Annotated in this window: 95 protein-coding genes (2 of these 95 only partly in view); 21 read left to right on the top strand and 74 right to left on the bottom strand. The window is 55.6% G+C overall.

Going from position 1 to position 115,343, the window contains the following annotated elements; translation table 11 throughout:
* The 4 genes from ABH899_RS20915 to ABH899_RS20900 form a co-directional block, all read right to left on the bottom strand.
* Positions 1-812: the 5' portion of a vWA domain-containing protein gene (locus tag ABH899_RS20915; protein ID WP_370000168.1), read on the bottom strand. Its footprint begins 472 nt before the window's first position; only the first 812 of its 1,284 coding nucleotides appear in the window; its start codon is at positions 810-812; its stop codon lies beyond the left edge, outside the window.
* 58 nt (positions 813-870) lie between these two features.
* A complete protein-coding gene (locus tag ABH899_RS20910) occupies positions 871-3,438 on the bottom strand; it encodes a hypothetical protein (protein ID WP_370000165.1) in 2,568 nt (855 codons plus the stop codon).
* A 367-nt stretch (positions 3,439-3,805) separates the two neighbouring features.
* Positions 3,806-7,195: a tubulin-like doman-containing protein gene (locus ABH899_RS20905; RefSeq protein ID WP_370000162.1), complete on the bottom strand. Its 3,390-nt coding sequence runs from the start codon at positions 7,193-7,195 to the stop codon at positions 3,806-3,808.
* Between the two features lie 63 nt (positions 7,196-7,258).
* Entirely contained in the window at positions 7,259-9,013 is a 1,755-nt protein-coding gene (locus ABH899_RS20900; protein WP_370000160.1) for a vWA domain-containing protein, read from the bottom strand.
* Positions 9,014-9,227: 214 nt separating this feature from the next.
* Between ABH899_RS20900 and ABH899_RS20895 the strand changes: the two genes are divergently transcribed.
* The 3 genes from ABH899_RS20895 to ABH899_RS20885 are packed head-to-tail and all read left to right on the top strand — an operon-like array spanning position 9,228 to position 12,099.
* A complete protein-coding gene (locus ABH899_RS20895; protein ID WP_370000158.1) occupies positions 9,228-9,374 on the top strand; it encodes a hypothetical protein in 147 nt (48 codons plus the stop codon).
* A complete protein-coding gene (locus tag ABH899_RS20890) occupies positions 9,371-10,309 on the top strand; it encodes a hypothetical protein (RefSeq protein WP_370000156.1) in 939 nt (312 codons plus the stop codon). The genes ABH899_RS20895 and ABH899_RS20890 overlap by 4 nt, the downstream gene beginning before the upstream one ends.
* Complete coding sequence (locus ABH899_RS20885; RefSeq protein WP_370000153.1) at positions 10,306-12,099, top strand: hypothetical protein; 1,794 nt, start codon at positions 10,306-10,308, stop codon at positions 12,097-12,099. The genes ABH899_RS20890 and ABH899_RS20885 overlap by 4 nt, the downstream gene beginning before the upstream one ends.
* 194 nt (positions 12,100-12,293) lie before the next feature.
* Here ABH899_RS20885 and ABH899_RS20880 read toward each other — a convergent pair whose 3' ends face one another.
* The 16 genes from ABH899_RS20880 to ABH899_RS20805 all read right to left on the bottom strand — a co-directional run bounded on the left by ABH899_RS20880 (position 12,294) and on the right by ABH899_RS20805 (position 39,791).
* Entirely contained in the window at positions 12,294-13,271 is a 978-nt protein-coding gene (locus ABH899_RS20880; RefSeq protein ID WP_370000151.1) for an S-layer homology domain-containing protein, read from the bottom strand.
* 215 nt (positions 13,272-13,486) lie between these two features.
* Positions 13,487-14,746 (bottom strand): ArnT family glycosyltransferase, encoded by a 1,260-nt coding sequence (locus ABH899_RS20875; protein ID WP_370000150.1) that lies wholly within the window; start codon positions 14,744-14,746, stop codon positions 13,487-13,489.
* 88 nt (positions 14,747-14,834) lie between these two features.
* Positions 14,835-15,530 (bottom strand): ABC transporter permease, encoded by a 696-nt coding sequence (locus ABH899_RS20870; protein WP_370000148.1) that lies wholly within the window; start codon positions 15,528-15,530, stop codon positions 14,835-14,837.
* Entirely contained in the window at positions 15,523-16,446 is a 924-nt protein-coding gene (locus tag ABH899_RS20865; protein ID WP_370000145.1) for an ABC transporter ATP-binding protein, read from the bottom strand. The genes ABH899_RS20870 and ABH899_RS20865 overlap by 8 nt, the downstream gene beginning before the upstream one ends.
* A gap of 88 nt (positions 16,447-16,534) precedes the next feature.
* The gene (locus ABH899_RS20860) at positions 16,535-17,491 is read right to left on the bottom strand and encodes a sensor histidine kinase (RefSeq protein WP_370000142.1); all 957 of its coding nucleotides are present in this window, start codon (positions 17,489-17,491) and stop codon (positions 16,535-16,537) included.
* Complete coding sequence (locus ABH899_RS20855) at positions 17,488-18,210, bottom strand: response regulator transcription factor (protein WP_370000139.1); 723 nt, start codon at positions 18,208-18,210, stop codon at positions 17,488-17,490. Before ABH899_RS20855 ends, ABH899_RS20860 begins: the two co-directional genes overlap by 4 nt.
* 326 nt (positions 18,211-18,536) lie before the next feature.
* A complete protein-coding gene (locus tag ABH899_RS20850) occupies positions 18,537-24,638 on the bottom strand; it encodes a phosphodiester glycosidase family protein (RefSeq protein WP_370000135.1) in 6,102 nt (2,033 codons plus the stop codon).
* 358 nt (positions 24,639-24,996) lie between these two features.
* Positions 24,997-27,807: a beta-galactosidase gene (locus ABH899_RS20845; RefSeq protein ID WP_370000133.1), complete on the bottom strand. Its 2,811-nt coding sequence runs from the start codon at positions 27,805-27,807 to the stop codon at positions 24,997-24,999.
* A 118-nt stretch (positions 27,808-27,925) separates the two neighbouring features.
* A complete protein-coding gene (locus ABH899_RS20840) occupies positions 27,926-30,379 on the bottom strand; it encodes an alginate lyase family protein (RefSeq protein ID WP_370000130.1) in 2,454 nt (817 codons plus the stop codon).
* Complete coding sequence (locus tag ABH899_RS20835) at positions 30,376-31,518, bottom strand: glycoside hydrolase family 88 protein (protein ID WP_370000128.1); 1,143 nt, start codon at positions 31,516-31,518, stop codon at positions 30,376-30,378. Before ABH899_RS20835 ends, ABH899_RS20840 begins: the two co-directional genes overlap by 4 nt.
* Before the next feature lie 203 nt (positions 31,519-31,721).
* The gene (locus ABH899_RS20830; protein ID WP_370000126.1) at positions 31,722-33,314 is read right to left on the bottom strand and encodes a response regulator transcription factor; all 1,593 of its coding nucleotides are present in this window, start codon (positions 33,312-33,314) and stop codon (positions 31,722-31,724) included.
* On the bottom strand, positions 33,307-35,046 hold the full coding sequence (locus tag ABH899_RS20825) for a sensor histidine kinase (protein WP_218228962.1): 1,740 nt from the start codon (positions 35,044-35,046) through the stop codon (positions 33,307-33,309). The genes ABH899_RS20830 and ABH899_RS20825 overlap by 8 nt, the downstream gene beginning before the upstream one ends.
* A 136-nt stretch (positions 35,047-35,182) precedes the next feature.
* Complete coding sequence (locus ABH899_RS20820) at positions 35,183-36,517, bottom strand: ABC transporter substrate-binding protein (protein ID WP_370000122.1); 1,335 nt, start codon at positions 36,515-36,517, stop codon at positions 35,183-35,185.
* Between the two features lie 138 nt (positions 36,518-36,655).
* A complete protein-coding gene (locus ABH899_RS20815; protein ID WP_009672256.1) occupies positions 36,656-37,492 on the bottom strand; it encodes a carbohydrate ABC transporter permease in 837 nt (278 codons plus the stop codon).
* Between the two features lie 12 nt (positions 37,493-37,504).
* On the bottom strand, positions 37,505-38,452 hold the full coding sequence (locus tag ABH899_RS20810) for a carbohydrate ABC transporter permease (protein WP_009672143.1): 948 nt from the start codon (positions 38,450-38,452) through the stop codon (positions 37,505-37,507).
* A 343-nt stretch (positions 38,453-38,795) separates the two neighbouring features.
* Positions 38,796-39,791 carry a Gfo/Idh/MocA family protein gene (locus tag ABH899_RS20805; protein ID WP_370000117.1) on the bottom strand — a complete coding sequence of 332 codons (996 nt, stop codon included), beginning with the start codon at positions 39,789-39,791 and terminating at the stop codon, positions 38,796-38,798.
* Between the two features lie 223 nt (positions 39,792-40,014).
* Between ABH899_RS20805 and ABH899_RS20800 the strand changes: the two genes are divergently transcribed.
* Positions 40,015-41,079, top strand: coding sequence for an FUSC family protein (locus ABH899_RS20800; protein WP_370000115.1), 1,065 nt, complete (start codon positions 40,015-40,017; stop codon positions 41,077-41,079).
* Between the two features lie 315 nt (positions 41,080-41,394).
* Here ABH899_RS20800 and ABH899_RS20795 read toward each other — a convergent pair whose 3' ends face one another.
* The 18 genes from ABH899_RS20795 to ABH899_RS20710 all read right to left on the bottom strand — a co-directional run bounded on the left by ABH899_RS20795 (position 41,395) and on the right by ABH899_RS20710 (position 56,047).
* Entirely contained in the window at positions 41,395-42,159 is a 765-nt protein-coding gene (locus ABH899_RS20795) for an ABC transporter permease (RefSeq protein WP_370000112.1), read from the bottom strand.
* Complete coding sequence (locus tag ABH899_RS20790) at positions 42,159-42,905, bottom strand: ABC transporter ATP-binding protein (protein WP_370000109.1); 747 nt, start codon at positions 42,903-42,905, stop codon at positions 42,159-42,161. The genes ABH899_RS20795 and ABH899_RS20790 overlap by 1 nt, the downstream gene beginning before the upstream one ends.
* 485 nt (positions 42,906-43,390) lie before the next feature.
* On the bottom strand, positions 43,391-43,567 hold the full coding sequence (locus ABH899_RS20785; protein ID WP_170318607.1) for a hypothetical protein: 177 nt from the start codon (positions 43,565-43,567) through the stop codon (positions 43,391-43,393).
* A gap of 347 nt (positions 43,568-43,914) precedes the next feature.
* Complete coding sequence (locus tag ABH899_RS20780) at positions 43,915-44,526, bottom strand: flavin reductase family protein (protein WP_370000105.1); 612 nt, start codon at positions 44,524-44,526, stop codon at positions 43,915-43,917.
* Positions 44,527-44,667: 141 nt separating this feature from the next.
* A complete protein-coding gene (locus tag ABH899_RS20775) occupies positions 44,668-45,279 on the bottom strand; it encodes an alpha/beta hydrolase (protein ID WP_370000430.1) in 612 nt (203 codons plus the stop codon).
* Positions 45,280-45,281: 2 nt separating this feature from the next.
* Positions 45,282-46,232 carry a ring-cleaving dioxygenase gene (locus ABH899_RS20770; protein ID WP_370000102.1) on the bottom strand — a complete coding sequence of 317 codons (951 nt, stop codon included), beginning with the start codon at positions 46,230-46,232 and terminating at the stop codon, positions 45,282-45,284.
* Between the two features lie 64 nt (positions 46,233-46,296).
* Positions 46,297-46,923, bottom strand: coding sequence for a nitroreductase family protein (locus ABH899_RS20765; RefSeq protein WP_370000099.1), 627 nt, complete (start codon positions 46,921-46,923; stop codon positions 46,297-46,299).
* A 132-nt stretch (positions 46,924-47,055) separates the two neighbouring features.
* The gene (locus ABH899_RS20760) at positions 47,056-47,787 is read right to left on the bottom strand and encodes a pirin family protein (RefSeq protein ID WP_370000096.1); all 732 of its coding nucleotides are present in this window, start codon (positions 47,785-47,787) and stop codon (positions 47,056-47,058) included.
* A gap of 86 nt (positions 47,788-47,873) precedes the next feature.
* Positions 47,874-48,338: a MarR family winged helix-turn-helix transcriptional regulator gene (locus ABH899_RS20755; RefSeq protein WP_009672080.1), complete on the bottom strand. Its 465-nt coding sequence runs from the start codon at positions 48,336-48,338 to the stop codon at positions 47,874-47,876.
* Positions 48,339-48,478: 140 nt separating this feature from the next.
* Positions 48,479-48,838: a hypothetical protein gene (locus ABH899_RS20750; protein WP_370000093.1), complete on the bottom strand. Its 360-nt coding sequence runs from the start codon at positions 48,836-48,838 to the stop codon at positions 48,479-48,481.
* Positions 48,839-49,085: 247 nt separating this feature from the next.
* Positions 49,086-49,352: an excalibur calcium-binding domain-containing protein gene (locus ABH899_RS20745; RefSeq protein ID WP_370000090.1), complete on the bottom strand. Its 267-nt coding sequence runs from the start codon at positions 49,350-49,352 to the stop codon at positions 49,086-49,088.
* Positions 49,353-49,462: 110 nt separating this feature from the next.
* Entirely contained in the window at positions 49,463-49,786 is a 324-nt protein-coding gene (locus ABH899_RS20740; RefSeq protein ID WP_370000428.1) for a VanZ family protein, read from the bottom strand.
* A 29-nt stretch (positions 49,787-49,815) separates the two neighbouring features.
* Positions 49,816-50,307 carry a hypothetical protein gene (locus tag ABH899_RS20735; protein ID WP_370000088.1) on the bottom strand — a complete coding sequence of 164 codons (492 nt, stop codon included), beginning with the start codon at positions 50,305-50,307 and terminating at the stop codon, positions 49,816-49,818.
* Positions 50,308-50,454: 147 nt separating this feature from the next.
* Positions 50,455-51,801 (bottom strand): family 8 glycosyl hydrolase, encoded by a 1,347-nt coding sequence (locus ABH899_RS20730; RefSeq protein WP_370000085.1) that lies wholly within the window; start codon positions 51,799-51,801, stop codon positions 50,455-50,457.
* 330 nt (positions 51,802-52,131) lie between these two features.
* Entirely contained in the window at positions 52,132-52,368 is a 237-nt protein-coding gene (locus tag ABH899_RS20725; protein WP_370000082.1) for a hypothetical protein, read from the bottom strand.
* 206 nt (positions 52,369-52,574) lie between these two features.
* Positions 52,575-52,787 (bottom strand): helix-turn-helix domain-containing protein, encoded by a 213-nt coding sequence (locus ABH899_RS20720; protein WP_016423834.1) that lies wholly within the window; start codon positions 52,785-52,787, stop codon positions 52,575-52,577.
* 172 nt (positions 52,788-52,959) lie between these two features.
* Complete coding sequence (locus ABH899_RS20715; protein ID WP_370000079.1) at positions 52,960-54,639, bottom strand: (Fe-S)-binding protein; 1,680 nt, start codon at positions 54,637-54,639, stop codon at positions 52,960-52,962.
* The gene (locus ABH899_RS20710; protein WP_370000076.1) at positions 54,632-56,047 is read right to left on the bottom strand and encodes an FAD-linked oxidase C-terminal domain-containing protein; all 1,416 of its coding nucleotides are present in this window, start codon (positions 56,045-56,047) and stop codon (positions 54,632-54,634) included. Before ABH899_RS20710 ends, ABH899_RS20715 begins: the two co-directional genes overlap by 8 nt.
* 204 nt (positions 56,048-56,251) lie before the next feature.
* Here ABH899_RS20710 and ABH899_RS20705 point away from each other — a divergent pair, with 204 nt between their 5' ends.
* On the top strand, positions 56,252-56,983 hold the full coding sequence (locus ABH899_RS20705) for a FadR/GntR family transcriptional regulator (protein ID WP_370000074.1): 732 nt from the start codon (positions 56,252-56,254) through the stop codon (positions 56,981-56,983).
* Positions 56,984-57,367: 384 nt separating this feature from the next.
* Positions 57,368-58,462 carry a tetratricopeptide repeat-containing glycosyltransferase family 2 protein gene (locus tag ABH899_RS20700; protein ID WP_370000071.1) on the top strand — a complete coding sequence of 365 codons (1,095 nt, stop codon included), beginning with the start codon at positions 57,368-57,370 and terminating at the stop codon, positions 58,460-58,462.
* A 246-nt stretch (positions 58,463-58,708) separates the two neighbouring features.
* Here the strand turns inward: ABH899_RS20700 and ABH899_RS20695 are convergent, their stop codons facing one another.
* The 3 genes from ABH899_RS20695 to ABH899_RS20685 form a co-directional block, all read right to left on the bottom strand.
* Positions 58,709-60,160 carry an amidase gene (locus tag ABH899_RS20695; protein WP_370000069.1) on the bottom strand — a complete coding sequence of 484 codons (1,452 nt, stop codon included), beginning with the start codon at positions 60,158-60,160 and terminating at the stop codon, positions 58,709-58,711.
* A 180-nt stretch (positions 60,161-60,340) separates the two neighbouring features.
* Positions 60,341-61,861 (bottom strand): glycosyltransferase family 2 protein, encoded by a 1,521-nt coding sequence (locus ABH899_RS20690; RefSeq protein WP_370000067.1) that lies wholly within the window; start codon positions 61,859-61,861, stop codon positions 60,341-60,343.
* Positions 61,862-61,958: 97 nt separating this feature from the next.
* Positions 61,959-62,180 (bottom strand): bacteriocin-type signal sequence, encoded by a 222-nt coding sequence (locus tag ABH899_RS20685; RefSeq protein ID WP_009672156.1) that lies wholly within the window; start codon positions 62,178-62,180, stop codon positions 61,959-61,961.
* Between the two features lie 184 nt (positions 62,181-62,364).
* Here ABH899_RS20685 and ABH899_RS20680 point away from each other — a divergent pair, with 184 nt between their 5' ends.
* From ABH899_RS20680 to chrA, 4 genes are all read left to right on the top strand, one after another.
* Positions 62,365-64,551 carry a peptidase domain-containing ABC transporter gene (locus ABH899_RS20680; RefSeq protein ID WP_370000064.1) on the top strand — a complete coding sequence of 729 codons (2,187 nt, stop codon included), beginning with the start codon at positions 62,365-62,367 and terminating at the stop codon, positions 64,549-64,551.
* A 453-nt stretch (positions 64,552-65,004) separates the two neighbouring features.
* Entirely contained in the window at positions 65,005-65,487 is a 483-nt protein-coding gene (gene chrS, locus ABH899_RS20675) for a chromate efflux transcriptional regulator ChrS (protein WP_370000061.1), read from the top strand.
* A gap of 2 nt (positions 65,488-65,489) precedes the next feature.
* A complete protein-coding gene (chrB, locus tag ABH899_RS20670; protein ID WP_370000058.1) occupies positions 65,490-66,113 on the top strand; it encodes a chromate efflux transporter ChrB in 624 nt (207 codons plus the stop codon).
* Entirely contained in the window at positions 66,113-66,658 is a 546-nt protein-coding gene (chrA, locus tag ABH899_RS20665; RefSeq protein WP_370000426.1) for a chromate efflux transporter ChrA, read from the top strand. The genes chrB and chrA overlap by 1 nt, the downstream gene beginning before the upstream one ends.
* A 225-nt stretch (positions 66,659-66,883) precedes the next feature.
* Here the strand turns inward: chrA and ABH899_RS20660 are convergent, their stop codons facing one another.
* Entirely contained in the window at positions 66,884-67,675 is a 792-nt protein-coding gene (locus tag ABH899_RS20660; protein WP_370000055.1) for an NAD-dependent epimerase/dehydratase family protein, read from the bottom strand.
* A gap of 331 nt (positions 67,676-68,006) precedes the next feature.
* On the opposite strand from ABH899_RS20660, the gene ABH899_RS20655 reads away from it, so the two are divergent.
* Positions 68,007-68,834 (top strand): helix-turn-helix transcriptional regulator, encoded by an 828-nt coding sequence (locus ABH899_RS20655; protein ID WP_370000052.1) that lies wholly within the window; start codon positions 68,007-68,009, stop codon positions 68,832-68,834.
* Positions 68,835-68,986: 152 nt separating this feature from the next.
* Positions 68,987-70,291: an NtaA/DmoA family FMN-dependent monooxygenase gene (locus tag ABH899_RS20650; RefSeq protein WP_370000049.1), complete on the top strand. Its 1,305-nt coding sequence runs from the start codon at positions 68,987-68,989 to the stop codon at positions 70,289-70,291.
* A gap of 169 nt (positions 70,292-70,460) precedes the next feature.
* On the opposite strand, the gene ABH899_RS20645 is transcribed toward ABH899_RS20650, so the two are convergent.
* The 3 genes from ABH899_RS20645 to rpoD form a co-directional block, all read right to left on the bottom strand.
* Positions 70,461-71,651, bottom strand: a complete 1,191-nt coding sequence (locus tag ABH899_RS20645) for a DHH family phosphoesterase (RefSeq protein WP_370000046.1) — start codon at positions 71,649-71,651, stop codon at positions 70,461-70,463.
* A 234-nt stretch (positions 71,652-71,885) separates the two neighbouring features.
* Entirely contained in the window at positions 71,886-72,125 is a 240-nt protein-coding gene (locus tag ABH899_RS20640; protein WP_231392109.1) for a hypothetical protein, read from the bottom strand.
* Between the two features lie 21 nt (positions 72,126-72,146).
* Positions 72,147-73,058 carry an RNA polymerase sigma factor RpoD gene (gene rpoD / locus ABH899_RS20635; protein WP_196809670.1) on the bottom strand — a complete coding sequence of 304 codons (912 nt, stop codon included), beginning with the start codon at positions 73,056-73,058 and terminating at the stop codon, positions 72,147-72,149.
* A 396-nt stretch (positions 73,059-73,454) separates the two neighbouring features.
* Between rpoD and ABH899_RS20630 the strand changes: the two genes are divergently transcribed.
* The gene (locus tag ABH899_RS20630; protein WP_370000042.1) at positions 73,455-74,957 is read left to right on the top strand and encodes a sensor domain-containing diguanylate cyclase; all 1,503 of its coding nucleotides are present in this window, start codon (positions 73,455-73,457) and stop codon (positions 74,955-74,957) included.
* 177 nt (positions 74,958-75,134) lie between these two features.
* Here the strand turns inward: ABH899_RS20630 and ABH899_RS20625 are convergent, their stop codons facing one another.
* A complete protein-coding gene (locus ABH899_RS20625; RefSeq protein WP_370000039.1) occupies positions 75,135-75,464 on the bottom strand; it encodes a winged helix-turn-helix transcriptional regulator in 330 nt (109 codons plus the stop codon).
* Positions 75,465-75,676: 212 nt separating this feature from the next.
* Between ABH899_RS20625 and ABH899_RS20620 the strand changes: the two genes are divergently transcribed.
* Positions 75,677-76,396, top strand: a complete 720-nt coding sequence (locus ABH899_RS20620; RefSeq protein WP_370000036.1) for an SDR family oxidoreductase — start codon at positions 75,677-75,679, stop codon at positions 76,394-76,396.
* A 58-nt stretch (positions 76,397-76,454) separates the two neighbouring features.
* Here ABH899_RS20620 and ABH899_RS20615 read toward each other — a convergent pair whose 3' ends face one another.
* From ABH899_RS20615 to ABH899_RS20580, 8 genes are all read right to left on the bottom strand, one after another.
* Entirely contained in the window at positions 76,455-76,751 is a 297-nt protein-coding gene (locus ABH899_RS20615) for a spore coat protein (RefSeq protein ID WP_218228936.1), read from the bottom strand.
* A gap of 11 nt (positions 76,752-76,762) precedes the next feature.
* A complete protein-coding gene (locus tag ABH899_RS20610) occupies positions 76,763-76,966 on the bottom strand; it encodes a hypothetical protein (protein ID WP_009672022.1) in 204 nt (67 codons plus the stop codon).
* A 34-nt stretch (positions 76,967-77,000) separates the two neighbouring features.
* Positions 77,001-78,137 (bottom strand): zinc-dependent alcohol dehydrogenase, encoded by a 1,137-nt coding sequence (locus ABH899_RS20605; RefSeq protein WP_009672237.1) that lies wholly within the window; start codon positions 78,135-78,137, stop codon positions 77,001-77,003.
* Between the two features lie 19 nt (positions 78,138-78,156).
* Positions 78,157-78,519 (bottom strand): spore coat protein, encoded by a 363-nt coding sequence (locus tag ABH899_RS20600; RefSeq protein WP_009672158.1) that lies wholly within the window; start codon positions 78,517-78,519, stop codon positions 78,157-78,159.
* Between the two features lie 35 nt (positions 78,520-78,554).
* Entirely contained in the window at positions 78,555-78,761 is a 207-nt protein-coding gene (locus ABH899_RS20595) for a hypothetical protein (protein WP_009672254.1), read from the bottom strand.
* A gap of 156 nt (positions 78,762-78,917) precedes the next feature.
* Entirely contained in the window at positions 78,918-81,503 is a 2,586-nt protein-coding gene (locus ABH899_RS20590) for an Ig-like domain-containing protein (RefSeq protein WP_370000029.1), read from the bottom strand.
* A 473-nt stretch (positions 81,504-81,976) separates the two neighbouring features.
* Positions 81,977-83,011, bottom strand: coding sequence for an S-layer homology domain-containing protein (locus tag ABH899_RS20585; protein ID WP_370000026.1), 1,035 nt, complete (start codon positions 83,009-83,011; stop codon positions 81,977-81,979).
* 326 nt (positions 83,012-83,337) lie between these two features.
* The gene (locus tag ABH899_RS20580; RefSeq protein ID WP_256123845.1) at positions 83,338-83,553 is read right to left on the bottom strand and encodes a hypothetical protein; all 216 of its coding nucleotides are present in this window, start codon (positions 83,551-83,553) and stop codon (positions 83,338-83,340) included.
* A 321-nt stretch (positions 83,554-83,874) separates the two neighbouring features.
* Between ABH899_RS20580 and ABH899_RS20575 the strand changes: the two genes are divergently transcribed.
* Positions 83,875-84,474, top strand: a complete 600-nt coding sequence (locus ABH899_RS20575; protein WP_370000023.1) for a general stress protein — start codon at positions 83,875-83,877, stop codon at positions 84,472-84,474.
* 270 nt (positions 84,475-84,744) lie between these two features.
* Here the strand turns inward: ABH899_RS20575 and ABH899_RS20570 are convergent, their stop codons facing one another.
* The 5 genes from ABH899_RS20570 to ABH899_RS20550 form a co-directional block, all read right to left on the bottom strand.
* Positions 84,745-86,487, bottom strand: coding sequence for a leucyl aminopeptidase (locus ABH899_RS20570; protein ID WP_370000020.1), 1,743 nt, complete (start codon positions 86,485-86,487; stop codon positions 84,745-84,747).
* A 170-nt stretch (positions 86,488-86,657) separates the two neighbouring features.
* Positions 86,658-88,016 (bottom strand): ATP-binding protein, encoded by a 1,359-nt coding sequence (locus tag ABH899_RS20565; protein ID WP_370000018.1) that lies wholly within the window; start codon positions 88,014-88,016, stop codon positions 86,658-86,660.
* A gap of 351 nt (positions 88,017-88,367) precedes the next feature.
* The gene (locus tag ABH899_RS20560; protein ID WP_370000015.1) at positions 88,368-89,672 is read right to left on the bottom strand and encodes an anti-sigma factor domain-containing protein; all 1,305 of its coding nucleotides are present in this window, start codon (positions 89,670-89,672) and stop codon (positions 88,368-88,370) included.
* Entirely contained in the window at positions 89,665-90,486 is an 822-nt protein-coding gene (gene sigI, locus ABH899_RS20555) for an RNA polymerase sigma factor SigI (protein WP_009672036.1), read from the bottom strand. Before sigI ends, ABH899_RS20560 begins: the two co-directional genes overlap by 8 nt.
* A gap of 382 nt (positions 90,487-90,868) precedes the next feature.
* Positions 90,869-91,294 carry a hypothetical protein gene (locus ABH899_RS20550; protein ID WP_009672238.1) on the bottom strand — a complete coding sequence of 142 codons (426 nt, stop codon included), beginning with the start codon at positions 91,292-91,294 and terminating at the stop codon, positions 90,869-90,871.
* Between the two features lie 318 nt (positions 91,295-91,612).
* Between ABH899_RS20550 and ABH899_RS20545 the strand changes: the two genes are divergently transcribed.
* From ABH899_RS20545 to ABH899_RS20530, 4 genes are all read left to right on the top strand, one after another.
* On the top strand, positions 91,613-91,828 hold the full coding sequence (locus ABH899_RS20545) for a hypothetical protein (RefSeq protein ID WP_009672162.1): 216 nt from the start codon (positions 91,613-91,615) through the stop codon (positions 91,826-91,828).
* 244 nt (positions 91,829-92,072) lie between these two features.
* Positions 92,073-92,525, top strand: a complete 453-nt coding sequence (locus ABH899_RS20540) for a DUF4912 domain-containing protein (protein ID WP_370000010.1) — start codon at positions 92,073-92,075, stop codon at positions 92,523-92,525.
* The gene (locus ABH899_RS20535; protein WP_370000007.1) at positions 92,522-96,049 is read left to right on the top strand and encodes a 1,4-alpha-glucan branching protein domain-containing protein; all 3,528 of its coding nucleotides are present in this window, start codon (positions 92,522-92,524) and stop codon (positions 96,047-96,049) included. The genes ABH899_RS20540 and ABH899_RS20535 overlap by 4 nt, the downstream gene beginning before the upstream one ends.
* A 73-nt stretch (positions 96,050-96,122) precedes the next feature.
* A complete protein-coding gene (locus ABH899_RS20530; protein WP_370000005.1) occupies positions 96,123-98,087 on the top strand; it encodes a glycoside hydrolase family 15 protein in 1,965 nt (654 codons plus the stop codon).
* Between the two features lie 305 nt (positions 98,088-98,392).
* On the opposite strand, the gene gcvH is transcribed toward ABH899_RS20530, so the two are convergent.
* From gcvH to ABH899_RS20465, 13 genes are all read right to left on the bottom strand, one after another.
* Entirely contained in the window at positions 98,393-98,779 is a 387-nt protein-coding gene (gene gcvH, locus ABH899_RS20525) for a glycine cleavage system protein GcvH (RefSeq protein ID WP_370000002.1), read from the bottom strand.
* A 112-nt stretch (positions 98,780-98,891) separates the two neighbouring features.
* Positions 98,892-99,440, bottom strand: a complete 549-nt coding sequence (locus ABH899_RS20520) for a peroxiredoxin (RefSeq protein ID WP_009672122.1) — start codon at positions 99,438-99,440, stop codon at positions 98,892-98,894.
* A 305-nt stretch (positions 99,441-99,745) separates the two neighbouring features.
* Entirely contained in the window at positions 99,746-100,825 is a 1,080-nt protein-coding gene (gene leuB / locus ABH899_RS20515; RefSeq protein WP_103994369.1) for a 3-isopropylmalate dehydrogenase, read from the bottom strand.
* Between the two features lie 299 nt (positions 100,826-101,124).
* Positions 101,125-102,330, bottom strand: a complete 1,206-nt coding sequence (locus tag ABH899_RS20510) for an aminotransferase-like domain-containing protein (RefSeq protein ID WP_009672276.1) — start codon at positions 102,328-102,330, stop codon at positions 101,125-101,127.
* Positions 102,331-102,397: 67 nt separating this feature from the next.
* Complete coding sequence (locus ABH899_RS20505) at positions 102,398-103,945, bottom strand: 2-isopropylmalate synthase (protein WP_009672140.1); 1,548 nt, start codon at positions 103,943-103,945, stop codon at positions 102,398-102,400.
* Between the two features lie 50 nt (positions 103,946-103,995).
* Complete coding sequence (ilvC, locus tag ABH899_RS20500) at positions 103,996-104,988, bottom strand: ketol-acid reductoisomerase (protein ID WP_009672081.1); 993 nt, start codon at positions 104,986-104,988, stop codon at positions 103,996-103,998.
* 221 nt (positions 104,989-105,209) lie between these two features.
* Complete coding sequence (ilvN, locus tag ABH899_RS20495) at positions 105,210-105,698, bottom strand: acetolactate synthase small subunit (protein ID WP_009672217.1); 489 nt, start codon at positions 105,696-105,698, stop codon at positions 105,210-105,212.
* 1 nt (position 105,699) lies between these two features.
* The gene (gene ilvB, locus ABH899_RS20490) at positions 105,700-107,442 is read right to left on the bottom strand and encodes a biosynthetic-type acetolactate synthase large subunit (RefSeq protein WP_009672153.1); all 1,743 of its coding nucleotides are present in this window, start codon (positions 107,440-107,442) and stop codon (positions 105,700-105,702) included.
* A gap of 565 nt (positions 107,443-108,007) precedes the next feature.
* On the bottom strand, positions 108,008-108,367 hold the full coding sequence (gene rplT, locus ABH899_RS20485; RefSeq protein ID WP_009672035.1) for a 50S ribosomal protein L20: 360 nt from the start codon (positions 108,365-108,367) through the stop codon (positions 108,008-108,010).
* A gap of 44 nt (positions 108,368-108,411) precedes the next feature.
* The gene (gene rpmI / locus ABH899_RS20480) at positions 108,412-108,612 is read right to left on the bottom strand and encodes a 50S ribosomal protein L35 (RefSeq protein ID WP_009672104.1); all 201 of its coding nucleotides are present in this window, start codon (positions 108,610-108,612) and stop codon (positions 108,412-108,414) included.
* 59 nt (positions 108,613-108,671) lie between these two features.
* Positions 108,672-109,172 (bottom strand): translation initiation factor IF-3, encoded by a 501-nt coding sequence (gene infC, locus ABH899_RS20475; protein WP_036740165.1) that lies wholly within the window; start codon positions 109,170-109,172, stop codon positions 108,672-108,674.
* A 280-nt stretch (positions 109,173-109,452) separates the two neighbouring features.
* A complete protein-coding gene (locus tag ABH899_RS20470) occupies positions 109,453-110,682 on the bottom strand; it encodes a glycosyltransferase family 2 protein (protein ID WP_009672028.1) in 1,230 nt (409 codons plus the stop codon).
* Positions 110,683-111,096: 414 nt separating this feature from the next.
* Positions 111,097-112,269, bottom strand: coding sequence for a glycosyltransferase family 4 protein (locus ABH899_RS20465; protein WP_369999993.1), 1,173 nt, complete (start codon positions 112,267-112,269; stop codon positions 111,097-111,099).
* 340 nt (positions 112,270-112,609) lie between these two features.
* Here ABH899_RS20465 and ABH899_RS20460 point away from each other — a divergent pair, with 340 nt between their 5' ends.
* The gene (locus ABH899_RS20460; RefSeq protein ID WP_009672199.1) at positions 112,610-113,137 is read left to right on the top strand and encodes a phosphatase PAP2 family protein; all 528 of its coding nucleotides are present in this window, start codon (positions 112,610-112,612) and stop codon (positions 113,135-113,137) included.
* 55 nt (positions 113,138-113,192) lie between these two features.
* Complete coding sequence (locus ABH899_RS20455; protein WP_369999990.1) at positions 113,193-114,329, top strand: MGDG synthase family glycosyltransferase; 1,137 nt, start codon at positions 113,193-113,195, stop codon at positions 114,327-114,329.
* Here ABH899_RS20455 and trmB read toward each other — a convergent pair.
* Together trmB and ABH899_RS20445 are read right to left on the bottom strand one after the other, a co-directional pair.
* Positions 114,326-115,057, bottom strand: a complete 732-nt coding sequence (gene trmB / locus ABH899_RS20450) for a tRNA (guanosine(46)-N7)-methyltransferase TrmB (protein WP_218228924.1) — start codon at positions 115,055-115,057, stop codon at positions 114,326-114,328. The genes ABH899_RS20455 and trmB overlap by 4 nt on opposite strands.
* A 165-nt stretch (positions 115,058-115,222) precedes the next feature.
* On the bottom strand, positions 115,223-115,343 hold the 3' portion of the coding sequence (locus ABH899_RS20445; protein WP_369999987.1) for a hypothetical protein. 65 nt of this gene lie beyond the right edge of the window; 121 of the gene's 186 nt are visible here — the last part of the coding sequence; its start codon lies off the right edge, out of view — the gene reads right to left on this strand; the stop codon is at positions 115,223-115,225.

Here is a 115,343-nt window from a genome sequence, read left to right as displayed (position 1 = left end):
AAGGAGCCGCCCGTCTGCTCGGCGATGCGCTGAAGCAGCTGGATGCCTTCCACTTGTGAATCGTCGATGCCGACCGTATGGACGCTGATCCCCGCCTTAACGAACGGAGACAGCACCTCTGTCGTATTCACATCGCTGTATCCGTCCGAGATCAGGATAACGGAAGAAGAGCTGTCCGCCGCCCCGTCCTTCTTCAGCTGATCCATGACCGTCGTCAAAGCCCGGCCGATATCCGTCTGGCCCGTCGGCTCGCCGATCTTGTCCAGCTTGCCGCGGATCTCTTCCCGGCCGGAGCCGGCAAGCTTCGTCAGCGGGGCGATAAGCTGCGTTTCCTCATTAAACGTAAACACCGCCGCACTGTTTTTGCCGTCCATCCGGCCGATCAGAGACTTGGCCGCCTGGAGGCTCTGTTTCTGCGGATCGTTCTGTGACATGCTGTCCGATTTGTCGATGACCAGCACATAGTTTTGCGGCGCCTTCTTCGTGCCGAGCACCTGGAAGCCGTACAGGACTTGAAACAGCGCCCCTGCTGCAAACAACATCACGAGCGTGGCCGGAACGAGAAACTTCCAGCCGTCGCCCGCGTAACGCAGACGCCAGTTTTTTCCGTTCAGCTGCGGCGAAATCATTTCCGCCACGAGGCAGAACAAGCCCACAAACAAGGCCAGCTGCCCGAAATAGACCCCCATCAGCACCGTTTCATGCCAGCTTCCTTCCCAGCGGCTCAAAATAAACTCGCCGACGATAAACCCGACGAATCCTCCGATTACGCTGAATAAGGTCAGCAGCGGATTCCATTTTCTCTGTTTCACAGGTCTCCCCCTCTTTTCTTTATTGCCCTACGAGCAGAGTGATGTCAACTTGCCGTCCTTATGAAAGCTTCGTGCTGTCCGTTCCTGTTTCGGGCAGTTCCATGCTGTGAAAGCGATAGCCGTTCTCCGTGTACGTCTCGTAATAGCGCCTGCTGTTCCGGTACACCATCAAATCCTCCAGCCTGAAGCCGCCCATGAGCCGGAGCTTTTCGATCCCGCCCGGTTTCTTCTCGTGCACGCAGCCGAGCTTGTACGTCCGGCTTCCGCCGTCAACCGCAAACGCATATTGGATAAATTCACTCCGCGAATCGCCGAAAAAGTACTTTTCTTCATGACGGTTGCGGTGGGTGGAATGATACACATCGATCCGGATCGCGGCTTCGTTTTCAAGCGTCGTATAAAGATCTCGGAAAAGGTCTTCCTTCGAAAGCACGTCCCGGTTGTCGTAACTCGCGGCGACATTGGCCCGCTCCAGCAACTCCGCCTCGAACGTCTGATGGAAAAGGGGATGAACGAGCACGTCCCGGCGGGCCGTGTCCATAAGCTTCCGAAGCCACTGCCCGGCATCCCGGTCGATTTCCACGGAAACGTTCCCCAGGAACCGTTCGTCGAAATAAAACCGGCTCTCTCTGCGCCCCTCCATCTCCGTCAAAATCTGCTTCACTACGTGTTCGTAATACTCGTTGATGTTGCGGCCCAGATAGTCGCTCGCCGCCGTAATTCCGCTGCGGCTCGTATCGCGCAGAAGCTTCTCCAGACTGTCCATCTGCCGGACGGCCGCGGCCGCCCGCTCCCTCAGCTCCTCGAGCTTGTCGAGGTAGGCCGTCATCAGCTTCTGCTTCAGTTCCAGAACGAGCAGGTCGCGTCTCAAGCCGTAGGCTTCATCCAGCAGGTAGCGGATCAAATTCTTGACCGAGGCCTTGTCGGATTTCCAGCCGAACAGCGAGCCTTTGCCTATCGGCTGCCGGTCCACGCGTTCGCCGTAAAAATTGTCCAGCTCGCCCCGGAGCTGCTCGGCCCGGTTTGCCGCGTCCTTCAGCTGCTGCCTCAGTTCGCCCGGCAGACTCCGGCTTCCGGCGCCGCCTTCCTCCGCAAGCCAGCCGTTCAAAGCGTAGTACCCGTAAGCCGGGTCCTCTACAATGCGCTCCCTCACGATGCGCTCCAGCCTCTTGGCGAAGCCGCGTTCCGCGAAGGCCGCCTCCGCTCTCTGCCGGACGTTCATGTCGAAAAACCGGCGGGCACTGTCTTGAAACAACGCAAACTCCGCCTCCTTCAAGGACATCGACTTCAGCTCCCCGTAAGAAACCGGGTCGTGCATAAGCCCGTACATCTCCTCCACGGCCTGCTCGCGTCCCGGCACGACCGATTCGACCTCACGGTCCCACAACGGGGGCTCCATAGAGATCAGATCGGGCAGGAGCCGGGCGCCGCCCTGGACGTTCTCTTCCATCTTCTCCCGCACATGGCGGTACAGATGATACAGGACGGTCAGGGCGATCGCCTGATTCGGACGGCTCACTCTGGAATAGCCGGCCGATACGTAGCCGACGCCTTCTTCTCCGGGCGGCGCTATGTTTTGTTTGAAATGCTGGTGATTGTATGTGCCCGCCTTGGACGAATCGCCTTCGTTCTCGGCTTTGATATGCCGGTATTTCAGCAAATTCAGCGAGCTGATCGTTTCGTAGCCGCCTTTCATTCCGTTCTCGGTAAAAATGCCCCGCTCATCCTTGTCGCTCAAGAGATAGACCGTGTCGAAAAGCGGGGAAGGGCCGTGCTGAGCGGGAAGGGTAATGCCTTCGCCCGTCACTTGAAGCGGGCTTGAGAAGGTATAGTCCCTGCTCTGCAGCACGTCCAGCTCCCTGAGGAAGCTGAAACTCATGGAAGCGCGGAGAGCGAATTCCTCCCCGACCTGCTTCTCTTCAAGCAGCCCGTACAGGTCCACGATCACGGAGCGGAAATGCTCGCCGAAGATCGTCTCCATGAGCGCGGTCAGCTCCGGCAGCAGCACGTTGCAGGGGTCGTCGAGCCTGGTGACGACCGCAATGTTCAGCCTTTGGAGATTCGAGTACAGCCTGCCGAATTCGGAAATCCGGCTGTTCATTCTGCGCAGCAGAACGTTCAGCTCCAGCAGCTTTTCCCGGTTGGAACGGAAGCTGTCGTGGAGATCCGGCCTTGCCGAGCGCGGATTATTTCCCGGGACAGGCAGCGTCCAGGTGTAGATGTTACCGGCTTGCAGGCCGACGGGATCACTTCCGTCCGGCCGGCTTCTCTCGCTGCCGGGCTGGCCTCTATAGCCAGAGTCGGCGGCATGTCCGGAACGCTCCTCCGCACTCTGCGGATCGGCCTGCCGCCAGTCCCGCGGCGTCCCGCTCTCCTGCTCCGTCTGCTGCTTGCCGGACTCTTCGCCGGACCGTTCCGTTCCGACATGGAGATAAACCACCCCCGTGCTGTTGTTCCATCTGCGGTTGTTGATTTCCGCCATCGTCTGCAGGGCTTCCGCCGATTTATCGCCCAGGAACAGAAAAACGAGCGGATGGTGAATGCTGCGCTGCTCATCTCCGTCCAAACCCGTGCTGTCCGTTTCCGCGGCATATTCGTTTGCGAACGCCACCAATTTCTCCCGCATGGTTTCCTCACTCCTATCCTTAGGCGTTATGGCAGAGAAGGACGGTTCGTGTGAACACGCCGTCCCGCCTGCATTCTTTTATCCGCGGAATAACCGTGAAACTTCTGCGTATTTCTCACAGTATTTCTCACGATATTTCTTACGGTAATTCTCACGATATTTCTTACAGATTTTTCTTATGGCACTTGGCCGCACTTCACGGCACTTCAAGGTACATCACGGCCTTCACTGCACTTCTTACGGCACATTGCGGTACTTCCACGATAATTGCAGTGTATTTCCCGCTAATTTCACTGCTGCTTTTCACGTGATGTTTCCGGCTAAATTTCCGCTGATTTGTCTCTGCTTGATACTAACCTTCACTGCGCTACTTCAAGCTTTTCACCATGTCGTTTACTTTGCCCGCCACCAGCTTGTAGAACTGGTACATGTCTTCTCCGGCCGCATATTCGGAACGGTCGTAATCAAGCGCCGATTTGGCCTCCTGATAAGAGGCCGCCATGCCGCGCAGCGTCTCCACCAGTCCCGAGATATCTTCGGAAGCGATCATCTCCTGGCTGCGTCTGGATGATTTGCGCTGCAGCAGGCTGAGCCGCTTGGCGTCGAGGGCGCGCATTTTGCTGTAAATCTCGTATTCGACGAATTTGTTCGTCTGCATGAGATTCACGAACGGCTCCCAAGGATCTTCGTCCGCATCGTGGTCGTAGACGTACAGGGCGCCCTTCTTGGCGATCGTCGACGTGTACATCGCTTCGATATACTGCGCGACGAATTTTTCCTCGTCCTGGTGGGCGCTGAGGGCCTGCTCCAGCTCACCGATTTTGCGGACGATGCTGTCGTACTTGCGCACCTCTTCCCTTACCTGCTTGAGCAGTTCGGGAGAGCGGATGAGATTTTCCTTCGCCAGCTCTTCGTTGACACTGCCGAAGATATCTTTGCTGCGGTCCGCCTCCAGGCCCGTCTGAAGAAGGGCCTTCAGATCGTTGACGCAGCGCTGCAGCTCGCCGAAGTTCGGACGCTGAGAATTCAGCTGGAGATTGTAAGCCGAGAGGAACGCTTCGACATCGAACGGCTTCGTCAGCACGCATTCGTAACGGTTGATCGTTCCGCTGTCTTCACCCTTCAGGCGGACGGAGCGGTAATCCGCGGCGCGGTCGAACAAGCTGCGGACACTCGCGTTGTAGGTCTTGACGCGTCCGTTCTCATACGTCTCGCCCCAGGATTTCTCGGGAATCGGAGACGGCAGATACGTCCAGTTCATACGGTCCGTCTGCACGAGGTGACGTCCGATGCCTTCCGGCTCGAGAATGGTTCTCTCGTAGCTTTCTTCGTAAACTTTAAGCGGCGTATACAGGAAGAGCGGAATTCCGTTCTGGGTATTGAGCCAGAAAATCCGGTTCTTCACTTCACTCTCCTTAATCGTAAAGCGCGAGTTCGCAATCGCGTTGTCCTGGAAGTTGCGGATGCCCTTGAAAATGTTCGGGGCTTGCACCGGAACCGAGACGAATCCCCAAGACGGGAAGTTGAAATGACCCGAGCTGTTCGTCAGATGGAACACCGGCTTCGCTTCCTCGTACAAGCGGCTTGCGATGCGGCCTTCCACCAGCTTCTCGATGGAATCTTCGTGGCCGTACTTGATGACGAGATACTCTTCCATCGATTTCGTGATCAGCTCGCCGAAGTGATCCGTCAGGAACTCGGAAACGGAACCGATGACATCGACCTCCTGTTCCTTGATCCACTGGTTGGACTTCTCCAGCAGCTCGTTCGTGAAATCGCGGATCAGTTCGTCCGCATTGCGGTCCTCCGTCACCTGGCCGATCAGCTTCGCGATGTCGGGAACGCTGACCACGTTCCAGTAGTACGTGCGGTTGCCTTTGTGGTCGATTTCCTCGTCGCCTCTTGTGAGGATATCGCCGTTTTTCTCGAAAATTTTGTTGAGTTCGGAAAGAAGCTCCGTAAATACAAGATAAATGCGGGAGTTTTCCTGGTTGATCAGGTTGTACAGATCTTCGTAAAACTCGATCATCTGCTCCATCCGTTCACGGTCGGCGTGCAGAAGATACTCCTGAATTTTCGCTTCGATGTAAGCGTCTTTCTTCCGGTCCTTGGAAATGAACGCGCTGCGCGCTTCGGTCATTTTCTGCTCGGAATTTTCCTCGGCCGCCTGGATGTCCCGCGGAATGCGGTACAAGCTTTCCTTAAGCGATTCGATATAGGAAGAAATGAGCTTCAGCAGACAGAAACCTTTGTCCTGCAAAATAATCCGGGACACGTAAAACGGCCCCTGCTCCGGATTGCGGAATATTTTCGTCACCTGCTCGGAGAAGGCTTCCTTCACCTGCCCCGGCAGCTGCTTGCGGGATTTGATGTATTCTTCGCGTGCCCGGGACAAGAAGCTCTGCTCCAGCTCGGTGTCAATGTTCACGACCTGCTGCTTGATCACATTCGAATAGCTGAGCCGCTCGCTGTTCTGGTAGCCCGGGATCGGCTCCGGCACCCGTTTATCGAACTCGCGGTGCAGCGAATCGGGATCAAGGCCCAGCTTGTGCGCGAGTTTCTCGACCTCTTCCTGCGAAGGGCCGGCGTCGAACATTTTTTCCATCCGCTTGAAGACTTTGTACGCCAGATAGGTGGTCATTTCCTCGATCGGCAGCACCGCCGAAGAAGCCCCCAGAATGTTGTACTGGTAGTTGGCGGCGTACGCCTTCGGCATCTGGTTGATGTTCGTGCGGATGTTGCTGATATAATCGTGAATGGCAAATTCTTCGCCGGACTGCTTGTCCTCGCTTGCCATGAAGTTGGTAATATTCTCCGCCGTTACGTTCATGCAGTAGTCGTACGCGTTTTCCAGCAGCTTGCCTTCCAGATTGGTCGCCGAAATGAGGTGAGCCAGGTTGAAAGGCGGCATCGGCGAATTGACCGTCAGGATATTCGCATACTGCTGCTTGAAGCGTTCCGTACGCTCGTCGACGTTCATCCAGTAGTCAAGTTCTTTGAGCGCCGCGTAGCCGTTCTTCTTGATATACTCGCGCGAATGCTCGGTCAGGCTCTTGTTCGCCAGGTTCACGTCCGGCGTGAACAGATAGCCGAGCAGGCTGACCTTGTCCACGCCCGCGGAGCCGTAATCGCGCTCCAAGATTCCCCGGACAATGTACGAAATGTCGAGGAAACAGCCGCTTCCCGTACCGCCGGACAGGCCGGTCAGAATGAACACCATCAGCTTTTTGTTCGTGCCGATGGACAAGGTTTTGATCTTGCGCTCCAGCGTCTGCACCACCTGCACGATCTTCGTGAACAGTAGCAGACGGCCCGCCTGGCGGACGCCCGAAGCGCCGTTGATGCCGTCGGTGATCGTCAGCTCCGGCGACAGCCATTCCTTGATGTACGGCTCCAGGATGCTGCGGTTCTGCAGCACGCTGCCGATCTCGGCATTGGACAGGAGCACGAATTCCGTCAGCGGATCGAGCCCGATGCCCTTGTATTTCTTGTTGCGGTCGTGCTCGTTCGTTTCAATCGCAAGAAATTCGACGTTGTTCGGCTTTTCTTTCTTTTTCTTCGTAAAAGGATCTTCCGGCAGCTTGAATCGCCGGTTGATCTGGTATTTCAGGCGCAGCAGCGCATCGATGCCCGTACCGCCGAGGCCGATGACGAGCATCGGGTTGTCGATCGTGTCGACGCGGATTTTATCGCTGATAATCCCGCCGCCGAGAGAGACGTCGAGCTGCTGGATATGTTCCCTGACTGTTGCTTTCATATCTAAAGGCCCCCCATGTGTGCATGTTTTTATTGGATTTCAAGCATTGGCTTATTTAGCTTCTTATTTCAGATATTCCAGCGAAACGGACTTCTGGATATTCGGAACCGTCACGCGGATGCGGTCGTTTTTCTTGACCTCTTTGCCTTTCGCGGCATCGAACACCCGGCCGCCTTTCTCGATGGTGCAGGCGGACTCGTTAAACAGAAGAAGCGTGTCGTTCGGGCCCGGCTTGAAGACGATGCCTTTCGTTTCCGCAAATTCCGGCGCAAGCGAGAGCAGCTGGTGGAGCTGAACCTTGCCCTTGAAGCCGCTGAGCTTCTTGTACTGCGGGTTCGTCCGCTCCCCGGTCTCTTCGTCCTTGATCTCCACGACCAGCTGCCCGAAAAAGCCCTTGTTCGCTTTCTTCCAGAAAGCGAGTCCGAACAAGGCGGCCGCCAGCAGGACAACCACTCCGGCGATCCACGAGCCGGTTTTCACCCAATTGACGCCTTTATCGCCGGACGCCTCTCCCGAAGAGGAGGCGCCGCCGCTTTTGGCGGAAACGGAGGCGGGTGCGGATTCACGCGTGAAGTTGGCGCTTTCCACCTTCACCTTCACTTCGTAAGCGTGGGAATCCGCAACCTTCCAGCTGCCTTCGATGCCTTTGTCCGTAAGCGTCAAAGGCGCTTCGGACGTCTGCTTCGTGTCCAGGTCGGTGACGACCAGCGAAGCCTTGGCATTCTTGTACAGCTCGGCGTCGGCCGCCTTCTGGCCTCCCGATTCCAGGTGAGCCTTGACGGCGATGCTGTCGCCGGCTTTAGCCGTTTTGGGGAACTGCGCGTCCAGCACGACCTGCACATCGTAGTTGTACACGAGGTTGATATCGATTTTTTCCTGCGGAACCCCTTTTATCTTAAGCGTCCAGTCGCCCTGCGCGGGATTCAATATTTTGATCAGCGAATAGGCGTTTGACGAAGTATAGACGATTTTGTCGGACGGAATGTTTTGCTCCTTGCCTTTGGGATCGAGCAGCTTGGCTTCCACCGGTTTGCCCGACATAATGGAGATGTTCGCTTCCAGGACGCTTCCGTTCGGGATAGTTACTTTCACGTCCTGAAACTGGCCGTTTGCCGTAAAGCCGTTCAGCGGAACGACTTTCAGCTTCAGATGACTCGCATAAATTTCGCTCAAAATTTTCGGCAGATCTTCCGCCGAGCTGGTGACGAACAGTTTGCCGCCCGTTTCCTTGGAGACCGACTCCAGCTTGTCTTTGTTCAGCTTGCCGTCCGCGTTCAGCCCGATGGTGTAAACCGGGATGCCCTTGTCTTTGGCTTTCTGCACGGCTTCGCCGAGCACTTTGTCCGAATCCGCCTGCGATTTGCCGGGATTCAGAGAGTTGTTGCCGTCCGTCAGTAGCACAATCAGGGGCACATGGCCCTGTTCCGCGCCGGATTCCAGCACCTTCACCGCTTCGCTCAGTCCCACCGCCACGTCCGTATACGGCCCGCGCGTCAGCTGGTCGATAAAGGTCTTCAAATCTTTCTTGTCGCCGGCATTATTGATCTTAAGCAGCGCCTTCTCTCTCAAAATCTGGTCCGTATAAGCGACCACGCCGATCTTGTCTCCCTGTACGGAAGCCATGTCCACAAACATTTTCATCGCTTCGTAGCTAACTTTATTGACGTCGCTTTCGTTCATAGAAGTGCTGACGTCCGCAGCGAGAACGGCATCGATCTTCGTATCGGTAGCGGCATCCGCCGCGAAGACTCCGCTCGGCACCGCCATGACCAGCAGCAGTAATGCCAGAGCCATATAAGCGTATCGTTGTAATTTCATCACGGGATCGTTTCCTCCAAAGCTTGTAAGTTTACGCACGGCGGCAGGCGTTGAGAGCCGTCCGCGCTTCTTTTGTAGTAAAATGTAAAAGGTGGTAGAATGTTTGAACATCTCATTCACATCTTAACTTTTTCAAGAAGCTAATTCCACTTTTACGGGGGTCCGGAACCTAAAAATCCGGCAAATTTATGAAATTGTCCGATAGGAGAAAGCTATGCTGACGATAATTGTTCTTGCCCTTCTGGTCCTCTTCGTCCTGATCCGCTGGCTGACGTGGGCCTCCGCGAAACGCGCGGCCCTGACTACGGAGAGCATCGACCGGGAATTTATGACCGAGCTGAACGAAGGTGATCCCTCATGAGCGGCAAAATTCCGGTAGAGCTCCGCAAAGCCCGTCAAACCGTACATACTTATGAACGATTAAAACAGTGCACGCGTTGCGGCGCTTATTCCGTGCTCTGGCACGATAACTGCCTCTCATGCGGAGCCGAGCGGAAGTTCCTGTCCATCGGGGACATCGTCTCTTCCGTGCTCAGACGCAATATCCAGAGGGATGCTCTCATTCTGGCCGCGATCGCCTGCGCCGCCTTCTATTTCGCCCGCACTTTCCAGGAGATGGCCCTGGCGGCCGGAGCGGGAGTTGTGCTCATCGCTGTCTACGCGCTCCTTCGCAGAAGATACGCCGAGGCGCTGATGAACGCCACGCTGCGCAAGCTTCTGCTCGGCGAAAACCGGGCGATCCGCAAAGGCATCCTGCTGGACGTCGACGACGCCGCTTCCGATATGGAGGATGGGGATTTCAAGTCCGCCTACGAGAAGCTGAGGGAAATCGGAACCCTCATTACCGGCAGCCATATCCGCAACCTCAAGGTGTACTGCCTGAACCGGTTTATTCTGCGCAGCGATATGGAGCTGGAACTGGGCACGCTCATTCCCGAGGAGTTCGAGCCCGGCTTCATCGCTTACCTGTACGAAGCGGCCAAAGTCAATCCGGGCCTGGTACAGCGCGACACCCTCGATTATGTGCAGAAATACCGCGTCCAGATCGGCGGGATGCTGGAAGGGCGGGCGACGCTCGCCCTGGTTGCCGCAGCCGCGCTCCGCGTGAAGGAGTACGCATTCGAGTACGCTTCCCTCCTTTACGATTTCGTGGACGAGCTGCCCCGCGAACGGTTCCTGCGGCTGTGCCGGCTGATGAAGGAGAGCCCGGACCGGGCTCCCGAGCTGCGGCAGAAAGTACTTGAAACGGCCGCCCGTAAATACGGGGACGATCCCGAATTCGAGGGCTTCCTATGAAAGGACTGCACGTTATGCTAGGTTCTACGTACCACCGGTCCATCCGTTACAGAAACGGAGCCATTCTCTTGCTGGTCCTCCTGCTGGGCCTGGCGGGATACAAAGGTTACAGCGTCTGGCACAAAGCCGACCTGTACGCCCGGGCCGCCGCCGAGCAAGCCGCGGGCCGCGATATCGAAGCGGAGGTCCTCTACATGAAGGCCCGGGATATTTCAACCTTCGATTATAAAAATGACGAAATCGGCGCTGCCCTGTCCGCCCTGCGTCCCGTTACCGAATTGAAGCGTCTGTTCGCCTCGCTGGCTTCCGAAATCGCCGTGACCAACGGGGGCTCGCAGGAGCAGGCCCGGCTGCTGCAGGCTTATGCGACCTATCAGGCCAAGAAAGCGGAAGTCGCCGCCGCAGACGAATCCGCCAAAAAAAGCTTCGGCGAGCTGACGGACGCCTACAAGCTGGACGAGCAGTTCGCCGCCGCCTTGGCGGGAGCGAAGAAGTCGCTTACGGCCTTGCTCCAGCAGGGAAACGGCGCCTCGGCGCAGGAAGGCGAATCCGCCATGTCTCTGCTGCTTCAGCTTCCGGCTTCCGTCTATAAAGACGAGAAAACCAAACGAAAAGATTTGAACGCTCTTTTCCAAAAATATGATACGGCCCGGCTCCAGACGATTTTCAATCAGAAATCTTTCGAAGAAGCGCTCGGGGAAATCGTCCGGATCCGCCAGTTCTACTCGGAACGCAAAGTGGAGGCAGCCTGGGTGCTCCCTAAAGCGGAAACCTATGTGCAGAGCACGCTGACCCGGCTGCTGGATGCCAACGACGTACCCGGATTTCTGACGCATGCGAAAACGTTCCAGAATCTGAAAGAGCTCTCCGGCTCTTCCTCCAAAGTGAATGCCTTTATTCAATCGTCCTTGCGCAAGCAGACGGCCAAAGCGGAGCAGCTTGCTTCCGCAGGCAAGTATGCGGACGCGATCGCGCTGTACAAAGTGCTCGGGGACTACAAGGATACGGGCAAAGAAATCCGCCAGACCGAGATCCGGTGGATGGCGGCCGAGCCCGGCGTCCTTCTCGCGAAGGCGAAGGACAACGTCCGGTTCGTGCAGACCGCCGGAGCCAAGGGGCTCTGGGGCTCCGAAGCGATCGCCGCCGGCGTAACCGATCGCGGGACGCTGGTGACGGCGCGCCTGCAGGCCGACGGCTCGGTCGTCTCGACGGAAGGCGAGATCGGCGGCGGTCTGGCCGTCAAGGCCGTCTCCTTCGCCGACGGGCTGAGCGCGGGCAAGCTCCCGGTCGTGATGCTGGAGAGCCAGTCCCGCACCCGCAATGCCCGCTATACCGCTTACGAAGTGGACGCCTCCGGCCTGAACGTGCTGCTCGACGTGGAAGCCGACGGCTACAAGCTGCAGAGCGCGGGCGTGCTGCTCATCCGCAATCCCGCCGGGGCGGGTGGCGGCGCCGAAGCGGTCTACAAGCTTCAGGGAAAGCAGTACGCGCTGGCGGAAGTTCCGCAGCAGTTGCCGGACCCTTCCCTCGAAGCGAAGGACATCCAGCCGTCCGAGCTCCCGCAGCAGCAGGCGGAAACGGTTGTCCGCCTGCCTCTGGCGATTACCCGGACCGGCAGCGGAACGGCCGTGGCGGAGATGGACGGCCTGTACGTCCTGCTGACCGGCAAGTTCTCCTGGAAGCCCGGCAATGCGGTCGTTACGGGCACCTATACCGGCGAGACGAAGATTCTTCAGGGCGACCGCTCCGTGCAAGCGTACAAAATCAATGTGAGCCATATCGAACAGTGATTCCGGGCGTACGCTGAAAAAGCGGCGGCTCGGAACCGACCGGATTTATATCCGTTGAACTTCTTTATCCATGTTAAAACAACGGCAAAGGACATTCCCCCGTCTAAAGGCGGGGAAATGTCCTTTGCCGTTGTTTATTGAGCTGAAAGCTGTCCGTATAAAGTCAGCCTTGTAGGACTCATCAGAGCCTTGCCCTACTTCCATTGAAAGGTCGGTTTCAAGCTCTTGATCCCGTCGGACAGATCGTGATACTCCGTGCTCGACTTGGTATCTTCCAGACTGTACTGCACATCGGACGGGTAGCAGATATAGACGTGCCGATCCCCTTTCGCGCCCAGATAGACGGTGCGGATCAGTTCGTTGGTCTGCTCGTAATCCTCTTTGAGGCCCGCGTTTATCGAAAAGAGAAGGCCGCCGGCGTCTTTGCTCGCACGATGAATGAACCGGACGGACGTGCCGTCTTCTTCGATGTCGATTTTGCCTTCCCACTCCGCCGGAAGTTTGAACGAATATCCGTACGTCTTGTTGGCGTAAGCCACCGTATTCAGCTTGCTCAAATCATAAACCTCCAAACTGCCGGGGCTGGGCCGCAGACGGCTCTCGTTTACCTTCAGCCGCTGCACGAACGTAACGGCCTCGGCCCGGCTCAGCGTATCGTCTTTACCGAAGCCTTCCGGGGTGCGCGCTTCTTTGCCTTCGGCCAGCCCCACATCCAGCAGATAGCGGATGGAATCGTCCACGCTGTAATGTCTGCCCGATGCGCTTGCGAGAAGCTGGGCCGCCCTGCCTCTCGTCAGCGCTTTCCGCGTGGAAGCGTTCCGGTCGATGACGGACGTTTGAACGACCGGCCACCCCAGCCGGCTTGCATAGTCCACGTAAGGCGAGGCCCAGTCGGGACTGCCCGGGTCCGGTTTGAAATCCGCCGGCCGGTAAGCGCGGATCAGCATGGCCAGAAACTCGTTTTGCACCACCGCCTGGGCAGGCTTAAAAGTCCCGTCCGGGTAACCGTCGACGAGTTTATCGCTCACCGCCCATTCGATTACGTCTCTGCCCCAGAAATCGCCGGGAACGTCTTTGAACGCGCTCCCTTCACCGTAAGACGCGGAAGCGTAGACACCCGATAAACTGAAAGCCAACAGCGCGGCCGTGGCCGCTTTAGCCCCTTTTTTCATAGCACCGGTCACTCTCCAATCCCGTTAACGTGTAAAACAACTAAAAAAGACCGGACTCCCTTCCAGAAGTCCGGCCGCTTTCGCCTGATTTGGATGGAATGGAAGACTATTCCATGCTACCAAATTCAGGCGTTCTTTTAAAGTTACAACATTCTCCGCTTTCGTAACCATTCCACGGATCTCCGTTCCGGCACGGGTCAAGCGGTAAGCCGTTATTACGGATACATCCGGCTGACGGAAGAAGACTTCCGGGACGACAGCGATTGAATCAGCACCGCGATCAGGTAGGCGGCAAAAATCGTAAAGATGAACATGATCGGATACATGTATCTTGAGAACTGGACGAACGGAATGTGTACCCCGATCACATACACGACCGTTAACGCCGCAACGAGAATATCCCATCTTCGCCTGATCAAGGCCGCTATAAAACCCACGACTCCCAGCACACACAAAATAATATGGAGAGCAAGAACGAAATGGTAAGACATCCCCCAGAAGTCCAGCCAGTAGAACGTCTGCTCGAAAGCCAGAATCGTTTTGTCGAACAAATACCATTTAATCGTTTCGAACGGTTTCGTTTTCAGGCTGTACAAAATAATGTGGCCGACTTTCTCCGTAGAGTCGTCGTAGACGTCAGGCGAATATTGCGGATATTCTTTAAAAAATCCCGGAGACGGCTCGCCCGGAAGCACCCCCATCAGCATCGGATTACCCGACGAGTCCGTAAACGGGATAAACTTGCCGAAATGGGCATAGTTCCGGACCCACCAGGGGCTTAACAGCAGGCAGGCGGTCAGAACGATTGTCGCCGTGTACAGAACCATTTTCTTGAACGGGACCCGCCGGATCAGCCAAGTGACGCCGATAATAAGCGGAAATAAAATAAATTGAGGCTTAAAATAAGTGCAAAGGGCGAGAAGAGCCCCGATTGCTATGTATTTGCCGACGGACGGCTTCTTGAGCGCGTACAAGGTCATGCACATCAGCAGCAGGAAGATGATCTGGAAGATCCCTTCCGACAAGATTACACCGCTGGTGTAGTAGTTCGGCGGATAAAGAGCGGCGATGATACAAGCGACGAGCGCAACCCGGGAGCTGAACATGTGCCGGGCGATAACGAACAGCAGATAAACGGAAGCCGCCTGCAGGACACATTGAAAGAGCCTGACGGCGATCGCCGTATTCTCGTAATCCCCGAATATCCACATAAAAAAAGCCAGCATCACGGGAAAGCCCGGCATAATGAACAGGGTCGGGTTCGGATAGCTTTTGTAAACGAGCGTCCCTTCCTCCAGAAGCACCTTGGCCGCATACATATATTTGACGTCGTCATTGTCCATTTTCTCGTAGGTACCCAGTAAAAAAGCGTCCCCGTAATAAAGCGCCGTAAATGCGGAAACGGCCAATACAATTGCCATAAGCGCATATAAAATTCGTTTTGTTCTCAGGCTTTCTTCCTTTAAAGTAAACATTTTCCTGTTCTCCCTTCCTCACCGGATCATCATACACTATCTTGGAGGAAGGGTTCAATACTTTGCCTTTATTTCCAGACGGGCCCATCTAAAGGACGTCGGACGTTTCTATTTTACGGATGGACCAGAACGCGCTCAGCACACCGGCAGCCGCAAAAACAAGCGGAAGGATATATCCGGCACTCAGCGAGAATCCCATGTTGTTCGAATCGGTGATGGTCACCAGGATGACGGCGGAAATAATCGTCGCGGGGACCGACTTCTTGATCATGCCGAACAGCAGCGGAATCAGACAAATCCCTGCCGCCGACACGGCGTTCAGCAGAACACGCAGAACGTGATCCACGATCATTGGGGCGGTTAACGTTTCGGGCACCATATTCAGCCAAGCGTCCGCCAGCAGGAAAACGCCGGTTACAAACAAGCCGGAGAGGAAAACCGTGGCGAAGGTCCAGAGACTGACCAGCAGCAGCTTGGCTGCCATGATCTTTTTCCGGCGGACCGGGTAGGTGAACAGAATGTTGACCGTTTTGGCATTATACTCCCCGATCACAAGCCTGGCCAGAATGGCGGAGGCAAAAATAACGAAGGTGATCTTGACGAACCCGATGATGACACTGAACGCCATCGCATAGTCCTGATAAGCATCAATGACGTTGTCTACCTGTTCCGCCACATGAACACCGCCGATAAGCAGCAGAATCACGGCGTTGGCGATCAGAATGCCCGGGAAGTATCCGCCGATTTTATATTTTTTAAGCTCGAGTTTCATCAATTTAAGCATGGACGCCGCCTCCGTGAATGGATTGCAGGAAATAGTCTTCAAGCGAGCTCGCCTTCTTGTTCAAGGCCTCGATTTCAACTCCGTTTAGAAGCAAAACTTTGGAAATTTCCGCCTGCGAGACTCCCCGTTCGTAAATGCGCATCATTGTATCGCCGACGACTTTGTAATTGCTCATACCGAGCTTGCTTTCCAGCACATAGACCGCTTTGTTGAGGTCCGGCGTAACCACTTCGATATATTCGGTATGTCTGCCCCTTACCTCGTCCATCGGCACCTGTTCAATCAGCTTGCCTTCGCTGATGACGCCGACCGTATCGGCGATTTGTTCGATCTCGCCCAGAATGTGACTGGAGATCAGCAGGGTGATACCGTATTCCTTGCTCAGCATCTTGAAAAGATTTCTCAGTTCCTTGATGCCGACGGGATCCAGTCCGTTAATCGGCTCATCGAGCAGCAGCAGTTCCGGACGGGTCGTGATGGCCCGCGCGATTCCGAGCCGCTGCTTCATGCCGAGCGAGAAGTCTTTGACCGGCTTGCGGTCGATATTATTCAGCTGGACCAGGTCCAGAGCCTCCCCGATGGCGGCTTTATTATAGAAGCCCATGTATTCGCAGTGGAGCTCCAGATTTTCCAGCGCGGTCAGCCTGTCGTAGAACACCGGATACTCGATAATGCTGCCCATCCGTTTCAGAATCTCGTAAGAGTTCTCCGTTAACTTTTCACCGAAAATTTCAATTTCCCCGCCGGTCGGTTTGATCAGATTCGCCATCATTTTCATCACGGTCGTTTTGCCCGCTCCGTTCAATCCGAGAAACCCGTAGATTTCCCCCTGCCGGATCGTCATATCGACGTCCGAAATCACTTCTTTGCCGTCAAACACTTTCGTCAGCCGCGTCGTTTTCAGCAGTGTGCCCATTGGATTGACCCCTTTCGTATCTCCTCTTTCTGATTCTTAGTTTAGCTTCCGATTTTCTCTTTTTTATTACTCGATTCTTACAAAAATCTTACGTCCTTCCGTAAACTATTTTTTTGAGTTTTACGGTGAACGACGTTTTCACGTAAGGCTTGCTGGTCAGCGTAATGACGCCGCCGAGTTTCTCCACCAGCCGTTTCGTGATCGTAAGCCCGAGGCCGCTCCCCTGATAAAGAGGGTTGCGGGAATCCTCCAGCGTATACATGCGCTCGAAAACCCGGTCCTGATGAAACTCGCTGATCCCCTTGCCCCGGTCCCACACCTCGACATAGGCATGCTCCTCGTCCTCGCGCAGAGTGAGGCCCAGCATATTCCCGTCGCTGCCGTATTGGGAGGCGTTGGAGATAAGGTTGTTCAAAATGCGCACAAGCGCCTCTTCGTTCCCCAGCACGTAAACAGGGGTCTCCGGCATCGCGATCACAACCTCCACACCCTTGGAAGTCAGCGGCTCATAGAAAGCGAGTATCGTCTGCGAGCACACTTCGTTCAGATGGATACGGTTCAGGGGGATGTCCCGGTCACCGGACTCCAGGCGGGCGAGATCGAAAAATTGATTGATCAGAGCGAGAACTTCCCGGGCCTTCGCATGGACTTTGTCCAGCAGCCGTTCCCGTTCTTCGGCCGGTGTAGACGGATTTTGAATGAGCGTTTCCATATAGCCGAGCACAACCGTGAGGGGCGTTTTGAGATCGTGAGAAATGTTCGCGAGCATTTTGCGCATCGAATCTTCGGTTTTATTGTACGTGGCCGTCATCTGCTGATTGACCTCCACAAGCCCGTTCAGCCCGTTCAGCAGAGCGATCAGCTGCTTGTCGTCCGTCAGATGAAGCAGTTTTCCCTGGGGGACGCCTCCCCTTAAAATCCCGTCTAACCGGGTCGTTATGTAAACGAGGCTTTCGTCCCGCTTTTTTTTGCTTCTGTACTGAACGAAGTGAAGAACGAGAGAAACGGCAAGCAGGGCGAGCAGCAATCCCGTCCACCCGATCATTCGCCGAATTCCCCCAGCTTGTAGCCGATTCCCCACAGCGTTTTGATATAAACCGGATTCGACGGATCGTCTTCGATCTTTTCCCTCAGCCTGCGCATATGGACGTTGATGACATTTTCATCCCCGTAATACTCGTCTTCCCATACCGAGCTGTAAATTTGCGCTTTCGTAAAAACCCGTTTGGGATGCCCGGCAAACAGTTTCAATATATGAAACTCCTTGGACGTCAGCTTCAGCTCCGACCCGTTTTTGCTTACCGAAAAGTTTTCGAGGTCGATAACCAGCTCGCGAACGCGCAGCACTTCGGGCGGGGCCGGTGTCCGTTCCACGGGCGCGGCCGCCGCATACTGCGTCGCCCTGCGGATCGCCGCTTTGATCCGGGCGGCCAGCTCGATCATGGAGAACGGCTTGGCGATATAATCGTCCGCGCCGAAACCGAGACCGAGCGCCTTATCGACGTCGCCGTCCTTGGCGGACGTAATCAGGACGGGGACAAGGCTCGTCTGCCGCACCTTCTGCAGGAAGTCCATGCCGCCCAGTTTCGGCAGCATCAGATCCAGCAGAATCAGATCGAACGGCTGACCGGCAAACTTGCGTACCGCTTCTTCCCCGTCATAGGCGCGCACGACTACGAATCCTTCCTTCGTCAAATAATCGCTTACCATATCGCTGATTTCCGTATCGTCTTCCACAAGCAGCAGTGTATTTTGCATGTTCATCCCGTCCATTCCTGCAATCTGTTTCGGTTGAATCATATCATGTTTCGGAAAAGCCCGGTAGAAAGTTCCAGAAGTTTTCCGGCAAAATAAAACCTGCCTCGTCGTCCTGAGACGCCGGGCAGGTTGTTAAAACAAGGCTGTGTTCGGGGAGAATTTGTTCTCAAATCCGAAAAGTGACGGGTGCTTATCCGACTCCTCCGTCTATCAGTCCCGCACATTTACAGGATTCCAAGCGGCAGTCGGGATTCCGCTTGGAATTCCGCCTATTTACACACCGCGCGCACTCCCGGCGCATGTGTGGCGTCGCATGGCGGTGGTCACCCCCATCAGCGGATGACGCCTCCCAGCTTATTGAGCAGGTTAGCGGTCACCTGCGCGCTTTCGGCGCGAGTGGCGGTGCCTTCCGGCTCGAATCCGTCGGCCGTGCGCCCGTTCACGAGCCCCAGGCGCGAGGCGGCGTCGACGGCTTCCCGCACCCATGCGGGAGAAGCCTCCACGTCGGCGAAACGGACGGGCTCGCCTCTGGCTGCCTTTTTCCCGGCCGCAGCCTCGTATGCCCGTACGATCATCGCCGCCATTTCCTGGCGCTTGATGACCGCTTCCGGCGCAAATTCGGAGGCGCTGACGCCGTTTACGAGTCCGGCCTTGGAAGCTGCGGCAACGGCGCCCGCGTACCAATCCTGTCCGGACACGTCGGAGAAAGTCGGCGCTCCCTCCGCCTTCAAATTCAGCAGACGGACGAGCATGGCGGTGAACTCCGCCCGCGTCACTTTCCGCTCGGGAGCAAACGTGTTCTCGGTCATCCCCTCAATCAGGTGCCGGGCCGTCAGCTCCTTGATGACTCCGGCGGCCCAGTGATCTGCGGGCACATCGGCATAGGCTTTGCCGTATTCCAGCACGGCATACGTGCCCAAATGATTCACATCGGCCGAAAGCTTGCCCAGGTGCCAAGTACCGCCGGCATATTGGAGGGCGCCGCTTCCGGCGATTTGATAAATGCCGGCAAGCCTTGCGTCCACGCCCGCGCCGACCGGAAGCTCAATCGTGACCGGCTTCGCAAACTTCGTCAGCTCGCTCGTTTTGCCGTCCTTCGTCGTGACGGTCAGACGGAGCTCCAGCAGGTCGCTTCCCGCCGCAAGCCGCGCCCCGGATGCGGACGATGCGCTGCCGAGCAGCCTGCGGGCGTCTTCGCCGGCGATCCGTGCCGCGCTCAGCTTCAGCGTGCTGCCTTCCCGCTCGGAGGCCGGCACCAGCTCGCCCAGCTCGCGCAGGACGGCTGCGGGAAGCGTCACCGCCACGTTGCCCGCTTGGACGCGGACGGCGGTGTCGCCCAGGAGCGCGCCGGCATTCCCCGGCAGCGCCAGCTCTTCAAACGGCGCGGACGCTACGAACGTGACCGCGCCTGCGGCTTTCATCGCCGCCAGCTCTGCGGCGGTGGCGGCAAGCTTGCCGGCGGAGCCGGGCTGCGGCTTCACAGGCGGCTCTACCGGCGGTACGGGCGGAGTTCCGCCTCCGTTATCGCCGCCGGAGCCTCCTCCGCTGCCGCCATCGCTGCCTCCGCTGCCGGAAGCCTTCACCGTCAACTCGTACTGCGCGGTGAATCCGCCGTAAACGGCGGACAGGACGGTCGTTCCTTCCGTCAAGGCCTTCACCGCTCCGCGCGGGTCGATCTGCGCCACGGACGGCCGGGTGCTGCTGTATGTCACGCCGTCCAGCAGGTCGAACCGGCTGTTATCCGTGTAAACCGCGCGGGTAACCGTCTGATCGGTTTCCCCGACTTTAAGCGAACCCTTGCCGGACAGCTCGATGGAAGCAAGCTGACCCGACGGCAGCCGGTCCACCGTCACGGTCGTCTCTCCGTACACATCGGGCGCCGTGACGCTCGTCGCCCGGATCACCGCGGTACCGAGACCCGCCGCCTGGACCACTCCATCGACCGACACGGTTACGGCGCCTGCCGGGGTCGAGCTGTACACGGACCATGTCACGCTCTGGTCCGTCGCGTTAGCCGGTTTGACGGCGGCGGTCAGTTTCACGCTTTCTCCTACGGCCAGCTTGAGATTCTGCTGTTCAATTTCAACGGATGCCGGAGGAACCAGCTTCTTATATAAGCTGAATTCGTCCACGACCCGGCCGCCGACCGTTTTCGTCACAAATTTCAACTCGTCGCCGGTAATGTCGATGGAAGCGTACATTTGCGTCTGCTCCTCGTCGATCACCCGCTGCCAGTCCCGTTTGGTGACCGGATAAAATTTCGGACCGCTGGAACCGGCAACCACATAGGTCGTTCCTTGTCCGTCCGCCACGATCTGGTTATTTTTCATCGGGTACGTTCTCAAATAAATGTGATCGTGCCCGTTCAGCACGAGATCCACCTTGTTCTCCTCAAGTACAGGAGCCCACAAACTCCGGAGTTCGGCGGTATCGTAGATACTTCCGTACGGACCCCGGTGGAAAATGGCGACCTTCCACTTCTTATTCGTTTTGGCCAGATCCTTCTTCAGCCATTCTTTCTGCTCTTCATACTGATATTCGCTGTTCAGCACCACAAAGTGAACGTCCTTATAGTCATAGGAAAAGCTGCTGCCCTTCAAGCTGTCCAGTCCGGTGCCCGGCTGGTTGAAATGCGCCAGGAAGTCGCTGTTTTCTCTCGTTCCCATGACTTCATGGTTGCCGATCGTTCCCACGAGCGTCGTGTTCAAAAACGCATCCTGGGCCGCACCGAACCACATGTTCCATTCTTTTTCGTTAAAGCCTTTGTCGACCATATCCCCGGCATGAACCATGAATTCCGCGTCCGGGTTGTCGGCGACCGCTTTTTTCACCGTGTTGCCCCACAAATTAAATCCTGCCTGATCCCCAGCCTGGGAATCCGCAAAATACAGAAATTTCGTATGGTCTCCCGCAAGTTCCGCCGTCTTGAACGTACCCTGCTTGCTCGTATGGCCTTTACCGTCTCCTACGCGGTACACGTAAGAGGTTCCCGGCTCCAGGCCGTCCGCGACCGCTTTATGAATGCGGATCGTCCCGATATCCAGCGTGCTGTACAAGCTGCTGTCTCCCGTAATCCGTTTCACGCCGCCGGCTTGAAAATCCGTAAATTCCGACTGCTTGACGAGTTCGACCACAGTCGGTTCGGTTCCGGGATTCGTATGCCAGATAAACGCGCGCGATGCGGCCGGGTCCGGACCCATGTTCACACCAATGTTATAAGGCGTCTCGCTCCCTCCGAGGGGGGATACCGCAAAGACGGAAACCGCGCTGTAGGCGTTCCCTTTCGCCGCCTGCAGTTTATAGCTTCTGACGGCGGCCGTCAGCGCCTGCGTACGGAGCTTGCCCTGAGCGTCCGTCGTTCCGATGGAGGAACCGTCCGCGAGCACCGTGGCCCCTTCGACAGCGGCACCCTGCTCGTCTTTCACGACAAGCTCGGTTTCGTATCCCTGCACGTGACCGTAGTCGTTCCATTCCAGCTTCAACTGGTTGCGGATCTCCGAAGAGAGCGGCAGGCCGAAGAAGGAGAAGCTCGTATCCCCCGTATTCGCAAACGAAACCGAGCCGGACTTAAAGGCGATAAGATTCGTGCCGGCCGCATCCTTGCGGATATCGTACTGAATTTGGCCGATGATATCCTGATCCGTCAGGGAAGCCGTCTGAAGCTCTTTCATCTTCAGACTTACAAGGCCCGCTGCGCCGTCAATGTCCGCTGTCAGCTGTATATCGCTGAGCTTCGGACCGCGGACAAGCCGGATGTTTTCGACTTTACCGGGATCGAAAGCGAAGTCGATGCGGCCGTTTTTGATGCTTGCGGCTTTGATGCCTTTAACATCGAGGGAGTACGTCCCGCCCGCATACACATCTTTGGGCGTGTCGTACACAATTTTGGCCGAGCCCGTGTCGACGTTGAACGTCCATTCTTTGGTCGTCTGGTTGCCCGACAGGTCACGGACCGAAACCTTCGCCTGATGGATTCCGTCCGCCAAAGGCGTACCCGGCGTGTAGTAGATCCGGCCTTCCGGCGGATACAGCGTATGCTGGACCAAGGCCCCGTCGAGATAGAACCGGATTTTGTCCGGATCGATCAGAGTCGTGCCGGGATGCTTGGCGGGATCGTAGCCGTAGTCCTCCCCGTACACTTTGATCGTCGGCAGGTTCGATTTAATCGTCTCGCCTTCGGCCGGCGAGAAATTTTTCAGAACAGGCGGGTCCATATCGTCTTGCGCTGGTCCGTAAAGCGCCCGGATCTGGTCGACGTAGATCGCTCCGGCGTCTTTCTTGGCCGACGAGGTCTCCATATAGCGGACCGGCATATCCATCGTCAGCGGGAGGGTTCTTCCTTTGGGCACGACGGCCTCCAGGTACTTCCACCCTTTGAAATCGACCCCTACCGTCTGGTCGACAAAATCAAGCGCCACGGCACCTTTTCCGTCGCGCATTTGCGCACGAAGCCAGTGCTTGTTCCCGTCCCCGTATACCCACATGCTGATTTTCTCGGGGTAGCCCGGAATCTGGATGGGCTGGGCGCCGCTTTTTACTTGCAGATAAGCACCCGAGGTTCCCGGCATCCCGGTAAAATCGTAGGCCAGCTTCAGCGAGTTTTTGCCGAAACGCACGAATTCTTCATCCGTTTCGATGCTCACGCCGGTGCTCTTGAACTGGGCGCCCGCACTCGGATTGTAGCGGTCCAGCCCGTTCTCGAAGTCTTCCAGAATAACCGGAGGAACACCGACACGCACATCCAGAGATGTCTCTACGTTCTTGTATTTGGCATAAATCTTTCCGGTTTTCTCGGTTTCGGCCGTGGCGGTAAAAATCCCGGCGGCGTCAATCGAGCCGATCGGCCCCTCGGTGCGCCACTGAATCCGGCTGTTGTCCGCTTGAACGACCTGCCCGTCACGCAAAGCCGTTATTTTCAGCGTTTCCGAGCTGCCGGACGTGAAGGTTCTGACGGCATCGGCAAATTTAAGTTCGGTCAAATCTTCCACGACTTCCACCTTCCCGGTTCCCGTCAACCCGCCCGAGGAAGCCGTGATGACAGCTTCGCCCGCCTTGGAGCCGGCAGTAAACGTGCCGTCCGGGGCAAATGTCCCGACCGCCGGATCGATGCTCCACTGCGGAGTCCCGTTAAAAGGCGCGGGATGCAGATTGGCGTCTACGGCAGCCGCTTTGAACGCAGCGGACGAGCCGGTCAGCACACGCTCCGTTTGCGGCTGAACGACCAGTTTGTCCGCAGCGCCTTCCGGCGCTTTGTTGACGAGCAGGAGACCGTTTGCGGTTTTGCGTTCCCCGCCGTCGGACGGCGTGTTCAGTATTTTCCGCGTTTTCTCGCCGGGCATCCGCGCCACGAAGGTAGAAGATCCGCCCCCGTCGAGGTTCAGCGCATTGACCGCGCCGAGGTCTTTCATCAGTCGGCCCAGCTCCGTCAAGTCCACGCCTTCGCTGAAGCCCGGCTGACGGCCGTCGATTTCCAGCAGGATGACGGAACCGTCCGCTTTCGTCCCGATGGCCGTTCTCGGATGCGCCGCCGGATCGCTGTGCGGCTGGGCGGCCCCGTCCTTGACGAGCAGCCCCGAGCCGCCGATGGCCACCCGGACGTCTTTCCATTCGCCTTCCAGCGTAAAGCTGGCGGTGACGTCATCCCCGGGTTTCAGTTGGGCCAGCGTATCCCGGAACTTGCCCGAGGCCGACAGAACCGCCTGATTTTGGGCTAGCGGGGTATTTCCCTTGTTTTTATGTACTTCGGATACTTTCATCAGAAGTGTCTGGCCGCTCTGCACGGCTCCGCCCGTCACATCGAGCACCACCTCGTCCCCAAGGTCGTTGGTCATCGTTGAAGTATGAAACTCGGGTGTGTAAAGAACGAGCGACTCCGTTCCCCGCAGCCGGTTGATGTCCGTAAGGGGACTGCTCTGCCCGCCGAACGCAAGGGTCCGAGTCAGCTTAGGGCTCGGCCCGTAAAGACTTGTCCCGTCGGTTTTTATGCCGAAGGCGTACCAGTCCGCCGGGGGACTCGCAAGGATTTCGCCTTCTCCCATAAACAGCCCGGTCGGAATTCCCGTGGACATATCGTAAAAATCTCCGTTAACGGCCGCAATGACCCGGTTGCCCGTCCGGTCCGCATCCGCAGCCATTTGGCTGACGCCCTGCATCCCGTACACCTTGCCCCCGGTTTTGCCCGCCTGCAGCTCCAAAGCCGCGTTTTTGGGATCGAACTCTACAAAATGGAGCTTTTCCGGCCCCCGGTCCAGCTTCATATTCATCCATTGGTACGTGGCGCCGGGCCCTATTTCCACCACCCGTTTGTCCACGATTTGCCCTGCCGACGCTGTCGTGCCGGGCACTGCCGCTAATCCCTGTCCTGCCGGCAGCAGGAGGGAACACAGCATCATTCCGCTGAGAAAAGATGCCAGTCTCCGTCTGTTTTTCGCCATTATCGTCACATACCTCCCAAGCTGGTTCAAAGTTTGTCGTCATTTCCGCATTCCGGCTGTTGAGCAGTGGGCCATGCCAGGAAAGTATACGGTTGTCTTGTAAACTCCACCCCCTATCTTTATAAAGATTTTATGAACCGGGAGCACTTTCATTCATGATTTAGAAATACCCCCACCTTTTCTATTATCAGGGAAAGAAAGCGCTTTTTGAAGTATTATTTTATTATTTAATTTAAATATGGCAAAAAGTTTTGCTGATTTTCTCTTTTTGAAACTAGAAAAAGACATCGGAACCGTCCCGAGAGACAAAGTTCCGATGTCTTTTAATTTTGGAAAAGATTTTGGCGATTCCGGCCGCTTAAGCGGGCCCGCCCACAAGCTCCAGTCTGACGCCGCCGGGATGACAGCCCTCTTCGTCATAGAAAAGGACCTCGTTGCGCTTCTTCAGCAGGCTGACCGGAATCTTGTAGGATTCCTGGGGACCGATCTGCCAGTAACGGCCCAGGCAAAATCCGTTCACCCACAAAATCCCTTTGCTGAGCCCGTCGAGCGTGATTTTCAGCTTGGCTCCGTCCGGCTCGCCCGCTTGCTCCGCATGGACGCTGTCCGTACGCTTCAAGCTGTCATCGCCGCTATGTTCCGGCCAGTCGAAAGCAGCTTTAAACCAGCGGGGAAGTCTGTCCCGGTCCGGGACCGCCTCCTGTGACGGCGCTGCCGCCGCATTTGGCCCAGGCTCCGGTTCCAGTGCCGACCAGTTCGCCGCACCGAGCGGATCGGCCGCGCCCGCCGTAACCCAGCCGGAAATACGGGAAGCCGAAGCATACAGGTAAAGCTTCATTTTCGGAATATGGCTGATTCCTTCGGCGTCGAATTCCAGTTCGTTGCAGCCTTCTCTGAGCAGCTCGCCGATGTCCGCCACCCCGTACGGGGCTTCGCCTCGGTTCCACGCCGTCTCGTTCCAGAGCTGAGGAACGACCTTCCGCCCGTTTACGCGCAGCCTGGATAAACCGTACCCGACGATGACGCCGCTGTCGTACTCTTTGCCGGTATGCAGCGTCCGGTACAGGCCGATCCGGCCTTCGATTTCCGGCAGCGCCCGCAAGGAATGGACGCGCCCGGCGCCGTCAACCTGCCAGCCCTCCGTCAAATCGGCGCTTGCTCCGCCCAGGCTCGGCATCGCGCTCAGCCCCTTCGGCTCGGCAAGCGTCTGGGTGAAATTGTAGCGGCCCATATTCTGCACGAGAATCCGCAGGCGGTTGGCTCCCTGCCGAAGCGGGATATCGAGCGCCGCCGCTCCGATTTCCATTGTTTGCCCGGCGTACCGGCCGTTTACGTAGACCCGTGCCGAGTCCTCGATGCGCGGAAGCGTGAGCGTGCGAAGCGCTTCCTCTGCGGAATGAACCTCGGCCTCGTAAGCCAAGTACCCGCTGAACCGGCCGAAAGACGTGAAATCGAGCGGACCTTCGGCTTCACGGGCAAATTCCTTCTCGGCATCCGGTTCCTCATCGGCCTGCCGCCAGTCCGTCAGAACCGGGGCCGTTCCCCGGACCTCCGGAATAGAAGCCGCTTCCGCTTCGACGGCCGCACGGTCCGTCACGATGATGCGGGCGAGTTCCTCGCCGGCGTGTCTCACCGTGATCGTCTGCGGACGTTTCCCGTGGAACAGCGTGAAGACGAGGCGGCCTTCTTCGTCCGTGCGAACGCGCTGCGGCAGCGGACAGTCCGCTTCCAGGCCGGTGAGTCCGGCCGCGGAGAGAACCAGCGCGGACTGCTGGCCCGCCTCGTGGTACACGGCGCCTCTGCCGCGGTCGAAGCCCGTCGTGAAGCCGGTCATCGCCTCCAGGGTGACCGGCTGGCCGGCCCCGGTCCGGCCGATTTCCACGCCGCATACGACCGGCAGGATAGCTCCCGCTTCCACCGTGTAAGGGAGCGGGGATATCGGCTTCGCGGCTTGGCCGGAAGCGGTGGCTGCGTGGTCGTGTCGACCGGCCGCCTGCACTGCCCCGGCTTGCATGGAATCGTTGTCTCCTGGAAGAGGACATCCGATTCCGAACTTCCGCAGATCCAGCTGCCCGCTGAGCCGCTCCGTATCGTCGTTATGAATAAACAGAATCGTGCCCTGCGGGCCGGATTTCTTTTTGGCGGACGAGTGTTTGCCCAGTGGGATAAAGGCCGTGCTGCCGGTCGTTTCCGTCAGAAGCGGCTCCATCCAGCGCACGAAATCATGGACAAGCTTCAGCGCTTTGTATTTGGCCGTCGGTCTCAAATATTCGTCGAGCGCAGCGTCGTAATCGTAGGAGGTCGTCATAAACGTATGCTCCCCGATCGTTCTGCCACCCCAATGCCCGAAATTCGTGCCGCCGAAAAACATATAATAGTTAATCGCCGTAAACCCCTCGCGAATCAACTCGTACGTCTTGCGTTCCACCTGGGAGGCTGTTTTCTGATTGGCCCGCGGTCCGCCCCACTGCTCGAACCAGCCGATCCAGAACTCCAGGACGCCTTTGGGTTGGTCGGCGAAACGCTCTTCCAGCGTGCGGGCATGCTCCTCGGCATGAGACCAGAAATTGCGGAACTCGACCGCTCCGTCAACAGCGCCGTAGCAGGTAACCAGGGGAACGTCGATCCCCCGCTCTATCAGCCCGTCCCGCAAATATTCCATATACGCTTTATCCGGCTTGCCGAGCGCCTGGAATTCGTTTTCAACCTGAACCATAATAACGGTGCCCGAATTCGAAAGAAGACGGGGCAGAACGACCGGCACGAGACGGTCCCAGTAGAGATCCACGTAATGCAGGAATTCCCGGTGGAATTTCCGGTACTGCATATCCGGCTTCCGCTCCAGCCAGTAGGGCAGCCCGCCCATATCCCATTCGGCGCAAATATACGGTCCCGGCCGCACGATCACGTACAGGCTGCGCTCGGCGCAGAGGTCCAGGAACGCTCCCAGATCTTTGTCTCCGCTGAAATCCCACTGCCCTTCCTCTTCTTCGTGCCAGTTCCAAGGAACGTAGGTTTCGATGCAGTTGCATCCGGCCTCCTTGGACTTGTCCAGCACCTCCGCCCATTCCGCTCTCGGCAGACGGAAATAATGGACGGCGGCGGATAAAATAAATACCCGTCTGCCGTCGATGATCCAGCTGTTGCGGTCGTATTGTACACGGGTCATGCGCATGTAACCTCCTTATGCGAAAATGTCTCCTTCCAGGAGACATTTTCAATTCGTTATTAAGATTTTTTCATCTATATTCAATGTTAAAGGAAAAATATTCCTTCCGTTTTTTACGCTATCTTACGTTGATTGTTTCGATGCCTTCCGGCGTTTTTTTAATGAGCACAACTTCGCCGAAAATTTGAACGCCCTCCACGACGTAAGACATAATGCTCGTCGATGGCGTCTGGTGGCAGACCACCACAATATGCTGCTCCCCCGTACTCGTCCAAGTCAGGCGGCAGGCTTCTGCGACAGAGTCGGGCACTTTGGCTCCGTTGTAGGTGAAGACGTCCGCCTGCTCTACGACCGGAACCTCCGTCTTTCCGGGACGGACCGGGTAAAGCACCTGCATCATGGAAGCCGGGCCCGTCGAGCCGCAGGAGAAGGTTACGGCCGGAGCGGGCGTCATCTCGTTATACCGGTAGGACACGTAGGCGTCCTCCGTCCGAACGAGCAGCGGGCCGCGTCCGGCTGCGCCGATGCCCGCGGGAACCGCCCCCTCGCCGGGAGTGGGCACGGTGAGGAAGGCCGGGCCGCCCTCATCCGTTTCCGCCCGCGGCGATGTGCCGGCGGCCGCATGTGGCTGTGCGCCTTCCCCGCCGACGTCTGTGCCCGCCTGTACCGGAGCTCCGGCCGTCGTTTGGCCGGCCGTTATCCCCGCTTGATCGCTGCAACCGTTGCCTTGCTCGTCTGCCGTCTCACCTGCAGAAGCTCCGGCGCTGTCTCCGCCGGTCCCCGACCCTGTTTCCGTCAGCAGAGGCGTCCGCGTAACCGGCAGCAAGTGCAGGCCCGCCGCTCCGTCCTCCGTCGTAAAGCTGACTCCCCGCTCTTCGACGCGCACCTGGCCGGGCGCAAAGTGGAACCGCTGCTCGAAGCGGTGCGCGTCCCCGCAGCGGAAGCTGTCGGCCAGCAGCCAGTAGTCCGGCTTGACGAAGATGAGGCGGCGCTTGGGGATAACGGGGTCGGCCAGATGAAGATAGCCGTCGTGGCTGCCTTCCGCATAGTCGGCCGCAGGTCCCGATGACCACCGGGTTCCCAGCGGAGCCGCAATACGGCCGTAGTCCCATGTGTCGAGGTACTCCGTAAATTCTTTGCCGTCCACGAGGGTCGTGTTGTGGGCGGCTCCCAGCTTGAAATACCGGCGGAACTCATCTCCGCCGTAATACGTGTAGCGGCCGGGGTCCATCAGCAAATCCCGGCCGTATGCGCAGAGATCCACATGCAGCATATCCGCATGGCCGTGACCGCCGCCCATCGGCCCGCAGTTCATGCTGGCGAACCGGGCGTCCGGCTCCCAATCCGAGCGCATGACATACTGCCCGGCTTCCTCGAACGCGCGGGATGCCGCTTCCGGCCGTACCGGCGTCAGGCGCTCGTAAGCTTCCGCCTTATGCAGACCGTAGAGCCACAAATTCGCCAGATCCACGCGGGCGTGGCCGGCGTATTTCAGCTCCGCATCCCCGAACTGGATCGCGCCCGCGGTCAAAGCGTCGCGCATATCGTTGTCGTCGCTGTCGCCTTTCATCAGCTGTCTGCCGCCCGGCTTCACGGAATACAGATTCGCCTTCGCCATGCGCCTCACGGCCGAGATCCACTCGGGATACAATCCGATGCCGTTATTTTCAGCGAGATGCAGCACATGCATATATTGGAAAAAAACTTCATTATGGTAGAGCGGAGACTGCTCCCAATGGAAGCCGTCCCGGCCGATCTGAAGTGCGGCCGTCTGCCGCAGCCGGTCGGCGCTTACTTCCAGCCAGAACGCGGCATTTCGGAACTCGGGCATAAATACGCCGAGCGCGAAGAGGCCCGCGTTTTCGAGCACGCCCCAGTTGCTGAGACGCCTCCAGGGATCGAAAGCCGCGGCAATATACTCGCCGTGTTCATGCAGCGATTCCAGCATCCGGCCGAACAGCTCCGCCGTGAACCCCGGATAGTCCCGGAAGCACTCGTACGCCCGGATCCAGTTGATGCAGCGGAGCCCCGCCTCGATTGTCCGCCACGCCAGAGTGGCGGACGCTTCCGCCGGACCGGCGGGCACGGGATTGCGGCGCAGCCAGTCGTCCAGCTGCACGCAGAACGCTTCCGCGTACTTGCCGTCGCCCGTGACCAGGTACGCCTGTCCCAGATCGACCCAGTACGCATGCCGGTTCAACATGTAAGCCCACTCCACATCGCCTGCAGGCACGTGCTGCCAGTCGATGTCCTCCGCGAAGGTGACCGGAACGCAGGTCGGCTCCATGTCCCATTCCCCACGGAAGAGGAACGTTTTCGCGGCAACGCGTTCGGCGGAGGCCATCACTTCCCGCATGTCTTCCCCGTAATGATTACGGACATGACTCACAAGCCGCTCCCGTTCTTCTTGGCGGATAAACAGCACCGGAGAGGTGCGTGTTTCGTAATGCTTTTTCAGCGTATCATAAGCTTCGTTCCCTCTCTCTCCGTCCGGCTTCAAGAGCGCGGCGGCAGCGGCGGCAAGCTCCGGCTGTCCGGCATTCGGCCCTTCCCATATCCGGCCGCTCTTCATCCTAAGGTCCGCTCCTTGCGGTCATACCAGTAGCCGGGAATGTTCCGTTCCATACGCATCAAGGCTTCCAGATAATAGTAGTCGCCCCACACCATATAGTCATCGAGGCCGAGATTTCCCCGTACATGATAGGACCCGTGCTTAAGCAGCCCTTCCGCTTCGGGTTCGCCGGCCGTCGAATAGTTTTTCACGAGAGAAGCAAGCGAACGTTCCAGCAGATCCGCGAACTCGGCCCGGTCCGGGTCATCCGGCTCCAGAAGTCCGATCAGCTCATGCAAACCCGCGGCAACGATTGCCGAAGCCGAGCTGTCCCGCGGCGTCTCCGGCGTTACTTCCGCATAGAAATCCCAATACGCCACGGAGTCCTCCGGCAGCTGGGACGCGAAGTAGCGCGCCATCCGCTTGGACGTTTCCAGGTACGCCGCATTGCCGGTATACCGGTACGACAGGGCAAAACCGTACACGCCCCAAGCCTGGCCGCGGCTCCATGTGGAACCGTTCGTAAAGCCCTGATGAGTCGCGCCTCCGATCGGCTCCCCCGTAACCGGCTCGAAAAAGAACGTATGGTACGAGCTGTCGTCCCCGCGCACGAGGAACCGTCTGCTTTTATCCGCCTGAATAACGGCGGTTTTGCGGTATTTTTCGTCCCCCGTATGCTCGTAAGCCCAATAAAGCAGCGGCAGGTTAAGCAGACAATCGATAATGATGCGGCCGCCCTCCGTTTCGTCACCCATGGGGCCCCAAGCCTGAATAAACCGCCCCTTGTCGTTCCAGCGTTCGAGCAGTTTGTCGGCCGCCTCCAGCGTCAAATTTTTGGCGTCCTCGTCCCCGAGTACGATCCACTCCGCTTTGGAGGAAAGCGAGTACAGAAATCCGATATCGTGATGGGCCAGCACCTTGTTCTCTTCCATCCGTTTTTTCATGCCGCTTACGGTGCTCCGCGCCGCTTCCAGAAACACTTCGTCCTTTGTATATTCGTAACAGAGCCAGAGCATGCCCGGCCAGAATCCGCATGTCCATTCGTCGTTATCCCGGAGTTCGTAACTGCCGCCGTCGCTCACGTGCGGGAACTTGTCGCCGAACTTCCCGATATTCCGGCGCGTTTTAAGCACCGCATCTTCAATTGCCGCCTTCCACATGGCCATTCCCCTTTCCCGTCTGAAAACCTGTCCTTTAACAATCTGAGTGTGATGCGTCCATTGTAACGGGAGCCGCACCTCCGACACAGGTGTGATTTTGGCAGGGATGTGCACTATTTTGACCTGGGGTTCCGCAGCATGCCCGCGGGTCTCTCACAAGCCGACGGACGGCCTTTTTTTACACACAAAAAAAGAGCACCGGGTTATCTCTCCCGATACTCTCGCGGCGTCCGGCCGGTGTACTTTTTAAACACTTTGGAAAAATAAGTCCGGTCCGAATAGCCGAGCTTGGCGGCGATCAGCTCCACCGGGTCTTCCGACATCTGAAGCGCCTTGCAGGCGATTTTCACCTTGTACCGGTGCGCGTAATCGGTGAAGCTCTCACCCGTCAGGCGTTTGAAGTACCGGGAGAAATAGCTCGGATTCATGAACAGGTGCTCCGCCACGTCGATCGAGCTCACGTTCTCTCCCAGGTGCCGGTAAATGTAATCGTCGATCACCTGCAGTTTCGGCTCTTTCACGGCAGGGGCGGCTCCCGTATCGGCTCCGATCATGAGCCGCTGAATCATCCAGCCGAAGACGGCGAGCGCATCATCGACGTGCAGAGCCGTCTGCAGATACGGAATCCATTCGTCTTCCTCCGTGTCCGCGCCGGGCCGGGCCTGCTGAATAATCAGCTGGCGGGCCTTCCGGACGCACAGCCGGTTCAGCTCCTCGGGATCGGCCAGCTTGCCGCACGCCGTCCGGCGGATGCGCTCGATCGCCCCTTCCAGCAGCGCGTGGTCGCGATGGGCCGCGGCCGCTCCGATGTCTTCGAGCTCCTGCCCGAACAGCCCTTCCGCGGGCAAATAGTACACCTCCGACCCGTCGTCGAACTTCGGCGCGGCATACCCCGAGTCCGCGTAATAGAAGCGGTACCGGTTCTTGACCATGCTCCGGAAGGTCGGGCCGGCCGAAGACAGCTCCAGCCTCGCCGGGCTGGTTAAAAACCGCAGGCCCACATGCAGAAACCGGTCGCACTTGTCCCGCAGATCGGCCGTGTAATCGTGCAGGTACTGCTTTTCGTTAAACGTCAGCCCGGGCCGGTAATTGAGCAGAATGACGAGAAAATCGCCCGTGTTGAAAACCGTGACGCCTTCGTACGTCTGGGCCACCTCGCACGCGATGTTGTAAACGCCGTAGCGCAGAAGCGGCATGTCCCGGCTCGCGTATTTTTCGGGAAGCCCGGCGAGAGACAGATGCCCAAGCAGCAGCGCGTAAGCCGGATGCTTCCATTCCACTCCGAGACGCTCGGCATATCCGAGCAGGCCGTCCGCCTCCGTTCCCTTGATCAGCCGCTGAAACAGAGATTCCTTCAGCAGATCCCGGTTGCGGTTTACGTCCTCCCGGTAAGACACCTGCTCCAGACTGACGACGGACTGCTGAATCCGTCCCACGGACTGCTTCAGGCTTCGAAGAAGCTGGTCTTCCGTCAGCTCGTCCTTGATGAGATAATCGTCTGCGTTAAGCAGCAGCGCTTGTTTGGCATAATGAAAATCCTCGTGGCAGGTCAGAAAAATAATCCGGACTCCCGGCTTGATACTCGAGAACTGGGCGGCAAGCTCCAGCCCGTTCATCTGCGGCAGGCCGATATCGGTCACGACAATGTCGGGCAGCAGCTCCTTGAACATCTGCAGCGCCCGCACGCTGGAGTAAGTTTCTCCGGCTACGTGAAGACCGCACGCTTCCCAGTCAATCAGCTTGTGCAAATATTTCAGCATCGGCACATCGTCGTCGATCAGCATGACGTTATACATGGCTCTCCCCCTCCAAAGGTTGAATCGGGAATGACAGCCGCACTGTCACGCCCCCGCTTTCGCTGCGCTCCATTCCCATCTCCGCCGACATGCCGTAGGTCAGCCGCATACGCTGCAGCACGTTAAGCAGGCCGACACGGCGGTACGAGGACTGCTGGTCCGGGTCTTGGTTCAGCACGGCCTGCAGCTCCCGGAGCTGCCCGTCCGTCATTCCTCTGCCGTTATCGGAGATGCGGATCACGATCCGGTCCTCCGCTCGCTCTGCCGTGAGCGTAATAAGACCGCCCTCCTCCTTATCCACGAAACCGTGCACCACCGCGTTCTCGACGATCGGCTGGAGCAGCAGCATCGGCATCGGCTGTCTCTCAAGCTCGGCCGGAATCCGGACGGCAAGCTCCAGCGCGAGATCATTGCGCATGTTCATGATCTCCAGGTAATGCTTCAAAAGCACGCTCTCGCTTAGCAGCGTGGACGGCTCGTTCACTCTCATATAAGCGCGGAGCAAGCTGCTCAGCGAATCGATCATCCGCCCGTGCAGCCTGTCGTCCGACACGTACAGACTGCATTTGATCGAATTCAGCGTATTGAGCAGAAAATGCGGCCGGATCTGGGCGAACAAGGCCTGCAGCTCCAGCACGCGCTTCTGCTCCTGCTCGGTTTCGATGCCGGCGATAAGCCCGTTGATCTCGTCGAGCATCGAGTTAAAGGAGCGGCCGAGATCGCTGATTTCGTCTCTGCCTTTATCCGGGAAGCGGATGCTGCGGTTCCCTTCCCCGAATTGGTGCGCAATCCGCTGAAGCTTGCGGATCGGGCGGTGAAGGCTGCGCGCCAGGAAGAAGGACAGCATCAGGAACATGATGATAAACACCGCTACGGCCATGGCGCTGACAAAGAACGTTTGCGTAATTTGTCCCGTGGCCGTTTTCTCCGGCGTCTCGTACACCAGCTTCCAGTTGCCCTGGGCGATGACCGCCTCGCTGCGGATATTCCGCTCTCCTTGTTTTCTCGGAAGCTCCTGCTCCGAATAAGCGATGGAGGCATTGCCCGCGATGCGCTGCCCGTTCTTCTCGAAAAGCGTAAACTGGCCGGAAGTCGACGACGAAAAGTACGGATCGAAGTACGTGCTGGAAATGCCGATCATCAGCGTTCCGAGCAGGCTTCCGGTTTCCGAGTCCCGGATAACCCTCGACAAGTAGTAGTACGTGTCCTTATCCGGACCCGATCCCGCGACCGTTCCGAGCCATTGGATGCTGGTCGGGTTGTCCAGCACAATCCGCGGCTTGACCGTCTTCCAGTCGCTCTCCATCTGCGGCAGCGTCTGCCCGCTCCCCACGTCCATATACGGTACGATAAAGCCCGTATCGTTAACCAGGAACAGCCGCACATACTTGTTCAAGGCGTTAATCGACACCTGATCGTAGCTGTTGCGGATTTTGGTGTACTTGTTGAAATCGTCAAAGGTATGAATACCGGTCATGCCTTGAATCTCTCGGAGATTGTCCCGGATCTCCACGTTTTGCACGTAGAAATGCGAAGCGAAGGAGATATCGTCCAGCAGTTTCTCGATGTCCTTGGTCATCAGCTGCAAAATCGACTGGTTGGCCGCTTCCATTTTATCCATGGTGGTCCGTTTGATCGTGATGTAAGCGAGCGAGGATACGGTCACGATCGGCAGCAGGATGAAGATCAGGAACGAGAATTGTATTTTGCGGTAAAACGAGCTCTGCAGCATGGCGCTCCTCCTCTGTCCGGACCTTCGCAAGCGCTTTCGTACCGGGTGTTTTTCTCACTATACCAAGAACGCCCGAAAACGGGCTACGGCAAAAACCCCCAGTTCAGGAGGTCTTTGCCGCAGAATCGTCCTTGAATTACTTTTTATTTTTCTCGATGACCTTGTTCGCTTCGTCTACCATCCATTTCTGAACGTCTTCCACTTTCTTGTTGTCCAGAATGAACATGCTGAATCCGTCGGTCAGGATTTTGTCCAGAGCAGCCGCGTAAGAAATGCTGTTCTTGGATGGCGGCAGGGCCTTAATGCCTGCACCGAATAGCGTGTACATCAGGGAATCCACATCGTACAGTTCTTTGTTCTGGCCGATCAGACGTTCCGCAAGCGGCTTGGCATCGCCTTTCTTCCAGCCCGGAAGCTCGGCGCGTGCGTCCGTCAGGTTCGTGGACATGAAGCGCATGAACTGGTAGGCTTCCTGTTTATGCTCGGAGCTTGCGCCTACGGACATGTAGTTGCCCCCCATGAACATATCGGTCGGATCGCCTTTCTTTTGAACCGGTACCGGCGCGACGGCCGTTTTGAACGTATGCGGGAATTTTTGCGTATCCCCGATTTCGCTGATCATCCAGGAACCGGACAGCAGCATAGCCGCTTTCTGGTTAAAGAATTCCGCGCGGTAGTTCAGCTTCGCTCCGATCACGTCTGCGTAAGGCTTGGCCGTTTTGTCTTCCTTCTCCATCGCGCGGCGGAGATTGAAGAAATACGTGTAGGTCGGGCTGTCGAAGTTCGTTTTGCCTTCTTCCGTCAGGAACGGATGCTGCATGTAAATTTGCGCGTCCGGGTTGGCGTACATCGGCCAGTTGTGGAAGTAAGCGCCGTAGCGTTTTTCCGTGCCTTCGCCTTTGTTCAGCTTCTTGGCGTATTCGCGGAATTCATCCCACGTCCAGCCCAGTTTCGGAACCGGCAGGCCCGCTTCGTCCAGAGCGTCTTTATTCAGAAGCACGAAGTTGGTTGTGATGTTGTTTTGGATGCCGTAATACTTGCCTTCAAACTTCGGATTGACGAAGTACTCTTCTTCCGGCTTCACGTTGTCTTTAGCGTAAAATTCATCCAGTGGAGCCAGCACTTTGTTGGCTACACGCGTATCCAGCTCGCTGATGCTCGGGAACATGACGACATCGACTTTCTCGCCGGATGTCAGCAGGACGTCGAGCTTTTTGAGAGACTCCAGGGAGTTCCCCGGTACCAGAGAAATATGCTGAACCTTGATGTTCGGATATTTTTCCTGGAATTGATCGATATATTTCTTGGTCGATTGCGCCTGGGTTTCGTTATCCCAGTTGTAATACTTGATGGTGACCGGTTTGCCGGAGCTGTCTTTGCCTGCGGAGCCTTCTTCGGACTTGCCGCAGCCGCTGAGAACCGTGATGGCCAACATGACGCAGATAAGTACCCATGCCGTCGCCTTTTTCATTGTGTTGTTCCCCCTCAACCTGTATGTGTTTTCCTTTACAATCGGTATTATAGCCCCCGCGCCGGGCAAACGTTGTGCAACAATTTGACTACTTCTGTGAACAATTTTGACTCTGTGCACGATTTTGCGCGTTCGGCACTATCCTTTCACACCGCCGAGGGCAATACCCTTGATCACGTGTTTTTGCAGGGCGATAAAAATAACCAGAAGCGGGATAATGGCGGATAAAGAAGCCATCATGAGCACCGCGAAGTTGTCCGCATAATCGTCCTTGAAGAGCTGAATACCGAGCGTAATCGGATAAAGCTCCTTGTCCAGCAGGAAAATAAGTGGCATCTGGTAGTCGTTCCACGTCCAGATGAATTTGATGATCGCGACTGTCGCTAGAATCGGCTTGCAGAGCGGCAGCATAATCTGCCAGTAAATGCGGAAGTAACCCGCGCCGTCGATTTTGGCGGCTTCGATGAAGTCGCTGTGTATGCTCATCATAAACTGCCGCAGCAAGAATGTGAAATAGATCGAGAACATCATCATCAGGATCAGCGCCAGATGCGTATCGTACAGGCCAAGCCAGCGGATCAGCAGGAAGCGGGGAATCAGCGTTGCCTGTTCCGGCACGATCATAAAGGTCAGAAGCAGCGTAAACGCGATATTGCGTCCCCGGAAGTTCAGCTTCGTGAACGAGAACGCGGCCATCGAGGAGATGATCAGCGTCAGAGCCGTAACGATTACGGACAGTTTGATAGAGTTAAAATAAAACAGGTGAAACGGGACATTGCCGGCCCAGACGGCCTTGAAGTTCCCTAACGCGTTCCATGCCTGCGGAATCCACTGGATCGGGAAGACCATGACGTCCTTCTCGTATTTCATGGCCGCCGAGGTCATCCACAGGAGCGGAATGAGAAAGCACAGGGAGAATAGGCCGATAATCACGGTGTTAAACAATTTCCAGAAGTCGAATTTGCGCAGACTCATACGTGCTTCCTCCTATCCGTAGTGAACCTGGCGCTTCTGAATCTGCCAGGAAATCAGAGTGATAATGCCGACAATGGCGAACAGCAGCCACGAAATCGAAGAAGCGTAGCCCATCCGGAAGTTGCGGAAGCCTTCTTCGTAAATCCGGTAGACCAGTACCGTGGAAGCGTTATTGGGTCCGCCGCTCGTCAAGAAGGCGATCAGATCGAATACCTTGAACGAACCCATCAGCAGCGTGATAAACAGAAACGTATTCGTCGGGCCGAGCATCGGCATCGTGATTTTATAAAACTTCTGAAGGGAGCTCGCGCCGTCGATGCTGGCGGCTTCGTACATATCGTCCGGGATTCCGGACAGGCCCGCCATATAAATAATGATCTGATAGCCCAGTCCCGCCCAGATGGCGATAATCGCAATGGACAGCAGGGCATACTTCGGATCGGCCAGCCACATCGGCGGATTGTCGATTCCCATGCTTTTCAGAAAGCCGTTAATCGGTCCCAGCGAAGGGTGGTACAAAGCGCTCCAGACCGCACCGACCGCGATGATCGACGAAATGTACGGAATAAAAAACGCCACTTTAAAATAGCTCTGCGCGTATACTTTCGTGTGAATCAGCACCGCGAGCACCAGTGACAGCGCCATGCCGACCGGTACCGTAAGAACGGTGTAGATCAAGTTGTTTTTGATCGCGGCAAGAACCTTATCGTCCTGAAACATCTCCACATAGTTTTGCAGACCGACGAATTTGACGGAAGACATCCCGCCCAGCAGGTTCCAATCGCATAAGCTCATATAAAGGGAAAATAAGACCGGGAATAAATACAGCAGCACAATGCCGATCAGCTCCGGGGACAGAAACAGCCAGCCTATCGTCGCTTCTTTCCTCCGGTGATTCCAAAACGGCTTCTTGGGAGCCGACGCGGCCGCCCTGCTCACATTCGAGCTGTCCAGTTTCATACTCAAGCACCTCTCTACCTTGATGGTACCTTCACTATACGATGGCCGGACGGACGGGACCGATTCGGATTCTGACCTAAATGTGCATTATTTTGACTTTGCTTTCGGGGGAGGCCTGAAGGAACTCAAGGAGAAAAACGACTGCCGGACGGTTGCCGGAAGGAGATTGAGAAGAAGGGCTAGAAGAGGACGACCGGCTCAGATCCGAGTGTGTTTGAAAAAAACGGCGGCAAGATCAGTCTCGTCACCCTGACGGGGTAGCCTCAAATCCGCAGCAAATAACCACGGTCGCGGCGACCGTGGTTATTCCGGTTTATTTCCTGTACCTGAGACAACTGCTCTGTCACACGGATGTTTTCTCGTCCGCCGGGAACACAAGCCCGATTTGCCTGCGGGCTTCGTCCATAATTTCCATCGCGGTCAGCGAAACCTCGTGGGAATTGACGGCGGATTCCGTCTTGCCGTCCCGGATCAGGTCTATAAATTCCTGAACCTCGTAATACATGTTCCGCGCGATCTGAGGCTGCGTAAGATCCTCCACGGAGCCGTCCCTGTAGCGGATTTCGACTTTTTCCGGCTGGCTGATCTTATCGATCACCATCGTGCCGTTCTCGCCCTGAATCTCCGAGGACTGATAGGAATGCGTAATTTTCGAATGCATGATAACGGCATCCATCTCTCCGTACTTGAGCAGCACGCTGCCCTCTCCGTCCACACCCGATTCCAGCAGCATGCCGCCCGCCTTGACGGCGTCCGGTTTGCCGAACAGTTGAACGGCCGGATGCACGCAGTATACCCCGAGATCCATCATGGACCCGTTGGAAAAGACGGGATTGAACGCATTCAGGACGGTGCCCTGCTTGTACGCGTCATAGCGCGAAGAATACTGGCAGTAGCTGCCGAAATACCGGCGTACCGGACCGATTTTGTGAAGATTATCCCGGATGGCCTTGAAGTTCGGAAGCAGCGTGGATTTCAAAGCTTCCATCAGCAGCACTTTGTTCTCCTTCGCCGCCTCGATCATCGCGCGGAGTTCCCGCGTATTGGAAGCGATAGGCTTCTCGCACAGCACATGCTTGCCGCCCTTCATCAACACGATGGCCTGTTCGGCGTGAAAAGAATTGGGGCTGGCGATATAGACCGCGTCGAATTCGCCGCTTTGAGCCATGGTTTCCAGGTCCGTATATAGGTGCGGGATATCGAATTTGTCCGCAAATTGCCGTGCGCGCTCCACCGTGCGGGAATAAACCCCGGTGAGCCGGAAGTCTTCCGATTCCCTGCCGGCATGAATAAGCTCTTCCGTAATCCAGTTCGTTCCTACGACTGCAAATCTGATCATCCTCGTCTTCCTTTCTGTTGAAGCGGTATGTACGTGTTCTAGTTTATCATGGCCGGTACTATCGGCAAAATAGCGCTGGCGCTCGGCAACAAGGTTTTGCGGAGTATTTTGTTATGTTTATGTTAGTTTAATTAACATTAAATATATATTTTTAAAAATATGTACTCCAAACTCTTATTTCGTGTTAGTATAACTAACATATAATCAAGAAGGAGCTGCCGCCATGTTTGTTGGTTTGCGTGTCGTCAAGACCGTGATTGCGATTGCCGTCAGCATAACGATCGCCCGGCTCCTCCATCTGGAACCGGATCATTTCGCAGGCATCGTGTCGATGCTGGCCGTCCAGCCGTCCGTCTACCGTTCGCTCCACCATACCTTGTCCCATATGGCCAGTGCCCTGCTGGCCTCTGCACTGGGTATTACGGCGGTCTTGACGCTGGGCAGCGGCCCGCTCGTTATCGCGGCCTCCGCCCTGGTCGTCATGGCGCTTCACGTCAAGCTCGGCCGCACGGCATCCCTGGCGCTCGCCGTCATCGTAACCGTGAACACGATGGGCACAGCCGACGAGCTGACCGGAGGGATGGCCGCCTACAACCAGTTCCTGCTTGTCCTTGTAGGGATGACCGTCGGGACCGCCGTCAACGCGATCCGCAAACCCGTGCACCGGGAACGGGAAGACGTACTTCTGGCGAAGTCCGAGACGATGCTGCGCGTTCTGCTTTATTACATCCAGATCGACCTGCGGGCAGGCAAAATGACGCCTTACAAGCCGGACATGCGGCTGCAGATCGAAGAAGTCCGCTCGTATATCGAGAGCGGCAAAGCCGTCTCCCAGCTCGTCCGCGAAGACCGCTGGCTGAACCGCGGGGACGATCCCGGCGCCGGGGAGCTATTCCAAACCTACGAGACGATGATTGAGCGCATCCGCGATCTCGTCAAAGCGCTCCAGAAAGCGGATCTGTCCCATCCCGAAGCGGTCCGCCTCATCCGAGTGCTCGGTCTTCTCATCCGCGCTCAGGAGAGAACAACGGAGCGGGGACGGTCCGTCCCCCTCCGTTATCTGCTTCCCGTCCTGAAGCCCGCCGCCGTCCAGGACGGCCGGACCGGAGCCGAAGACATCGCGCGCCTGTTCCCGTACTACCAGGCGTACGAATCGATGGCGGACTACGCGCGGGAGCTGGAAGCGAGCCGCCGTGCCGTCGATGCGCGGCCCGCTTTCAGACCCGCGCCCGTCAAACGGCTCGGAACCGCTCTGCGCAGCAAGCTGTTCGATCATCCGGCGGGCTGAAGCCGCAGCGGCAGCCCCGTCTCGGCACCGGCACAATGCTCGCGGAAGCGGGTTCTGCCGGCGCCTTGCGCTCTCCCCGCCCATGCGCGAAAAAGCACCCGCCCGTCGGCTACCGGCGGGAGGCGCTTTTTATGTTTGCGGTCCATGCGTTATGCGACCGTGCGTTATGCGACTGGAGCCATTGTGAGGCTTCACTCCCGCATAATCAACCGGCTCAGCCGCCCCTTTTCAGAGAAGAAACGTTTCCGGCCGACTTCACATTTACCGAAGCCGGAAGCAGAAGCCCGAAGCAGTGGAGAGGACGGAACTCCCCCTCTACAGCTTTTTCACGTCCGGCACCCTAAGCCGCCCGTCTCCCGTAAACCACAGCGGCGCGCTAAGCAAACCGAGCAGCATGGCGGTCAGCGCCGCGGCCGAAGACAGCACGAACATGATCAGAATCTGATAGCGCACCGCCTCCACCGGGTCGGCTCCTGCCGCAATCATACCGGTCATCATGCCGGGAAGCTGGACGAGTCCCGTCGTCTTCATGCCGTCGATCGTCGGAATCATGCCGGAGCGGACCGACCGTTTGATCGACGCGTGAATCGCCTGCTTCGCGGTGGCGCCTAAGGCAAGCAGAGCTTCGATCTCTCCGCGGGCCGCTTCCATTTCCCTTTTCATCGCGTTCAGAAAAAGACCCGCCACGATCATCGAACTGCCGATGGTAATCCCGCTGATCGGGATAATAAACTGCGGAATCGCTTCGATGATGCCAAAACCGAGGAGCAGAGACATCGTCACGGCTTCCGTGCAGGCCAAAGCCAGGGCGATCCGGGTTTTGATGCCGGGAATCTTCTTGGCCCGCTTGCCCACGTTCCAGGTAGCGACCGCGATCATCGCCGCCAGGATCAAGACCATAAACAGCGGGTTCTTGGCATCGAACACCATATGCAGCACATACCCGACAAACAACAGCTGCACGGCGGAACGTATCGTGCCGACGATAATTTCTTTCTCCAGCCCCAGCTTCTGCCTCATGGACAGCAAAATCGTCACGGCCACAAACACCAATGTGCTGGCCAGCGCAAGATTGGACATCAGCACTCCTCCCTTTCCCGGTCCAAACGCGAGATAAAGCGGCGCGCCTGCTCGGTCGAAGGCCCCCCGAAAAATTCTCCGGTCCGCGCCGACTCCATTAGCCGCCCTTCGTCCATAAACCATACGGAATCGCTCGTTTGAGCCGCCTGTTCCAGATCATGCGTAATCCAGACAAGCGACGTGCCGCCGTTTTGCGACCAATCGACGAGCAGGCGTTCAGCCGCCCTCTTGCTGCCGGGATCGAGCGACGCCGTTACCTCGTCGAGGAGCATCACGTCCGGCTGAAGGAGCATAGCCCGGACGAGAGCCGTCCGCTGCTTTTCGCCGCCGGACAAATCTCCGCCCTGCTTCGCCCAGTCCAGCCCCTCCAGGCCGAGCGCAGCCATATACCGCTCTGCAAGTCCGCGGTCGAACGGGGTTCCGTGCAGCCTGCTCACCGTCTGTAAATTCTCCTCCACGCTGCCCGGCAGCATAACCGGCTGCTGGGCGACGTAGCATATTTTTTTGCGCCACTCCTGCGGCTTCCAACCGTCCGAGTTTTTGCCATGAAGCTGGAGTTCCCCTTCGTCCGGCCGGTCGAGACGGGCCAGTATGCGAAGCAGCGTCGTTTTCCCCTGCCCCGACGTCCCGATCACCGCCACCCGTTCCCCTTCTCCCACTTCCCCCGAGATATCCCGGAACAAATAATCGGAGGGGCGGTCATGCCGTTTTTTTGAAATACCGTGCAGAATCAGCCTCGTACCCACTGTGTAACACTCCCTGCCGCAAACGCCTCAAGCATCCGCTAGTCGTTATCCCCCATTATAGCCCGGGACGGACCTGACGAAAATACACGGAGGGAAAGCAATCGTTCCGGGGGAAGCGTTGGAGCCGCGCTTCACCCTCACTTTAACCCGCTCTTTTCTAAACACAAGAGAAAAAAATTCGTGTAACGTTCAACAGGCAATCCGGACTCATGCCGAATTGAACTTGATTATCCGCCTCAATAAACATAGGCTGTTAATGATGAAGCTCATTAACTGTGGTCCTTTCCGGTTTTTCCGGCAAAGACCGCAGCTTTTTTTGATTCGGTTATCTGCGCTTTCTCCACTCGACCGGATGAAAACAAAAAAGAGCGCAGATTCAAAGAAATATTCAGCAGGCTCTCTCCTCATGGACCACATATAAACAAGAAGGCCCCATCCAATTGGACGGGGCCTTCTTGTTTATTACCTAATGTATGGAGCTTGGTCTAATCCTCTTTAGCTCCTCCAGCCGCCCAATAACCAGCCGGGAAAGCTACCAGGAATGCAGCAATAAAGCGAATAGTCATGTTTGAGTCATAGTAAAAATCAAGTCTTGTTGCAATCGTAATGACTGCAAGGACAAAAGGAATGGCCAGAAGTGTTCTTTGGGTGCGAGTTTTCACAGCATCACCACCGTTTTACTTACTTAATTTTAAATCGTAGTAATCTTTAGTAGTCATTACCGTTAAATATTACCAATGATTCACATGGAAATCAAAGGTAAATATGCAGGCGCGTTCGCACAAGAGAACTGTAAACAACGTGTTAGCCATTTTCATGAGTTACTTGGTGAAACATGACAATGACCTTTCACCCAGAAGTAAATCCCGCGCAAAATAAAAGCTGTGGAACTTTCCGGTATTCCCGGCAAAGACCACAGCTTTTTACCTTTTCTATTACCGTTTCTCCGGCTGAGCGGAAGCCAGGCAGTCACCGCTAGCTGTCACCGCTTAGCCGTCACCACCCGCGCTCAATCCGGCCGCTCCAGCGAGAAGATCTCGCCGAGCTTGCTGTAGCTGCTGCCGGCGAGCCGGCTGACCGGACGGAGCGCGGCCGGGTCGATGCGCCCTCCGCTGTACAGCTCGTCGGCGATGTGGAAGCGGACCACGCGACCGATCAGCAAATCGCACGCCGGCACGGATTCGATGCCGCCGAGCGGGATCGACCGCTCCAGCACGCACTCCATGCGGATCTTCGCTTCGGATACGCCAGGCACGGCGATTTTGCCGCTCTCGACGAGCGTAAGTCCCGCAAGCTCGATCTCGCTCTCATCCGACGGCAGCCCGGCCGCGGTCGCATTGATCGCGTCGATGTACGATTCATCGCTGATGTGAACGACGAACGCGCCCAGATCGTGTGCGTTGCGCGCCGTATCCTTCGGCTCTCCGTTCTTCCGCTGGACGGAGACGGAGATCAACGGCGGGTTCGCCGCCACGATGTTGAAGTAACTGAACGGCGCCGCGTTGACGACGCCTTCTTTGGACAGCGTCGTCACGAACGCGACAGGCCGGGGAATGATGCTCCCGATCAGCAGCTTATACGTCTCGCGTTCGCTCTGGCTTTCCGGATCGATCTCAATCATATTCGCTCACTCCTTTCCCGGCTCCGCTTCCGCGGAGCGGGGTATTGTGACGCCGGCGAGGCAGTTCCATTAGGCGGCGCTTCCCGCCCTGCAGAATTCTTCGGTTACGCCGGGACCCTGATCCGTGCCTCGCACGCAGCCTCAGCCCTTAAAATGTTCCGCAAACCACTGTGCTGCGGCGCCAACTTCCGAACCCGTCAGCTGATGGCCGTAGTTCTCCCAGTGGATCTCCACTTCGGCGCCCGCCGATTCCAGCACACTCTTGAGCTCCTCCGTCTCGCCCGGCGTGCAGAGCGGATCGTTCTTGCCCGCCCCGATAAAAACGGGCAGACCCGCGGAATCCGGTAGCTCGATTCCTCTGCGGGGCACCATCGGGTGATGGAGGATCGCCCCTTTCAAAACCTGCTTGTAATGGAAAAGCAAGCTGCCCGCAATGTTCGCCCCGTTGGAGTAGCCGACGGCAACGAGATTGCCGCGGTCGAATCCGTACTGCTCCGCCGCCTCGTTCAGAAACGCGTAAAGCTCCTCCGTGCGGAATACGAGATCTTCTTCGTCGAATATACCCTCTGCCAGCCTGCGGAAAAAGCGCGGCATCCCGTTTTCGAGCACGTTGCCCCGGACACTCAGCACGGAAGACTCCGGCGAGATGCGCTCGGCCAGCGGAAGCAGATCGCGCTCGGTTCCTCCCGTCCCGTGGAAAAGAACCAGGACAGGCGCCGCCGGATTGCTTCCTTCGCGGTACACATGCTTCATCGTCATTGTTTATCCGCCTCCAATACACGGACTTCGATAGGAGGAAGTCCTTTCTGAATAGTCGCCCGGTGAGGTTCATACCACTCCGGCAGCACAAGCTCTTCGCCCAGCGCCTCGAACGGTTCGTCGCGCGTGAAGCCCGGAGGATCTGTGGCGATTTCGAACAAGATTCCGCCCGCCTCGCGGAAGTAAATCGCGTTAAAATACTGGCGGTCGATTACCGGCGTAGGCTCGAATCCGTTCGTCTGGACATGATCTCTCCAGTCCTCGTGGTCTTCGAAGTCTTTGGCCCGCCAAGCGATATGATGGACCGTACCCGATCCGCCCGAGCCTTGAGGCACCGCGTCTTTTTTGATATCCACCACGTTGCCGATGTCGCCTTCCGATACGAAACGGACCAGGCCGTCTTCCTCGGCGGTTCTTGTCAGCCCCATGACATGCTCAACGGTATGCATCGTGCTTTCCGGCACCAGACTGTACAGTACCGCGCCCCCGAAGCCTTTGATCGCTTTGTCGGCAGGCACGCCGCCGAACGACCATTTGCTGTCCGCTCCTTCCGCACGCTCCACCAGCTCAAGCTCCAGGCCGTCCTTGTCCTGAAACTGAATATACGTTTCCGAGAAACGCTCCGTCTCTTGGAACGGAATATCCAGCTTCCGCAGCCGCTCTTTCCAGAAAGGCAGTGCTCCCCGGGGAACCGCATAGGTCACGATGCCGACCTGCCCGCCTCCGATACGGCCTTTGCGCGACGTGGCCCAAGGGAAGAATGTAATAGCCGTGCCCGGGCTTCCCGATTCATTTCCGAAATACAGATGATACACTTCCGGCGCATCGAAGTTGATCGTTTTTTTCACGAGTCTAAGACCGAGCACACCCGCGTAAAAATCAACGTTCGCCTGCGCGTCTTTTACAAAAGCGGTTATATGATGAATGCCTGCTGTTTTTTTCGTCATGATTCAGCACCTCTTCGGTTTTAATATAGGTTGGCTTTACAGGAGAAAATTAGTCGGGAGCTTCTCAGAATGAGTCCCTGCTTACGAATTCGCCGACCGGCTTGCGGTAGCCCCGCGGCCTTTGGCCGGAAACGTCTTCCTTGCCTATGGTAATGAGCAGGGCCGGTACATACCGGTCCGGGATGTTCAGCGCCTCGCGCATTGCGTCCGGATCGAAACCGATCATCGGGCAAGTGTCCCACCCTCTGTCTTTGGCGGCCAGCATGAAGGTCATCGCCGTCAAGCTCGCGTTGCGGATCGCTTCGTCGCGTTTGAACGCTTCGCCTCTATCCTCGTAGAACGCCGTGACCGCTTGGATCGTCTGATCGTATTCCTGCTTGGTGATCACGCCCAGATTCAGCAGCCCTTCGTTGATCTTACCGGCCTCGTGATGGGCGTCCATATGACCGAGCACCAGAATCGCGGCCGACGCCATTTTTACCTTGTACTGCTTGTTAGCGGCCTCATACACCCGCTCCTTTACCGCGGGATCTTTCACGACCACGTAATGCGCGTGCTGCAAATTAAAAGCCGACGGCGTATATTTGACCAGGCTGAAAATCGCATCCAATTCCTGATCCGGCAGCTCGACACCTTGAACGAATTTGGTGGCCGATCTGCGTTCTTTTAATACCGTTTCGAAATCATTCATGAAAATCTCTCCTCTATTTCGGCAGTGGTAGGTTTTTGCGTCTATATCAACCGTCAAGCTGGTGCTTGCGGGAAATGTATGTCGGTCGCGCCGGGACTTATTTTGCGGGTAACATGTCGGACAAAAGATCGCTTACGGCAGGTCGATCAGCATGAGACGGGCTCCCGTCTCCGTATGCAGGTCGAGCCGCTCCTGCTCCGTAATGCGTGCCGCGTCCCTGCGGGAGAGCTTGTAAGCGCCGTCCGCCGCGACGGAGCCTTCGATGACGAAGACGTACATCCGTCTTCCCGGCTTCTGGCTGAAAGCCAGCGTATGTCCCGGCTCCAGCTCGGCCAGGTAGAGCGTAAGATCCTGATGAATGCGGGCCGGCTTCATCCCGTCACCGTCAGCACCTGCGGCGGTTTCCCGCTGCCGCCCCGTTACGACGGGGACCCATTCGTTACGCCGGGTGCCCAGATCGTAAGAAGCCTGTTCATAGGAAGGGGTCAGCCCTTCTTCATCCGGGGTAAACCAGAGCTGGAGCAGCTCCACTTCTTCCGAAGCCGAAGGATTCGTCTCGGAATGCTCGATGCCGATCCCCGCCGTCATCCGTTGGACCTCTCCCGCACGCATGACGGTTTTGTTGCCCAGCGTGTCTTCATGCTGAAGCTCTCCCCGGAGCACTATCGTCACGATCTCCATTTCCTCGTGCCTGTGGAAATCGAATCCTTTTAAAGGCTGCACCCTGTCATCGTTGAACACCCTCAGCGGCCCGAACTCCGTATTGCCCGGATCGAAATATCCGCCGAATGAAAAACTGTGGCTCGTATACAGCCAGCCGTGATTTCTCGTAATGCGCGCCAGCGCTCCATGTACTTTGATCATGAGAACCGCTCCCCTCATCCCAATTATCTCTACATAAAATCTTAATTTTGATTATCTTAATTTTAAGATAGTTGCCAAAAAAATTTTCAGCTCTGCTTTTGAGCCGCCGTGCCCAGCTTTTTGATCAGCCCGATCGCCAGCTTCTTCTCTTCGGCCGTCAATCCGCCCATGCTCGCTTTTACAACCTCGGCATGCTCGGGAAAAATATCGTTAAACAGCGCCGTACCCTGCTCCGTAATCTCCGCATAAGTCACCCGGCGGTCACTCGGACACGAGACGCGTCTCAGAAGCTCTTTCTTCTCCAGCTTGTCGATATTGTAGGTGATGCTTCCGCTGGTCACAAGAATTTTGTCTCCGATCTGCTGAAGCGGAAATTTTCCTTTATGGTACAAAAGCTCCAATATGGCGAACTCCGAAGGAGACAAGCCGTGTCTTTTCATATCTTTGACCGAGCGGTCCATAATGACCTTCTGGGCTTTCGAAAGGACGACAAACAATTTAAGCGCCAAGTCGGTTTCTTCATTTACCAAAGTGCTGTCCTGTTCTTGCATGCGGTTCACCGCCGTTTCGTTTATATCTCAAAATTAAATATCTTTAATTTAAGATAAATATACACCTCTTCGAAAGAGGTGTCAAGCACATTCGGAATATGGGTCCGGAACTTTTTTGCCTGCATAAATAACACAGGCGCCTACTCCGGCGAAGGCCCCAGCGGGATGCGGTACTGCGAGCATTCTTCCACGATATGCTCCCCTTGCGAATAAATCCAGCGGAAGCGGAAGTGACTGCCGCCATAGCCCGTTTTCTCGCGTATATCGGGCACGACCACCGTCTCCATATTGTCCAGCAGCGTCCGCTGCATATCCGTCAACCTCTGCTCGTTTGCCTTCCGGCGCTCCTCCGCTTCCTCTTCGGACGACGAAGTCTGGAGGTAATACTCGCGGCCGACCTCTTCGGCGCTCCAATCCTGCGGCAGAGGCGCTCCCGAACCGCGGAATATTTCTTTCACCGTTTCAATCCAATCGTTGTAAAGATCCATTTCTACTTTCAAAATCAGGTCCCCCGTTCTTCCGACTTTACCGGTTGTCTCTCTGATTTTACCCTATTCCGGGGCGTTTTGGACAGAGAGCGGGACGCATACTCCAAATAGCATCCGGTTAAGCCATCCGGCATAGGACGACGCTGAACTGACCGAACATTCGGCTTCGAAGGATTCCTAGCTATAATCCGCATTCATTCCAAAACCGGCTTGTATCCAATAAAAAAAGAACCCTTCCCGGCGGAAAGGTTCCGCTTCATCAGCGTTCGCAGGCAATCTGGTCTTTGTCCCGGTCGAGCTTCTTGTTCGCGTCGTAGAGTTCTTTAGAAGCGTAAGGCTTGTACTTGGTTTTGCCGCCTTTGTTCTTTGTCGAATCCGAACGGGCGACACCGCCCTTGTAGTCTTTGTTGAGTTCGGTGCAATTTTTGTAAGTCTTGGCCGCCTTCGCCGCCGCGTGATCGCTCAAACCGAGAGGCAGGGCGACAAACAAAGCTGCCGCAAGCACCGCTACAATTTTTTTCTTCATCCTCGTTATCCCCTTATGAACGAAATTTTCACCATACAAACCTATCATAAAGGGTCAGGTTATTGTTTCCAATACGCTTTGAGCCTTGTTAGCTAAAAGTTTCATAAAGTTTATACGGCGGTGTCCAGCAAAGCCGCGAGCCCTCTCTTCTTATCCGGACTGATCCCGCGGACTATGGCCGCAAACAAACGGTAACACCCGTACCCGACCATAACGCCGATAAAATTCAGCAGCACATCGTTCACATCTACTGTCCGGTATGCGGCACGGATAAGCAGGGAAAGAACCAACTGGGCGCCCTCGATTGCCAAGCCGAACATGACTCCAGCCAGAAGCATACGTTTAAAACTCACCTTCCGGAGAAAAGGCAGCCCGAACCCGAACGGAACCGAAAGCAAAATATTGTTGTAAATTTGCGCGTCGTCCCAGCGGATGAAGTGAGTCGGATTAAACTTCCTCCAAACTATTCCCGATCTTCGACAACAACCTCGATATCCTTAAATAAGATATTGTCATACAGAGTCACATGCCAAACTTTCTTTTCGTTGTCCAGAGAGATTTTCTTCACAGTCGGGATGCGGGTCTTTTCCTGTTCGAACGCTTTTCGAAGCGCCTCTTCGGGCTCGAGTACCGCTCCCTCGGACTTCTCCAATTTTTCTTTAGAGAGGAAGGTGCCGCTTGTTTGTCCCGGATAGGACGTCATGGTAACTCCTATAGTCTCAACCGTAACTTTCTCACCTACGTTAACCTGATCCGCAATTCCCGCTATCCAATCCGCATCGTATCTTTCATTGTTCGATAACCTTTCCGTATCGCTCACAAGCAGCGCCCGGTTCGCCTTCGTGTCCTTTTGCGCCACATATCCGGTAAAAGACCCTTTTGACTGTTCCGGACTTTCTATACATCCCGGCAAGCAGCCAAGCAAGAAAATAACTAGAAGGATGTTTCGGAGCATACACGGTCCTCCTTATTTGTTCACTTATTTCCACATCCTTACAGACTCCGTTTCTTCAAAAAAAGTTTCTCTTCATTCATTCTTCTTCTCTGCCTGTAAAAAAACATAAAAAAAGATGCCCGAAAACGGGCATCTTACTTCGATCGATTACGGCGTCCACCAGTTGCCGGATACCATAATCATGCTGAGGACGCGGATGCTGTTGTCGTAATAGTAACTGTCGGAGGTCGGCGAGTTCACGATGTCGCTCCACACCTTGTTCAGCCACACCTGGTTGGACGAATCCACCATCGCACTGACGGCAAAAGGCGCGGTGAACGCGATCGCGTGATCCGCTTCGATCACCTTGCCGCTGAGCTCGTAGCCCGAAGCGATCTTGGCCGGGTTGCCTCCGGTTGCGGACTGGATCCAGCTGTTCATTTTGCGGACCTGGCTTAGCGCCCGGGTATCCCCGCTTATGAGGTAGTCCGTCGCGATCCGCCAAGGCGTCCGGCAGGAGTTCCAGCTGTAATCGTTATCGGTCGGTTCCTCCAGGTAACCTTCCGGCGCCGGCGCGTAAGTGCCGTCCGATTTGCGCACGATGAAGTCAGGAAGCAGCCCCGTATTCGGGGAGTTATTTTTGAACACCGTATTGATCACGTTGTAAGTCGTGTCCGACACTTTATCCCAGTTGGCATTGCCCGTGGCGGCCTTAAACGCCTTAAGATGATTCATCATAAAATCGGACGCGCGTGTGCCCGGACCGAATTCGGGATCGCTGTCGGAGGCCCAATCGCCCATCTTCAAATGGAAATACTTCGCGTGCACTTCACGCTTCATGATGGCATTGATAATTTTCACGGCTTCGCTCTTGTAGTTGACCGTTCCCGAGCTGCCCCACTGCTTGTCGGCAAGCAGCAGCGCGTACGCGATATCCATATCGCCGTCCGTAGCCGCGTCGCTGCCCGAAGTGTCCACGATGTTGCCCGACGAATCCTTCGCCTGCTGCCACGCCATCAGGGCCGGATCGATCGAACTCGGGTGAGCTTTATAGAAGCGGTAAAGCCCGTCGAAATACGTCTGGGCGTCGGCATCGTGACCCGCCATATAAGCGGTGATCAGCATCCCGTATCCATGACCTTCCGAGCAGGAAACGACGTCCTTCGGTTTCGTTACGATTTTTTCTTTATTATAAAATACGTAGTACTGGTTTGAAATCTTCGGATGCTTGACGAGGTATCTCGATTTCCATTCGTCATATTTCGTTTTGACCTGCTGATCGAGCTGGGCCTGGGTATAATTGTTCGGTTTGATCGTGCCGGACGTATACGAGACATGCTGAGGGAACGGTTTTAGGGCGGCTGCCGCGACTGCGTTAACAGCCTGACTTTGTACCAGGGTATCTTCCGAAGCGGATGCGGCCGGTATACCTTGAGCTCCCGCCATAACCGGAGCGGCCACCAGACTGCATAACAAACAAGCGGATGCGGTGAATCCCAGTAATGTTTTCTTCATCGTTCATTCTCCTCTCTGATTTGCACTGCGTATGAATCGGACCAGCAACATCCCCCGCCCTTTCGCGCGGGCCACCACCTCCCGGCACGCATCGGCCAGACCACACTCCACAGTCCGGTACTTAAAAGTTAAAGCGCTTTAACTTTTGGCCGTAAAAAAACAGCTGTCCTTACCTGACCCAACAAATTCGTGAACGAAATTGCGATTTTCAGAGTAATGCGGCAGCTGCTGCGTTTTAATCCTAACTAAAACTATAAGCGCTTTCAATTTCCTTGTCAACCATAATTTAGAAATCGTTATATGATTCTTTTGTAAATATTTGTTATGTTTTTAATTTTCCTTATTTTCCGAGCAAGCTTCGGCGGCAGATACGGCTTCGATCACATCCGTAAAGGAGATCCCTAAACAACTCCGGACGATATAAGCCGATTCATTAAACGCTTCCGCTTTATGAGCGTACCTTCTGGCTTGTCCTTTATATCCCAGGGAATCGTAGAGTTTTGCCGTTAGCTGATATTCATTAGCTTGATTAAAAAGCAGGACACACACTTGAAATGCTTTCTCCAATTCTTTCAAGCCTCCAGTTTTCAATTCTATTTTGGTAAAGTTGAGGTTGAGGGGCCAAGCCGTTTGACGCCTTCATAAAAATACCGGTTGAGATGAAGCCTTAATCCACCGATACTTTACAATAAATGGGATTCATAACACTCTGATCATACACAATTTGTATAGTTATGTCTATACAAAATAACCGGAGAAGAGCCGACATAGGCTCATCCTTCATGGAATTCGTAAAGCTCCTCCATATGGCAGTCAAGAGTGAAAGCGACTGTGGCGGCCGCATCGAAAGACATCTTCTCCCGATCGTTGACCCAGTTGGAGATTTGATGCCTCGAATAGCCCGTCCTCCGTGCCAATTCAGCCTGTTTCATCCCGGCCCTTTGAAGCAGCAGCCTAAGTCGGCAGTTCCCGCGGGTGTATGCCAACCTGTATTTCTCCCCTCAGTAATTCATGATGTTGGGTTCATTGTATCATTCACGTCATTAATAAGTAAGCGTGCCGACGGCATTTCGGCAAAGATAACAGGTAACGAATCGCAGTAGAAAAAAAAGAAAAACCCTTCTTTACAAGCGAAGGGTTTAAAAATTGCAGACGGCCTTACCTGTCCCCGAGCAGCCGCTCATGGAGAAAATCAACGACATGCATGACCTTCATGCTGCCGTCCCCGTGACGCTCGTTGCCCAGCTTCATTTGAAGCAGGCAGCCGGGATTACTCGTCAGCAGATACCGGGCGTCCGTGGCGTTGGCGTGGACCATTTTGTGATCCAATATCTGATTGGCCATTTCCGGCTGGGTCAGATTATAGATGCCCGCTGATCCGCAGCAGCGGTCGGCCTCGAACATCTCCACGTACTCGACGCCCGCCACCTGCCGCATAAGCTTGCGCGGAGCGTCGGAAGAGCGCATCACATTGCGCAGATGGCAGGAGTCCTGGTACGTGATGCGCACGGAAGGCGCGGCCGTGGCAAGTCCCGCAGGCGGCTGCGCCTGTGCAAGCGCGTCCCGCGGCGCCGTGCCCCCAGCCGATGCGTCCGCGCTGCCCGTGCAGGCCGCGGCCGTTTCCGCCTGCGCGGACGCGTCGTCGATGGCCGCGAGTTCGGCGCCGATGTCCGCCGGAGCGGCCGTCGTGCCGGCGGCGCCTGGTGCGTCGGCTTCGGCCGCTGCCGTTGCAGGCGTGCCCGCAAAGGCGGCAGAGGCTCCCGCCTGCCCCGCCGTGGTTGCGGCCTGCGCCGCACTCGCTCCGGGGGCGCAGGCTCCCGCCGCGGCAGCACCCAGGCCGCCCGCCGCGATGGCCCAGCCCTGCTCGGCGAATTTCGGCACCCGGCCGAAGTTGACGAGCAGGTCGCTGACGTCCTTGACGCGGGCGGCAAACCACGCCGCGTCGTCCTTCCACTGGGCGTCCTCATGCAGCAGATGGTCGTACTCCGTCAGGATGGCTCCGCAGCCGCCCGCGTTGGAGACGATATAATCCACGCCGGCTTCCCGGAAGGCGCGGATGTTGCCGCGGGCCAGCGAGCGTGCCCCGTCCGCCTCGCCGCTGTGCGCGTGAAGCGCGCCGCAGCAGTTCTGCGTGTCCGGGATCACCACTTCGAAGCCCGCTTGCGTAAGCAGCTCAACCGTATGAACGTTCGTTTCCGTGAACATGACATCCATCAAGCAGCCGCGGAAAAGCCCGACGGTCGCGATCTTGACCCCGACAGCCGCATGACGGCCGCCGATCCGCTCGATCACGCCCCGCGAGGACGACTCCGGCAAAATCTGTTCCATTTCCCTCATGTGGTCAGGGAACAGCTTCATGATGCCGCTGCCCCGCGTAATTTTCTGCAGCCCCGAACGCTGATAGAATCCCAGCGCGCCGCCCAACAGCTTCATCCGGTTCTGCTTTGGGAATACCGCCTTAAACGCTGTGCGGCGGGCAAGCTTCACCCAGCCGCGGTGACTGTCCGTGTGATCCTCGATCGCATCGCGCGCCTGCTCGATAAGCTGCCCGTACTTCACGTCAGCGGGGCAGGCCGGCTCGCAGGCCCGGCAGCCGAGGCAATGGTTCATCTGCTCTTCGAAGGCGGCGTCCGGCGCCATAATCCCGTCCGCGACCGCCTTCATAAGCGCGATGCGGCCGCGGGGCGACTCTGCCTCAATGCCTGTTTCGCGGAACGTCGGACAGGCCGGCAGACAGAAGCCGCAGCGCATGCAGTTCGTCAGCTGGTCCTCGTCCAGGCGGAGCTTCAGCTTCTGTGCCAGCGGATTGCTCGTGGTGCATGCTGCTTTCTCAGCCACGGTCGATCACCACCCTTTTGCGTGATTCTTTGGCGAAAACTTTGCCGGGATTGAGCAGATTAAGCGGATCGAACGCCTGCTTGATCCCCTTCATGACCTCAATGCCCGCGGCGCCTACCTTCCACTCCAGGAAAGGGGCTTTGACGAGACCGACTCCGTGTTCTCCGGTAATCGTTCCCCCGAGCTGGATCGCCGCTTCGAAAATTTCTTCGAAAGCGGCCTCAACCCGGTGAACCTCCTCCGGATCGCGCGCGTCCGTCGTCGCCGTCGGGTGAAGATTTCCGTCGCCCGCATGGCCGAACGTGCAGATGGTTACGTCATGCTTCTTGGCGATCCGGTTAATCTCCATCACCATATCGGCGATTTTGGAGCGGGGCACGGTCGCATCCTCCAATATCGTCGTCGGACGCAGCCTTGCAAGCGCGGTAAAGGCGCTGCGCCTTGCCGTCAGCAGTTTCAGCGCTTCCTCTTCGTCCGCCGCGACGGCGATGCGGTCCGCGTTTTCGCCGCGGCAGATGTTCTCGATCATCGCGATATCCCGCTCCACCGTGGCGGGGTCACCATCCTGCTCGATCAGCAGAATCGCTTCCATATCGAGAGGCAGCCCCAGCTTGGCGAAATCATCGACCACCCGGATGGTCGGATTGTCGAGAAATTCAAGCGTGGCCGGGATGATCCGGTTCTCGATAATTTTCGAAACGGTGCGAGCCGCGCCGTACAAATCTTTGTACATCGCCAGCATCGTCTTTTTCGCCTTCGGCGGCGGAATGAGCTTCAAGGTCGCTTCCGTTATAACGGCCAGCGTTCCTTCCGATCCGACGAGCAGCTTCGTAAGGTCATACCCGGCCACGTCTTTCATCAGCTTGCCGCCGGTGCGGATAATTTCCCCGCTCGGAAGCACAGCCTCCAGACCGATAACGTAATCCTTCGTCGTTCCGTATTTCAGCCCGCGCAGCCCGCCCGAGCACTCGGCAATGTTTCCTCCGATCGTGGAGATCGACATGGAACTCGGGTCCGGCGGGTAAAAAAGCCCCAAAGACTCCACATGAGTGATAAACTGTTTCGTATTCAAGCCCGGCTGTACGACCGCCGTTAAATTTTCCAGATCGACCTCCAGAATGCGGTTCATCCGGTGCATCACCATCACGACCCCGCCCTGCACAGGCACGGTTCCCCCGCACAAATTCGTACCCGATCCGCGGCTGATAACCGGTACCCGGTGTTCGCTGAGCACCTTCATAATGGCCGACACCTGCGCGGTATCTGCCGGATAAATGACGCCGTCGGGCAGCGACTGGAGCATCGGCGTCCCGTCGTAGGAATGGGTTACGAGCGACTGGGGATCGTCTTTAAACCCTTCCGCGCCCGCAATGGCGATCAATTTTTGTCTGACTTGTTCGTTCAGCAAATTCAGCACCCCTTTAATTAAATAGGTCCGTCTCTGAAAACGTCTTCATTTCCATGCGACTGCTCTTAATGAAGCCCTTTAAAAGTTGAAATAAATTTCATTAATAGATCAGGTCATCTGATGACTTTCTTTACAATTAAGTATACACTAAAATAAATCAACCGGAAGCCGGAAAATAAAATTTTTAATACGGGGGCTTAACAAATGGATGTAAATACGAACGGACGGCCGCTTAAAAGTCATGAATGGGTGTTGAACGATCTCCGGAAGCAGTTGGAGGAAGGACGGCTCGCCGTTGGCGACCGCCTCTCTTCCGTCGTGGACCTTGCCGCACAGTACGGCGTGGGCCGTTCCACGATCCGCGAAGCGCTGAGCGTCCTCAAGGCCATGGGCCTGCTCGATATCCGGCAGGGCGGCGGCACCTTCGTCAAGGCGCTGCCCTCCGAACCCCCGCACCCGGGCCTGCTGCGCCCCGAATGGGTCGGCCGGGCCGAATCGCTGCGGCACATCCTGGAGGTCCGGCGCGTGCTGGAGACCGGCTGCGCCTCTCTTGCCGCCGTCAACCGGACGGAGGCCGATCTCGCCGCGCTCTCGGGCACCCTCCGCAGCATGGAGGAGCATCTCGGCGACGAAGCGCTGAGCGAGCAGGCGGATGTCCGCTTCCATGAACAGATCGCCGCCGCCACGCACAATCCCGTGCTGGCCGATCTGATGGCGTCGCTTTCGCAGAAGCTGCACGACAGCATGAAAGACACGCGAGCGCTCTGGTTTTACGCCGAGCGTTCATCGGCGGAGCGTCTGCTGCGCGAGCATCAGGCCATTTTCGACGCCATCCGCTCCCGGCAGCCGCAAGAAGCCTCGGCGCGAATGGAGCAGCACATCACCAAAGTGGAGCAGGTGCTCGGGGAGAAAGGCGCCGATGTTCCGTCCCGGTAACGTCACGGCTGGACGGCGCCCTTGTGCCGCTTTCTTGTTGAACGTTCAGTTACTCGCTTGCAAGGCAAACCCTCTTCGCGATCGTCACGCGACTACGGCGCAGGCAGGTTGCCGGCCGGTTTCGTCCGGCCTTTTAGCTGCCCGGCGACCTTGCCCGCAATCCACAATTTTTCATCGGATTATGTATGTCACCGCCGGGAGCTCGTCACGCTCCTAACCCGAAAGCCACAGGTTCAAGTCCTGTCCCGCAGCCTGTCACGGCTCACTTCGCATCCGCGGGTTCTCTCCGTCCGGCGGCAGCGCGTGCCCCGGCAGGCGGACAGCCCGTCACACCCTCCCGCAAGCTGAATAGGATGCTACAAGCAACCTTCGGGAGGGATTGTCGTGCCTACCATCAGCCTTTGCATGATCGTGAAGAACGAAGAAGACCATATCGGGCGCTGTCTTGCGTCCGTGGCGGATCTCGTGGACGAGATCGTCATCGTGGATACGGGCTCCACGGACCGGACGGTCCCCATCGTGCGGGAGTATACGGACCGGGTCCATCATTTCCGGTGGATCGACGATTTTGCCGCCGCCCGCAATTATTCGTTCAACCTGGCCGAAAAAGAGTACATCCTCTGGCTGGACGCGGACGACGTATTCGAGGAGCCGGACCGGATCAAACTCGCCGCGCTCAAGAGAACCCTGGAACCTTCCGTGGACGCGGTTAATATGGTTTACAACCTCGCTTTTGACGAGTTCGGCCAAGTATCCGCCAGCATCCGGCGCAACCGCCTCGTCAAGAGAAGCTGCGGCTTTCTCTGGCACGGGCCCGTGCATGAATATCTGGAAGTCCGCGGGAGTGTCCGGACGACGGATATCGCCGTCACCCACCGGGCTCTGCACCACGACAGCGGCCGCAATTTGCGCATTTACGAAAACCGGCTGGCCCAGGGAGAAACGTTCTCGCCAAGGGACTTGTTTTATTTCGCCAATGAATTGAAAGACCACCGGATGTACAACCGGGCCATCCATTATTACGAGGAGTTTCTCGGGACGGGGAACGGCTGGGTCGAGGACAACATCTCCGCATGCGGCAGGCTGGCGGACTGTTTCCACGCGCTCGGGGACGAGAAGCGGGAGCTGGACAGCGTGTTCCGCTCGTTCCTCTACGCAAGTCCCCGCGCTGAATTTTGCTGCCGTCTGGGTTACGTCTTTTTACGGAAAAAGGACTGCCGCACTGCCGCCTACTGGTACGAGGCCGCTTTACAGGCGGGCAAGCATACCGATTCGTGGGCGCTGACTCATATCCCCTGCTCGACCTGGCTCCCGCACCTGCAGCTGTGCGTCTGCTACGACCGGCTCGGCAAGCACGAGCTGGCTCACCGGCACAACGAGACGGTGCTGGAGTACCGTCCCGGCGACCGCCAGGCTCTAGCCAACAAGACTTATCTCGAAGGCGTGCTGGCCGGAAAAGAAGGAACCCCCGCGGATTAACCCGCGAGGGTTTTGTTTGCATTATTCGCCGAGTACCGCGCGCTGGGAGCTTCGCGCGGCCGGAAGCCCGGAAGCCCGGAAGCCCGGAAGCCCGGCAGTTTATTCGGCTCATTGCAGGGTCTTTTCATGCCCGCGATGAGTTCCCGGCGCGGTGCGGCACCGCTTGAAGGCGATCAGCCCTCCGGTTTTTTGATAACATGCCCCCCGAACCGGTCAGCCGGGCTCCGGTGGTTTCCTCCTCTGACGCTAACCCAGCACCGGCGGCTTCCTGCGCGGGCGGAGCTGCTCGAAGGCGTATGCCAGCTTGATGAGCACGGGCTCCGCGAAAGCTCCCCCCGTGAACATCACGCCGAAAGGCATCCCGCTCCGCAAGTACCCGCCCGGCACCGCGATCGAAGGATAACCGGCTTTGGCCGCGATCTCGTCGCCCGCCGTGTTCGGGAACAGCAGCGCATCGAGCTGATGCCTCTGCATCGCGCAGTCGATCCCTTCCGTCCGGGACAAGCGCAGATCGGCCAGCCGGTGAAGCAGATACTCGGGTTCGGTCAGCTTGCCCGAAGTGGCTTCCGACCGGATCAGCACCTGCTGCCCGTACTTCAGCGCTTCGTCCGCGTGAGCCTCGTTAAAGGCGATCAGCTCCTCCAGCGTATGCACCGGCAGTCCGTCAGGAAGCCTGCCCAGATACGCGTTGATACCCGCCTTAAACTCGTAGTAGAACACCTTCGAACAGTGACCGGACAGCTCTTCCAGCGAAGGAATTTCCACCGGATCGACGATGACCGCGCCCGCCCCCCGGATTTCATCCAGCAGGCTTTCGAAAAGCTCCCGCTCTTCGTCCGTGAGCGGGTCCAGGTGCTCGCTGCGCGGAACGCCGATCCGCGCGCCCTTCAAACCGTCCTTGTCCAGATGGACGGTAAAGTCCGGCTCTTCCAAGCCTGCCGCGCTGCCTGTCGCCGCATCCTGCGGGTCGTACCCGCAGAGCACGCCAAGCAGCGCGGCGGCGTCCGCCACCGTCCGGGCCATCGGTCCGGCGGTGTCCTGGCTGTGCGCGAGCGGAATGATCCCGCTTCGCGAAATGCGGCCCAGCGTCGGCTTGATGCCGACGACGGAGTTGTGGATCGCCGGGCTGAGAATGGAGCCCGACGTCTCGGTTCCGACGGCAACCGTCGTGACGTCGATAGCGACGGAGGCGCCGCTTCCCGTGCTCGATCCGCCGGCGTACAGGTCCGCTCCGTACGGGTTCAGCACCTGGCCTCCGCGGGAGCTGTAGCCGGAAATCATATCATCGGCCATGAAATTGGCCCACTCCGTCATGTTCGCTTTGCCGAGGATGATCGCCCCGGCTTCCCTTAGCTTTTTGACAAGGAAGGCGTCTTCCCCGGCGTAATGATCCTTGAGCGCTAAGGAACCCGCGCTAGTATGCATGTTATCCGCGGTCTGAATGTTGTCCTTGAGCAGGACGGGAATGCCGTGGAGCGGTCCGCGGACTTGTCCGAGCCGCCTTTGGGCGTCTGCCGCCTCCGCCAGATGCAGGGCGTCCGGATTCAGCTCCAGGACAGAATTAATGCCGGGCCCCTGCTGATCGAACGCCGCGATCCGTTCCATATAATACCGGACCAGTTGGAACGATGTGCATTCTCCCTGCTCCATGGCATGCTGCAGCCCGGCAATGGTTGCTTCCGCAAATATAACCATCATGCGGTTCCCCTCTCTTTTTCATCGTAAGATAAGCTCCGTCTGTTTCCCGGTACTCCTCATAATTCCATTATCCCAGAGGGAGGAGCCTACCTACAAGAGTAAGATTCGTTATAGAAAAAAAGGCCTCCGTGCCGGCAGCTTGACCTCGGCGCAGAACCCTTTTTTATACGGCTGTTCGTATCATCCTTCCAAAAATGCGGCTATCTCCTCCTGAAGGCCGCCCAGCCTCTCCCGGAGGTCTTGGAGGATTCTTTCGTCGGAGATCAGGGAGTAGAGATGGAACGCCCGCTTGTACTGCCCGGCCGCCATAAATATCTCCCCGATCAGCCGCGTGACATGATCGCTTCTGGGATGCAGCAGGGAATACGGATGCTCCAGTTGTTTCAGCCGGTTCAGCCCCGATTCGGCCCGGGTCACCAGATTCCCCGTTCCATCCGTATACTCATGCAGAAGCAGATAGTACAGTCCGTCGGTGCAATCGGGATAAAGCGCATTGATTTCCTCCGCCAGGGCATTCAGCGGCTCGTTATATTGAGGCTGTCTGTCCAGTATACCGGCCAGTAGCAGCAGGCTGCGCAGATGAAAATGGTCCGGCTCGGTACGCGTTCCTCTGAGCCGGAGTCCTTTGCGGATTCCCTCCACGACTTCATGGTCGGGATATCCCGCTTCCTGCTTCTCTCGCGCCAGAAAATAATGCCACCGGATGTTATCCGGCTCTCTCGCCACCATCTGCTCTTCCAGCCGGATATTCCGCTCGTGCTTGTTCTTCGCCTTGATCACCTTCGGCTCGTACCCGTCGTGGGATAGCGTGAAACTCGTCATAAGATGCCGCAGATCCCCGCCTCTTTCGTCCATCTCCCTCCGGAGGTCCTCATGAATGACGCCGTAGTAGCGAAGCCCGTCTTCCCGGCGGTAAATTCTGCGGGTCAGCGTCAACTCCTGACCGTCGTGATTGACGATTCCGGGCGAGACGACAAGCGCCTCGGCCGGACAATCATAGAACAGCCGCAAAAAAGCTCTAAGCTCCGCCCCGTCGCCGATCAAAGCTTCGTCCGCATCCACGTGGAAGATCCAGTCTCCGGTCGCCAAGCCGTTCAGCCGGTTACGGATTTCGGCAAAATCGTCCTTCCACTCCGTTAACTCGATCCGGACGTGCGGATAGCCGCTGCGGATCACGTCGACCGTGCCGTCCGTCGAGCCCGTATCGAGGACGATAATCTCGTCGGCCACCCCCTGCACACTGTCCAGACAGCGCGCGATGCACCGCTCTTCATTGAAGACGGGAATGACGACTGATATCGACGCCCGGCCCGACCGGAGCAAATCCTCGAGCAGCTCTCCGAATTCGCTGCCGCTCAGCGCCGCTATTTCTTCCCGCATGCCGGACGGCTCTTCTCCGATGAGCGAGACCAGCTCATCCGAGCATTCCCGCACCTTTTCCAGCAGGGTAATCCGCTCTTCAACCCGGCGGAGCAGATTCTCCGTCCGCCCGTCCGCGCTTGACGGTTGCGCGGGGTGGACAGACCCGGAGGACGGGAGCGGCGTCCCCGGCTCCGCTTGAGCGCGTGCCTCTCCGAATGCTTGCTCCGGCCCCGGGTTCCGGGACTCTGCCGCGGAACGAAGCAGCTCCTTATGTATGTTTTCAAAGAAAGGGAGATTATACCTGTACTTGTTCAGCCAATCCCGATCCGCGTTAACCATCCGCTCACCCCTCTGCGCTATTGACCCCTTACGCTTCTATTATTTCCCTGGCTATCGAAATGAAAACAGGGCCGGTTAAACCGGCCCTGTTTCCTGATTAGCAATTGCTGTTTTTGGCCGGATAAGGCGAGCAGCCCTTGGCCGGTTTGCTGTTGCCTCCGGTCACATCGCCGAGTCCGCAGCCGAGCGGATTAGAGAAGAGGCCCCGCAGGAAGTCAGCCGTCCAGCGCGCATGGTCTCTCCAGTCGCCGCCGTTGACATTCATCATTTCGGTTTCATCCAGCTTGGTGAAAGAGTGGTTACTTTTGAGTGTTTTCATTGTAAGTTCTCCTTTCCGAAGTAGGTTGAATAACCTCGACTTTATTTAACCCGGAGTTCCAAAATTTAATCGTGATTTGGATATATTATCCATTCATTTAGCGATTTTAACTATTAAAACTTGTTATTAATCTCTCTCTAACGGGTTATTTAAAGGTAATAACCTGCTGTAGGAAGGCGTGATTATGTTGAGCTTGAGCCGAAAACCGGTTTGTATCCGGCAGCACGACCGGAAAGATTGCGCCCCCGCCTGCCTGGCTGCCGTGGCCCGTTATTACGGCCTGAAAATGCCGCTTTCCCTGATCCGCGAAGCTTGCGGCACGGATCATACGGGGACGAACGCCTACGGCATCGTGCAGGGGGCCGAGAAGCTCGGCTTCACCGCCGAAGCGGTAAAAGGCGACGCCCCGGCTCTGTTCGCCGGGTTCGAACTTCCGGCTGTCGCGCATGTGATCGACCGGGAAGTTCAGCATTATGTCGTGATCTACAAGGTTACCGGGGATAAGGTCCTTGCTGCCGATCCCGCCGAAGGAATGCGGACATACAAAACGGAAGAATTCCTGAACCTGTGGACCGGCGTGCTTATTCTGCTGACGCCCGGCGAAAGCTTCGAACCCGGCAGCCGGGTGACGGGCGCTGCGAAGCGTTTCTTCCCCCTGCTCCGCAGCAACCGGAAGCTTCTCCTGCCGATTCTTGCCGCCTCGCTTCTCGTAACGGCGATCGGCATGACCGGCGCCTTTTATTTTCAAATTCTGCTCGATACGATTATGGCCGAAAAGCTGCAAGGCACGCTCACGCTCGTTTCGGTCGGCATTATTGTGCTGTACGCGGTCCAGACCCTGCTTGATTTCGCGAGAAATCATCTGTTCCTGTATCTCGCCCAGCGCATCGACCGCAGTCTTGTGCTGGACTATTACAATCACGTCATTTCGCTGCCGATGAGCTTTTTCAGTTCGCGCAAAACAGGGGAAATCACCTCCAGACTGACCGACGCCTCCAACGTCCGGGACGCGCTCTCCGAAGCCTCTCTTCATATCGCGGTCGATTCCCTGACGCTGCTGATAGCGGCTGCCGTCCTTTATAACCAGAATCCGCTCCTCTTCGGCCTTACGCTGCTGCTCGTCCCGGTGTATGTGTTGATTATGGCAGGCTTCCGCGGATTTTTTGACCGGTATAACCGGAAGATGATGAACGAGAATGCCGAGCTGACTTCCTATGTCATCGAATCCATTAAAGGCATCGAGACCGTCAAAGCCTCCACCGCACAAAGGGAGGTAAAAGAGACCGCAAGGGCGAAATACGAAGCTTTTCTGGCTACGGCGTTTAAGTACGGTCTGATGAACAACGTCCAGTCGGCGTTGAAAACGGCCCTCCAGCTTATCAGCGGAGTCGTCCTGCTGTGGATCGGCGCCCGTCAGGTGCTGGAAGGGGAGATCACGGCCGGCCAGCTCATTACCTTTAACGTGCTCCTGGCCTATTTTCTAAGCCCGCTTCAGCGGCTGATCGACCTTCAGCCCGTACTCCAGTCGGCTTATGTCGCCGCTTCCAGGCTGGGTGAATATATGGATCTGGCGGCGGAAAAAGAGCTTTCGCCGGATGAAGCTGCCGTCTCCAGGGACGCCTTGGACCTGCGGGGGGATCTGCTGATCCGCCATCTCTCTTACCGCTACGGAAGCAGGCCCCTTACCTTAGACGATGTAAATCTCACGATACGCGAGGGTTCCTCGACGGCTCTGGTCGGACCGAGCGGCTCCGGCAAAACAAGTCTGCTGAAGCTGATGATGAAATTTTTCGAAGCCGAGCAGGGAAGCATCGAGATCAACGGACACGATCTGCGTGATATTCCCGCCGGTGTCCTTCGCAGCCGGATCGCGTATGTGCCGCAGGAAACGTTTTTCTACCACGGCACGGTTTACGACAACTTGTGTCTGGGACTCGATCCCAAGCCGTCCCTGGAAGAAGTTGCGAAAGTCTGCAAGCAGGCGCAAATTCACGACTTTATCGCCTCGCTTCCCCAGCATTACGAGACGGTGCTGGAGGAGAACGGCTCCAACTTGTCGGGAGGCCAGCGCCAGCGGCTTTCGGTAGCGAGGGCGCTCATGAAGAAGCCCCACCTGCTTCTGATGGACGAAGCGACAAGCAGCCTGGACGCCGTGACGGAGAAGGCGATTACCTCGCTGGTCGCCGGCCTCGGCATCACGACAGTGATGATCTCTCACCGGCTGAGCGGAGTGCGGCACTGCGACAGGATCTGCGTCATGGACAAGGGCCGTATCGTCGAGGCCGGCAGCCATGACGAGCTTATGCGGCGGGGCGGCGCTTACAGCGCTTTGTGGAACAGCCAGTTTGCGGAAGCGCAGGCCGCTTTGTAAGGGGCAGTGCGGGAGACCCGGTTTTACTGCCGGGTCTTTTCGGTCGGGTCTTTTCGGCCTGCCCTTTCATGCGGCGCCCTCTTTCCGGTCAAACTAACCGGACGGCGGCTTGTTCTTCTCTATCCTCCGCAGCCTTACGCCCCCTTCTTCGGGTCCCGCAAGAGGGCTAAGAGGAAGCTCCTCGTCCGCTCCGGAATGGTCAAAGCATAACTCCAGGGGCCGGAACAAGATGCCGGATTTCCGGACCCAAGAGCTCCGTACCCGAAATTTCCGAACCCGGAAGCTCCGTCGTGCCGGGAATAAACCGGCTTATTTCCATGCGGACGCCACAATTTTCCGAAAAATAATTTGAAAACGAAAGAAAATATGTATATATTCTTACATAACGAAATGTTTTTGATTTTTTATCCGACAACATGTTAACGAATAGAAATAAAAGGAGGCAATCCGAAAATGAACACCCAAGAGCCGCCGGAAACCAAATCTACGGGAATCGACGAAACCGACCGCAAAATTATCCGGGCCTTGAACGCCAACGGCCGCATTTCCTATACCGACCTGGCCAAAGATATCGGGTTATCGCGTGTGGCCGTCCAGGGACGGATACAAGCTCTGATGGAAACGGGAGTAATCGAAAGATTTACCGCGGTCATCAATCCCGAGAAAATCGGGATCGGGGTCTCCGCTTTTTTTAACGTGGAGGTAGAGCCCAAGTTTCTGCACCAAGTGGCCGACCGGCTGGCGGAAGAGCCTTCGGTGACGAGTCTCTATCATATGACGGGTCCGAGCAAGCTGCATATGCATGGGCTTTTTACGAATCATCAGGAGATGGAGCTGTTCCTCAAAGAAAAGCTGTACCCGCTGCCGGGCATTACGAGTGTGGACTGCCAGGTGCTGATTACCCGGTTCAAAAGCCGCATGGGAATGAGGTTGTAAATATGGAACAGGCTTCCCGCGGGCGAAAGCCCTACTACGAACTGACCTCGGCAATGGTCAAAACCGGCATTCTCGGCTACGGCGGAGGTCCGTCCGTCATTCCGCTGATCCGCTATGAGGCCGTCAATCATTACGGCTGGATGGAAGACGAGGAGTTCGGCGAAATCCTGGCCTTGGCCAACGCCCTCCCGGGTCCGATCGCGACGAAAATCGCCGCCTACCTCGGCTACCGGCAGAAAGGCACCCCCGGTGCTATCGTCGCCGTCATCGCGCATATTCTGCCTTCGTCGCTGGCGATGATCGCGCTGCTTTCCGTGGTCGGCTACTTGAGCAGCTCCACCGTCGTGCAGGGGATGATCGCCGCCGTCGTCCCGGTTGTGGCCGTGATGATCGGCCTGATGGCCTACGAGTTCGCCGAACGGGCCGTCAGAGGGCTCGGCAAGCTTGCGGGCTTCGGATTTTTCGCGCTGTCGCTGCTAATGCTCGAAATCATTCAAATCCACGCGGCGATTGTGATCATCGCTTTCCTGGCCTACGGCGCGTTTCATTTCAAAGCCGTCCGCTGGCTGCGGGGCAAGCTGGGCAAACGAGGCACACCGGATGACGGAAAAGAGGACGGTTCATGATGGAAGAGTGGCTGAACCTGTTCATCGGTTTTTTCGTCGCCAACGTCCTCGGTTACGGGGGAGGGCCCTCCTCCATTCCCCTCGTGTATCAGGAGGTTGTCACGCACTATCACTGGGCGGACGACCGCCAGTTCTCCAACATCCTTGCGCTGGGCAACACGCTGCCCGGCCCGATCGCGACGAAGATCGCCGCTTACGTCGGCTACGACGCCGCCGGCTGGTTCGGGCTGACAGTCGCCATAGCCGCGACTGTCGTTCCTTCGGCGGTCGCCCTGATCGTACTTCTGAAGCTCCTTCAGAAGCACCGGCAGTCCTCCGTCGTGAGAGGCATGACGCTGCTCGTCCAGCCCGTCATCGCCGTCATGATGGTCGTGCTGACCTGGCAGATGGCGGAAGGCTCCGTCCAATCCATCGGCATCTGGCAGTCGCTCGGCATTGCCGCCGTCGCGTATTGGGCCATGCAAAGGCGCAAAATCCACCCGGCGTTCGTGATCATTGCCGCGTTCGTCTACGGCGGCGTGGTGATCGGACATTTCGGGATCTGAGAAACGGTTATTTCCGTTTAAGCAGTTTTCCGGCCGTAAACACGGTCCGGTTTCATTCGGAAGTGAAGCGCATGTCAGTTCCGTTCGTGCTTAAAGCAGCGCAAAACCCCCGGTAGGCTTCATACCGGGGGTTACGTTTATGCTTCCATGTCTGCCCGGGCAGGAGCCCGGTCCGGCTCCGGACACAGCTGACGGTACACGCAGCATGTACCGTCCGCCCGTTTCCTAGGAAGGCTTCTTATCCACGAAGCTTCCCCCCTGATACGGGGTTTCGTCTTCCTTGATGTTCTCGCGCCGCTGCCGGGCTTCCTCCATCAGAACGGCGGAATCGTCCTGCGGAGCGTAGCCGATCAGTTCTTTTAAATAGCCGATATCGTAATAATTGCCTGTATTCGCCGACGTTCCGTAGAGGACGAGGTACTTCATCGACGCGTCCGCTTCTATGCAGCGCTCGGCAAGCTGCACCATGTCCCGGGACGAAATCCAGATGTGAGCCGAACGTTCGGAATGAGGGCGGTCATCGCCGGGAAAATTGCCGATCCGCATATTGAAGGAAGAAATCCCGTACTTATCCGCATACAAGCGCCCGAGCAGTTCGATAGTACACTTACTGAGTCCGTAAAAGCTGTCCGGCCGGTAAGGGTCCGTAACCTCCACATCGTCCCCGACCTTGTAAAACCCCGTCGCATGATTGGAGCTGGCGAAAACGACCCGCTTCACTCCGTTCTTGCGGGCGGCTTCATAGACCCGGTAAGCGCCCGCCACGTTGATCGGCAGCACTTTCCCCAAGAAATCCTCGTCGTCCTTGGCCCAGGCAATGTGCAGAATCGTATCCACGCCTTTCGTCAGTTCCTCCAACCGGTCCGCATCCGTCACATCCAACCGGACGACTCCGGCCTCCTCATCGGCTTCCAGATCGGCCGCCGTGATGTCGTAACGGTCCAGGCTCCCCAGCCCGTCCAGCAGCGCGCTGCCGATTCTTCCCGACGCTCCCGTGATGAGAATTTTCCTTCTCACTGCCCTCTCCCCTTCCGAAAAACGTTTACGGGCCGGCTCCCTCGGCGGAAAGCGCCATTCACGGAAGTTTTCCCGCCCGTTATGTGTACACCTTACCCCCGATGCCCGCACCGTAATCTCCTTAAGGCCGTTCACCTTTAACGGCACAACAGATTTCATTCGAACAGGAGAGACAGCCGATTCAAAAGCTGAATTAATCGTATCCATCCTTTGTAGCAGCGGTCCCCTTCCTCCGGGAAGCAGTTCTTTTATTTTGTAAAATGGGATAAATTATAAATGACATGAACCTTTAGGAAAGCCAATAGACCAGATAGGAAGCAGGTGTAGCACAATGATAGATTTGGATAAATTAGCCGAGATATTTGCCAGCTGTTCCTGCGATATAGAAAGTGCCTACCGTTTAGTCATCCAGCCGGAAAGTATATTGAGCGACTTTAGGACCGTAAGCCACGGATTTCTTTTTATCATTCGCGGAGAAGCTAAAATGTGTGTGAACGGAACGGCCTACGAATTACTTCCGGGATCGGTATTCCATGCGGCTCCAGGCATGCGGCTGGACTCCCGAGTTATAGGACAATCAGAGTTCGAGTACTATTTGCTTTTTTATCGATTGGACAAGTTAGGTGATGGAAATAGAGGTCATGAATGCGACTCTCATTTCAAGCTTGAACCTGGAGTAAATCCGAGAGTGACGGAATTACTGATCATGCTCCATCAGAATGTCCATACACTTGGAGGGATAGGAAAACTTCGCGTCAAGGAATTATTCTTAAGCATCGTGCATCAAGTTCTGGTAGGTTGCAGGTATCGGGAGAACGGCCATTTTCCAAATAAAAGAGTGATAGAGGAGGCGGTTGCATACATTAACGGGCATTATATGAATCCGTTGACACTCGGCGAGTTAGCTGAGCTGCATGCAATGAGTCCCAAACGCTTCTCCTACTTCTTTCACAAATATACGGGGCTGCGTCCCATCGATTATGTCATTCATTATCGTATGGAAAGAGCGAGTGAATTGCTTAAAGCAGGCCATTTTCCCATCCGCGATATTGCCGTCAGTGTCGGTTATGCCAATCAGCTATATTTCAGCAGAGTATTTAAAAAGAAATTCGGTGTGTCTCCCTCCGCATACACACATAAAACAGAGAATCATAAATAACCGCACGGCAAGCCTGGATTAGATAATCATCCATATAGCATTCGCGATTTGTGTATTTGCATTTTCTGTAGTCCTTGCTACACTATACATTGATAATGAGAATCATTATTACTAATGTAAACTATTTTTATGCTATAGAAAGGTTGATAGAATTGACTGCAAATAGACAGTTGTGTATCGGATTATCCTTATCTGCAACTTGGATGAAAGGAGACGGCTGGAGGCGTCCAGACAGCGGTGTGGAAAAAATGGATTCCATTGACTACTATATTGATTTGGCAAAGATGGCGGAGAAGGCAAAGCTCGACTTCCTTTTCAAAGCGGATTATCTTTATGTTAGCCCGCAGATGCTGGGTGATTCCGTTAATTTCGGCAGCCCCGACCCTACCATGATGTTTGCGGCGATCGCTCGTGAAACCGAGCGGATTGGATTGGTTACAACGGTTTCCACCACTTTCAATCCGCCGTATGTTGTCGCAAGGCAGCTTCAGTCGCTGCACTGGCTCAGCAACGGTCGCGCCGGCTGGAATATCGTGACTTCGATTGAAGGCGCAGAAAATTTCGGTGATTCACCCATGCCTTCACCGCAAGAAAGATATGCGAAAGCCATGGAATTTACGGATGTCGCACGAAAGCTCTGGGAAAGTTTTCCGCACGAAGCAATTGTGATGGACCGCGAGTCAGGCCTATTTTCCGATAAGGACAAAATTTCCTCCATTCATCATTCGGGTGAGTTTTTCAGTGTCCGGGGACCGCTCACTTTGCCTGCCCATAAATCGGGATCCATTCCTTTATTTCAAGCAGGCGCGTCAGATATAGGACGAAACTTCGCCTCTTCCATAGCGGATGCTATTTTTGCGGCGATGCCGGACCTTGAGTCCGGAGTGGAATTGCGAAATGATTTGAGAAGAAGAGCCCAGGAACATGGACGCAATCCGGACGCCATCAAAGTTTTGCCCGGATTATATTTTTTCTTGGCTGAAACTCGCGAGGAGGCGCATGAATTACATAAGGCCGCACACGCACATTTGAGTACGGAGCGCAGACACGTATCGCTCAAATCCGTGCTGGGCCTTGATTTAAGCGGCTTTGCTTTGGATCATCGCGTAACTGCCGATATGCTTCCCGATCCGGATCAGCCAGTCCGCAGCCGGACACATGCCGAGCTGTTGCGCCGGTATATTACAAACCATCAGCCTACAGTGGAAGAGGTACTGGCAAGGCCGGAGGTCGTCGGATCCGCTCACTGGGTTTCCGTAGGAACGGTTGAGGACGTGCTGAACGATATTATGGAGCGGTTTGAGGCTGGAGCGATTGACGGATTTATAGCTCTTCCGGGCGGTTCAGAACAATCTATGGAACTATTTTTTGAAAAACTTATGCCGCAGTTGGTTGAAAGAGGCTTGTTCAGAAGCGAATATGCAGGCTCGACTCTGAGGGCACATTTGGGTATTTAACATCCATACTTATTAAAACATAGGACAGCCCTTCTAAGCCGAAAGCTTGGAAGGGCTGCCCCGTTTGTTTAAATAGGAAGCCGATGTTATTCCCATAAAATTGGAAAAGTGCATACCCGCGGGGTATGCACTTTGTCGCCTTCAGCAGCCTTCTGCCCGGCCGCACGGCTCAAGTTTCTTTTCTGAAATGCTTCATCAGAAATTTCACGAACACTTCATCGCGGACCAGCCACGCGGCATAATGCCGTTTAATAAAACGCTCCGCTTCCTCGTACGTTTCGTACGAGGCGTCGACTTCTTCGCCGTTAATCTCCATCTTCCACTTTCCGTCAAAGGGATAAAGGAAGAACCGCGTGTCGCTGCGGCCTTCATACAACGTTCCGAAGCTGCTGTTTTTCACGTTGTAATAGTTGCGGAAAGCATCCGTGCGGATCGGCTCGACGGAGAACGGCTCGGCCACATAGGCCGGGTAAACCTCGTCGGTCAGCGAGCAGCCGGAAGCCTTCGCATGACCGCCGCCGCCGTAGCGTCCGGCCACCTGGGAAACATCCACGTGATCGTGGATGGTCCGGAAGCTGACGCGCTTGCCGCCCATATTCAGAATCGCGATGTAATCCAGATGCGGGTACTCCTTGCCCAGCTCGTTGCCCAGCTCGGAATGATACGATTCCGCGTGGACAATGCCTACGCAGTAATCGTGAATGAAGGTCTGGACGATTTCCCGGCGTTTTCTCCGGATATAACGCTCGATTTTACTCTCTTCCATATCCAGAATTTTTTCTTCGAAATCATCGAAAGCGAACGGTTCCCTTCCCAGGAGTCGGGGCACCATTTTCTCCTCGAATTCGTCAATGGACACGAGGTAGAACAGATCGTTCAGCCGCTTGGCCTGCGCGTTGCCGTTCGCCTCCCATTCCCAAGTGTCGTACTGGCGGACCAGCTCGACGAATTCATCCAGCGCCGGAGTCGCTTTCAAAAACCCGTTCCGCAGCAGGTGCTCGTAGAACAGGGACGTCGCGGAAGCGAGCCTCCCGTCGGGATACGCCACGGTAACCGCCGCCCATGGATACGCATTGAAGTGCAGCGCCGTCTTATGGTGGTCGATCATGCTGATTTTGCCGCCGGATTGCGCGTATTCGTTCAGCTCCTGCTCGTTCTGTTCGTTAACGGACAAGTCTGTAATGTAGAGGTACTCGTGCTTGACCTTTCCCTGCCGGGCAAGTTCCAGAAACTTCTGGACCTGGACGTTCAGTCCTTCCACGGAGTTGTACCGGACCTCCGCTTCTTCACCGAACGCGCATTTGGCGAGAATGCCGCAGCCCACTCCGTCCAGGTCGTTATGTGTATACAAATGAATCATCGGACTCCGCCTCCTTGCCGTTAATTTCCCGTCCTTCGCCGGGCGGGTTTAATCCCTGCTAATTTTTCCACAGAACGGCCGGACTATGCAACCCTCTTTCTTTCGCTTCAACAACAAAAGGCACTTCCGCCGGTGAGATACCGCGCCTCGCGCGAGTACCTGGACCGGGAAAGTGCCCTGCCGGAACGGCTCTATTCAATGCCATTGTTGAACGTGCAATCGGATGTTACCCGGTCAGTTGACCGGTTCCTTGCCGGATAAATCCCGCCATTTCACGACGAACTCGCTGTGAAACGCTTCGCCCTTGTATTCGCTGTGCTCCTCCAGAGCGTTCCCGCATTCGCAGGAAATCTGATCGGCGCCGTAATTGTCCGTGCCGAACACGATGCGCTCGTCCCGGTAAGCACGCTGGCCGGGCACCACTTTATGTTCTTCTCCGCAGTTCAGACAGCGGATGACAAACCCTGCAGTCATGCCTTTCATCTCCCCCTGCTCTTATGATTCGTCCAGAAAATCCTTCAACCGTTTGCTGCGGCTCGGGTGTCTAAGCTTACGCAGAGCCTTCGCCTCGATCTGGCGGATTCTTTCACGGGTGACGCCGAATACCTGGCCGACCTCTTCCAGCGTGCGGGTACGCCCGTCGTCGAGCCCGAAGCGCAGGCGCAGCACGTTCTCCTCCCGCTCGCTCAGCGTGTCGAGCACGTCCTCCAGCTGCACCTTCAGCAGCTCGAACGCGGCGGCGTCGGCCGGAGCCATCGCGTCCTGGTCCTCGATGAAATCTCCCAGGTTCGTGTCGCTTTCTTCGCCGACAGGGGTTTCAAGCGACACCGGCTCCTGGGCGATCTTCATAATCTCGCGGACTTTCTCTACGCTGAGCTCCATCTCTTTGGCGATTTCCTCGGGAGCGGGCTCCCGTCCGAGATCCTGAAGGAGCTCGCGGGATACGCGGCTCAGCTTGTTGATCGTTTCCACCATATGAACGGGAATACGGATCGTGCGCGCCTGGTCGGCGATGGAGCGGGTGATGGCCTGACGGATCCACCAGGTCGCATAAGTACTGAATTTATATCCTTTGGTATAGTCGAACTTCTCGACGGCCTTCATCAGTCCCATATTGCCTTCCTGGATCAGATCAAGGAACAGCATGCCGCGGCCCGCGTATCTTCTGGCGATGCTGACGACCAGACGCAGATTCGCTTCCGCCAGAATACGCTTCGCTTCCTCGTCGCCCTGCTCGATCCGTTTGGCGATATTGACTTCCTCCTCAGCCGAAAGAAGCCCTACACGTCCGATTTCTTTCAGGTACATACGTACGGGATCATCCATGCGGATGCCATGCGGCAAAGACAGGTCATCCTGCTGCCCGCCCTGCTCCGCCTCCCGGGAGTCGTCTTTCCCCGGTTTCATAAACGGATCTAGTACCGGTTGGAATTGTCCTGCCTCTGTTCCTGTTTGTTGATCTTTTGTCATATGCTCAGCCCCCTGCTTCCCGAAACCGGAATCACGTCCAGTGCATTGTCGTTCTCTTCGTCTGCACCCGCCAAAGCCCCGGGTAATGACCGCAACTGCAACCGCTATAATTATGAGTATTGACACCAAGATGAAATTATGATATATTCTAAATACCTAACTAAAAAATAAGTACTTGTGATTTTATCACAGCTTTCTTTAAAATTCAAGCCCTTTTTCACTTTCCGTGGAAAAGGGTTTTTCTATTTTTTTCTTCTCGTAAATCCGCCGAAAAAAGAATCGGCCTTTCCGCTTTTTGTGATAAAATGATTCATATTGTATAGCAGATAAAGGATGAGTACTTTGCGAGAATTGATCTTTCCCTCCAAACAGACCGGTGATTCGCTGCTGTTCACCCAGTCCCATCACGGACATTTGTTTCACCGGATCAAACTGGTTTCCATACTGCTGATTGCCGTCTATCCTTATTACTTCTACGCGGATTTTTTCCTTTACCTGGACGTTCCCGACGAGGCTTACAGATACGGCTCCATCGGCATACATTTGCTGAGTACGCTGATCTCGGTTCTGTTCCTCATCCTGTACCGTCTGCTCCGGAATCAGACAGCCGCTTCACGGACGATCTGGCCGCCCCTCCTTGTAACTGCCTACACGGCCCTCTACCTATTTATCGGCATGCTCTCTTCGATCAACAGCCAAAGCCTGACCGGAAACGTAGACGCCTATATCATCATTCTGCTGAGTGCGGCCATAATCCTTCCCATACACCCTAAGAATTTTTTGGTTATTCTATTAATTAACCATCCGGTGTTCCTAGTCCTTCTTTCTATGGCAAACAAAGACAAATTCGATCTGCTGACCAAGCAAATCAATACGACGGGGACGGCGGTTATCGCTTGCTTTATCGTCCTTACCTTGTATAACCTGAGAAAAAAAGATTTTATCAACACCCGGAAGCTTCGGGAAAACGAGATTCATTTCCGGAAGCTGTTCGCCGTGAATCCTTATCCGCTCGTCCTGTCCCGTATCCGGGACAATACCGTCGTGCAGCTGAACGCCGAAGCCGCGCATTTTTTTCAAATTCCGCTGGACAGCGGCACGCCTGCCGACGCCTCCATTACTTATCCAAGCAGCGCGGACAAGGATGAGATCCTCCATGAGCTGCTGCAAAAAGACAGCATCAAGAACCGTATCTGCCAGCTGTCCGTCTCGCCTCATTCCCAGAAATGGGTCATGATCAACTATGAGCTCATTATATACGACAACGAAACGTGCGTACTCGCGGGGATTACGGATATTACGGAGCTAAAAAAAGCCGAGGCCGAGCTCGCGCGCTACGCGTCCCTCGACGCCCTGACCGGTGTCCTGAACAGAGGCCATGGGATGGCCCTTCTCCAGCAGGAACTTGTCCAGTGCAGAGAGCAGGGCGGCGAGCTGGTCGTTTGCTTCGTCGATATCAACAATTTGAAGGAAGTCAACGACCGCTACGGTCACGCCGAAGGAGACTCGCTCATTAACAAGGCGTGCGAAGTACTGCAGAGAAACCTGGAGCCGGAAGATTATCTGTTCCGCTACGGAGGAGATGAATTCGTCCTGGTGTTCCATACCCGGCCGGACGCCGCCGACCTCATCTGGAGCCGCATCCGCGAAGATCTGCTCATTCTTAGCCGGGAGCCGGATAGTCCTTTTCCCGTTTCGGTCAGCCACGGTTTCTTTGCTGTCGGGCCCGGCACGGACATGTCCGCCGCCGAAGTTATCGAAGCCGCGGATAAAGAAATGTATATCGAGAAGCATTCGTACAAAAATAATACGTGCTCCCCTCCGGATACGATATAACCGTTACGTATCCCCGTTCGCCCGGTTCGTCGCTTTCCCTACCGGCTAAGAACGGGGATTTTTTTGTTGGCTGTACGGCAGTGAGAAGGACGCTATCTATGGTTCCTCCATGACTAGTTGGCTTCAGAGAGACGGCAGCTTTTAGCCGAAAGTAAAACAACCACTTGCTATGCCCCACTACAGTTTCAAGCCCCACACCTTCAGTTCGATGAAGATGGACTCCAGCTGTTTTCCCTTGTCGGTTAACGTGTATTCCACGCGGGGCGGCACTTCGGGATACACGGTTCTCACGACTATTCCGCTCTCTTCCAGCTCCCTCAGACGAACGGATAACGTTTTGGGGCTGATGCCCTCCAAAGATTTCAGCAGTTCTCCGAATCTCACCGTTCCGTCGATCAGCAAATCCCGGATAATAAGAAAGGTCCATTTGCTGCCGATTATCCCCAAGGCCGCCTCGATCGGACACTTCGTACCGGGGTCGCCCTTGCTTAATTTAACTTCTTCCAACGATAGACCTCCCGTTTTTATTGCGTGAATGGAACCAACTATATCACAATAGTTACTTTAGGGAAATAAGGTGAATTAAATATCACTACTTTCCTAAATGAATTATTGGATTTAGAATAATTATCACCGGCCGCCCTTTTGCCAATCTACCTATCCTGGTTACGGCAGAAACGGTCCATCATGGCGAACTCAAATCGAGGAGGAAATTTAACATGACACTCGCAGGAAAAAAAATCGTGATTATCGGAGGCAGCTCCGGAATCGGGCTGGAGACCGCGGCTTTGGCCCTGGAGCAGGGGGCCGAGGTTGTGATCGCCAGCCGATCGGCGGACAAGCTCCGCCAAGCCCGGAATACGCTCGGGTCCTCCGTTTCGGCCTATGAGCTGGACATGGCCGACGAGCAGGCCGTCAAGGAATTTATGACGCGAGACGTCAAGCGCCTGGATCATCTGGTCGTCACCGCGGCGCAGACTTGGTCCGGCCCCTTCCTTGCCACCGAAACGGCCAAAGCCCGGCAGCTGTTTGACAGCAAATTCTGGGGGCAGTACCACGCGGCGAAGTATGCCGCTCCTCTCCTTGCGGAAGGCGGCTCCATCACTCTCTTCTCCGGCGTCGTTGCCTTCAAACCGATGGCCGGCTCCGCAAGCCTCGGTGCCGTGAATGCCGCCGTCGCTTCGCTCGGCCAGACGCTTGCCCTGGAGCTGGCTCCCCTGCGGGTCAATGTCGTCTCGCCCGGCATCATTGATACGCCTTCCCGTGCCGGCATGGATGACGCGGCCCGCAGCGCTTTCTACGAATCCGTGGCCGCCAGATTGCCGGCCAAGCGGGTCGGCCGGTCCCGGGACGTGGCCGAGAGCGTGCTGTATCTGATTCACAACAGCTTCGTAACCGGCACCGTTCTCCATGTTGAAGGCGGCCATTTGCTGACTTGATCGCAAAAAAAAGACCAGGCTCTTCGGTGGGGAGAGCCTGGTCTTTTTCTTATACCTGTCAGGAAGGAATATTTAAAGTCGCCTGTACGTTTTGGCGGTCCAGCTTTATTTGCTCCACCGGATCATAGGGATGGTAATATCCCTGCTCAATCATGTAATTCGTAATCCGCTCATGCGTCTGAACCGCTTCCCGCAAATGTTTGTGCAGAACCGCTTTGACTTCCGGAGTCGATGTCTCCGTAATCGCCACCGCGTAATTTTGAATGCCGGACTTTGCGGAAATAAGGAAATCCTGTGCAATTACCTGATCGGTCATGACATGCATGCCCGTTAAATACTCCAGTATGGGATTCACTTGTACGCCTCCTAATGGGATGTTCGGGACAGCAGCTGATCCAGCTCCTGGAGCTGGCGGCTCGATACCTGGACATCCTGCTGCAGGATGGATTTCAAGGCATCGTCGGAAACAAGCGCCTGCATGGTTTTCGCTTTAGTCAGACACACGTTTTTGAAGGCGGTGATTTCATGCAAATCCAGGGTCTCGTGCAGAGCCAATTTCGTAGGGGTCATTGTCTTCACCTCCGGACGGAAAATAAACCCAAAACTACGGTTTCAGAAGAACTTTAATGCAGCCGTCCGTCTTCGTATCGAAGACCTCGTACCCCTTCTTCGCTTCCGATAACGGAAGGATATGGGTGAACACATCCGACGGGTCCAGTTTGCCTTCTTCAATCAGATTATAGAGATACGGCATATAATGAATGACCGGCGCCTGTCCGGTGCGGAGATTGACGTTCCGCTGGAAAATATCGCCGAGAGGAAATCCGTTATATCGGGCTCCGTATACGCCGGTAATCTGGATCGTTCCGCCTTTACGGACGGCTTGGGTCGCGATTACAAGCGAGCCCATGGCTCCGCCCTGAAGCTTCAATCCCGTCGCCAGAAATTCCAGGGGCGTCATTTTTCCGTCCATTCCAACCGCGTCGATCACCACGTCGGCTCCGCCCTGCGTAATCTCTTTCAAGTGATTGCCGATGTTTTCTTCTTTCTCGAAATTGACGATTTCTACTTTATTCGTCCGTTTCGCATGCTCCAGCCGGTAGTCCACATAATCAACGGCAATAACCCGCTTGGCGCCCTTGAGCCAGGCGGCCTTCTGGGCAAGCAGTCCCACGGGTCCGCATCCTAGGATAATGACTGTGTCCCCGCTTTTTACGCCGGAGTTGTCCACACTCCAGTAAGCGGTCGACATGGCGTCCGCAAGCGGTGCCAGCTTCTCGTCTGGAAGTTCGCTGCTTTCGGGCACTTTAAACGGTGTAAAGTTGCCGTAAGGAACGCGCATGTATTCCGCTTGTCCGCCGGCATATCCTCCAGCCGTCTCCGAATAGCCGAAGTACGCGCCCATGTCCCCGTGCGGATTGGAATTGTCGCACTGGCTTTCCAGCTCGTGATTGCAGTACCAGCACGATCCGCACGCCACGTTGAAAGGGACAATAACCCTGTCGCCTTTTTTCAGCTTCGTAACCTCGGGACCGACTTCTTCCACGACTCCCATCGGCTCGTGGCCGATAATGTAATCCTGCGGAAAGTTCGGGATCATCCCGTGAATCAAATGAAGATCGGAGCCGCAGATGGCCGTGCTGGTCAGTTTGACGATAATGTCGTCCGCTTTCTCGATCCGCGGATCTTTCACTTCTTTAACCTGAACATTTTTAATGCCCTGGTAGGTGACTGCTTTCATAATCCGATTTCCTCCTCCATTAATGTTCCAGGTCCGCAAACAAGCCGAGGCGCGCCGTATCTTCGGGAAATAATTTCATGCCCGCTATTTGTACGGTCATCTGTGCGGAAGTCAGGTCCAACTGGAATTGTTCGCTTACATTGTACGGATGCAGCCACTTCTTATCGATCATCAGTTTGCTGATCTCTTCGTGAAGCTGTATGGCCTGCTCAAGCTGGCCCATCAACATCTTGCGCACTTCAGGTGTGGCCGTCTCCGATAACGCGAAAGCGCAGTTTCTTACCCCGTTCTTGACCGTAAGCAGAAAATCGAGCGCAAACATCGCATCCGCCTGATTTGGCATTCCTCTGGAATTAACGGGGTCCAGATAATCATTATTCATGGTAAGCTCCTCCATGCGCAGCCGCGCTAAATGGTTTACTGCACAGGCGCTTTGGCATAAAGCCCCTGCAGTTGTTGAATGGCCTGGACGGATTGCTGGACGTCTTTTTCCATCAGCGCTTTCAAATCCCTATCGAAAACAATCCCTTGCATAAATTTAGATTTAGTCAGGGCAACCGTTTTAAAATTTAGCATTTCGTGAATTTCCATCGTTTCATGCGGTGCCAGATGCTTTTGATCCATGTGCTAGTCACCTCATTTCCCAGCTTGTTAACAAGGCTATTTTCACCCCGTTCCGGTCGTTCATACGAGTGGATTCCCTTGTAAATCCTCCCAAAAGCCTTGCGATAATGTGAAAAAAAGGACCTGCGGCTGCAGGTCCTTTTTGTATACATGCTATTAGTTGACCGTCACGTAGACTTTGGTCGATTTCTTCGCGTACGTCACTGTAATCGTGGCTTTGCCTTTGCCGGTTGCCCGGATGATGCCGTCCTTCACGTCCGCTACACGGATGTTGGAAGATTTCCACAACGCCTGGACCGTAGCGTCCTGCTCGGACAGATCCTCGAACGTTGCCATAGCCTTCACGTTCGCCGTAGCTCCCGCTTTCAGCTCCACGGTAACTTTGTCGGTTTGCAAGTATTTCAATTTGTCCACATCGACGGGAATCGAAATGCTCTTGCCGCCGAACGTTGCGGAAACCGTCGTGCTTCCCGCGCTGACGCCCGTCACTTTCCCTGCGCTCACATCCGCAATTTTGTAGTTGCTGGACTTCCAGAGGACGCTCGAAGTAACGTCTTTCTTGCTTCCGTCCGAAAGAGTCGCCGTTACTTTGATTTGAACGCTCGATCCGGATTTGGTCGTCACGAAACGCTTGTCCACTTCGAGAGTAGAAACGACGCCGATTTCGACCGGAATCGTAACCGTCTTGCCGCCGTACTTCGCGGTGATCGTCGTTTTGCCGCGGGAGACCGGAGTCACGAGACCGTTATCCACCGTCGCGACTGCCGCGCTGCTGGAGGTCCACTCCGCCTCTTTCGTCACGTCTTTCGGCGTTCCGCTTCCATCCGTGCTCGTAAGAGTGATCAGTTTGTTCTCGCCGAGATCGAAATTCAGGAACGACGGATTCGCCGTCAGCTTGTCCGCCATATCGACTTGAACCTTGAATGTAACCGTCTTGTTATTGAAAGTGGCCGTAATGGTAGACTCGCCGGAAGCGACACCCGTTACCAGACCGGCATCTACGGTCGCCGCTTTCTCATTGGAGCTCGTCCAGGCCGCTTCTTTCGTCACATCTTCTTTGGTGCCGTCCGAATATGTCGCCGTCAGGTCCAGCACCTGAGTACCGGCCTTTTTCAAAGAAATGGTGGTTTTGCTGCCGGTGGTCAACGTTTTCAACACACCTACGGACACTTGAACGACAGCCGTTCTCGTACCGTACTTAGCCGTCACTGTAGCGGCACCTGTACCTACGCCGGTAATCACGCCTTTGCGTACTTCCGCGATGTCCGCGGCGCTGGAGGTCCAGTCGGCTTTCTCCGTTACGTCTTCCACCTTGCCGTCGCTGTAGATCGCGTTCAGCGTTACCTTCTCGTAGCTGCCCACTTGGAAGTTAACGGTTTTCACGCTTGCTTTGATCGTGTTCGGAATATCGACCGACACTTTAACAGTGACGGTTTTGCCGCCGTAAGTCGCGGTTACGTTGGCTTCTCCGGCTTTACGTGCGGTCACTTTGCCGTCCGTCACGCTGACAACCGCTTCGTTGTCGACCGTCCATTTGGCTTCATCCGCCACGTCTTCCTTCGTATCGTCGGCATAGGTCGCCCATAGGACGATCTGCTCCTCTTTGCCGGTTTGCAGGAACAACGGCTCCTTCTCGGCTTCCAGACGCTTCGGAACATCCACGTCTACGACGACCGAAACGGTTTTCGTGCCGTACTTGGCCGTAACGGTCACTTCGCCCGTAGCATTCGCGAAAAGCTTGCCTTTGACGACGCTGACGATATTCTCGTCGCTGGAAGTCCAGTCCGCGCGAGCCGTAATATCATCGGAGCTCCCGTCGGCATAAGTCGCTTTCAGGTTCAGCTGCTCCGTGCCGTTTTTCTTCAGCAGAACCGTTTCCTTGCCCAAGTCCAGCTTGATGGCATTGTCCACGTCTACCTTGATAGACGCCGACTTCGTGCCGTAGCTTGCCTTGATCGTAGCTTTACCCGGTCCATACCCGGTAACTTTGCCTTTCAGGACATCCGCCACATTCGGGTTGTCGGATTCCCACTCGGCGATGTCCGAAACATCCTCGGAAGTACCGTCGGGATAAGTCGCGATTAACGTGATCGCTTCCGAGTCTTTCAGAAGCATGGAGATCTGCGATTTATCGGGATCTACCCGCTTCGCGATTTCGATGCTGACCGGTACGGAAACGGTCTGGTTGTTATATTTCGCGGATACGATCGCCGTACCCGAGCTTTGACCTGTGACGAGACCGTTGACTACCGTAGCCACGGAACCGTTGTCGATGTTCCATTCGGCCTTCTTCGTTACGTCTTCGTTCGTACCGTCGTCATAGTAGGCCGTCAGTTTAATTTGTTCGGATTTGCCTTTGCGCAAATCAATCGTTTGTACGTCTTTAATGAGAGAACGGACATGCTTGCTTACCGTCACGTTGACGATAACCGTTTTCCCTTTATGGGTGGCCGTAATGACGGCTTTGCCTTCTTTCTTCGCCGTAACCGATCCCGCATACACGGATGCGATTTCCGGAGAACCTGAGGTCCAGTCGGTTTTAACCGTTACGTTCTCGGTCGCGCCGCTGTCGTAGACCGCGGTTGCCGTAAGGGAAGCGGTGCCGCCTACCTCCAGCGAAAGTTCGTTTTTGTTCAGCACCAGGCTGGTAACTTCCAACGCCATCGCGCTCATTGCGCCGAAGCTGCTCGATACCAGAGTTAAGGTAAGGAATAAAGCCAAAATCCTCATTGCCCGCATCATTTCATCTCCTAGTCTTTGTTCTTGTTGGACAGCTTCGCGGAAACCTGCTTAGACAAACATTCCTTCCGCAACTGTTCAAAAAGCTGACCTTCTTTTCGTGCCGAACCCGAACTGTAATTTCGACGTCCTTGTCGGTACCTGGAAAATGTGATCCTCCTTTTAGGTCAATGGCGTTCGCCCGGCAGAAACGGTAACTTCCGATTAAGCGTTTCATTAACGCTTGACTGGCGGTTTACCCAATTGTTGGAATACCCTCTTCTAATATCGACAAAAGAGAACAAAATGTTTAGCCTCAATCTCCATAAACAATCATCCGTGCAGAAAATTTTCGTCCTTTTTCCCGTTCGGTTCCCCTTGCTCACAAAAACGCATTGCCCGGCAGCACGTAAAAAAGCCCGAGACTTTGCCCGGGCTTTTAAGATTTCCGTTCCGTTCCGCGCTCAACCCCAAGGCACAAGGGCCGCATTACGTTATTATTGGTTTTGGTGCTTTTCGAACAAATCGTTCAGCTTGCGCGCCGCCTCGTTATACGGCTGGATGCCGCCGTTATCGACGTGGAAATAGAAATTGCCGTCCGCGAAGCCCAGGTACGTGAACTGATCCTTCGCCATCAGGATTTCCTCCGTCTGCTCCAGGTAATAATAAGTAGTGTCGAAGCCTTTGAAAACGGCCGCGCCCGGAAGCTCGACATCGCCGGACTTAAGCTTTTCATCTACCGCTTTATACATAATCCTCGATGTCTTGTCCTCATAGTAAGCGACATAGAAGTTTTTATACTCTTCCACAGCATCCCCGTCCAGCTCATCCTGCCCTTTCAGGAACGGAGTTCCGAGAATAGCGGAAACTTCCTCCGCCTTCTGTCCCAGATGCAGTCCGTTCAGGACAAACGCCCCGCCTTCCACACCGACAACCGGCTTGTCGAAGCGCTTGCCGTACTTCCCCGTTTTCTCCATGACACGGTCGATCAGGACGGCCGCTTCGGCGCGGGTAACGGGAGCCTCCAAGGCCAGATCACCATCGGCACGCCCCTGCAGGATGCCTTCTTTTACGCAAAGCGCCACGGCGTCCTCGTCCGGAACCGATTTAAACCTCCATTCCGGCTGAATCAGCTTGCTCACCACACGCACGATTTCGAGGCGGGAAGCGGGATCGAGCATCGTTTTCGGGAAAGCTTCGTCCACAAGACCTATCTCCGCTTGCGCTTTATTTAAATAAGCCCCGTACCAGGCTGCATAACTGCCCAGATCGGGTTCGTAAGACGGATCGCTCGCCATCACGGCCATCTTGACGAACTGGATACCCGTTACCTTCGCACCCGGATCGAACGTTTTCTCGGACACCCCGTCAATCACGCGCATTTGAGACGTGCTGATTAAACTCTCCTGCGCCCAAGGAACCCCGTCGATATCCTCGTAAAGCCAGTGAGCGCTTGCGGGCGACGCAGCCGTGACCAGCACGAGCGCGGTTCCGGCGGCCAGTGCGCTTTTTTTCCAAAAAGACCGTTTCATTCTCCTATGCTCCCCCTCATTGTTTGGATGTGCATTTTATCCCCACATGGTATGCAGTATTTTTCGCGATAGAAGCAGCAAAGTCCTCTCTTAAACGGAACGCTAAACAAACCAAGTGACCTTAAAAACCTTTAGGACCGAATACGCTTTTGAAATCGCTTTCTTTTCTGCAATAAAAAGATGGTCCCCCAAGGTCATCTTTTTGTGTCCGGGACCAGAGGCGACTTAACCGGCCCGGCCCCTTCCTTTAACCTTTTCAGGCCCATCTTGTCCTCACATACTCGCCTGCGCGCTTGCGCGCCTCTTCAGGCTCCACCGGCAGCCTCTTACTGCATTTTCCGCCGGTACACCACGCGGGACCACAGAAAAATCGCATTGCCTAGAAGCAGAATCGTAAACTCCCATCCCGTCTTCCCCGTGCTGAAAAAATTATAAAGCCCCCAGACAAGCAGCGCCGTCGTATAAAAAATAAAAGCAATCTTCGCCGACTTGTCCGTCTGATATCGTTCCATTTCATCCGCTTTACGCAGGTTCAGTTTCATAACCTTTTCCTCCCGGTCCATGATGCATAAGCTCTTTTGTGATTTCATTTAAAATGTCAAATATCTTTTACATACCTTCATTATAAAAGAACGGACAGAAATGTCAAATAGTTTTTACATTTTAAAAAACGCTTCCTTAATGGGAAACGTTGTTCGCGCTTCATCACGGTTATTCGCGGGATCCGTTAATATCTGGAAACGTCCGTAAGTTGTCCGAAACCCGTTTACCGGCGGTGCCTGCGGGGTAAGGATATGCTGTAACCGGAAGAAAGCTAAGCGAAATGAGTGAATACTTTACGAAACTTGAGGAGGTAGTTCAAAATGGATAAGAAAATTGTTGGTGTTTTCGATACAGAAAGAGAAGCTATTCAAGCGATCGATGGTCTTAAACAGCAAGGTTTCCATGCCGACGATATCTCCGTTATTGCCAAGGATAAACAAGATTCAGCCGATATTTTAGATGAAACCGGAACGAAAGCGCCTGAAGGCGTAGCCACGGGCGCAGCTACAGGCGGCGTTCTCGGCGGTGTGACCGGCCTGTTGGCCGGAATCGGCGCGCTGGCCATTCCAGGCGTCGGCCCCTTCATCGCGGCGGGACCAATTGCCGCTACATTGACGGGTGCCGCTGTCGGAGCGGGCGCGGGCGGTATCGTGGGCGGCCTGGTAGGCATGGGCATCCCGGAGGATGAAGCCCGGCAGTACGACAACTATGTCAATGACGGCAAAATCCTCGTCCTCGTCGATTCCGAGGCCGAACGCGACGCTCACGTTTACGACACCTTCCGTACGAACCGCTCCCTGAACGCATCCACTTACGACGATCAGGTGTTCCGCGATACGGATACCCCGGCCTACGATGTCAATTCGGGTCTGCCTTACAATGCGCCGAATGATGACATTGACCGTTCGCGCCGTCTGTAAGACCGCGCCAAGCCGATCGGACACGTTCCCTATTCAAATAAAACCGAAAGACCCGGTCCTCGTACAAGGACCGGGTCTTTCCTTTATAAACTTCCTGACCGGGTTGACCAACGTGACCAACGCCATGCTAGGCCATATTATAGCCCTTGAGCTTGTCCGGTGCGGAAATGCTGTATGATCTAAGACCTGCCGAACCCGGACCGTGCACCTCGCCATTTCGACGGACAAGCCGTCTGTTCCGCCCGTGCAGAATGTATCGAAGAGAGTGGCCTACACTCCGGCGCCGCAAATATATTCGGCCAACGTACGCACCATGGCGCCGGTGCCGCCCTTCGGATCGACACCCCGATCTCCCCAAAGCCACGCCGTACCGCCCGTATCCAGATGAATCCACGGCTTATCTTCGATGAACGCCTCGATAAACGAGCCGCCCATAATCGCTCCCGCCCACTTATGAGCGGCGGCATTTTTGATATCGGCGACCGTGCTGCGCAGCATTTCCCGGTATTCCGGAAAATTCGGGAGCTGCCACACCTTTTCTCCCGCTTGTATCGAGGCTTGCAGAACGGAAGCGAGGAAAGCATCGTCGTTCGTCTGGGCGCTTGTGGCAACATCGGCGAAAGAGACGAGAACCGCGCCTGTCAGCGTAGCGATATCGATCAGACGGGTCGCCCCTTTCGCAATCGCATACGTGACGCCGTCCGCAAGAATGAGCCGCCCTTCCGCATCCGTATTCAGCACTTCGACTGTGCGCCCGCTTAAGGTCGTGATAACATCTCCCGGGCGCATCGCCGTTCCGGACGGCATATTCTCGGCGGCCGGTATGACAATCCGCAGGTTGATGCGCGGCTTCAGGCGGCCCACCACGATCAGCAGCCCGAGCAGCACCGCCGCTCCGCCCATGTCGCTGATCATCTCTTCCATGCCGCCCGCAGGCTTGATGGAAATGCCGCCGGTGTCAAAGGTGACGCCTTTGCCGACAAGCCCCAGCACCTCACCCGACGACGGATCGCCGTCGTAGCTCAGCGTAATCATGCGCGGCGGGTTCGCGCTGCCGAGGCCGACGGCCGCGAGCGCTCCCATGCCGCGCTCCACAATCGCCTGCTCATCCAGCACCTCGCAGGCGATTCCGAACTGCCCGGCCAGCTTCTCCGCTTCCTCCGCCAGATCGGAAGGAAGCAGCAGATTGCCGGGCAGGTTCGTCAGGTCGCGCGCATAGTTCGTCGCGACCGCATACGCTTCGGCGGCGGCCACCGCCGCCTGCAGCGCTTCCCCGTTCAGCGCGTCCCGCTGAACGAACAGCTGCGCCGCGGCCAGTTCCTGCCGCGGCTTCGCCTCCCGCGCGTACGTCGCGATGCGGTACGCGCCGAGCAGCAGCCCTTCCGCCACGGTGAACACCGTCGTGGCGGAAGGAGTAGCGCCCGCAGGCTGCGCGTCTGCCGCGCTCGCGCTCTGCGGTGCAGGCTCCGCGCCTGCCGCCGTCCGTGCATCCGCTCCGCTCTCGCCCTGCGGCTCCGCTTGCACGCCGTCACCGCTTGCGCTTGCGGACTTCACCGAAGCGCCTCCCGCGGCACCGGCTTCGCCTGCGCCCTGCGCCGCAAGCGGAGCCGCGTACGTCCCGCCGCGCGGGGGCTCAGCCGGGAAGGCTCCCTCCGGCAGCAGCACGGCCAGGCGGCCCAGCCCGAGCCGCTGTGCTTCGCGGGCCGCTTGTACCGCGGCAAGCCGCAGTGTGTCGCGGCCCGCCGGCGCCGCACCGAGACCGGCGGCGATCACGTACGGCGCGGCCAGGCGCCCGTATGCCGGAAGCACGGTCACTTCACCGGCGCCTCCTTTGAAGCGTCCGGTCCGCTTCAGCCGGTCCAGCTCAGCCCGGAGCTCCGCCGGCAGATCCGGCAGGCTACCCGAGTCTTCCCCCTCAGTCGTGAAGAACAGCAGGGCATCCGCATCCGCCGAGGCCCATCCGCCGCTTTCCGTGACAGAAATTTTCGTATTCGTTGTATAGTCCGCTCTCATCTAAGAATTCAGCCCCTCTCATGCCTCTGGCGGCAAGTCTTTCCCTTCGGTCCGCGTTTGCAGTATTCCCGTTCTAAATAGTCAAAACTCCCTCAGGCCGGCGAGTTTATCAGCAACATCGTCAGCGGGGAGCATATGGGTATTCTTTTCTATTGTAATACACTGTGGCGTCAGTTTAAAGGGAGCTGAATCCGGAAGCTTGTCCCCTCTCCAACCTCGCTTTCCACATGAATGACGCCGCCATGATTTTTGATGATGCGGTAGCAAACGGAAAGCCCCAGGCCGGTTCCGTCTTCTTTCGTCGTAAAAAACGGATCGAACAGCTTTGAAAGCGTTTTCTGATCCATTCCTCTGCCGTTGTCTTCTATGTAAATCCATACTTGATGATCCACTTTAATCGTCCGGATGCGAATAAGCCCATGCTCTTTCTGTCCGTCGGACATCACTTCTATGGCATTTTTAACAATGTTGAGCAGCACCTGCTTGATCTGCTTCACGTCCACCCATACGTATAAATTCGGGTCGGATTCGCTTAACTGGATATCGCAGCCTTTTAACAAAGCCTCACTCTCGAACAACAGCACGACTTCCTTAATAAGCGAGGCGATCTGGATCTTCTGCTTCACCGGAGCCGTAGGCTTGGACGAATTCAGAAATTCAAAAATGATATCGTTGGCGCGGTCGATTTCACTTAAAATAATATCGGCGTAATCCTGTTTGCCCAGACGAAGCAGTTCAGGCTGCAAAAGCTGAATAAACCCGCGGATCGAGGTAAGCGGATTACGGATTTCGTGAGCGATGGAAGCCGCGATTTTCCCCAGCATGGCCAGCTTGTCGTTATAATAGACGGATTGCTCGATCCGCTTGAAGTCGGTCACGTCCTTGACGGAAATGAGAATGTCCCCGTCCAGCTCCTCATCGTACTTGGCCGTCACCAGAAAGTGCTGGCCCTTCTCGTCCAGAACTTCCTGAAAGGGCAGCCGGTACACGAACATCTCGCGGTGAAGCTTGATCAGAAGTTTACGCATGCCCCTCGAAAGCTTCCGCAGCCTGACCAGCTCGTAGAACGTACGTCCGATCATGCTTTTGCGAGGCAGTCCCAGGAATTGGCCGAGCTTTACGTTGGCAAACGAAAGAAAGCCTTCCTGGTCGAATAACGCTATCCCGCTGTCCATATGCTGGAGCACATTCTCATACTTGCTGCTGGACGACTGGTAGGAAGAGTCCGGCATCAATCTGCCGGTAAAGCGTCTTGACGGTTCTTTACCGGCCCGCTCGGATTGAGACGTGCAAAAGGATATCACTTCACTAAGTATTTGGAACGATTGCTGATAATACAGCACAGCATCTTCAGGTCTGGCAGGGCCGGTTAACTCCCGCATGCATCTATCATGCAGAAGAGTCACCTCTTCCGGCAGCATAGAGGAGATAAGCGGCTTAAGGGTGCTGGAATATGAGCGGGCTTCCTCCGGTCCGCTTTGCATCAATACTTGCAAAACTTGCAGATACATCGTTCGGATATCCGGCATGTGACTCCTCCTAGATTATGCGTGGGGTTGTGTACCCGGCACGACGACACTTTTCGTCAAAAATCAAGGTTTTTTCGTCATTTTCTTACATTTCCTCGCGAATTTGCTAATTATCGGAATCTCACTCATTGTAACATAGGAAGGTTAAAATTACGATACGATTTGGAGCGTAAAAAGAGGAAAATGTAAAATCCCGCCTTAAAACGGCAGCGCCTGCCGCTACCGAAATTCACTGCCTGGATGTGCGTGCTAAATAACCCCGCGGTCGGCGGGGTTATCTTTTCTTATTAGGGCCTTTTTTTGCAGATGGTCAGGTCTGCTTATACGTTCAAGCGTTGAACGGGCGCCCGCTCAGCCGATGTTATAATAAACCTGGCCCTCCTTGAATGGAATCCGGAAAGAATGTCCGCCCTTCCAGGAATCACGATCATCCCTGTCGTCGTCCTTCTCGTGATTCTTGTCTTTCTTTTCTTTTTCTTTCTGCTTCTCGCGTTCTTTCTCCCGTGCTTTTCTTTCTTTTTCTTCTTTTTCCTTCTGCGCTTCCTGTTTCCTCTTCAACTCTTCCTGAGCGCGCTTGTATTCCCGCTCCACCTTCTGACGAAGCCATTCTTCCCGTGCGTTGTCCGCGTTGCCGCTGCCGGTGTAGGTATTCTCCTTCTTCGGGGTCGGTGTAGGTACAGGCGTCACTTTGGTTTCGGAGGCCTTGCCGCCCGTATTCGCCGTGTTTCCTACAGAATTGTCCGAAGGCGTAGGCGTAGGAACCGGCGTCTTGGAGGGAACCGGCTGATTCTTTTCTTCTTCACCAGGCAGAGCCACGTTATCCTTGTTCCAGGAGCCTTCCTTTTCCATGGCCAGCCAATTTGTAAGGTTGTCTTTGTTGATGGGCTGCGTGCGGTTATACAGCTTCCCCATTCCGCCCATCTGCTTCGCCAGGGTGTAAATGGACATCTCACGCAGCTGATCCAGGCTGATTTCGGTCCCCATACTCTTCGCGTTCAAATAAATCGCGTACTTGCCCGTGGACAGCTGATGCGTACCCGCTTCCTGCCGCAGTTCAGGCGGCGCCGCGAAAGCCGCGACCGCATATTTACTCAGGTCGGCATGGTTCGCGAGCAGATGGTCCGTTACCTGCTTCTCCATTTTGTCGGCCAGCAGAACGTCGCTCACCTTGCGCTGGTTGCCTACAACCGTACTCGAAATGATAATATCCCCTTCGCCTTTGGCGAGCGGGCCTTGGTCAAGCCAATCCAGAATAACGGACGCGGCCTGGGTCAGGGGCTTGCCTTCCACATGAAGCGCCTTGGCCATCTGAGCGCCGTCCTGATTGAGCCCTCTGACCTCCCGTACGATCTCCTCATCGTCGAGCGCAAGCTCTACGCTCGGGTTAACGTCCATCGTCACATACGCCGCCACTTTTACCTGGCTGCCCATGTTTAACAAGCCGCCGATGAAGACAAAACAAATAATCGCGGCAGCCGTAAGCCCGGATGTCAGCACCAAAATCTGAGAACGCCCGAATCCCCGTGTCGATTTGTAACGGATTTCTTGTCCGACTTGGCAGTTTCGCCCTTTCTTAGAAATGCGCTCGAAACGCCCCTCCTCCGTCATGACAATAATGCTGTTTCCCTTCAGCTCCATGACGATGCCTTTACTCATATGCCTCTCTTCTTTCCTGGAAAGTTTGCTTTGATTGCTCTTTAATATGCAGATATTCTTTGAGATATGGATAGGAGCCGGTGTGTATGAGCGCTATGGCAATCAAATACTTTCGGTTACGTTCCAGCGTTTTGCGGGAGACGCTAACCTTACCCAGAAGTTCCTTAATAGGAAGCTGCTTTTTGCTAAGCAGAAGACGCATCAGTTCAGGGTCTTCGGAGAGGAGCTTGCCGATCCCGAAAAGCATGATACGAGAATCTTCGTGCTTGGGAGAGGCATCGACCAAATCGGTAAATTGAATGGAGAAAACGGCAAGATTGCGGTTAAATTCCACAATTTCTCCGCGGCGTTCTTCTATTCCCTTCTGTTTCTCATACTGTTCCAGCGCTTGATGAATCTCGATGGGATTCACGTAATGATCTTCTTCGTCTTCCTGGTCAAACGCACTGTACGGAATCTGTCCTTTGAACCGCTGCTCCTTTCTCAAATAGTCGATCAGTCTGCGGCGCATCACCGTCTCGGCAAAACCGAGGAAAGAACGCCCCATGTCATGGGAGAACTGATTAATGGCCTCGTTAAATGCGGCTAAAGCAATACTAAATTCGTCGTCTCTGGCAGGATCAATGTATCTTTTGCAAAAGCGGCTTGCCACCTTGATGACAAACGGCTGGTAATCCGAGATAAATTGATTGCGCAGACGCAGGTCTCCCTGCTGTATTTTTTTCACAACCTCTTCAGGTTGCGGTGCGTTTTTTTGGTGGTGGCTGGACTGACGCTTGCTGCCGAATAACTTCTTAAACAGTACCAGAATCACTGTTCCACCTCACTTATACAATTCGATTTCCAGCAATTTCTTCGGGGGGTCAATCTTTGCTATTATAGCACAAGCTTTAATATCGGCGAAAAAGTTAAGAGATTTCACAGGATTTTCTCAGAAAAAAGAGCCGAATACCACTCATCTTCTCAAAAAACGCGGAAAAAGCATAATTATATTCCAGCATAAGGGTATTAATGGTATTATCCGTAATCTGCATGATCCATACTACCGCCTGTCCCTATCAAAAAATGCTGTATAAAAGCTACAAAAGCTCTTTCTTCCAGCGCATTTGCATGAAACAAAAAAAACGGCCAGAGCACCCTCCGGCCGTTTTTTATATGAGAATACCATCTATGGATAAGTGCAATTGCTTTGAGGCTTAGGGACTTTGAGGCGTACGGCCTTTAACAAGCTTGCTCCGGCGGCGGCTGAGCACCTGAAGACGTTTTTTGAGCTGGTCCTCCCACGCGCTGTCCCCGAGAGACTTAGCGACCGAAAGCAGATCCAGTCCCATGTCGATCTGATTCTGGACAATTTCCATCGGTTCCTCATCCTCGTGGTTCACGCAGTTCTCATAAATAGCCGGTCCCTGCTTGCCTTCCACATAATCGATGAAATCAACCTCGGCGGCACCGTCTCCGTGCGCGTATTCGGCCAGCAGCTCGTACTCGTTTTCTATCAGATGATGAACCTCGATCCGGTGACAAACCGGACAGAACAGGATCGGAACATTGTGAATGCTTGTTCGTATATGTTTAAGGGTCCCCTTCGACCCGATCATACTTGCACCGCAGCAGAAACTCATAATACTTCCCTCCCAAGGATCGTCCTGCAGACCTTCCCGGCCTGCGGAAGTGAATTTACGCATGTCGTTTGCATGTGATGCTTTATTTTACAACATTCCTATTCACCGGCACAAAGGAAAATTCCTCTTTTTCTAGCAAAATAGGCCTAGCTGGACTCCGATTTTTAACCCGCAATCGCAAGCTTAAACCCTTCGGGGCCAAGCTTTGCCGCGCTTCTAACTCTTACACAGCCCGCATAAAATAAGAGGAACAGGACTTCCGGGAACTGCGCTAACCATGCCGGAGTCCGTTTTACCACCAGATCGGAGGGACGTGCAATGACGATTATTCCCATCATTTCTCGGCAGATTGCTTTTGCCAAATTCGAGGGCCAGACCGGTGAATTCTCGGTCTATTACCACACGGGAAAGGTGGAGAATTACACCGGTTTCGACCTGGAAGACATTCAAGCCCTTTGGGACTCGGCGAACCGTTACGATACGCTGATGCGCTTGACGGAATCGCGGCGGCTTCCCCAGACCACCCCTACATGAAGATGACGGACCGGAGGTAAAATAAGCGGCAGTAACCGGACAGCGGGAAACGGGACACCCTGCCGTCGCTACATTCACCGGCTTCCTCCCCTCAAAGATTGGGAGCTTCCTTCCGCTGTGCTACAATAGAACCATTCAAAACGATACGGCATACGCCCGGCAAGGAAGAGAGGAATTTACTCTGCACGGTATCCGTCCAATCCATTCCCCGCTGCTGCAGCCCAAGCTCGGCAATGTGCATCTTATGATTCAGCAGCAGACGGTTCTGTTTGTTTACTGGTCGCTTTCATCCCGCCTGGCTTCCATGATCGCCGAGTACGGAGGAACCGAAGCCGAACAAGGTCTGGTATCCGTCCGCATAAGCGGATATGGTGAAGGTTCCGGCGAGTCTGTCGTCTATGAGGTCCGAACCATGCCACCGGCCGAAAATGCCGGTTCCGCCTATATCCGCACGCAAGGCCGGAAGGGTCTATGGCTGGCGGAATTGGGAATGCTGAGTGCCAATGACGACTTTCTTCCTTTATTGAGGTCCGCTCCCGTTAGGACGGGTGACGGTTCCGGCGAAAATCCATTCCCGGAAGAAGGGCGGCACAGCGGGAACAATCATCCCCCGTTTCCTCTTCTGCCGGTTGATTTTGGCTTCTATTCTACTTACACGATCTATCCGCCGCCCAAACAGGAAGGAGAAAAGCCGTGAGCATATCCCAGCCCGTTCCCGCTCTGCTCGTTTTTCACGCGCATTTGCCTTACGTCTACCGGCCCGACGGCGGTCTCACTCTAGAAGAATATTGGTTTCATGAAGCGATGTGCGACGTCTATTTGCCCTTCGTGGATTGTATGGACCGTCTGCTAAACGGCAAGGTCTGCTCTCCGGTGACCTTGTCCGTAAGCCCCGTGCTTCTGTCTATGTGGGAGAACCCAGAACTGCAGAAACGTACGCGGGAAATATTGAAACGGCGTGTGGAGCTGGGCCGCAAAGAAAAAGAGCGGCTTGCAGACAAGCCCGGGCCGGCCTCCCTTGCCTCCCGCTATGCCGGAAGGTATGCGGACATGCTTGCTTTACTCGACAAGATAGACGGTAAAATGATCCCGCGGCTGCGCCTTTATGCCGACCGCGGCCTGATCCAGCTGATTCCCGCAGCCGCTACCCACCCTTTCCTCCCTTTGTTCAAAACGGAGGAAGCCGCGTTCGCGCAGCTGTATACCGCCGTGACGGAGTTCCGGCGGTATTTCGGCTTCGCCCCCTCCGGGATCTGGCTCCCGGAATGCGGGTACACGCCCAAGCTGGAGCCTATCCTGCTTAGGCTGGGGCTGCGCTTTACAATCCTGGAGGCGCCGGAAGGCAAATCCGGGGCCGGGCAGGGACCGGCCGCTCCGTACGTCACACCGGACGGCCTCCAGGTTTTCACCCGGGATGCGGCCGCCTCGGCTCTCGTGTGGAGCCGGGATAGCGGCTACCCCGGCCATCCCGATTATCGCGAATATTACCGCGATATCGGGTATGAGCTCGGCCGCGGCACTCCGGCCGAGCAAGCTTACATCCGGCCGTACGTGCTGCCGGATGGCACTCCCGCTGCGACAGGCTACAAGTACTGTCGCATAACGGGCGCCGCCGGGGGCGGAGACGGAGCCGGAGGCAAAGCCCCATACGACGCCGGCCGCGCCGCGGAGCTGGCCGCCGCGCATGCGAGGCATTTCCTCGCATCGCTCGGCGCAGCGGAGCCTCGGGGCAGCGAAGCGGCAGCGCGCGGGGCGGCCGGCGTTGATGGCGCTGACTCCGCAGCCGAGTGGGACGCTGCCGCCCCGACCGCCCAGGCGGCATCCGGGCTCGTCTCCTCCGTCTCCGCTGCCGCTAAACGCCAGCCTGCGGAGGCTTTCCCGGCTTCGGGCCTTGCGGGAGACGCCGCACGGCGAACGCCGGCTGCCTGCACAGCGCCGGAAGCCGAGCACACCCGCGCCTCCGGCTGTTATGCTGGGGAAGGCGGGGCCTCCCGACCGGCCGCTTCCGCTTCGGAGGCACGCCTCCTGCCGCCCCGGCCGGTTGCCGTCTGCGCCTTCGACCTGGAGCTTTTCGGACACTGGTGGCACGAAGGCCCCCTCTGGCTGGAAACCCTGCTGCGCGAAGGCGACCTTGAACAGCGGCGGCGGTATGCCGCCAGCGGTTCGCACAGCGGCCCTTCACTTCCCGATTCGGAGAAGCAGCCCGTGTTTCTTACGCCCTCTCTATATGAGGAGCGCTACGCTTTCGACAAAGGCACGGCCCCCGCTCTATCCAGCTGGGGACGGGGAGGGGATGCCAGAGTCTGGCTGAATCCGGCTACAGACTGGATGTATCCGCTTCTGCATGCCGCAGAAGAAGCCTTGGCGCTGGCCGCCGCAAGAGCCGCCCGGACAAACACCGCAGCAGGAAAGGCTCACCAAGCCCTCGCTGCGGAACATAACGCTATTTCAAGCTCGGATCCTTTTTCCTTCCATTCCCCTGACTCCGGCCCGAATCGACGCGATCACGAAAATCTTTCGCACACCGCTCTCACCGACAGAATTTTGCGACAGGCTGCGCGGGAGCTCATGCTCGCCCAAAGCAGCGATTGGGCGTTTATGATCGAATCGGGAGACATGGCGGGCTATGCCGCCGAAAGATTTCACGAGCATAGGAATAACTTCTATCAACTGCTACCGATACTGGATGATATAGATGAGAGACAACCCGACGTTCTTTCACCCGGGAAGCTAGAATTGCTTCATAGAATGGAAAGAAGCGCTCCTATCTTTGCCGATGTGAATTGGAGAGCCTACCTCCCGGGGTATCTTTCCGAAACGCTAGCGGATAAAAAACCGTCCCAGGCACCCGCCTTTGCTCCCGCCGGTCTTTCGCCTGAAGAGCAAACGGCCGCCGAAGAGCGCGAAACCGGCAAGCCATCCGCCGGAAGTTCACAGGCAAAACCGCCTGCCGCAAACAGCTCCACCGCTGCTCTGAATACCGACAAAAAAGCCTCCCTCCGCGTTCTCGTGCTGGCCTGGGAATTCCCGCCTCATCTAATAGGAGGGCTGGGGCGAGCGGTCGGAGACCTTGCGTCACAACTGGCCCGTGACGGCCATATTGTGCATGTGATAACATGCCGCCGGGATGACGAGGCCTCGGACAGTCTTTGGAACGGAGTGTACGTTCATCGCGTGGAAGTCCTGCAAAGCTCCGAATCCCCGGCTTTTCTCGACTGGGTGTTCAGGTTGAACATCGCCATGATTTTACGGGTGGAACGTCTGATGGAGGAAAATCAGGAGCTTCGGTTCGATATCCTCCACGCGCATGACTGGCTGGTGTATTACGCCGCCCGTGACTGCCGGCAGGCTCTTCGCCTGCCGCTTGTCGTTACCCTGCACGCAACCGAACACGGCCGCAAGCTGGGCCGGCTGGACGATCCCGTCTCCCGCAAAATTCACGCTGCCGAAAGCAGCCTGGCGGAGCTGGCCGACAAACTTATCGTTTGCAGCGATTCGATGGCGGAGGAAGTGACGTCGCTTTTCAACCGTAAAAAATCCGGCGTGACGGTCATTCCGAACGGTCTTCCTGCCTCTTCCGATGCGGAAAACAACCGGGAGCCGCATCCGGTTCCGGCATGTGCCGGAGATTCCGGATATCCGCAGCGACCGCCGTTTGCAAAGCGCCGGATTCTATATCTCGGACGCCTCGTCCCCGAGAAGAACATTCCGCTGCTTCTGGCAGCGCTCCCTTATGTCCTGGAGCAGTTCCCGGAGACGGAACTGATCATTGCCGGAACGGGACCGGAGGCGGCTTCCATCCGCGAGCTGGCCCTTCCCTTCGGCGACCGCGTTCGTTTTACCGGCTTCGCCGACGAAGCCGCCAAAGCCGGGCTTTTTGCAGAAGCCGATGTCTGCGCCATTCCGAGCCTATACGAGCCTTTCGGAATCGTGGCGCTTGAAGCGATGAGAGCGGGCGTCCCTCTCGTCGCTTCGGACACCGGCGGGCTCGCCGGACTTGTCGAAGACGGTGTAGACGGTTTCCGGCTTCCTCCGGCGGATCCCCGGGCTTGGGCCGGGAAGATTTGCCTTCTGCTGGGCGATCCGGAACTTGCGGCTCTTTTTACGAAGCGCGCCTCCGCTAAATTACGCACATGCTTTAATATGAAGGAAATCGGAACCGCCACCACGAACGTTTACCAAAGCGCCATAAATTGCCAAAGATCGACAAAAACTTGTTGACCTCTTCTTCTGAAAACGGTAACCTTATGGCGAATAACCTGGATTTACCAGTAACCAGTAAGGAAGTGATTTTTTGCCCAGACATTTCGTTGTCGGTAACGGGAAGTTTCTCATCAATCTGGATGAACACTCTTACATGCGGGATTTGTACTATCCTTATGTAGGGCAGCTGAATCATATCGGCGGGTATCATTGTCGTGTCGGAATTTGGGTGGACGGTGCTTTTTCGTGGTTGGACGCGCCTGAATGGCAGTTTCAGCGTGCTTATGTGGAAGACTCCTTAGTGACCGACGTGAAGGCGACGCATCCCGGCCTCGGGGTTACGCTTCGCATTCAAGACGGCGTGCATCAGCGGGAGGATATTTTTCTGAAGCGGATTCAGATCACCAACCATCACTCGGCGGTGAAGGAAGTCCGGGTATTTTTTAACCAGGATCTCGTAATCAACGAGACGGAGGTCGGCGACACTGCCGCCTATTACCCGGCCAATCACACCGTTTTCCATTATAAAAAAGACAAATACTTCATGTTCAACGGAAGTACGGGAACGGACGGCATTTTTCAGTATACGACCGGGGTCAAGCGCTTTTACAATGCCGAAGGCACATGGCGCGACGCCGAGGACGGCCATCTGATGGGCAATCCGATCTCGCAAGGCTCGGTCGACAGCACCATTTCGTTCCGGATGTATGTGCCGCCTTCCGGCGATCATACCCTGTACTACTGGCTGAGTGCGGGCCACACGCTTGAGGACGTGAAAAAGCTCGATAAGTATGTCAAGGAAAGCCATCCCGGCAAGCTGCTCGACCGCGTTCAGATTTACTGGCAGCGCTGGGTCAACAAGACGGAGCGGTCGTTCGGCGATCTGAGCGAAGAAGTTATCCGCTTGTTCAAGCAGAGTCTCCTCATTGTGCGTACCCAAACCGACGTGAACGGCGCGATTATCGCGGCCAACGATTCGGACATCATGCAGAGCAACCGTGACCATTACAGCTACATGTGGCCTCGAGACGGCGCTCTGGTCGCCTACTCCATGTCCATGGCCGGCCATCAGGCGATGATGGAGCCGTTCTACCGCTTCTGCGCCAACGTGATTTCTCCCGAGGGGTATTTGCACCACAAATACAATCCGGACGGAACCGTCGGATCGAGCTGGCATCCGTATGTACACAACGGCGGCGAGCAGCTGCCGATTCAGGAAGACGAGACGGCGCTCGTGCTGTTCGCTCTCTGGCAGGACTATAAGAAGCACGGCAATCTGGAGCTGGTACAGTCCCTCTACCGCGATCTGATCCGCAAGGCCGCACGTTTCATGTCCACTTATATCGACCAGGAACTGAGCCTGCCTAAGCCGAGCTACGACCTGTGGGAAGAACGGTACGGCATCTATACGTTCACCGCTTCCGCGGTTTACGGAGGACTGATCGCCGCGGCTAACTTCTGCAACCTGTTCGGCGATGAGGAACGCAGCAGCCGCTACCGCCATACGGCCGAGAAAATCAAAAACGGCATCCTCACTCATCTCTGGGATGAGAAAGAAGGCCGTTTCGCCCGCGGTTTGTACCAAAAGGACGGAACCTGGGTCCGCGATATGACGCTGGAAAGCTCGGTCTACGGTATATTCGAGTTCGGCGTTCTGCCGGCGGACGACGACCGCGTGGTACGCACCATGCAGGCCAACAAGAACGGCCTGTCCATCAAGACCCCTGTCGGCGGCGTGGCCCGCTATCATCACGATTATTATTTCCAGCGGTCGCAGGATGTGGACCAAGTGCCAGGCAATCCCTGGATCATCTGTACGCTATGGATCGCCGAATGGGAAATCGAATGCGCCAAGACGCTTGCGGACCTGGAGACACCCCGGCAGACGCTGGAATGGGTCGTAAAGCATCAGATGGAGAGCGGAATTCTTCCGGAACAGCTCGATCCGTATAACGGCGATCCTGTATCCGTGGCCCCTCTCACCTGGTCGCACGCCACCTTTGTTCTCGCCGTCGTCAAATACTTGAGCAAATATGAGCAGCTTGCGGGAAAATAACCCTGCCTGCTCCCGAAAAAAAACCGCAAGCCGTTCCAATTCGGCCTGCGGTTTTTTCAGTACTTTCCTCTTTTATCAGGCGGTCAGTCCGGTCCCCTGCAAAAGAGCAAAGGCCACTCTCACCCAAAAAGGCTTTACAGACGCTTTTCGGCAGCTTAGAAGAGCTTTTCCGGCCCTCCACGGGCGCGACGCGAAGGTCTGCTGTTTTTATCCCCCGCCGCTGTACACGCTTGGACGCTCCGAGCCGCTGCAACGGAAAGACGAAGGGCGCCAAGACCATACCGACACCTCATGACCGGCGGCGTCTACAGCCGCTCTCCAAACACTTCGTCATATTTCTCCGCGCTCCACAAAGCCTCAAGCTCTTCCGGCTTGTTCATCTCAATCTGAATAAGCCATCCCGAGCCGTAGGGAAAACGGTTGATATAATGGGAGTTCTTAACCAACTCCCGGTTTGTGGATACAATCGTTCCGGACAACGGCATAAACACATCCGCTTCCGCCGTAACGGACTCCATTGTCCCCAGAAGATCGCCGGCCTGCAGCTCCTCCCCTTCCTCGGGAAGCTCTGCAAACACAATCATTCCGATCTCCATTTGCGCGTAATCCGTCAATCCGATCGTAGCCCGGCTTCCGTCTACCCGGACCCACTCATGATTCGGGGTATACAACAGTTCCTGCGGGATATCCATCCTGCTCCTCCTTTCTTTCCTGAAAGGCCAGGGCTTTCTCAATCGTAACAAAAGCTCCCCGCCCGCCGCCGTTAAGCGGAAAGTGAGGAGCTCCTATAATCAGTCCGTCAACTTACTTTACGGACAGGTTTTTGTCGCCGGGTTTCCAGTTCATCGGGCACAGGCCGCCGGACTGAAGAGCTTGCAGGACGCGAAGAGTTTCTTCTACGCTGCGACCTACGTCGTTGTGGTTAACGACTTGGTATTTCAGTTCGCCTTCCGGATCGATGATGAACAGGCCGCGCAGAGCTACGCCTTCTTCTTCGATCAGGACGCCGTAGTCGCGAGCTACGGATTTCGTCAGGTCAGCCGCCAGCGGGAAGTTCAACTTGCCCAGGCCGTTGTCCTCACGAGCGGTGTTGATCCATGCACGGTGAGAGTGCTTGCTGTCCACGGAAACACCGAGGATTTCGGTTTTCAGATCCTTGAAAGTGGAAGCAGCTTCACTAAGCGCCGTAATTTCAGTCGGGCATACAAAAGTGAAATCAAGAGGATAGAAGAAAAGTACCAACCATTTGCCTTTGTAATCGGAAAGAGAAGCCGTACCAAAATCCGTTCCGTCTCCAAGTGCAGTTTCCATAGTGAAAGCCGGAGCCGGTTTACCTACCAAACGTTCTGCCATGTCAAAATTCCTCCTTTGATCTTTTCCTTGTCGAATAATAAAATGGTATCATCCGCCCAAAAGAAAGTCAAGATTATAGAGTCTATTAAATAATAATTATTATAAAAATATGACCAATGTGCGAACATTTGCTGCCATTACGGCCTTCGGCTTCTTGATCTGTGTTCGCTAACGCGAAGTTTTCAAACGAATCTCTACCTATTATAATAGTGCGCATTTTGCATCCCGACGCCTACATCTTTTCTTTACAAAAGAAAACACGCAGAAAGCAAACTCTCTTCTGCGTGTCGGTATCAGGCATTCTTTTATTTACGGATGGCCGCGACAATCAGGTCGCCCATTTCTTTAGTGCCGATCGCTTTCGACTTATCGACCGCGATATCGCCCGTGCGGTGGCCCGCATCGAGCACTTCCTTCACGGCACGCTCGATCGCGTCCGCCGCTTCGTGGTAGCCGAACGTCAGGCGGAACATCAGCGCTACCGAGAGGATCGTCGCGATCGGGTTGGAGATCCCTTGACCGGCGATATCCGGTGCGGAGCCGTGTACCGGCTCGTACAGGCCGAAGCTGCCTTCGCCCAGCGAGGCGGAAGAGAGCATGCCGATCGATCCGGTCAGCATCGCCGCTTCGTCGCTCAGGATGTCTCCGAACATGTTCTCGGTGACGATAACGTCGAAGCTGGAAGGACGGCGCAGAAGCTGCATCGCACAGTTGTCGACGAGCACATGCTCAAGTTCGACATCCGGGTAATCCGCGGAAATGCGGATGACCGTCTCTCTCCACAATCGGGAAGTCTCCAGCACGTTCGCCTTGTCGACCGAAGCCAGCTTCTTGCTGCGCGTGCGGGCGATTTCGAACGCCTGGCGTGCGATGCGTTCCACTTCGCTTACGTTGTAAGCGCAGGTATCGACCGCTTCTTGTCCGTTCTCTGTCTCGCGGCGGAATTTCTCGCCGAAGTAAATGCCTCCTGTCAGCTCGCGGACCACGATAAGATCCGTACCGTCAAGCACTTCCGGCTTGAGAGTGGACGCGTCCTTCAGGCAGTCGAACACGACAGCCGGGCGGATGTTCGAGAACAAACCGAGCGCTTTGCGGATACCGAGGAGGCCCGTTTCCGGACGAAGCTCCTTCGGATTGTTGTCCCACTTCGGACCGCCTACGGCTCCGAGCAGCACCGCGTCGGCGCGCTGGCACAGTTCCAGCGTTTCCTGCGGCAGCGGCGTGCCTTTCTCGTCGATGGCGATGCCGCCGAACAAGCCGTGCTCCGTCTCAAAGCGATGACCGAAAAGCTCCTCGGTTTTCTTGAGAACTTTCTCCGCTTCCGCAACGACTTCCGGGCCGATTCCATCCCCCGCGATGACGGCGATTTTTTTCACGTCTGACATGTTCGTTCACTCCTTTGGATTGTCCGTAGCTGACAGGGCCGTGCTAATCCGATCCCTACTGCATCTCTACTTTCAGTTTTAACACATTTGGTAACGGATGACTAAGATATAAAAGCTATCAGTTTCATAGGAAAAACCTATAAACATCTTTTCGACGAGGCCGCCATCCTTTTTTCACTTCAAGATACCGTTCCCTCCATCCATTTTTTCATGAACGCAAAAAAACCTGCCGGTCCCATCAGAGTTCTTAACGTTCTCCAACAAAACCAGGCAGGATCTTTTACTAACCTTTAAAAGCGTTATACTTTCGGCGCAGCCGCCAGCAGAGGCTGCAGAACAGCATCCAGGCGTTCGAGGCCCAGCCTGATCTCCGCTTCTCCGGCGTGCGTGTAATTCAGGCGCATGGTGTTGCGCTCCGGCTCGTCGGCGAAGAAAGAAACGCCGGGCACGAAGGCCACTCCCTGCTGAACGGCGGCCGCCAGCAGCACCTGCGTGTCAATGTGCGCCGGAAGTTCCAGCCACAGGAACATACCGCCTTGGGGATCGTTCCAGTGGACGCCCGGCCAGTTCTTCTCCTGAAGCACCTGTACCATCGTGCGCATCCGCTTTTCGTACTCGACCGAGATCAGCCCGATATGGGCATCCATGTCGAACTGCTCCATCAGTTGGAACAGCGTCATCTGATCGAGGGTGCTCGAGTGCAGATCCGCCGCCTGCTTGGCCTGGGCCATGCTGCGGATAACGGCACGGTCGCCCATGACCCAACCGGTGCGAAGTGCGGGCGCCACGATTTTGGAGAACGTGCTCGTGTACACGACGCAGCTTCCCTCAGGATGCTGATCGAGCGAGAAGATGGACGGCATGATTTCGGTCGTGCCGAATTTCAGCTCGCCGTACGGATCATCCTCAAGGATGAGCACATCGTTCTGACGGCAGGCCGCCAGGAGGCCTTTGCGGCGCTCCAGACTCCACACGCGGCCGGCCGGGTTGGAGAAGCTCGGATTCACATACACCATCTTCGGCCGGTGCTGCTTGATTTGGACGGCGAGATCCTCCAGGTCCATTCCGTGGCGGTCGCTCCGGACCGACACGATTTTGGCGCCGCGCGCCTGGAATACCTGAATGGCCGCGAGGTAGGTCGGTCGCTCGACCAGAATGACGTCGCCTTCGTCGATATAGACGCGGGTAAGCAGATCAATCGACTGCTGGGAGCCTGTCGTCAGCAGCATGTCATCCGGCGTAACCTGCATGCCTTTCGTTGCCATGCGGTTGCAGATGCTCTGGCGCAGCGGAGTGTAGCCTTCCGTCAGCCCGTACTGCAGGGCGGACTTGCCGCCCTCCATGACTCTTCCGATCGCTTCTTTGACGGCTTCTACCGGAAAAAATTCCTCAGCCGGAAGGCCCCCGGCAAAAGAAATGATGGACTTGCCCTGCGTAAGCTTGAGAATTTCACGTACAGCGGAGGAGGAAAAAGCCTCCAAAGTTTTTGAGAACCGATATTTCATGATGCCGCCCCTTTCGTGTTAACAAAACACCTCACTTCCGCGCCCGGCGGGAGTGAGGTGCTGCGTATTAAATCAACGTGACATTGCTGCGTTTGGCAGTCGGTGTTTTACGCTTTTCGATCAGACGGTTCAAGGCGTCAATATAGGCTTTGGCACTTGCCTCCAGAATATCCGTGGAAATTCCGCGGCCCTGTACGGAAACACCTTTTTGGCCCAAAATGACATGAACTTCGCCGAGAGCGTCCTTGCCGTAGGAAACCGATTTGATCGTGTAATCCTCCAGCTCCACTTCCTCGCCGGTCGTTTTATCGATTGCGTTGTAGATGGCATCTACGGAACCGTTGCCGTCTGCCGATTCTTCCAGCACTTTGCCGTCCTCGGCATGGATACGCACCGTAGCGTTCGGAACGGCTTGGTTGCTGTACGATACCTGCAGGGAATCCAGCACATATACTTCCGGCGTGCTGACCAGCTTCTCTTCGAGAAGAGCGCGGATATCGTCATCCAGCACGTTCTTCTTCTTGTCGGCCAGATCCTTGAATTTAGCGAACGCCGCGTTCACCTGCTCGTCGCTGAGGTCGTACCCCATATCGATGAGCTTCTCGCGGAACGCGTGGCGGCCGGAATGCTTGCCGAGTACGAGCTTGCTTTCCTTGAGACCGATCGTCTCCGGGGACATGATCTCGTACGTCGTCTTCTCCTTCAGCATGCCATCCTGGTGGATGCCCGATTCATGCGCGAAGGCATTGGCGCCGACGATCGCTTTGTTGCCCGGCACATCCATCCCCGTCAATTTGCTGACGAGGCGGCTTGTGCGGTAAATCTCGGAGAGCACCAGGGATGTCTTCGCCTGGAAAAACTCCTGGCGGGTTTCCAGCGCCATGGCGACTTCCTCGATCGACGTATTGCCGGCACGCTCGCCGATCCCGTTGATGGTGCCTTCGATTTGATCGGCACCGTTCAGAACCGCCGCCAGCGCGTTGGCCGTAGCCATGCCGAGATCATCGTGACAGTGGGCGCTGAGCTGGATTTTCTCGATGCCCGGCACGTTTTCTTTCAGCGTTTTGAAAATGTTCCCGAACTCGCTCGGATTCAGAAATCCGACCGTATCCGGAATATTCACCACCGTAGCGCCTGCGCGGATCGCCATCTCGGTTACTTCGCAGAGGAAGTCGAGCTCGGTCCTTCCGGCATCTTCCGGGGAAAACTCGATTTTATCGAAATATTTCTTCGCATAGCGGATAGCGGCTTCAGCCGTCTCCAGCACCTGCTGCTTCTCCATCCGCAGCTTATGCTTGCGGTGAATCGGCGAAGTGGCCAGGAACAAATGCAGGCAAGGATCCTGAGCGTGCCTCAGCGCTTCCCGCGCCGCATCGATATCCTGTTCCCGCGAGCGGGAAAGACCGATAATCGTTGCGTTTCTCACAGCGCGGGCTACGGAAGCGACGCCTTCCAGATCTCCCGGAGAAGCGGCCGGGAACCCGGCCTCGATCCGGTCAACGCCCAGCTTCTCAAGCTGAAGCGCAATTTCGACCTTCTCCTGCATGTTGAGATTGACCCCCGGTGACTGCTCTCCGTCCCGGAGCGTCGTATCAAACACATAGATTTTTCTCACTTGCGTTCACCTCCTGAAGCTTGAGTTTTGGCTATCTATTCGGGCTCAGCTTACTTCTTGATCCAGTGCATCAGTTCACGCAGTTGGGAACCGACTTGCTCCAGCGGGTGCTCGGCTTCGTTTCTACGTGTCGCGTTCATGAACGCGTTGTTGGATTGGTTCTCAAGGATGAAGTCGCGTGCGAATTTACCTTGTTGGATATCCGTCAGCACGTCTTTCATCGCTTTTTTCGTTTCAGCCGTGATGATGCGAGGGCCCGTTACATAGTCGCCGTACTCCGCCGTGTTGGAGATCGAGCTGCGCATGGAAGACAGACCGCCTTCGTACATCATGTCAACGATCAGCTTCAGTTCGTGCAGACACTCGAAGTAAGCCATTTCAGGCGCATAACCCGCTTCAACTAGTGTTTCAAAACCGGCTTTAACGAGCTCGCTTGCACCGCCGCAAAGAACGGCTTGCTCACCGAACAGATCCGTTTCGGTTTCTTCTTTGAAGGTAGTTTCGATAACTCCCGCGCGTGTACAGCCGATCCCTTTGGCATAAGCGAGACCGATTTGCTTCGCGTTGCCGGTTGCGTCCTGCTCGATCGCGATCAGGCCGGGAACGCCGAAACCTTCCACATACGTACGGCGAACCATGTGGCCCGGGGATTTTGGCGCTACGAGGAATACGTCTGCGTCGGCAGGCGCTTTAATTTGTCCGAAGTGAATGTTGAAGCCGTGGGAGAACATGAGCGCTACGCCTTTTTTCATGTTCGGCTCGATCGCTTCTTTGTATACGCGTGCTTGCGTTTCGTCCGGCATAAGGATTTGGATTACGTCTGCGCGTGCAGCCGCTTCTTCAACCGTGAATACTTCAAATCCGTCGTTTTGTGCGGTGTTCCAGGATTTACCTTGGCGAAGACCGATGATTACATTCAGTCCGCTGTCGCGAAGGTTTTGCGCTTGAGCGTGACCTTGGGAACCGTAACCTACGATTGCGATCGTTTTACCTTGAAGGGATGCGAAGTCTGCGTCTTTTTCATAGTACATAGTAGCTGCCATTGGATAATATCCTCCTTAAATTAAATAACCGTGTATGATTTCCCCATTGAATGGGCCTTTCAGCTTTCAACCGTCAATGAATTACTGATTTGCAGCAGCAAAGAGTTAAGGGCTGAAAGTCCCATTCAAGGGGACTTAGCCGACGAATCGGCCTTTCTGATTTCCGCAAAGAACGAAGAATGAAGGTAGAAGGTTAAAAAGTCCGGCGGTATCCGACCGCTTTACTTGATAGCGCCCCGGATCATCGCCGTAACGCCCGTTCTGGAAAGCTCGCGTATTCCGTAAGGACGGAGCAGTTCAATCATCGCGTCGATTTTCTCGGAATCGCCGATTGTCTGGACAATCAGGGAGCTTGGGCCGATATCGACTACGGCGGCCCGGAATGTGTCCACGATGCCGAGAATCTCAGGACGCTGGGCGGGCTCCGAATTGACCTTGATCAATGCGAGCTCCCGGGCGACCATCGGATTTTTGCTGAGATCGATCACTTTGATCACATCGATCAATTTGTACAGCTGCTTCGAAATCTGCTCCAGCGTATTGTCGTCGCCTTCGGTGACGATCACCATCCGGGAGAGTCCGGCTTCTTCGGACTCTCCCACCGTGATGCTTTCGATGTTGTATCCTCTGCGGCCGAACAAGCCGGATACCCGCTGGAGGACGCCGGGCTGATTGTTAACCAAAATGGATATGGTATGTTTCGTGATCATATTAGTCGTCCTCCCCCATCAACATCTCGCTGATCGTGCTGCCTTGCGTTACCATCGGGAACACATTCTCGTGCTTGGCAACCACGAAATCGATTAGAACCGGCCCCGGCGTATCCAAAGCTTCCTGCCAAGCCCGCTGAGCTTCCTCTTTGTTCGTGGCCCGCAGACCCTTAACGCCGTAGGCTTCCGCCAGTTTGACAAAGTCCGGGCTTCCCGCGAGGTCGATATGGCTGTACCGGTTGTCGTAAATAATTTCCTGCCACTGCCGGACCATGCCGAGCACCTGGTTGTTGATGACAACGATTTTGACCGGAATGTTGTTGATGGCGCAGATGGCGAGTTCCTGGGAACACATCTGCATGCCGCCGTCCCCGTTGATCGAGACGACCAGCTTATCCGGATTGCCCATTTGCGCTCCGATGGCGGAAGGGAAACCGAAGCCCATCGTGCCCAGGCCGCCCGAGGAGATCCAGGAGCGCGGATGCTGGAATTTATAGTACTGGGCTACCCACATCTGGTGCTGGCCGACGTCCGTCGTCACGATCGCTTCGCCTTTGGTCGTTTCGTTGATCATCTCGATCACGTACTGCGGCTTCAACACCGTGTCGGAGTCTTTATACTTCAGCGGGAAGTTCCGCTTGTTCTCCTGAAGCCGCGCGATCCAGTTTTCCGATTTGGCCGGCTTCGCTTTCGTGTTGGCGTATTCAAGCACGGAGCGGATATCGCCGACAACCGGAATGTCCGTCTTCACGTTCTTGCCGATTTCGGCGGGGTCGATGTCGATGTGGGCGATTTTTTTCGCCTTCGGCGCGAAGCCGTCCAGCTTCATCGTCACCCGGTCGTCGAAGCGGGAGCCGATCGAGATCAGCAGATCCGCATTCTGGATCGCCTGGTTTGCCGTGTACGTGCCGTGCATGCCCGGCATTCCGACCCACAATTCGTGAGCGCTTGGGAATCCGCCAAGACCGAGAAGCGTCGTCGTGACCGGAATCCGTGTCTTGTTGATAAACTCCAGCAGTTCTTTGGATGCGTTGGAGTAAACGACTCCGCCCCCGGCGATGATAAGCGGCTGTTCCGCCTCTTCGATCGCCTTGATCAGCTTCTCTACCTGCAGCTTGTTCGGATGAACCGTCGGGTTGTAACCGCGGATGTTAACTTCGCTTGCCGGGTGGAACATGGCCGTCTGTGCCGATACGTCCTTCGGAATATCGATCAGCACCGGGCCTTTGCGTCCCGTATTTGCAATGAAGAAGGCCTCGTGAATGATCCGCGGCAGGTCGTTCACATCGCGTACCAGGTAACTGTGCTTCGTAATCGGCATCGTGATTCCCGTGATATCCGCTTCCTGGAAGGCATCCGTACCAATCGCCGTCGTCGCTACGTTGCCAGTGATGACGACAAGCGGTACGGAGTCCATGAACGCCGTTGCGATTCCGGTTACCAGGTTGGTTGCCCCCGGACCCGACGTCGCGATGCAAACCCCCACGTTGCCAGTCGATCTCGCATAACCGTCCGCCGCGTGAATCGCGCCTTGCTCGTGCCGCGTCAGCAGGTGGTTAAAATCGGAGAATCCATGCATAGCGTCGTAAATATAAAGTACCGAGCCTCCGGGATAACCGAAGACGCATTCCACACCCTCGAGCACCAGGCTCCGCAGCAAGATTTCCGAACCGTTAATCAGTTCCGGCTTGCGCATCGCTTCCATCAATTCCTCTTTAGACCTTTTGGCTGTCCCCACATTCATGAGAATCCTCCTCTCGTTTCGTTTCCATTTTTTTAAAATCAACGCATGGCAGCATGCAAAAAACCCCAATCCTCCCGGCGCCGGAATTCCGGCGTCATACGGGACGAAAGGGGTTTGAATTCTTCCGTGGTACCACCCTAGTTTGTCGTGCGCCTCGCGGCACAGGACCTTAACAGGTTACATTATGTCAGACATAATGCACACTTGGCACGGTAACGTGTGCCGCTCCGATTCTCCCTAATCACCAAGCGTTAAGGCTTAACCAGCCCGCTTGCTTTTCAGGAAAACAGCTCCGAGGTGAGCTCGTACAAAGGGATTATGGCGATGGTTTCAGCGTTTCCGATCGCTCTCTGAGCATAAGGGCCCTTATAACTTCGTCCTCTTCATAGCCGATTTCTGATGAGTCTTACAATTTAGAATATTGATTTAGAGATAATTATATGCACGCCGCTCTCTATAGTCAACAACTTTTCTTTAAAATAATTGTAAGCCCGGTTTACAAGCTCTGACAAAAAAAGAATCGCCATGCGAGGTTATCACGCATGACGATTCGGAAAACGCCGGTTTAGGCGTTCACTTTTTGCTTTGCAGCCGTTGCCAGATCAGCGAAGCCTTTAGCGTCGTTGACAGCCAGATCAGCCAGGATTTTACGGTTAACTTCGATGCCGGCCAGTTTCAGACCATGCATCAGTTTGCTGTAGCTAAGTCCGTTTACGCGAGCAGCCGCGTTAATACGCACGATCCACAATCTGCGGAAATCGCGTTTTTTCGTACGACGGTCACGGTATGCGTAAAGCAGGGATTTCATTACCTGCTCATTAGCTGTTTTAAACAGACGGTGTTTGGAACCGAAATAACCTTTTGCGAGTTTCAGAACTTTTTTATGACGACGACGGGATGTGAATCCGCCCTTGACTCTTGCCATAATGATGACCTCCTAAACGATTTTGGGTAATGGAAACGAAGTGATTACTTAATTTGTGCAAGACCTTGCTTCAGGCGTCTAACGTCGCCAGGAGCCATAACCGGATTTGTAGCGAGTACGCGCTTTTGACGGCCGGATTTGCCGCTGAGCAGGTGGTTTCTGTAAGCTTTGTATCTTTTCACTTTACCGGTACCGGTAATTTTAAAACGGCCTTTCAAGCTGCTGTGGGTTTTCATCTTAGGCATCTGGAAGTCCTCCTCAAATAAAATTCATAGGCAGGGCGCGTTTACACGCGCCCAGAAATTTAGGTTGTTACTTTCGGTGTTAAGATCATGATCATGCTGCGTCCTTCGAGCTTAGGAGCGCGCTCCATGCTGGAGATCTCCTCAGTTTCGGTTGCAAGACGCTGCAGTACTTTCCTTCCGTTCTCGGCGTGAGCAATCTCACGGCCGCGGAAACGTACGGAAGCTTTCACTTTGTCACCGTCATTCAAAAATTTAACCGCATTGCGCAGCTTCGTTTGGAAATCATGTTCGTCGATCGTAGCGCTCAGGCGAATTTCTTTGATGTCCACGATTTTCTGGTTCTTGCGGGCTTCTTTTTCTTTCTTCTGCATCTCGTAACGGTATTTCCCATAGTCCATGATGCGGCATACCGGCGGTTTAGCCGTTGGCGCTACGTTCACCAGATCCAAGTTGGCGTCAATCGCCATTTGGAGCGCTTCACGAATCGGTTTAATGCCGAGCTGTTCGCTCTCGGGCCCGATCAAACGGACTTCTTTCGCGCGAATCTCATCGTTAACCATGTGATCTTTACTAATATTCTCCACCTCCAACCATTGTTTCCAAGCTTGTTGCAAGGACATAAAAAAGGGATGCAGGCTAACAGCCCACATCCCCACGGTTCGTTTGTCACATAAAAACAAAACGTTGACGTTATTTCATCGTAACCAGCCGACGGAATCGGTCAGGTGAGAAGCGGGCGCCTCTTCTTTTAAAAATATGCAGTTGTGCAATCACTCGTACTACTATACCACTCCGGAGAAGACAAGTCAACTTTATTCTGCTCGAATTCCCGTAAGTAAGTTAGCTGACCTGCTTGCTCTGCACTTCTTCCAGGCGGATAACACGCGTATGCTTCGTATGGCTCCACTGCTTGTTGTTCTGCGTGAAGAACGCGTATACGGTAATCGGCCACCAAGACAGCATGAAGATCGGATAAGCGATCAGGTACTTGTAGGTCTTGCCGGACGCCTTCTCGATAAACAACGAGATCGGCAGCATCACATAAATCGAGATGGCCAGGACGTTGACAATCGGAGCCAATTCGTACAGATTCATGTCCGTTCCGCCCGGTACGATGGCTTTGATCCAGATCGCCACGCTCAAGATGGAACCGAAGAAATAGTTATATACGTTAGCCGAATAGAAAGCGGCGTCGATTTTGGTCCAGCTGCGCTCTTTAAGTCCCTGCCACAGGAGCGGGAACAGATAGCGGCGGCAGACGTCGAAGTGTCCCTGCATCCAGCGCAGGCGCTGTTTGACGGACGCTCTGAACGTCAGCGGCTTCTCGTCGTAGACTTTCGCGTAGTAGTTCATCGTCGGCTTAACGCCGAGCTTTACGCAGCGCATCGAAAACTCAAGGTCTTCGACGAGGCTCGTCGCGCCCCAGCCGATCTGCTTCAGCAGGTTCGACTCAAAGCACATGCCTGTACCGCCAAGATAGTTGGCGAGGCCCAGATTCGTACGCGGAACCTGCCAGAAGCGGTTCGCGAAATAATACGAGATGGCGTAGGAAGCCGTAACCCAGGAATCGTTCGGATTCTTGGTGTCCAGATAAGCTTGGATGACTTGGGAACCGCTGCACAGGTCGTCGTTCATATGACGCAGATAGTCGTGGCCGACGAGGTTGTCGGCGTCGAACATCACGACGGCGTCATACTGGCGCGGACGCTTCCACAGCTCTTTGAGCATCCATTCGATGGCGTACCCTTTGCCCCGCAGATTCGGGTTGTTGCGCTCGCACGCATACAGTCCGTGGCTGCGCACAATATCGGCGGTGCTGTCCGTACAGTTGTCGCAAATGACGAAAACGTCGTACAGCTCTTTCGGATAGTCGAGCTGCTTCAGGTTCTCGAGCAAGGCCCCTACTACTTCTTCTTCGTTATGCGCCGCTACCAGAACTGCGAATGATTTCTGCGGCGGATGCTGCGTTTTCTTTTTCGGACGCTTCCAGCCAAAGAATGTTAGAAACAACTGATAAGCCCCGAATAACACCAATACAATTTGCAAGACCAGCAAAATTGTATCCAGCATCGTAAACCCCCCTTTTAATGTTCACAACAAAGTCTGTTTTTATATTTATCGCTTTGTATGTAACCCATTTTGTTCCAATTGAAGCCAATGTAATCATTTTTGTGTAGAAGCCAATGCAATCGTTCTTGATTGTGACGGGTTTCCATGCTTTTGTCAAAACCCTATTAATGGACTATTTGGTCGGTTCGAACATTTTAGCGCGAAAAGACCCCAGTAAAGTAATCGGCGCTCGTTCTCGTGTGCGATTGCGGCTTCTTCCCCCGGTTTTCTACTTTTTTGTGACTTTGGCCTCTGTAAAACTCCAAGTTTGCGGGCCTTTTTTTGATTTTAATTTTCGGCGGGCCAGGCCGTCTGCTCCATTATAATCGAGCCGCAGGGCCAAAACAACTTGGACGGACTATCCCGGCGCGGCGCTTATTTCACGATGCCTGCCGCCCTTCGGGCTCCGCCGCCGGCATCTCCCGCAACCTCCCTATAGCTTTCGTATAGGGTTGCGAAAATTGAGTCCCAACTCCTGGTAAGCGCGTGCGACCGGCCCTCAAGCGCCAGTTTTCGACGCAGTTCGGGGGCTTCGTAAAGCCTTTGCACCGCCCCGGCCAAAGCGGACGCATCGTCAGGCGGACAAAGCAGGCCGGTATACCCATGCCTGACGTTATCCGCCACTCCGCCGGCGTTTACACCGACGACGGCCGTTCCCGACGCCATCGCCTCCAGCACCACGTTGCCGAACGTTTCCGAGGCGGACGGGAACACGAATACGTCGGCGGCCGCGTAGAGCTCCGCCAGCTCCCTGCCCTCCACGAAGCCGCAGAAGCGGACGTCCGGGTACGGGGCCAGCCGCTTCTCCAGCTCCGCCCGCATGGGGCCGTCTCCCGCAAGAATCAGCGCGCACTTCGCGCGGAAAACTTCGGGCAGATTGGCGAAGGCGCGCACCAGCGCATCCAAACCTTTTTCGGGCGCGAGGCGTCCTACATAGAGTAATACGAATTTAGCGGGCAAAAGGTTGTGCTTATGCAAAACTTTCCGCCTGTCCGTATGAGGGCGGAATTCGGCCGTATCGATGCCCCGCCCCCATAATTCGATACCCGTCAGCCCTTTTGTATGGAGTATTTTACCGGTCGAAGGCGAGGGTACATATATTTTTACACAGTTTTGGTGAAACCAAAGCAGATATTTCCAGAGCATCGGTTCCATCCATTGGAGGCGGTAATGCGCCAAATACTGGTCGAAATGCGTGTGATAGGAGGCGACCAGGGGGATGCGGTGCTTTTTCCCGTAGTGGAGGCCCGTCAGGCCGAGGTTAAACGGCGTCGCCAGATGGATGAGGGTCGGGCGGAATTCCTTGAGCATCCTGCCGACCAGCAGGGGATTGGGTATCGCCATTCTGCAATCCGGATACAATGAGAAAGGAATACTGTAAAATCGTTCCACACTCCGGATGCCCGAGGTTCCGGCCTCCCCGGCCGCAGGCGCAAATACGCGGCACACCGCTCCACGGGACTCCAGGTAGCGGACCCAGCGTCCCAGCGTTTTGGCGACCCCGTTGACATCGGGAAGAAACGTATCCGTAAATAACGCGACTCTCATAAGACAGCCCTCCGTTTCCACAGCTCGGATGCCCCCCGGAAACTGCAGTCCGCTGCGCTCCGAGGAGTTTCTCTTCTCGATTGTATAGGGCGTTTGTTAACGAGAAAGCTTTGAAAAGTCATAACCCGGTTAATAACTTGTAAATATCCGGCGCGGCCTCCGTTGATACTGCGCTAACAAAATGCTTTTATACTGAAGGTGTCCGAGGGAATTCCTCGTCAAAATTAGAAACGAAGAAAATCCATGAAAAATTAAACCTTTCTTAAGAATTAGCACTCGTTCTCGTTAAGAATTAACAGGTACACTACGGTTGTTAGCTATCAGGGAAGGAGGCATCATCATGAGCAAAGTCGTTCATTGGATGCACCGGCACGAAACACGCATGTTTCTCTATGTCAACCAGCGGTTCCGGCACACCATACTGGATGGTATCCTCGGGACGCTTACTCATCTCGGGGGAGCGACTGCCACCATTGCGATCACGCTGCTCCTGTCCCTATTCGGAAAAGGAGTCTGGCAGATCGCCGGCATTCAGGCGCTTGCCGCCCTTGCGATAAGCCATATTCCGGTAGCCATCGTCAAAAAGCTGTACCCTCGCAGACGCCCGTATCTGGTTGTGCCCAATACGAGGACCGGCCGAAATCCGCTGCAGGACCACAGCTTTCCATCCGGTCATACGACCGCCATCTTCTCTGTGATCGTCCCGTTCGCGGCCCACATGCCCGTTCTAGGTTTCGTCCTCATTCCGCTCGCCCTGCTGGTCGCTCTGTCCCGCATGTATCTCGGGCTTCATTACCCCAGCGATTGCCTGGCCGGCGCGGTAATCGGCTCGGGAGCGGCTGCTGCCTCCGTTGCGCTGTGGCCTTAAATTGAGTATGGTAACAGGATGGAAATTCATGGATAAGAAGGAAAGGTGAATAGACTTGCGCAAAAAAAGAGTACTGCTATTATCCGAAGGCTTCGGTGCCGGACATACCCAGGCCGCTTACGCCCTTTCCGAAAATATGCGGCAGCTGTATCCAGGCATCCAGACGCGCGTTCTGGAACTCGGCGCTTTCCTTCACCCCACGTTAGCCAGATGGATTTTTTCCGCCTATCGCAAAACGCTTCATTCCCAGCCGAAATTATACGGAAAGCTTTATCGCTTCCAATACAAAAAATCATTGAATCCCATCACGCAAATGGCGCTTCACCGGATCTTTTACGCCCAGACGGCCCAGATCATCACCCAACTGCGTCCGGACGCTATCGTCTGCACGCACCCGTTCCCGAGCATCGTCGTATCTCGTCTGAAACGGGCCGGACTGTCTGTGCCTTTATGCACGGTCATAACGGACTATGACGTGCACGGCACCTGGATTTCGCCGGAAGTCAACAAATATCTCGTGTCTTCCGACAAAGTCAAAAACAAGTTGCTCCACCGCGGAGTGGCCGGCGACAAGATCGAAATCACCGGCATTCCGGTGCATCCCGGTTTCCGCCAGCCTCACGACAAGACGGAAATACGCCGCCGGTTCGAGCTGGCCTCCATTCCTACGGTGCTCGTCATGGGAGGGGGATGGGGACTCATCGGGGGCGACACCGTTCTGGACGAAATGCTCCGCTGGCGCGACCGGGTTCAGCTTATTTTCTGCTTCGGCAGCAATCAGAAGGCATTGGCGAAATGCCAGGAGGACCCGCGGTTCCTTCATCCTCACGTGAAGCTGCTCGGCTTTACGAACGAAGTCGACAAACTGATGGAAGTTTCGGATCTGCTGGTGACCAAGCCGGGCGGAATGACCTGCACGGAAGGTTTGGCCAAAGGCATTCCGATGCTCTTCCACAAGCCTATACCGGGACAGGAAGAGGAAAATCTGCTGTTCTTCACGGAAAACGGCTTCGGGGAATCCATTTTGTCGGAAGAAACCATCCGCTTGTGGTTCAAAGGTTTATCGGAACGCGGAAACGAAATGCGGCGGATGCGGGAAGATATCCGGGAAAGCTGCCGCAATATGTTCCAAACGGACTACTCTCAAGTCATCATGACGCTTATACACAAAGAAGAACAGCAGTCCGTTTAGGACTGCTGTTCTTCTTTTAGGCGTTCCACGTGTTCGGCAAGAGCCCGGGACCCGAGCACCACTTCCACACGGTGTATGTTCATGCCCTGCTTGGCAAATTTCGTTTCGTACTCCGTCATGACGTGATCCGGATTAAACCCTTCCTCGAAACCGCCGTGCAGATCGAGAGAGATGTTCCGCATTCTCAGATCCAGATCCGCAAAAGAATTCAACGAGAATTCGAACAAGGATCTGGAGTCCGTTTTGAAGTGAATTTCGCCGCGCTCGTTAAGCGCGTGTTTGTATTTATGGACGAAGCCCGCATGAGTCAGGCGGCGTCTGGCATGTTTCTTCTTGGGCCACGGATCGCTGAAATTCAGATAAATCCGCTCCAGTTCATTCTCGTCGAAAACTTCTTCCAGCCGTTCGATATTGAACAGAGCAAGCCGGATGTTCTCAAGCGATACATCCACGGCCGATTCCTCGATACCGTGCGCGATCCGGACTTTCTCGCTCGCTCTGCGGATCAGTTCATCGTACATATCTACCCCGATGAAATTGATCCCGGGATTGCGCCGGCTCATTTCGCTGATGAACTGGCCTTTCCCCATCCCGAGCTCCACATGAATCGGATTGCCGTTCCCGAACACTTCCGCCCACTTTCCTTTATATAAAGCCGGTTCCAGAACAATGAGATCGCGCTGCTTCTCGATTGCTTCCCGGATGCCTTTTCTTCCTCTTAAACGCATTGCTTACCTCCCCTAATCCTTATCCGGTCACCTGCAGCCATTCCCTGTGGGATCACGGAAACATGCTTCAAATAATAGACGATTCCCCCGGAAAATGCAAAGAAAAATAAGCATCCGGCAAGCCCCGGAAACGTTAAAAATCAACGCTCTATCCGGCCAAAAGCGTCAGCGGTTAATCAAAACGGCATCCAATTGACGGCGTACTTTGCGGCGCGCTTCGGCCGCGGCCCGGGCTTCGTAAGCAAAATTTGAGGTTCCCGCCAGAATCATGGCTTCTTTCGGGGTA

The organism is Paenibacillus sp. RC84, from assembly GCF_041260495.1.
Lineage (GTDB): Bacteria > Bacillota > Bacilli > Paenibacillales > NBRC-103111 > Paenibacillus_F.
This window is presented reverse-complemented; position numbering and strand designations above follow the sequence as displayed.

Excerpts from the sequence above, each read along its gene's own strand:
- ABH899_RS20520 (WP_009672122.1), bottom strand. The coding sequence starts at position 99,440 with ATGGCAGAACGTTTGGTAGGTAAACCGGCTCCGGCTTTCACTATGGAA.
- ABH899_RS20760 (WP_370000096.1), bottom strand. The coding sequence starts at position 47,787 with ATGATCAAAGTACATGGAGCGCTGGCGCGCATTACGAGAAATCACGGC.
- ABH899_RS20570 (WP_370000020.1), bottom strand. The coding sequence starts at position 86,487 with ATGAGAGCGGACTATACAACGAATACGAAAATTTCTGTCACGGAAAGC.
- ABH899_RS20765 (WP_370000099.1), bottom strand. The coding sequence starts at position 46,923 with ATGAATGATTTCGAAACGGTATTAAAAGAACGCAGATCGGCCACCAAA.
- ABH899_RS20880 (WP_370000151.1), bottom strand. The coding sequence starts at position 13,271 with ATGAAAAAAGGGGCTAAAGCGGCCACGGCCGCGCTGTTGGCTTTCAGT.
- ABH899_RS20705 (WP_370000074.1), top strand. The coding sequence starts at position 56,252 with ATGGATGTAAATACGAACGGACGGCCGCTTAAAAGTCATGAATGGGTG.
- ABH899_RS20545 (WP_009672162.1), top strand. The coding sequence starts at position 91,613 with ATGACGATTATTCCCATCATTTCTCGGCAGATTGCTTTTGCCAAATTC.
- ABH899_RS20610 (WP_009672022.1), bottom strand. The coding sequence starts at position 76,966 with ATGACCCCTACGAAATTGGCTCTGCACGAGACCCTGGATTTGCATGAA.
- ABH899_RS20895 (WP_370000158.1), top strand. The coding sequence starts at position 9,228 with ATGCTGACGATAATTGTTCTTGCCCTTCTGGTCCTCTTCGTCCTGATC.
- ABH899_RS20855 (WP_370000139.1), bottom strand. The coding sequence starts at position 18,210 with ATGAACATGCAAAATACACTGCTGCTTGTGGAAGACGATACGGAAATC.
- ilvC (WP_009672081.1), bottom strand. The coding sequence starts at position 104,988 with ATGGCAGCTACTATGTACTATGAAAAAGACGCAGACTTCGCATCCCTT.
- ABH899_RS20630 (WP_370000042.1), top strand. The coding sequence starts at position 73,455 with ATGAGTACTTTGCGAGAATTGATCTTTCCCTCCAAACAGACCGGTGAT.
- ABH899_RS20835 (WP_370000128.1), bottom strand. The coding sequence starts at position 31,518 with ATGTGGAAGGCGGCAATTGAAGATGCGGTGCTTAAAACGCGCCGGAAT.
- ABH899_RS20585 (WP_370000026.1), bottom strand. The coding sequence starts at position 83,011 with ATGAAACGGTCTTTTTGGAAAAAAAGCGCACTGGCCGCCGGAACCGCG.
- ABH899_RS20465 (WP_369999993.1), bottom strand. The coding sequence starts at position 112,269 with ATGAGAGTCGCGTTATTTACGGATACGTTTCTTCCCGATGTCAACGGG.
- ABH899_RS20900 (WP_370000160.1), bottom strand. The coding sequence starts at position 9,013 with ATGAAATTACAACGATACGCTTATATGGCTCTGGCATTACTGCTGCTG.
- ABH899_RS20730 (WP_370000085.1), bottom strand. The coding sequence starts at position 51,801 with ATGAAGAAAACATTACTGGGATTCACCGCATCCGCTTGTTTGTTATGC.
- ABH899_RS20645 (WP_370000046.1), bottom strand. The coding sequence starts at position 71,651 with ATGATTCATTTGTATACACATAACGACCTGGACGGAGTGGGCTGCGGC.
- gcvH (WP_370000002.1), bottom strand. The coding sequence starts at position 98,779 with ATGGATATCCCGCAGGAACTGTTGTATACCCCGAATCATGAGTGGGTC.
- ABH899_RS20680 (WP_370000064.1), top strand. The coding sequence starts at position 62,365 with ATGTTGAGCTTGAGCCGAAAACCGGTTTGTATCCGGCAGCACGACCGG.
- ABH899_RS20655 (WP_370000052.1), top strand. The coding sequence starts at position 68,007 with ATGATAGATTTGGATAAATTAGCCGAGATATTTGCCAGCTGTTCCTGC.
- ABH899_RS20905 (WP_370000162.1), bottom strand. The coding sequence starts at position 7,195 with ATGAAAGCAACAGTCAGGGAACATATCCAGCAGCTCGACGTCTCTCTC.
- ABH899_RS20695 (WP_370000069.1), bottom strand. The coding sequence starts at position 60,160 with ATGATGGTTATATTTGCGGAAGCAACCATTGCCGGGCTGCAGCATGCC.
- ABH899_RS20470 (WP_009672028.1), bottom strand. The coding sequence starts at position 110,682 with ATGCTGGATACAATTTTGCTGGTCTTGCAAATTGTATTGGTGTTATTC.
- ABH899_RS20840 (WP_370000130.1), bottom strand. The coding sequence starts at position 30,379 with ATGAAGAGCGGCCGGATATGGGAAGGGCCGAATGCCGGACAGCCGGAG.
- ilvB (WP_009672153.1), bottom strand. The coding sequence starts at position 107,442 with ATGAATGTGGGGACAGCCAAAAGGTCTAAAGAGGAATTGATGGAAGCG.
- ABH899_RS20820 (WP_370000122.1), bottom strand. The coding sequence starts at position 36,517 with ATGAAAAAGGCGACGGCATGGGTACTTATCTGCGTCATGTTGGCCATC.
- ABH899_RS20775 (WP_370000430.1), bottom strand. The coding sequence starts at position 45,279 with ATGAAGCATGTGTACCGCGAAGGAAGCAATCCGGCGGCGCCTGTCCTG.
- ABH899_RS20800 (WP_370000115.1), top strand. The coding sequence starts at position 40,015 with ATGTTTGTTGGTTTGCGTGTCGTCAAGACCGTGATTGCGATTGCCGTC.
- ABH899_RS20780 (WP_370000105.1), bottom strand. The coding sequence starts at position 44,526 with ATGATTGAGATCGATCCGGAAAGCCAGAGCGAACGCGAGACGTATAAG.
- ABH899_RS20745 (WP_370000090.1), bottom strand. The coding sequence starts at position 49,352 with ATGAAGAAAAAAATTGTAGCGGTGCTTGCGGCAGCTTTGTTTGTCGCC.
- ABH899_RS20600 (WP_009672158.1), bottom strand. The coding sequence starts at position 78,519 with ATGAATAATGATTATCTGGACCCCGTTAATTCCAGAGGAATGCCAAAT.
- ilvN (WP_009672217.1), bottom strand. The coding sequence starts at position 105,698 with ATGATCACGAAACATACCATATCCATTTTGGTTAACAATCAGCCCGGC.
- ABH899_RS20735 (WP_370000088.1), bottom strand. The coding sequence starts at position 50,307 with ATGCTCCGAAACATCCTTCTAGTTATTTTCTTGCTTGGCTGCTTGCCG.
- ABH899_RS20595 (WP_009672254.1), bottom strand. The coding sequence starts at position 78,761 with ATGGATCAAAAGCATCTGGCACCGCATGAAACGATGGAAATTCACGAA.
- ABH899_RS20845 (WP_370000133.1), bottom strand. The coding sequence starts at position 27,807 with ATGACCCGTGTACAATACGACCGCAACAGCTGGATCATCGACGGCAGA.
- ABH899_RS20755 (WP_009672080.1), bottom strand. The coding sequence starts at position 48,338 with ATGCAAGAACAGGACAGCACTTTGGTAAATGAAGAAACCGACTTGGCG.
- ABH899_RS20885 (WP_370000153.1), top strand. The coding sequence starts at position 10,306 with ATGAAAGGACTGCACGTTATGCTAGGTTCTACGTACCACCGGTCCATC.
- ABH899_RS20690 (WP_370000067.1), bottom strand. The coding sequence starts at position 61,861 with ATGGTTAACGCGGATCGGGATTGGCTGAACAAGTACAGGTATAATCTC.
- ABH899_RS20770 (WP_370000102.1), bottom strand. The coding sequence starts at position 46,232 with ATGACGAAAAAAACAGCAGGCATTCATCATATAACCGCTTTTGTAAAA.
- infC (WP_036740165.1), bottom strand. The coding sequence starts at position 109,172 with ATGGTTAACGATGAGATTCGCGCGAAAGAAGTCCGTTTGATCGGGCCC.
- ABH899_RS20565 (WP_370000018.1), bottom strand. The coding sequence starts at position 88,016 with ATGCCGGATATCCGAACGATGTATCTGCAAGTTTTGCAAGTATTGATG.
- ABH899_RS20605 (WP_009672237.1), bottom strand. The coding sequence starts at position 78,137 with ATGAAAGCAGTCACCTACCAGGGCATTAAAAATGTTCAGGTTAAAGAA.
- ABH899_RS20575 (WP_370000023.1), top strand. The coding sequence starts at position 83,875 with ATGGATAAGAAAATTGTTGGTGTTTTCGATACAGAAAGAGAAGCTATT.
- trmB (WP_218228924.1), bottom strand. The coding sequence starts at position 115,057 with ATGCGTTTAAGAGGAAGAAAAGGCATCCGGGAAGCAATCGAGAAGCAG.
- ABH899_RS20640 (WP_231392109.1), bottom strand. The coding sequence starts at position 72,125 with ATGACTGCAGGGTTTGTCATCCGCTGTCTGAACTGCGGAGAAGAACAT.
- ABH899_RS20590 (WP_370000029.1), bottom strand. The coding sequence starts at position 81,503 with ATGATGCGGGCAATGAGGATTTTGGCTTTATTCCTTACCTTAACTCTG.
- chrS (WP_370000061.1), top strand. The coding sequence starts at position 65,005 with ATGAACACCCAAGAGCCGCCGGAAACCAAATCTACGGGAATCGACGAA.
- ABH899_RS20550 (WP_009672238.1), bottom strand. The coding sequence starts at position 91,294 with ATGAGTTTCTGCTGCGGTGCAAGTATGATCGGGTCGAAGGGGACCCTT.
- chrA (WP_370000426.1), top strand. The coding sequence starts at position 66,113 with ATGGAAGAGTGGCTGAACCTGTTCATCGGTTTTTTCGTCGCCAACGTC.
- ABH899_RS20825 (WP_218228962.1), bottom strand. The coding sequence starts at position 35,046 with ATGCTGCAGAGCTCGTTTTACCGCAAAATACAATTCTCGTTCCTGATC.
- ABH899_RS20815 (WP_009672256.1), bottom strand. The coding sequence starts at position 37,492 with ATGAGTCTGCGCAAATTCGACTTCTGGAAATTGTTTAACACCGTGATT.
- chrB (WP_370000058.1), top strand. The coding sequence starts at position 65,490 with ATGGAACAGGCTTCCCGCGGGCGAAAGCCCTACTACGAACTGACCTCG.
- ABH899_RS20910 (WP_370000165.1), bottom strand. The coding sequence starts at position 3,438 with ATGCGGGAGAAATTGGTGGCGTTCGCAAACGAATATGCCGCGGAAACG.
- rpoD (WP_196809670.1), bottom strand. The coding sequence starts at position 73,058 with ATGAAACCGGGGAAAGACGACTCCCGGGAGGCGGAGCAGGGCGGGCAG.
- ABH899_RS20850 (WP_370000135.1), bottom strand. The coding sequence starts at position 24,638 with ATGGCGAAAAACAGACGGAGACTGGCATCTTTTCTCAGCGGAATGATG.
- ABH899_RS20540 (WP_370000010.1), top strand. The coding sequence starts at position 92,073 with ATGATTCAGCAGCAGACGGTTCTGTTTGTTTACTGGTCGCTTTCATCC.
- ABH899_RS20460 (WP_009672199.1), top strand. The coding sequence starts at position 112,610 with ATGAGCAAAGTCGTTCATTGGATGCACCGGCACGAAACACGCATGTTT.
- ABH899_RS20685 (WP_009672156.1), bottom strand. The coding sequence starts at position 62,180 with ATGAAAACACTCAAAAGTAACCACTCTTTCACCAAGCTGGATGAAACC.
- ABH899_RS20580 (WP_256123845.1), bottom strand. The coding sequence starts at position 83,553 with ATGAAACTGAACCTGCGTAAAGCGGATGAAATGGAACGATATCAGACG.
- rplT (WP_009672035.1), bottom strand. The coding sequence starts at position 108,367 with ATGGCAAGAGTCAAGGGCGGATTCACATCCCGTCGTCGTCATAAAAAA.
- ABH899_RS20870 (WP_370000148.1), bottom strand. The coding sequence starts at position 15,530 with ATGCTTAAATTGATGAAACTCGAGCTTAAAAAATATAAAATCGGCGGA.
- ABH899_RS20875 (WP_370000150.1), bottom strand. The coding sequence starts at position 14,746 with ATGTTTACTTTAAAGGAAGAAAGCCTGAGAACAAAACGAATTTTATAT.
- leuB (WP_103994369.1), bottom strand. The coding sequence starts at position 100,825 with ATGTCAGACGTGAAAAAAATCGCCGTCATCGCGGGGGATGGAATCGGC.
- ABH899_RS20620 (WP_370000036.1), top strand. The coding sequence starts at position 75,677 with ATGACACTCGCAGGAAAAAAAATCGTGATTATCGGAGGCAGCTCCGGA.
- ABH899_RS20865 (WP_370000145.1), bottom strand. The coding sequence starts at position 16,446 with ATGGGCACACTGCTGAAAACGACGCGGCTGACGAAAGTGTTTGACGGC.
- ABH899_RS20830 (WP_370000126.1), bottom strand. The coding sequence starts at position 33,314 with ATGTATAACGTCATGCTGATCGACGACGATGTGCCGATGCTGAAATAT.
- ABH899_RS20810 (WP_009672143.1), bottom strand. The coding sequence starts at position 38,452 with ATGAAACTGGACAGCTCGAATGTGAGCAGGGCGGCCGCGTCGGCTCCC.
- ABH899_RS20510 (WP_009672276.1), bottom strand. The coding sequence starts at position 102,330 with ATGAAATATCGGTTCTCAAAAACTTTGGAGGCTTTTTCCTCCTCCGCT.
- ABH899_RS20890 (WP_370000156.1), top strand. The coding sequence starts at position 9,371 with ATGAGCGGCAAAATTCCGGTAGAGCTCCGCAAAGCCCGTCAAACCGTA.
- rpmI (WP_009672104.1), bottom strand. The coding sequence starts at position 108,612 with ATGCCTAAGATGAAAACCCACAGCAGCTTGAAAGGCCGTTTTAAAATT.
- ABH899_RS20805 (WP_370000117.1), bottom strand. The coding sequence starts at position 39,791 with ATGATCAGATTTGCAGTCGTAGGAACGAACTGGATTACGGAAGAGCTT.
- ABH899_RS20795 (WP_370000112.1), bottom strand. The coding sequence starts at position 42,159 with ATGTCCAATCTTGCGCTGGCCAGCACATTGGTGTTTGTGGCCGTGACG.
- ABH899_RS20860 (WP_370000142.1), bottom strand. The coding sequence starts at position 17,491 with ATGATCGGGTGGACGGGATTGCTGCTCGCCCTGCTTGCCGTTTCTCTC.
- ABH899_RS20560 (WP_370000015.1), bottom strand. The coding sequence starts at position 89,672 with ATGAGTAAAGGCATCGTCATGGAGCTGAAGGGAAACAGCATTATTGTC.